Genomic DNA, 115,343 nt, shown 5'->3' with positions numbered 1-115,343 from the left:
TCACTTCCAGTATCGATGGAAAGCAGATGTTATTAATTTTAGCATGCCTGTAGATATTTTTTTAGATGAAGAGGAGATAAGACTCGATGCAACTTCAGAATGGCAACGTATGGAAACCGGTGAAGAACTGGATGAGGTCACACTGAATGAGTTAGAATTCTATGTTCGGGTAGAGAAAATTAAATAATAAAAAAAAGCAGCTGAAAAGCTGCTTTTTTTTATTCCGCAGAGGGATCTATCAAAATTAAAGACGTCTGTCTCTTATTCACGTATCGAAAGCCTTCTTTTCCCCAGAACCCTGCTTCTTCCAGCATGATTCTTATATCCTTATCCCATTCTGGAATGTTCACTTCAGTATTTAATTCAATTGCATAGGCCGTGTCCTCATAAAGTGGGTAGTCCCCAGTCCCAGGAACTCCACCTTGTTGATCCCACATTCCAATGGTTGGTCCTGCAGAATGCCCGTAAAGCCCCAGTGGATGTGTATAGATCGAGGGTTTTAAACCTTCAGCTTTTGCCTTTTCCAGACTCGCAGCCAGAATTTCATTTCCTGTTATGCCAGTTTTAAAATTTTCAGTTAGAATATCCTGCAACCTGTTTCCTTTTGTCAGGGCTTTCTGTAAGAATTGTGGAGCTTCAGTTTCGGTATCCTGAAGAACATAAGCCATCTGCTGGCAATCTGTATTCAAACCCAAATATGAAATTCCGAAGTCACAATGAAGCAGATCTCCTTTCAGAATAATATCGCTTCGGTTTTCATCACTGAATGCAGTGATATGATCCACAAGTTGCTCGTTGCTCCTCTGAATATCCACGGTTGGATGAAACCAGGTTTCCAGTCCCAGATCGGTCACTTTTTGTCGTAACCACCAGACCACGTCATCTGTAGTCGTTACGCCCGGTTCTATCACCTGAGTACTAAAAGCTTCTTCAATGAGCTCGTGTGTTAGCTCAACGAGTGAACTAAATAATAGCATCTCTTTAAGAGTCCGGGTTTCTATCCATCCTACGGCAAGATCTTCCGCAGAAATCAACCTCGAATGATATTCTTGCGGCAAACTTTTTAGAAGTTCCTCATAATCGGTTTTGACCAATCCGTCTGCAAGACCATAATTATCAGAAATATTGATCCCGATTTTTTCTGGATTTCGTGAGCTAATTATATCTGCGAGTGCTTTCCATTGATCGGGCTGCTTCTCCTTGTCCCAGGCAGACTTGATGGCATCGCCAATATTATAACGGGCGACCGCAAGTTTTTCTATAGAATCTCCCTTTCTGGAAAACACCAGCATGGTTCGTCTTCTCGCATTTAGCCAGGTGGAAGGAAGCATAGTTTTCATCACAGGGTCCTCATTATATTCTCTTGAAATGATCACCCACATATCAACTTCAGCTCGATCCATCAAGACTGGCAGAAGCTTATCAAATCGCTCCGCAAGTATCTCATCGCGAACAGAGGCGCGATCTTTTTCTGAAAGTATTTGGGTATGAGCACTAAAAGTGAGCATACAAAGTATAAAACCTAGTAAATAACGCATAAGTGTAGGATGATGGGAATGGATTTATTTCAGTCGAATATAATCTATTAATAAACTGAATTCTTCATTTTTCTTATTACCAATAAGAAAGGTGATTTCCTGTATGATATCATGGTCCCAGTTGGGAATATCTAATTTTCTGCCTCGAAACCCAGGGTACATTTTTGCTAAGTCAAGCTCAATTTCCTGCCATTCACCATTGGTAGAGAATTCCTGTATATAGGAGTGACGATCATTTGATTTATTCTTGAGTCGGAATTGATAATTCTTACCATCGCCTTTAAGCCTGATTACTGCTTTACTGAAATTCTTTACTCCTTCAACATTTAATCGATGTCGTACTGAAGCAAAACCTCCATTGTTTTCAAGCGAAACTTTACCACTAAATTTAGCATGGCCTTCATCGGTAAGATGAATCTCAGCATTGGATCTACCACCCATGACGCGATCTTCCACTACCACCCAGTCACTGATTTTGGTATCAGAATTAAAATCGAATATTAGTTTTTCATTCACATTGAACAGAATTAAAATGATAAGAGCAGTTCTAATCATAATTTAAGCCACTTTACTTTTAGCTGTATTTTCACGGTGAATCTTACCGTTCGGAGTTTCTTCGAATTTAGCGATCAAATAGATCTTTCTTGGTTTCTCATATTTCCCAAGCGATTTCATATTCTCGACCATTTCCCTAAGCTCCGTGAGTCTTTCTTCGGAAAAATCATCTTCCACGAACATGACAACTTTTTCGCCCAGAGCATCGTCTGGCATTGAAGTGATAAAAAATCTATGATCCAGTTTCTTATTGATCTTACGTTCTATTTCTTCAGGAAAGATCTTTATTCCTCCGGAATTGATCACATTATCATATCTCCCTTTCCAGATAAACTTTTTATAAGTAACGATCTCTACAACATCGTTAGTCACAATTTCCTCGTCCAGTACTTTTGGAGCTTTGATCACAAGACAATCGCGGTCATCTTTAGTGATACTTACATTCGGTAATAATTTGAAGGCATTTGATACTTTCTTCTTCGTAGGATTCAAACGTTTTGCGGCTATATGACTACAGGTTTCCGTCATTCCGTAGGTTTCGTAAATCCGGGTATCTATATCTACCAGCATTTTTCGTAATCTCGGTGAAACTGCTCCTCCACCAATAATAAGTTTTTTCACCAGATGAAGCCTTCCTATCGAGTTATCCAGCTGAAATGGAGTCATGGCTGAAAAATCATAGACCTTGAATAGCTGATCGAAAGGATTTGAAGATGGTGGAACCGAGTCCAGGTCCCAACCTAAAAACATTGCTCTTACCAGCATCATTTTCCCAGCTATATAATCTACAGGAAGACATAATAATGCTTTGGTATGATTAGGAAGTTTAAAGAATTTTGAAGTCGCCAGTGCAGAGTTGATCATGTGCTCCTTGATAAGCCTGATCTTTTTGGGTTTTCCCGTAGACCCCGAAGTATGTACTTCTATATAATCTGTCGGTTTTAACCAGTCAAGCAGGAAATTACCAATTTGCTGTTCAAACGGCTCACCTTCCTTGATATAACTATAAGCGATATGCTTCAATTCGGCATTTGTGAAGTGCCGTTTATTCAACCTAAAGTCAGGGTGAGTTTCAGGAATCTTGTAATTGTTATTCATACTTCAAGCTAAGTTGGACATTCAGCGATTACTTAAAGTTAAGAATTTGCAATTAAATTCCTGAATATCCTAAGTAATTGTTACAATTTCAGGTCTTTTCACTCTTCCGAAGAGCTTTTCAGACCAGTTATTCCATTTATATTTCCTGGCAAAGATGAAAAGGAAGATCGGGTATATGATTAAAACAGGAATCAACACATCCCAGCCTGCAGATGGTTCTGAGACATCCTTTAAGATAGAATTCGTCTGGAATGCAGTCCAGTCGGCAGTAACAAGTAAGGCTGTAATTAAATTATTCGCAGCATGAAATCCTAAAGCAAGCTCCATTCCCTCATCCATCAAAGTCATGATCCCAAGCATAAAACCAGTTCCAATATAATAGATCATAATTATGTTACCCAGTTTGGTTACTTCAGGATTAAAATAATGCAATCCACCAAAAACCACAGAAGTAAGCACCAAAGGGATCCACCTGTTTTTAGCAAGCACACCTATGCCCTGCATCAAATAGCCTCTGAAGAAATATTCCTCAAAACTCGTTTGAATAGGAATCAGAAAAACTGAAATCAAAAGAAGATATAAAAATGGTTCCCATTGAAAATTAAAGACATAATCCTGCGGATTCGAATAATAATCCAGAACAGTAATCCCGATGTTGAAAACAGCAACCAGAGCAAAGGCAAACCAGAATCTACTCCAGTCCACTTTTTCGCGACTGGTGGTCAGGGTTTTAATTGGCTGTTTATGAACATATTTAACCCAAAGCAAGAGCCCGGCAAGAAACACAAGGAATGATAACAGATTCTCGAAAAGCACCCTGTTGGAACCTTTACTTTCAATTTGTTGCCGCATCATTTCATTCACATCCAGATCCAGCATTTCAACCGCTACATAATTAAGGGACATTAACCCAAAAAACAGAATCGGAATCACGAGATATCTCCAGAAAGAATGTTCGTATTTGAACGCTTGCGCTATAAACATAGTTTACTTAAAATTTAAAATCCCAGTTTACCTGAGGATCATATTGAATTTTACCATTCTGCACCAGCAATGGACTGGTAAAGTTATTTGTATACAAACCACCAGTTCCCAAACCTTGCGGAAGATCTGTATTCAGCGTGTAAGTCCACTGCGCGATTGCATTGAGTCCTACATTGCTTTCCAGTGCGCTGGTGATCCACCATTTCACCTGGTTGGCTTCACAGATATCGATCCATTCCTGTGTGCCTTTCATTCCACCGATCAAACTTGGTTTGTAAATGGCATATTGTGGTTGTATAGTTTGTATCAGTTTAGCCTTTTCTGTTACATCTGTGACTCCTATCAATTCTTCGTCGAGTGCAATTGGAATTGGCGTCTTTGAGCATAACTGAGTCATTTCCGGTATTTGGCCTTGCTTGATTGGCTGTTCAATGCTATGAAGGTCGAATTTTGAAAGCCGCTCTAATTTCTGCAAGGCTTCTGTTGGATGAAAAGCTCCGTTTGCATCTACCCTTAACTCCATGGATTCTGCGGAAAAATTTTCCCGAATAGATTTCAGCAATTCAATTTCAGTTTCGAAATCTATCGCCCCAATTTTCAGTTTAATACAACGAAAACCCTGGTCGATCTTTTCTGAAATTTGTTTTTTCATAAATTCCTTGTCACCCATCCATATGAGTCCGTTAATTGGAATGTGATCCTTTCCCTGAGTAAATTCCGAAGGAAATAATTCGAAAAGAGTGCTTGAATCGAGGCTGCGAAACGCCATTTCAACTCCGAACTGGATACTGGGGAATTCGCGTAATTCTTCCCATAGCATTTCCTTTCCCAGGTTGATATTTTCACAAACCCAATGAAGTTTATCCTCGTAATCTGGACGATCATCATAACTTAATGATCTTAGAATTCCACATTCGCCTATACCGTAACGTTCATTATCCTCGATCTTCAGGAACCACGTTTCTTTTTCAGTAAGAACGCCCCGGGAAGTTCCACTGGGGCGTTTGAATTCTAAAAGGTATCGTTTGTAAGAAGCTTTCATAACTATACTTCAACAGATTCACCAATATCGAGCAGTAAAAGATCTTTACCCTTGGCGGCAAATTTCTTTTTAGCATCATCATGGTCGATTTCAATAAAGCCGAAGGTATCATAATGACATCCAAGGATACGATTACATTCGATGAAATCACTGGCGATGATCGCATCTTCCACACCCATGGTAAAGTTGTCGCCAATTGGAAGAACAGCAAGATCAATTTTAGTTCTCATGGGTATCAATTTCATGTCGAGCGTCAAAGCTGTGTCACCGGCGATATAAATATTCCCGCTATCAGTTTCGATCACAAAACCGCCGGGTTGTCCTCCATACTTGCCATCGGGAAATGAACTGGTATGCAAAGCATTCACATATTTAACTCTTCCGAAGTCAAAATCCCAGCTACCACCATGGTTCATGGGATGTACCTCAAAGCCTTTATCTCCATAATGATTAGCGATCTCGTAGTTACTCACAATCTTGGCGCCCGTATTTTTAGCGATCGCTTCAGCATCCAGCACATGATCTTCGTGCGCATGGGTTAGCAAAATGTAATCAGCCTTTAATTCTTTAATATCTACTTTATCCTTGGAGAGATCGTTTCCGGTAATAAAAGGATCTACGATAATATGTTTATTTCCAATCTCGAGAGCAAGCGAATTCTGTCCGTAAAATGTAACTTTCATAAAATGAGTTTTTCGGTTTTTATAAAAATAAGGATTCGGCTAAATTCCTATAATTAGCTGACTATATAGTTTTGTTAAACTTAAACCTTACAGAACAAGTCCTATACCAAATAGTATAGAGATACCAAATGTTGAAAGCGCCACTATCTTTAGCTCGGGATCCAGATCTTTAGGATTCTCATTCTTATCCACGCGCATCAAATGGAAGATAAGTGGCATAAAACCTAGCAAATACATATAATCATCCAGTTCCCTGGAAACCATTGCTGAATAGATCAACATAAAGAACAAAGCTCCAATAATTAGCAGGTAATGGTAATTCTTGGCTTTGCGTTCCCCCAACTTCACCACCAGCGTATTTTTACCAGCTTTCGCATCTGAAATTCTATCCCGAAGATTATTAAGATTGAGAACCGCGACACTCAAAAAACCAATCGCTACTGCCGGAAAGAAGCTTACAAAGTTGTGATTATGTGTATATAAAAAGTAGCTACCATAGACGGCAACCAGTCCAAAAAATATAAAAACAAAAATATCTCCTCTACCTCGATATCCATAAGCAGAATTTCCTACCGTGTATTTGATCGCAGCGACGATAGCACCTATTCCCAGCATCAAAAACACCAGTGCAGGGATCCAGTTTTCGTCTTCGAAAGAAGCATAGATCAGTAATACAGCCAGAATAAAAGTTGCAACCGCGGTAATAACCATGGCTCGAAGCATTTCCTTCTGAGTGATGATCCCGCTTTGTAAGGCACGCATGGGCCCAATCCGGTCCTCATTGTCGGTTCCTTTTACTCCGTCACCATAATCATTAGCAAAGTTAGAAAGGATCTGTAAACCAAGAGTAGTTCCCAGAGCGAGACTAAAAATTGCGAGGTTGAACTGCCCCTGTTGCGCAGCGATACTACTTCCTACAATTATCCCTGAAATGGATAATGGAAGTGTTCTCAGCCTTGCCGCACCAACCCAGGTTGAAAATTTGCTCATTTAGTTCATAATTTTTACAAGAAGTTCTTTAAGAAGATCTCCCTGAGAAACATTTGCAGCGCCTACACCTTTACTTTTCACATCAGTTTCGTGCAGATCGCTAATCACCTTACTTACTTTTTTCATTGGAAAATTTCTCGCGGCGGTGATATAATCACCCACAAAATAAGGACTAATCTTTAGTTGTTTGGAAACCGCTCCTTTGGATTTGTCATTGAGACCATGGTATTGCAGGATCTGGGAAAAATATGAAAATAGCAGACTAATGGTCACTACCAGTGGATTGTCTTTAGGGTTCTGAGCAAAATAATTGATTATTCTATGCGCCTTTAAATTATCTCTTTCTCCAATCGCCTTACGCAATTCGAAATTGTTGAAATCTTTGCTAATCCCGATATTTTCTTCAATAATCTCCGGACTAATAAGCGTTTCCTTCTTGCAAATAAGCTGAAGCTTTTGAAGTTCGTTATCGATCTTTCCGAGATCTGTTCCCAGGAATTCAACAAGCATTTGAGAAGCTTTTGGAGAAATGGAGTATCCCCGACTTTTCATCGTCTTCATGATCCAATCTCCCACCTGGTTCTCATAAAGTCGTTTACTTTCGAAAATAAGACCAGTTTTCGCAATGGTTTTATGCAGCTTCCGGCGCTTATCGATCTTCTTATATTTATAGCACATCACCAGTACTGTGGTTGGCTGAGGATTTTCAGCGTAATCTGCAAGTTTCTCGATCGTTCTGGAAAGATCCTGAGCTTCTTTTACAATAATCACCTGCCTTTCAGCCATCATTGGATACCGCTTGGCGTTACTCACGATCTCCTCGATATTCGTATCTCTTCCGTAGAGGGTCATTTGATTAAACCCCTTTTCCTCTTCGGAAAGAAGATTGTCTGCGATATAATTCGAAATTCCGTCGATATAGAAGGTTTCCTCACCCATCAGGAAATAGATAGGTTTGATATCACCTTGTTTGATCTCGTTTACAATTTTTCTGGCTTCGTCCATAGAGGAGTTTACGGCGATTTATGAATTGATGGAAAACTGAATGTGATATTTTATCACTGAATAATCTTCATTACTTTTGAAAAATGCAGAAGCTGAATTTCCCATCCTACTCATTTCGGTTCAAAAATAATCAAAATAAAGTAGCTGTTTTTGACGATCTACGGAAAAAGTTTATCATCCTTACACCTGAAGAATGGGTACGTCAGCATACTGTGAAGTTTCTGGAAAAAGAGAAAAATTATCCGGTAAGTCTTATCAATGTTGAAAAGCAATTAAAGATCGCCGGTCTCACCAAAAGGTATGATGTGGTTGTGTTCGAGCCAAAAGGGAATATCCATATTATCGTGGAATGTAAAGCACCAAAAATTAAAATCACCCAGGACACGTTCGACCAGATCGCCAGGTATAACCTGAGCTTAAAGGCAAATTATTTGATGGTAACTAATGGAATCGAACATTACTTTTGCCAGATGGATTATGAAAAGGAAACTTATATTTTTCTAACCGAATTACCGGAATATCAACGAGCATGAATATAGCTGTAGTTATCCTCAACTGGAACGGGAAAGATCTGTTGAAAAAATTCCTGCCTTCGGTTATTAAAAATTCTGAAGAGGCGCAGATCTACGTAGCCGATAATAATTCTACAGATGAATCTGTAGCGATATTAAAGAGCAGCTTCCCAGAGGTGCATATTATTCAGAATAAGTCGAATAATGGTTATGCTGGCGGATATAACGAGGCTTTAAAGTCCGTTTCCGAAGAAATTATCATTTTACTGAATAGTGATGTGAAGGTGACCAGCAACTGGCTAGTTCCTATACTTGAAATCTTTCAAAATGAACCAGATGTGGCGGCAATTCAGCCAAAAATACTGGATTACAAGAAAAAGGATCATTTTGAATATGCCGGTGCAGCCGGTGGATATCTTGATCAATTTGGATATCCTTTCTGCCGGGGAAGGATCTTTCAGAAAATGGAGGAAGATAAAGGACAGTATGATGATAACCATGAAATCTTCTGGGCTTCAGGTGCCTGCTTTGCCATTAGAAATTCAGTTTACCAGGAAGCTGGCGGACTCGACGAAGACTTCTTCGCTCACCAAGAAGAAATAGATCTTTGCTGGAGAATTCAGAATATGGGATATCGAATAAAATATACAGCAGATTCTGTCGTTTACCACGTAGGTGGAGCGACCTTATCAAGTATGGATCCCAAAAAAACCTATTATAATTTTAGAAATGGTCTTTTTTTACTGCTGAAAAACCTTAGATCGACAGATTTACTCCCAATATTATTTGGAAGAATGATCCTTGACGGAGTTGCTGCTCTGAAGTTTTTAAGCGAAGGAAAAGTGGATCATTTTACGGCAATTTTAAAAGCTCATGGCAGCTTCTATTCATCATTAAACAAGATTAGGAAAAAGCGTCCTGATCAATTTAAAATTGAGCGATATTATGAATTGCGTTCTATTGTGTATCAACATTTTATCCTTAAAAAGGCACGCTATGGTGAACTGGAAAAATAATATAGAAAGGAAATGTTAAAATAGCTTTCCACCTTGCTATTTTTTTGATATTTTTGGCCTCTAAACAATTTAAAATTTAAGAAACTAGTTATGAAAAAAATCATGCTAATGTCGGCTACTGCGGCCCTTTTGCTATCTTCATGTGTTTCACAGAAAAAATACAATGAACTCGAAACAAAACAACGTGAAACTCAGGATCAATTAAATACTGCTACAGTAAAATTGAACTCTTGTCTTGATGAAAAAGAGCGTCTAAATAGCCAGGTTGCAAACTTAAATAATACAAATGCTGCGTTATTGAACAACGTTGGGAACTTAGCAACTCTTTCTAAGAAAGAAGCTGAGAACATGGAACGTTCTTTGGAAAGTATCAAAGAAAAGGACCTTGCAATTCGTTCTATGCAAGATGCAATGAACAAGAAAGATTCTGTAACTCTTGCTCTAGTAACCAGTCTTAAAGGAGCTCTTGGTAACCTTAACGATGAGGATATCGAGATCAATGTTGAAAAAGGTGTTGTATACGTATCTATTTCAGACAAATTACTTTTCGATAGTGGTCGTTACAACGTAACATCTCGTGCGAAAGAAGTTCTTGGTAAAGTAGCTACTGTTGTAAACAACAAGCCAAATATCGAATTTATGGTAGAAGGTCATACAGATGACAAAGCTATTAGCACTTCTATGTTCGAAGATAACTGGGATCTAAGTGTGAAACGTGCAACTTCTGTAGTACGTGTTCTTCAGGATGAGTTTGGTGTTGAGCCAGCGCGTATGACTGCTGCAGGTAGATCTTACTATGTACCACTTGCAAGCAACGAAACTGCTGAAGGTCGTGCTAAGAACCGTAGAACAAGAATTGTTGTTCTTCCTAAACTTGATCAATTCTACAGTATGATCGAAGATGGAATGGAGAAAGCTAGTTCTCAGTCTAACTAATAAGAAACCTTTTTTCTATATATCAAAGCCTCTGCATTGCAGAGGCTTTTTTTATTTATCAGATTTAACATCTGATATTCAATGTTTTAGATTATTTTAGTAGTATTCCCTACTCTCTAAATCACTAATTATGAAAGCACTCAAAATTAGTAGCGGAATACTTTTTCTAGGTCTCTCCCTGTTCCAGGTATCCTGCTCCTCGGAAACTATTGAAACTAAGACAGAATCAACAGATAACATTTATACTTCAGCTGAGTTTGAAATTAGAGAAATTGATCTCAATTTTTATAAAATGCTTACCGAGATTGAATATCCTCCGGCTAAAAACCAATCCTGCGAAATTACTACGTTTCAAAATCTACTTCAGAAGAATTTCGAGAGTTTAATTCAAGATCCATATTTTGATGTTGAGATGGTCTTCTATTTAAGAGACCTTCATAGCAAATACGTTACACATTATATAGGTCCGAATTATTATGGCAGGGACGGGCAATACGATCGTCTAGCAGATAAACGCATACGAGAGCTTCAGAAATTCTGGCAGCTTGACCAACAGATCTATTTAAATGGGCAGCATACCGAAACCCTGGAAGATCCACAGCAATTAGCAGATATGATCGAAAGCTTCGATCGCAGTGTTCGCAATGCTACAGATGCCAGAATTAAAGCTTTACAAATTATTGAGGCTTATCAGAATAGTAGCCAGATCCCCAAAAATAACTTCTTCGCCCTCGATGCATTTACCAGATCAAATGGTCTTCTGGTCATAAGCGATGGTATTTTGGAAGTACTGGAAGAATCAGGGATTCCCGGAGAAATAGCCTTTAGCGGACTCCTCGCTCACGAATGGTGGCACCAGGCTCAATTCGAATATGACCAACAATGGGAGAACGACTACACAGAAAATCCTGAGCTTTTGCGAGAATTAGAGGCCGATTTTGCAGCAGCTTATTTTCTAGGACATAAAAGAGGTGCAACTTATAATTGGAAGCGACTCGAATCATTTTTCGACATGAGCTATAATTCTGGAGATTGTTTTACTGAAAGCCCAGGTCATCATGGAACACCTGCTCAAAGATTAAAAGCAGCCCAAAGCGGTTTCGAACTGGCGTTCTCTGAGAAAAAGAAAGGAAAACCAGGAAAGCCTTCAGAAATACATAAGGCGTTTTTAGAATCTATGTAATAAAAAAAGCCCTCGCTAGAGGGCTTCATTCATTAAGTTAATTACAGATTACTTCTTAAGAAAATCTACGAGTAATCTGTTAAACTCTGCAGTGTGAGTCAGAACAAGACCGTGAGGAGCATCCATCACCTCGTGGTATTCACTATTTGCTATCATTTCAGCACTCTTTTTTCCAGACATTTCAATAGGTACTACTTGATCTGCGGTACCATGAACAACTAGCGTAGGAATATCAAATTTCTTCAGATCTTCTCTAAAATCTGTTTTTCCGAAAGAGTCTACACATTCCAAAGTTGCATTCGGTGATGCCTGACATCCTATAGACCAGTAATAGTGCGCCATATCTTCACTAATTCGATCTGAATTGTCTTCGAAATTCAGGAATTGGTCTCCAAATTCTGATAAAAATCCGGGACGATCTTTTCTAAGATTCTTTTTGAAACCTTCAAATGTCTCTGCATCCAAACCATCAGGATTATCATCAGTCTTCAGCATAAATGGTGGCACCGCCGAAATTAATGCTGCTTTACTCAATTTAGAAGTTCCGTAGTTTGCGATATAGCGGGCTACTTCCCCTCCACCCATTGAAAAACCGACAATCGTAGCATCTGTAAGGTCTAATTTAGTAATTAGATCATTTAAATCCTTCGCCAGCGAATCATAATCATATCCAGTCCAAGGCTTATCACTTGCTCCAAAACCTCTACGATCGTAGGCAATACATCTAAATCCTGCCTCAACGATAGATTCTATTTGGTATTCCCACATTCTATGACTTAATGGCCAACCGTGAATTAAAATTACCGGTTTACCTTCACCATAGTCTTCATAATATAAATTAATAGGTTGCCCCTTAACTTCAGTTGTAGTTTCTAATGTACTCATAATTTAATTTTTCTTTTAAGTTACTATCTCATACCGAGTTTGAAAAACCCTGAACAAGCTTTAATAGCGAATTAACTAGAAAGTTTGGGAAATCCTAAAATTTTACATGATTTCAAGGGAACCTTTCCCTTCCCGGATTACTTCCGGTTCTGGCGTTGTAAGGTCAATTACGGTTGAAGCAACATTATCGCCGTAACCACCATCGATAACCAAATCCACCAGGTTGTCCCATTTCTCCCGAATCAATTCTGGATCTGTACTATATTCCAACACCTCATCTTCATCCCGAATTGAGGTTGAAATTATTGGGTTTCCAAGAGCTTTGACAATCGCCTGGCAAATGGAATTATCTGGAACCCTGATTCCTACGGTTTTTTTCTTTTTGAAAACACTTGGAAGATTGTTTCCTCCAGGGAGTATAAAGGTGTACGGTCCCGGTAGACATCGTTTAAGTATCTTAAAGGTAGTTGTGTCGATTTGCTTCACATAATCAGAAAGATTGCTAAGATCTTCGCAAACAAAGGAAAAATTAGCTTTTTCCAGCTTTACTTTCTTGATCCTGGCAATCTTTTCTAATGCACTATTATTGGTAATATCACATCCCAACCCATATATAGTATCGGTTGGATAGATAATAAGACCTCCTTTTTTGAGGACCTCTACTACCTTATTTATATGTTTTGGTGCGGGATTTTCATCGTAAATTCTAAGAAGTTCAGCCATATTAGTATGTTTTTGATCTTCTTAAAATTAAGATATTCCACGTAAATCTAAGGTCTTAGTCCGCCTTTTTAACTTCGCTTTCAAGTTTAAGGACATTGCTACCATCTTCCTGTTCGATATACAATGCTTTGTTGCCTTCTTCTCCGTCGCGGGTCACTTCATTTCCATCGATTGTTCGGGTTACTTTCTTGGTAAATGTACTTTGCACTTTTCCTTCTGCAGTTCCATTTCCCCATTCCCATTTTACTTTACTTCCTTCTTTGATCATAACTTTTTTTCTCAAGATAGTTGATAGATCAATCTTCCGAAGAAATTTAAATAAATCGCTAACAGTGTTTTAAAAGAAGATTAACGTATTCCCGAAGAGGCATAAAAAAAGAGACCTAAAAGCAGGTCTCTATAAAAACGTTGTTTTTTATTTGGTTTTTGGAGTTGTAAAAATGTAGGGATTTAAACGACTCTGAGCTAATATATGTATTTTCTACAGTAATCCTAGAAATTTTTAGGAAAGAATTTTCAGCTTAGCAAAACGTAAGAGTAAATTTTTGATACCGCCCTGTTCAAATTCGATTTCAGCTTTTCGATCCTGACCAAAACCTTCAAGTTTAAGAACTTTACCTTTTCCAAAGCGCATATGTTCCACTTCATCCCCTGCGGAAAGATTCAAGGTATTCATCGCTTTCTCCGGTTCTTTCGCAGCTGGTCTTAGTTTCCTAAGTTTACGCAACTGTTCTTCTGAAGGTTTATGTGCTGGAGGTGGAGTTCCTGTTCTGGGTTTGGATTGTCTTAATTTACTCTTATCCACATCGTCCCCAAAGATATCTGTGTCTATTAATGGCTTGTACTTATAATCATCCTGTGGCACCAGAGTTTCCAGGTATTGCTCGTCAATCTCTTCAATAAATCTACTAGGCTCGGCATCTACAAGTTTACCCCAGCGATACCTGGAAAGTGTATAGGTTAGATAGGCCTGCTTCTCTGCCCTGGTTATAGCTACATAGAACAATCGGCGTTCTTCTTCAAGTTCACTTCTGGTATTCATACTCATCCCCGATGGAAAAAGATCTTCCTCCATTCCTACGATATATACGTATGGAAATTCAAGACCTTTGGCCAGGTGAATGGTCATTAAAGCAACACGATCATCATCACCGGTATCATTATCCAGATCTGTAGCAAGTGCCACATCTTCAAGAAATTCTGATAGAGATCCAGTGGCGTCTGCGATCTCCCGCTGGCCTTCCACAAAATCCCTGATACCATTAAGCAATTCCTCAATATTTTCAATTCTGGCAATTCCTTCAGGTGTACCATCTTTTTTAAGTTCCTGAACTAGCCCCGTCTTCTTAGTAACCATTTCAGCGATCTGGAAGGAATCCATAGTTTCGTTAGAAATAGCAAAACTCTGGATCATATTTACAAAATTCTCCAGTTTAGTCTGCGTTCCACGATTGATCTTAAGATCAAGTTTATCCAGATTCTGAATAACTTCAAAAATTGACCTGTTATGCTGATTGGCGGTTACAGAAAGCCTGTCCATTGTGGTCTGGCCAATTCCTCGTGCTGGATAATTGATCACTCTTTTAAGAGCTTCTTCATCCTTATTATTCAGTATAAGTCTGAGATAAGAGAGAACATCTTTGATCTCTTTTCGCTGGTAAAATGATAGTCCGCCATAAATTCTATATGGAATATCTCTCTTCCGCAGTGCGTCTTCCATCGCCCTACTCTGTGCATTGGTTCTGTAAAGGATTGCGAAATCACCATTATTAAGCTGTTGTTGCATTTTGTTCTCAAAGATAGAACTGGCAACATAACGCCCCTCTTCCCCATCTGTAAGTAATCTGTTCACAACGATCTTTGGCCCGTCATCATTCGCAGTCCATACGATCTTATCCAGCTTGGTTTTATTCTTATCAATGATCGAGTTGGCAGCATGTACAATGTTACGGGTAGACCTATAATTCTGCTCCAGCCTGTACATTTGAACATTGTCGTAATCCTTCTGGAAATTCAGAATATTATTAATATTAGCACCACGAAATGCATAGATACTCTGCGCATCATCACCTACCACACATATATTCTGAAATTTATCTGAAAGTGCTCTTACGATTAAATACTGAGAATGATTGGTATCCTGGTACTCATCCACCAGGATATATTTAAATCTACTCTGGTATTTATGCAGTACATCTGGAAACCTGTTCAGTAATTCATTCGTTTTTAGAAGCAGATCATCAAAGTCCATCGCGCCCGCCTTGAAACAGCGATCTACATATTGCTGGTAGATCTCACCCAATCTTGGCTTTTTAGACATGGCATCGGCTTCCTGCAATTCCTGATTCTGGAAATAGGCCTTTACCGTGATCAAACTGTTCTTATAAGAAGAAATTCGGTTATAAACCTGCTTGTATTTGTACACATCCTTGTCCAGACGCATATCTTTTATGATCGCTCTAATCACCGAATGAGAATCCTGAGTATCGTAAATGGTGAAATTTGATGGGTATCCAAGTTTATCGGCTTCGAACCTCAGCATTTTAGCGAAAACCGAGTGGAAAGTTCCCATCCAGAGATTCTTCGCTTCGCTACTTCCAACGATCTTGGAAATACGCTGTTTCATCTCTCTTGCAGCCTTATTGGTAAAGGTTAACGAAAGAATATTGAACGCATCCACTCCCTGATTCATCAGGTAAGCGATCCTGTAGGTTAACACCCTTGTTTTACCAGATCCCGCACCGGCAATAACGATCATTGGTCCGTCTTTCTGCAGCACCGGGGCCCTTTGTGCATCATTTAATTCAGCTAAGTAAGCTTCCAAATCTTCTCCATTTTATTAATGCTGAAAGGTAACTAAAATGCTCAAAAAACTAAACCCGTATCGAACCGATTTTTAAACATTAAGGAAGTCTTCTGAAGCATTGCACGATATTTTAATATCTTTAAAAATTCAACATTATTGCATCCCACTTCCATGAAGAAATTGATCTTGCTATTTACCATTTTTTGGGTAAATCTATCTTTTGCCCAGCAATTCGAAGCTGGAAATGTTATTTCTGAATATGGCAAAACCATTGCTGTTCCTCATGCCGAAATTGAAGTAGATACCAATCTGGTATACAAAGTGGTATTTGATATCGATAGGAATTTTGATCCTGCTGAAGTCAATAAACTGGTAGAAACAGCTGCTCGATTTTTGAATATGCATGAAAAAGCTGGAGTAGATCCTGAAAATATGCATCTAGCTCTGGTCTTTCATGGTTCAGCCACCAAAGATGTTCTCGATGATACTTCGTATTCCGAGGCTTATCCTGAAACTGAAGAAAATCCCAATACTCCGCTATTTACAGCACTGGCAAAAGCCGGTGTCGAACTTATCGTATGCGGGCAGAGCGCAGCACATCATAATGTAGATCCGGAAAATGTCCATAAAGATATTAAGTATGCTCTTTCAGCAATGACGGCACTTGTACAGCTTCAGGCAGATGATTTTCAATTGATCAAATTCTAAACTTTCTAATATGAAATATATAATTACTATAAGCATTCTTCTGGCAACACTTGGTCTTCAGGCGCAGCAGAATATTCCTGAAGCTGATTTTCAGAATATAGAAGATCAGGTGATCGAGTGGCGAAGAGATCTTCACGAAAATCCTGAATTATCCAATCGTGAATTCGAAACCGCTAAAAAGATAGCAGCACACTTGGAGTCACTAGGTATAAAAACCACTACTGGAATTGCAAAAACCGGAGTTGTGGGAATCTTGAAAGGTGACATACCTGGTAAAACTCTGGCTCTTAGAGCAGATATCGATGCGCTCCCGGTAACAGAAAAAAATGATCTGGAATTTAAGTCAATCAAAACCACAGAATTCTTAGGTTCTCAAACTGGCGTTATGCATGCTTGCGGACATGATACTCACACCGCAATTCTTATGGGTGTTGCTGAAATTCTTTCAAAGCATAAAGATAAAATCAATGGCACTGTAAAATTTATTTTCCAACCTGCTGAAGAGGGACCACCGCCAGGTGAGGAAGGTGGAGCTGCACTAATGATCAAAGAAGGTGTTCTTGAAAATCCTAAAATTGATGCCATTTTTGGATTGCATATTAACGCTGCTACTCCAGTGGGAACTATCAAGTATAAACCTGAAGGCACCATGGCAGCAGTGGAAAGATTTGTGATCAATGTTCAGGGTAAACAAGCTCATGGTTCAGCCCCATGGAGTGGTGTGGATCCAATACTTATTTCTGCCAAGATCATTGATGGCCTGCAAACGATCATCAGTAGAAATGCAGATTTAACTGAGTCGGCTTCTGTGATAACGGTTGGAAAAATCACCAGCGGAGTGCGATTTAATATTATTCCGGAAACTGCAGAACTAATTGGTACCGTTAGAACATTAGATCCGGAAAACAAGAAATTGATCTTATCCAGAATGCGCGAACTCGTACCTGCAATTGCCAAGGCATATGGTGGTTCTGCCACGATCGATATTCAGAATAATACCGCGATCACTTTTAATGATGTTGCCCTGACCCAACAGATGCTTCCCACTCTTGAAAATGTTGCAGGAAAAGAGAACGTAAATTTAATGAAGGCAACCACTGGTGGAGAAGATTTTTCATATTTTCAGGAAAAAGTCCCAGGATTTTATTTCTTTTTAGGTGGAATGCCTGAAGATGCTGAACCTACAAGACATCATACTCCCGACTTTCATATTGATGAAAGCGGACTTTTACTTGGTGTAAAGACAATGACACAATTAACTCTTGATTTTTTAAGTAATTCCTAATGGATCAAATTTTAAGTTTCTTAACCTCAATCCCATGGTGGGGATGGATACTACTCATATTAGTAATCATCGCTATTAACGATGTTCTCTTTAATCGGAAGCATACTATTAAGCACAATTTCCCGGTGGTTGGGCATCTACGCTACTTCCTGGAAAGCATTGGACCTGAAATTAGACAATATCTTGTAGCCAACAACAGGGAAGAATTACCTTTCAACAGGCGTGAAAGAAGCTGGATATATGCTTCAGCAAAAAATGAAAATAATTATGAGGGCTTCGGTACAGACCAGGACATGTATTCTTCGCACTATATTTTTGTCAAAAATTCCATTCTTCCTTATAAATTACCTGCAGGACATCCAAACGAGAAGAACTCCGGATTGATCCCCTGCGCAAAGGCAATGGGAATTTACAATAATCGGAAACGACCATTTAGACCGGCTTCAATAATTAATGTATCGGCGATGAGTTATGGTTCACTTTCAGCAAAGGCTATAGAGTCTCTGAATGAAGGTTGTAAACTCTCCGGAGCGTATCACAATACTGGTGAAGGTGGATTGTCTCCTTATCACAAAAAAGGGGCAGATGTTGTTTTCCAGATAGGGACCGGATATTTTGGAACCAGAGATGAACAGGGAAATTTCGACATGTCCAAACTAGTCAAATTAGTACAGGAAAATCCACAAGTAAGAGCGATCGAACTTAAATTATCCCAGGGAGCGAAACCTGGAAAAGGAGGTGTTCTTCCAGCAAAAAAGATCTCACAGGAGATTTCAGAAATTCGTGGAGTTCCAATGGGAAAGGATGTTCTTTCACCGGCTTACCATTCAGCATTTGGCAACCTTGAGGATATGATTACGTTTCTCGAGGAAATTGCAGCGGCTACAGGACTTCCGGTAGGAATCAAAGCTGCGATTGGAAATCTTGATGACTGGCATACACTTGCCGGAATCATGAAATCTAAAGATCACGGACCCGATTTTATTACCATAGATGGCGGTGAAGGCGGTACTGGTGCTGCGCCACCAAGTTTCGCAGATCATGTTTCAGTACCATGGATCTATGGTTTTAGTGATGTTTACAAGATCTTTCAGGAATATGAACTTACCAATAGGGTCGTTTTTGTAGCGGCTGGTAAACTCGGATTCCCTGCAAAAGCTGCGATGGCTTTTGCTTTAGGTGCAGATTGTATCAATGTTGGCCGGGAAGCGATGATGAGTATTGGTTGTATACAGGCTCAAAGCTGTCATACCAATACCTGCCCTACTGGAATTGCAACTCAGAATAAATGGTTGCAAAGAGGTATTGATATTGCAGATAAATCGATGCGTACTAATTTCTACTTTGTAAAATTCAGAAAAGAGCTGCTTCAAATTACGCATGCCTGTGGTCATGAACATCCCGCACAATTTACCACCAACGATATCGAGATCAACTTAAGTGATAAGAATCTTTCAAATACATTAGAATCTACTTTTGGATACACTAAGGATAAAGTAAATTTCCAGTCTGTAACAGAATTAGTGACATGTCCACACTTAGGTGGTGACCTTGATCTAAAATCACTACAAATAACTGAAGACGCTATACATTAATACTTATGAACGAATTTGATGTTTTTCAATTGATCTATGGAATTCTCCCGGCAGCGATCGTGGGTTTGGTAAGTTTTTATTTTTTTCACACCTATTCCAGTAATGAGGAAAATCGTAGAAGATTTTTACTGCTTAGAGAAAAACAGAAAACTTCGTTACCTATTAGATTACAGGCTTACGAAAGACTTACCTTATTTCTGGAAAGAATATCTCCAGGTAAATTACTATTTCGGGTTGAGCCTGTAGCTGAAGATGTTTCAGCTTATACAAGTTTGTTAATAGCTAATATCGAACAGGAATTCGAGCATAATCTAGCGCAGCAAATCTATGTTAGCAACGAATGCTGGGACTACATAAGAACATCGAAAAATGCGATGATAAGTATGATCAGAAATGCTTCAGATAAAGAAAGCGTATCGAATCCTGACGATCTTAGAAAGATTATTCTTGAGGCAATGATGGAAAAACAAGCACCTACAGAAGCTGCTTTAGGATTTATCAAACAAGAAGTTAGAAACCTAGCTTAAACCACGAAGATTTCGCAGCTTTACGTTCCATCTCTTTCTTTTCGGCATACTCAAAACCCTGCTGCCACCAGTCGGTCATATCTTTTTTGTTGAAAACAAGAGAATTTTCTGTTAGCTTGGTTGGGGTATAGTAGATATTCAGCTTTACCTTTTTATTCATCGCGGCAAGTTTTCCCTCCACGATATCATGATACTCGACCTGGTCCAACAAGAAACCGAAGAGGTTGACCATTAATGAAAAAGGATTCTTACCTAGAACTTTATTGTATTCCATGTTTTCAGCTTCCAGAATGATCGCATCCACTTCTGTTGCTCCGCGCTTAATAGCCTCCCGGATTGGAACCACACATCCCAGACCACCATCGGCATATTCAAAGCCATCTTTGGTCGCGAGACTCATAAAAGGTATATAATTACAACTTATCCAGATCCAGTCGCAAAAATCGTCGTACTCGAAATCGTGAATAGATTTATATTCAACCCTGTTCTTGGATAGATTAGACACAGTTACGACTACATCTTTAATATTGGATTTAAGCTCGTTGAAATCCTGCTGAGAGAAGTTCTTTCTGATGCTTCTACGTAATGCTTTGCTTTCCCCAAAGGTTCGGCGCTGTCTTATAAATTGCCAGACGGTATTCAGATAATTGATCGTCACATATTCCCGTCCATCTTTTTTCTTGACTACGAAAGGATTGACGCTAAAGATCGTTCTTTGCGTGACATTGGTATAGATATCGTAAACTTTCTGGATGTTTCCTGCAGCGAGGTGAGGAATAAGCAAACTGCCGGTACTGGTTCCTAGAAAAAGATCATACCTTCTTTTTTGTTCCTGAATTAGATGTTGGGCCACGCCGCCGGCAAAGGCGCCTTTACTTCCTCCTCCAGATATTACCAGTGCACGCATTAAGGTTGAATTTCGTTAATTTCTTCGTTTCTGTATTTGGCAAACTCATAGCCACTCTCCCACCATTCCCGCATTTTCTCCTTATCAAAAATAAGAGAATTCGTTGTTAGAACGCTTGGAGTATAGTAAAAATTGATAATACAATCCTTATTTGCTGCTGAAAATTTTCCAATCCTGATATTCTGAGTTTCGATCCTGTCTAGCATAAATGCAAAAAGATTGGTAATGAGCGAAAATACATTCTTTGAAGGCATCCTGTTGAAATAAGTTACTTCAGTTTGTAGGATGATCGCATCAACCTCCGTGGCACCCCGCTTAATCGCTTCCTCAATAGGCACCATACTTCCCAAACCACCATCAGCATATTCACATCCGTTTTTGGTGACCAGGCTCATGAATGGCGTGTAATTGCAGGAAATCCAGATCCAATCTATGAATGCATCGTAATCGTAGTCCTTGATACTCTTATACTCTACCTCGTTCAGGGATAGATTAGAAACTGTAACCACGACTTCCTTATTGCTATCCTTCAGTTGCTTAAATTCTTCTTTTGTAAATGTCTTCTGAAGCAGGGTTTTGAGATTTAAACTATCTCCGAAGGTTTTACTTCCTTTTAAAAAATTCAGAATAACATTAAAATGGTTGATGCTGATCGTTTCCTGCCCGTGCTTCTTTTTAATGAGGAATGGTCTGCTACTAAAAATACTTGATTGATTAACGCTCGTAAAAGCTTTTTTAACTTTCTCTGCCTTATGCAGTGCCATATGAGAAAGAAGTAAACTTCCTGTAGAGGTTCCTATAAAAAGATCATAATCGCGACCAAGATCTTCAGTAAGATACTGCGCAACTCCGCCGGCAAAAGCTCCCTTGCTTCCTCCTCCTGAAATTACGAGTGCTCTCATCCTAACTTGAAATTTTAGAGTTCAAATACCTGCTATGCTTCTCCTCTAAGTCTGCAGAAACATTTATCAATTTCTCCCGATATTCCTCATTTGCGATCAATTCATCAAGCAACTTTCTTGCAAAATCCCGGAACCTGTAAGCATGATGATCTGTTGCCATCAACAGGCTCTCCAAACTAGCTTCATCAAAAGCTCCTAGCTGGTATAAATATCCAAAAGCATTTTCCCTGATTTCAAAAGGATTTGATGGATTTGTGTAATTTGATAATTCCTCAAAATATTCAGAAGTTTTTTCCGGCTCGAATTCGGCAGTTACCAGGCTTAAGGTTAGCCAGAGCATACGCACGTTCTTATTGTAGAATCCGTCGATATTCCTGGTTTTCTTCAGATAATCTACTTTTTTTTGCGGAAATCTTTCCCATATTTTGAACAATGCCTTTTCGATGGTGAGATAGGATTCATCATTTAATAAACTTTCAAAACTGGATTGGAATTGCTGGGGAATTGTTTGCATACTGGTAGCGATCCCCTGTCTTACATATAGATTGTTGGATTCAAATGCCTTTTTATATAAACTCCTGCTTAAATCTGAATTTTCGCCAGCCAGCTGATAGACTACTTCCTGCCCTAAATAATCATTTACAGGGAAGTCCAGGATTTTGTCCAGATATTGATGTTTCGATTCTAGCGGAGTTTCCCGCAGTGCAGCAAGCTCAAGGTAAGATTTGATAAATTCTGATTCTCTTAAAGCATTCAGCGATTGGTTGGCTTTAAAAGCTGACTGTTCTAGCCAATCCATTTTATACTGAGTAAGGTCCATTCCCGAAGCAACTTCCATTTCAGCAAGAAAATTATCGGTTTCCACATTCTTAAAAGCATAAGTTTCGAGATAACTTTTTATTCCTTTTCTAAAAGCTTCCTCACCAACTTTTTCCCTTAGAATATGTAAAGCCCAGGCTCCTTTTTGATAATAAGTACTGGAACTTCCGGTTGAAGACAATAATTTCTGTCCTTTTCCTGAATCGCTTAATTCCTTTAAAACCTCAGCCGACTGGTATAATTTCCAGTAAAAATAGTCTTCCCCGAAGATCTCTTTCTCAGCTAATAATGCATAGTAAGTGGCAAAACCTTCGTGCAACCAGTGATGTTTTCCACTTTTCTCGGTAACCAAATTTCCAAACCATTGATGTGCCAGCTCATGCGCATTTACATTTACATAATTTTGATCATGGTAACCAATTGAGTCTACCATAAGAGATTCAGAAAAAATAGTAGTTCCAGTATTCTCCATACCAGCATACAGAAAATCTCTTACGGGAATCTGCTTATAATTACGCCATGGATACTCTATACCAATTTCCTGTTCAAAGAAATCCATGATTCCCGCAGAATGCCTGTAAGTTGGCTCCAGAAGCAAAGAATCCTGCGGTAGATAATAATTCTGAATCTTAATTCCTGAAGTTGAAGTGTTGGTTTTGGAAAGATATTTTCCTGCTGCGAATCCAACCAGATAAGAACTCATAGGTTCTTGCATATCAAATTTCCACAGTCTAACGGAATCGTTTATAATTTCATTGCTGATATTTTCGCCATTAGCGATGAGTTCGTAAGCAACGGGAAATTCAAAACTAAGATCAAATTCTGCTTTCTCATTCATATCATCAATACTTGGCAACCAGCTAGAAGTGTATTTCCCCTGGCCCTGCGTCCATACCTGCCTTTCTTCTTCGGCTATATCAGCATCACCCCAATTGATGAAGTAGACAGCTTTTTTTGGAGTTACCTCATAGTTAAGTGATAAGGAAATACTATTATCCACCTTGAAGTCATGATGAATATAAATTCCTTCAGTATCTATTGAAAAATCGATGCTTTTACCATCTAGCTGTACATTTTCGAATTGCATATCCTTCCCGTTTATAAACAGGCTATCATCAGGATAAAGTACCTCTATCGTATAAAAAACTGTTCCCTCGATCTTTTGTCGAGTCGGATCAATTTTAAGGTGAGCATCCACTTTCTGAAAATCAAATCGTTCTACCTGGTGTTCACGAATCTTCTGAGCATGTAAAAAAGACATGTTCAGAATTAGAAAAAGTGCAGTTAAATATCGCATTCAGAATAAAAATATCTCATGCAAATTACAAAAAATTGAAGCTGTTATGAGATATTCCTGAAGATTAAAACGAGTTTCTACACCGCCGCCCATGTAAATCAAACCTATTTAATATCTTCGTTTTTATGATCCAGAACCTGCTGCAAACACCTATTGAGTATCTTAAAGGAGTTGGTCCCAACCGGGCCGATCTTTTTAAGAAGGAACTCAACATCAGCACCTATCGAGACCTCATCAATTTTTTTCCTAATCGATATATAGATAAAACAGGTTTCTATAAGGTCGCACAATTGCAGCAAAATTCTTCGGAAGTGCAAATTGTTGGTAAGATTGTCCATCTAAAAATGGTTGAACAGAAGAAAGGTAAACGCCTGGTAGCCGACTTTGTTGATGACACCGGAAGAATGGAGCTGGTCTGGTTTAGAGGGCATAAATGGATAAGGGAAAACATCAAATTGAATACGCCTTATGTCATCTTCGGAAAAACGCATTTTTACAGTGGGATGTTCAGTATGCCACATCCGGAGCTTGAACTGGTATCAGATTATAAGAGGAATTTAAGGGTAGCCATGCAACCGGTATATCCTTCTACTGAATTACTTCAGAAGAAAGGAGTTACTAATAGAATGATCATGAAATTGATGCAGGAAGTGCTGCAACAAACCGGGATGAAATTTTCTGAAAGTCTGAATCCGGAATTACTGGAAGAACTAAAGCTTTTAGGAAAGGCAGAATCGCTATTCAATATTCATTTTCCGAAGAACCAGGAGCTATTGGCAAAAGCGCAGTTCAGACTCAAATTCGAGGAGCTATTTTATGTGCAACTGCAATTACTGCGCAGAAACCTAATGCATAAACAAAAGATCAAGGGTTTCAATTTTGACAAAGTAGGTCATATTTTCAACGACTTTTACAGCAATCATTTACCGTTCGAACTTACCAATTCTCAAAAACGTGTAGTCAAGGAAATTCGAGGAGATATGGGAAGCGGCGCCCAGATGAACAGGCTATTACAGGGAGATGTAGGCTCCGGTAAAACCATTGTTGCCCTGATGTCCATGCTCCTTGCGCTCGATAATAATTTTCAGGCATGTTTGATGGCTCCTACAGAAATTCTATCCATTCAGCATTATCATAGTTTGGTAGAACTTTGTGTAGAACTAAAATTGAATATTCGATTGCTTACCGGATCAACCAAAACCAGAGAGCGCCGGGAGATCCATGAACAACTGGAATCTGGCGAGATACATATTCTTATTGGTACCCATGCTCTTCTGGAAGACAAAGTGAAATTTAAGAATCTTGGTCTTGCTGTGATCGATGAGCAACATCGTTTTGGAGTGGCCCAAAGAGCGAAGCTATGGAAGAAGAACCATATTCCACCTCATGTTCTGGTGATGACTGCAACTCCAATTCCGCGTACTCTGGCTATGAGTTTGTATGGAGATCTGGATATTTCGGTCATTGATGAATTACCTCCAGGACGTAAACCTATTAAAACCGTTCATCGCTATGATAGTAATCGCTTAAAGGTTTTTGCTTTTATTCGGGATGAGATTCAGAAAGGCCGCCAGGTTTATATCGTATATCCGCTTATACAGGAATCTGAAAAAATGGATTATAAAGATCTTATGGATGGCTACGAAAGTATCGCCAGAGAATTTCCAGATAACCAGATCTCTATTGTTCACGGCCAGATGAAACCTGCCGACAAGGATTTTGAAATGGATCGATTTGTAAAAGGTGAAACAGATATTATGGTCGCTACTACTGTGATCGAAGTCGGCGTAAATGTTCCTAACGCCAGTGTAATGATCATAGAAAGTGCGGAGAGATTTGGTCTTTCGCAATTGCACCAGTTAAGAGGACGTGTTGGACGTGGTGCTGAACAGAGTTTTTGCATTCTTATGACGGGTCATAAACTTTCCAACGATAGTAAAACGAGATTGGAAACGATGACTTCTACCAACGATGGTTTTGAGATCGCTGAAGTTGACCTGAAGCTAAGAGGTCCTGGTGATCTTATGGGAACTCAGCAAAGCGGGGTACTTAATTTAAAGATCGCAGATATCGTGAAAGATAATGCAATTCTGCAATCAGCCAGGTTTTATGCGAACAGGTTGCTCAAAGAAGATCCAAACCTGGAGAACGAAAAAAATAGCACTGTGAAAAACGCCTATTCACGGCTGGTCAAGAACAAAACGATCTGGAATTACATTAGCTAACCGAATCTTATTAGCTACTGACAATCAATTGATTAAATTTTTATTTATCTTTAGAAGACTTACCCCCGGGAAATAGCCTCAACCTATTCTGTACTTTAGAATGCCCCTTTATAGCTTCGGTTTAACCACAAAATTCAATATATCATGGGCAGAAATTTTAAACTTAAATGGGGAATTGGAACATTATTATTCTTTCTAATTCTTAGTATGAATGCGCAGGATCAGGCGCAGTCAAGTGTAGATGAACTTTACCAGGTCTATAAGAACCAGGGTGCGAAAGCTGTTTTGGAGAACTACCAGAAGAATAATCCAAATACCGCTTACGAAGGCATGGCTGAACCTTTGAATATTCTAGCATACAGATTGATGCAGGAAGAAAATGATCTGGAAGCCGCAAAAATGTTGTTCCAGGCTCAGATCGATGAATATCCGCAGGAAGCCAATCCTTATGATTCCTTTTCTGATGTTTTGCTGGAAATGGATAAGAAAGATGAAGCCGTTAAATACATTGAAAAGTCTCTTGCCATTGCTGAAAAGCATGATCATGAACAGGATGATTTGATCATGGAAGCAGGTCTGGCTAAGATCGCTATTATCGAAAACAGGGATAAACAACTTAATTTTCTAATTGGAAACTGGAATAATGAAACCCAGGTTTATCAGAATGGTGAAGTTATGAACACGACCAATAGTTCGAACCGTATTTCTTTTGATGAGGCCGGTTCCATGCTGGTTGTAGATCATGATACAGGCGATAGTAAGCCATGCTGTAAAAGAGTCATGGTATACAATCCGCTGGAAGATGAATTTGATGTGGTCTTTATGCGAAGAAATGCGCCTGAAGGAATTTCAAATTCAAAGATGAAAGTAAAGGAAATGGGACCAGATCAATACGAGATCGTGGAGAGTTATCTGGATGAAAGCAATCAACAGCTTAGATTCAAGCACAACATTACAAAAGAAGACGGCTCGGTTAAATGGGCAGTTTATGAAGAAAACGAAAGTGGCTGGAACAAGTCCAGAACAATGAATCTTACCCGGAAAAATTAAAGATTTTAAACTATAAAACAGCGAAGGAGACACTAATGGTCTCCTTTGTTTTTTAAGGTCTACAAAATAGGATTCTAGATTATGACAAAACCATCTGTAATACTATCTTTGCTGGCTGAAAAAGACTAATCCATGAAGATTTCATACAACTGGCTAAAACAGTTTATTAAACTACCTGAAAATGCAGAGACTACCGGAGAACTTCTTACAGATCTTGGTCTGGAAGTAGAAGGTATTGATACTTTTCAAAGTGTAAAAGGAGGTATGGCCGGCGTAGTAGTTGGTCATGTTTTAAGCTGTGAAGCTCATCCAAATGCAGACAGGTTGAACCTCACCAGGATGAATCTTGGAAACGGTGAAGAAGTACAGATCGTTTGTGGTGCTCCAAATATCGCAGCAGGACAGAAAGTGCCGGTGGCAACTATTGGTACTGTACTATATGATGAAAAAGGTGAAAGCTGGGAGATCAAAAAAGGAAAAATTCGTGGTGAAGAAAGCTATGGAATGATCTGTTCTGAAAAAGAACTTGGTTTAGGCCAGAGTCATGAAGGTATTATGGTGATGGATAATGAGCTGGTTCCCGGAACTCCGGTTGCTGAGCTTTTTGAAGTAGAAAACGACGAAGTTTTTGAAATTGGCCTTACACCTAACCGTGCAGATGCAATGAGTCACTGGGGTGTCGCCCGGGACTTAAAAGCAGGCTACCAGCAACAGGGGAAATTTCTTGAACTCATCACCCCTTCAGTTAGTAGTTTTCATGTTGATAACAGAAGTTTAAAGATCCAGATAAAAGTAGATGATTCTAATCTTGCTCCTAGATATTGCGGAGTAACGATATCTGATGTAAAGGTTGGTGAATCCCCGAAATGGCTTCAGAATAGATTGAAAGCAATTGGACTTGCCCCAAAGAACAATATTGTAGATGCTACCAATTATGTAATGCATGAACTTGGACAGCCACTACACGCGTTCGATGCCGGTAAGATCGCTGGTAACGAGATCAACGTTAAGACCGTTGAGGCAGGAACTAAATTCACAACATTAGATGAAGTCGAGCGCGAATTACATGCTGAAGACCTCATGATCTGTGATGCTGAAAAACCTCTTTGTATCGCCGGAGTATTTGGCGGACTTGGAAGCGGCGTAACCGAAGGTACTACACAAATATTTCTTGAAAGTGCTTACTTCAACCCTGTAAGCGTTCGAAAAACTGCAAAAAGACACGCGATCAATACCGATGCTTCTTTTAGGTTTGAAAGAGGAATCGACATCAATTCTGTAGAATATGCTTTAAAAAGAGCTGCTCTGCTAATCAAGGAAATTTCTGGTGGTGAGATCACCAGCGATATTGATGATCTCTATTTTAAAAAGATCGAAGACTTCCAGGTTTTTCTAACCTTTGAGAAGGTTAACAAACTTATTGGTGAGAACCTTGAGGAAGAAACTATAAAATCTATTCTTGCTTCTCTTGAGATCAGAGTGAATAATGTTACAGAAACCGGGATGGGGCTTACGATCCCTTCTTATCGTGTGGATGTGCAGAGAGAGTCAGATGTGATCGAGGAGATCCTTAGAGTCTATGGTTACAATAATATCAAGTTTGGCGATAAATTAAGCTTATCTGTAGCTAACACCTCTAAATATGAGGATTATAAGATTCAGAATCTTATCGCTCAGCAGCTTATAGGACAGGGATTCTATGAAACCATGGCTAATTCGCTAACAACGCCAGCTTATAATGACTTTAGCGATGATGCTAAAGATGAGTACCAGGTAAAAATGTTAAATCCTCTAAGTCAGGATCTTTCAGTTTTGAGACAAACAATGCTTTTTTCAGGGCTGGAGGCTATTAGTTACAATCTAAACCGAAAACGAGTTAATCTTCGCATTTTCGAATTTGGAAAGACCTATCATTCTTTTGTTAGTGGCAGGGAAGAAAAGAAACATCTTTCCTTGTTCATGTCTGGTAACAGAACTGCTGAGACATGGAATGCACCAAATTTCCCGGCTGGAAACTTCTTTTACCTGAAAGGAGTGATCGAATCTATTTTTCAGAAATTAGGAATTTTGAATACACTTAAAACCAAGACAGGTAAAAGCTCTGTATTTTCTGAAAGCCTTCAGATGAGTACGAAAAAATCTAAACTGGTAGACTTCGGTGTGGTTAAAAGATCAATTCTGAAGAAATTCGATATAGATCAGGAAGTGGTTTACGCAGATTTTAACTGGGATGAAATCATAGAAGCTGCTAAACAACATCAGAATAAGTTTAGTGCTATTCCGAAGTATCCTAGCATGCGAAGAGATTTTGCTTTGCTTCTTGATAATTCTGTGACTTACGATGAGATCGATCAAATCGCAAAACAAACGGAAAAGAAATTATTGAAAGACGTTAGCCTTTTTGATGTTTACGAAGGTGAGAACCTTCCGGAAGGCAAGAAAAGTTACGCAGTAAGCTTTGTATTCCAGGACGAGAACAAAACGCTTACAGATAAGCAAGTAGATAAGATGATGAGTAAGCTTCAGTATAGATTTGAAAAGGAATTAAAAGCAGAATTACGCTAATATTCGCTATGTAGTATTAAAACAAAAAAACCGTACATCGAGTACGGTTTTTTTTGCTTTAAATCATCGTGAAATTACAGATCCTTAAAGATCTCATCCACATATTCACGAATCTCACGATCCATTCTCTTAGTTTCAATAGTCTCTTCGGAAGTTCCTCTCCACAAGATCTCGTTCGTTCTTCGATCAATTAGATCAATCACAATCGAGCGCTCACGATAAGGCACCTGCTTCACTCTCGATCCGCTAATTCTCTGTACCGTAAAATAGTTTTCGTACAGGTAATCTTCATAATAAGAACCAATAAAGAAGCCCGGCTTGTAATATGGGTAATTCGTGTAAACAGGATTTGCGTTTACCGCCACCTTTTCATCGAACATTGGGTGAACATATACGAGAACATCAGGTTGTAGCTTATCAAGACTAAAGCCTTCTTCTTTCATGTTCGCGTTGATGGTCGCAACAATCGTTGAATTGATCGCCTTATTATCCAGTTTACGATTCAGGATCGTATCCTTATTCGCCAGGAATGCATAAGTGTCGTAAGATTTTAATTGTTTTAGATCGTCTTTTGCGGTTGGAGCACTACTTCCGCAAGAAGCCATAGCGAGTGCCACAATGCTTATAACGAGAAATGTTTTCAAATTTTTCATAGCTTTTTTTTTAGTAATTCTGAATGTAACCGGAAAGAACAGAATAGTAAAATTACAGACCCGGTTTGACTTTTATTTAACTGAAAAAAGCGGCTATCAGCCGCTTTTTCACAATTTTCAGAAAATCTGAATTATTTGGTTGGTAGAAGAACTGTGTCAATTACATGGATCACTCCGTTTGATTGATTTACATCTGCTATGGTTACAGTAGCTACATTTCCAGCAGCATCTTTAACCTTTACATTCTTTCCATCCATCATAGCAGTGATATCTGCACCGCTTACGGTTTTGAAAGTTGCTTTTCCATTTCCTTTTTTGATAGCATTTACGATGTCTGCAGCTTTAAAGTCTCCTGCAAGAACATGGTATGTCAAAACTGACTGTAATTTACTTTTGTTTTCTTCTTTTAGCAAAGTCTCCACTGTTCCTTCAGGAAGTGCTTCAAAAGCCTTGTTTGTAGGAGCAAATACTGTAAATGGTCCATCACTGCTCAATACCTCTACCAGTTCAGCAGCCTTTACCGCAGCAACCAGAGTTGTATGATCTTTACTATTAACCGCATTTTCTACGATATTCTTAGTTGGGTACATTTCAGCTCCTCCAACCATTTTAGTGTTCTTTGAATTTTGAGCAATACCGCTAGTCGCGATGAATAGAAAACTTAGTAAGCTTAGTAATTGTAACTTTTTCATAATTAATTGTTTAGTTTATGTATCTAAGTTACGCGTAGGTTGCTTCAACGGTTTTTAAATTGAAGGCAATTGGGATTCTTTTAACAAGATAGAACATCTCCTAAAGTTTTGATTATTAGCAGAAAAAATATAGTAAGTCGTTGTTAGTCTTGAGCTTAATAATTAATTTAGTACAGCTTAAAGACTATGAACATGAAGTTGAAAATATCCCGCACGAATCTACAGCATCAATTAAATAAAACACGTAATAAACGTATCGATGAGCAGCTGATCATGGATGAGGTTCGCGAGATCCTTATGCAGGACAACTTCCGTGAAGAAACTATTCATAAAAATCTCCAGGAAATACAAGAGGAATCGAATGATCTTAATTTCGATCTGTTGGAATCAAACCGAATTTATCACAAAGATGATATTTATAAGTTATGTGTGATCTACAGACTTAGATTCCTGGATTCCGGATTGTTTAAATCTGAAATTCCTTACGAAGCGATCACCAGAATCAAAAGTCTGGAGAATGAACATGACACTATTTTAAAAGGTTTTAAGATCATAGCTCCTTCCAAGTTATTTAAACTGAAGAATGCTGATGATCCATTATTATTCGCTCCAATGGGGAATGATTATTATTACCTCATCCATAAATGGGGAAATGATCTCCATCCTTTAAGAAGACTACTCATGTGGCCATTTAAAACTCTTGAGAATTTTCTTGCGCTATTACTTATCACCAGCTTTCTTAGTGCTCTTTTAGTTCCCGATGGATTATTTAGTCCGCAGCAATCCACAACTCAGTTTTTCATGATATTCTTTTTTATCTTTAAATGGTTTGCCGGGATCTCTATTTTCTATGGCTTCAAAATGGGTAAAAATTTTAGTACAGAAATTTGGGACAGCAAATATTTCAACGCTTAATTAAATTTTGATGAAGTAGCCAAATACTTCGGTATATTCGTATTTTGTAATCTTATCTTGTAAAATATGAGTACTTCAGAAGAATATAAAAGAGTCTATACCGGACCGGAAACAAATGTGCAATACCTGCAGGAACTTTTTGGCGAAAGCAATATCCACTCGAGAATGAGAAACGATGTAGAGTCGGCCAGGCTTGCTGGTTTTGGTTCCACGCACGGGATGGTATTATTATTCGTTTTTGAAAAAGATTTCGACGAAGCTTTGAAGATCGCTAAGTCTACATTCCCAAATGACTTCGATAATGAATAATGAACTTGAAGAAAAACCTCAACGTAACAAATGGAATCTTATCCTTGGGATCGTCTTTATTTGCTACGGAAGCTTTAGACTTTATCAAAAACTAACTGCGATAGAAACCGATAATTTTGGAACTGCGATCGCCGCGGGATTTATTCTCTTCGGAATTTACGACCTATATAAATACTATAAAGGTGTTTAAAAAAAAAGACCGGCAAATGCCGGTCTTTTTACTTCAATTTTTTGACTACCATTTCATAATAGCACTTCCCCAGGTGAAGCCACTTCCAAAAGCAGCCAGCACCACGGTATCTCCTTCTTTTACTTTACCCTGTTCCCAAGCTTCAGTAAGAGCAATAGGAATAGAAGCCGCAGTGGTATTTCCATATTTCTGAATATTATTATAAACCTTGTCATCAGCAAGCTTAAACTTTTGCTGAACGAATTGAGAAATCCTCAAATTCGCCTGGTGTGGAATAAGCATATCAATATCTGAAACTGAAAGTCCGTTTTCCTTAAGCCCTTCATTGATCACTTCTGAAAATCTCTGGATCGCATTTTTGAAAACGAACTGCCCATTCATATAAGGATAGTAAGGAATATCATCTCCCTGCGGATTCTCTGCAATGATCTCTGGTACCCAGTGGTTCGTACTTGGTCCTTTCAATGACAATTCAAGTGCGTGTTTCCCTTCAGAATGTAAATGGGTGGAAAGTATTCCCTGCCCGTTGTGATCACTTCTTGTAAGTACGGCTGCTCCTGCTCCATCACCAAAAATAACTGAAACCGATCGCCCTCTGGTGGTAAAATCAAGACCTCCACTATGATTCTCACTACCAATTACCAGTACGTTCTTATACATTCCCGTCTTGATGAATTGATCTGCTACTGAAACTGCGTAAATAAATCCGCTACACTGGTTACGAACATCCAGGGCAGGGCAGGTATCTATCTCCAGCATTTCCTGAACCTGAACACCACACCCAGGAAAATAGTAATCTGGACTTAGTGTTGCGAATACAATTAGATCTATATCGTCTTTTGAGATTCCAGCTCTTTCGATGGCAATTTTGGCAGCTTTCACTCCCATGCTTGCAGTAGTGTTGCCATCTCCTTTCTTGATGTGTCTTCTTTCTTTAATTCCGGTACGCTCGGTGATCCACTCATCGTTCGTATCCATCAGTTTCGAAAGATCATCGTTCGTGACAACATTTTCCGGTACATATTTTCCTAATCCTGCAATTTTTGTCTGATACATGGGTAAAAATTATGATATTAAAAATAATTCTTATTAAATTTAATGAATTTGCGAAAATTCCGACGCGCAATATAAGAAACATTAACACTACTATTAAGCTTGCAATCATTTAAATTTAAATCTAAAATTCACATTATGAACCGACTTTTGTTATGTCTGGCGGGATCTTTTCTGTTCCTTAATGGAATGGCAGCTCAGGAAAACCTGGACTACCAGAAACCACCGCAGGAAATCCTTGAACTTATCGATGTTCCCCTGGCACCTTCCACTCTAATAGATAGTGATGCAGAAATGATGATCTTCCTGTACCGTGATCAATTTAAAAGCATAGCCGAACTAAGCGAAGAAGAATTACGCCTGGGTGGTTTGAGAATTAACCCCGTGACCAATATTAATAGCAGAGCACGTTATTACAATAACTTCAAAGTTAAATCTGTAAAAGCAAAAGAACCGGTACAGGTCAACGGACTTCCGGAAAACCCTCGTCTTACCAATTTTTCCTGGTCACCAGATGAAAGTATGATGGCATTTACTCATACTACAGATACTGGAGTAGAATTGTGGGTACTTGATATTGAAAATGCTGCTGCAAGAAAACTTACCGAGGCCAATCTTAATGCGAATATGCGCAGCACTGTGAACTGGTTTAGAGATAATTCTGCTATTCTGGTCACTACCCTTCCTAAAGATAGAAAAGCGTTAATCGATACCGAAACTTCGGTTCCCTCGGGTCCTACAATTTCGGTTAGCGATGGAAAAGAAGCCCAGAACAGAACCTATCAGGATCTACTGAAGAATCCTGATGATGAATATAATTTCGAACAATTAGCCAGATCTGAGATCATGAAAGTAAATCTGGATGGTACAGTTTCGTCATGGATGGCTCCCAAAATGTATTCTGATATATCATTCTCGCCAGACGGAGAATATGTAATGGTTACACATTTAAAAAAGCCATTTTCATACCTGGTTCCATATTACAGATTCCCTTCAGAAACGAGTATATATGACAAGAATGGGCAACTAGTAAATATGATTAATGAAGTACCGCTCATAGAGGATCTGCCAAAAGGTTTTATGGCCGAAAGAGAAGGCAAACGAGATTGGAGTTGGAGAAGTGATCGTCCTGCGACCTTAACCTATGTTGTGGCTCTTGATGGTGGAGATCCTGAAAAAGAAGTTGAATACAGAGATGAATATTTTCAGCTTGATGCGCCATTTAAAGGTGAAGGGAAATCCCTTATTAAACTTAAGAATCGTGCAAGCGGAATTACCTGGGGCGATGATGATACTGCCTTAGCGAACGATTACTGGTGGAATACCAGAAATACGAAAACCTATGTTTTTGATCCATCCAATTCCTCCCAGAAGCCGGAAATCATTTTTGACAGAAATTATCAGGATGTATACAGCGATCCAGGTAGATTTGTGATGTCCAAAAACAAATGGGGACGTTCTGTTCTTGAACTTGATAAAGATAAAGCTTTTCTAATGGGTTCAGGTTTTACAGAGGATGGACAATTTCCTTTTGTGGATAAAATCGATCTCAGTTCTGGTGAAACTGAACGTATGTACCAATCTGAACTAAAAGATCAAAAAGAAAGCCTGGTGGAAGCTCTGGACATTGATAAAGGTGAGATCCTAGTTCGTATTGAATCTTCTACCGAGTACCCGAATTACTTTATTAGAGATATAGGTTCTAAGAATAAACTAACCCAGATCACCAATTTCAAGAATCCTTTCAAATCCCTGGAAGAAGTTCATAAGGAAGTGATAACTTATAAGAGAGATGACGGTCTGGAACTAAATGCCACTCTTTATCTCCCAGCTGGTTATGATATGTCTAACCCTGAAAAACTTCCTATGTTCATGTGGGCATATCCAAGAGAATTCAAGGATAAAAATTCAGCTTCCCAGAACACTTCCAATGCTAACGATTTTACATATCCTTATTACGGATCGCCAGTATATTGGGTGAACAGAGGTTATGTAGTGCTCGATGATGCATCGTTCCCAATAGTAGGAGAAGGTGATGAAGAACCTAACGACACATTCAGAAAGCAATTGGTAGCAAATGCGAAAGCGGCTATAGATGCTGTGGATGAAAGAGGATTTGTAGATCGTGATCGAGTAGCCGTTGGCGGACACAGTTATGGCGCTTTTATGACTGCTAACCTGCTTTCTCATTCAGATCTTTTTGCTGCAGGAATCGCTCGAAGTGGTGCTTACAATCGTACCCTTACCCCTTTTGGGTTTCAAAGTGAAGAAAGAAATTACTGGGAAGCTCCGGAAATTTATAATACCATGTCTCCTTTTATGCATGCAGAAAAAATGGATACTCCGTTATTGATGATCCATGGGGAAGCAGATAATAACTCAGGAACTTATCCAATGCAAAGTGAGCGTTATTTTAATGCACTTAAAGGATTAGGAGCAACTGCAAGATTGGTGATGTTACCTAAGGAAAGTCATGGTTATAGCGCAAAGGAATCTGTACTGCACGTATTATGGGAACAGGATCAATGGCTGGAAAAATATGTGAAGAATAGAGAAATAGAATCTAATACTGAACAGCAGGAAGCTGGGAATTAATACATTTTTCTCATCCTAATAAAAAGCCCTCGGGGTAAACCGGGGGCTTTTTTTGTACCAAAAAAAAGAAAGCGCAGCTGCTACCAACAACTACGCTCTCTTCAACCTAACCAATAAATCAACCATTAGAGGAGTCCTCTAAACTTATTAACCTCAACTTTAGCTTTGAGATCATGTAACAAATTATATAAACCGAAGAATGTTCTACTCATATAAAGGAAATGCCTACTTCCTCGATTTCCATTCATACGACGTAGTTCCGGATCCTTAGAATATTTTTCACTTAGCTGGGAAAGATTGTCCCAGAATTCTTTATCTGTAAAATCGAATACTTCAGATTGATACGGAGTTGAAAACATTGCAAACATCTCGTAAAACATTTCAGAGAAAAACTTCTTCTCCTTATCTGTATCTTTTTCCTGAAGAATTTCCAGCTCCAATAATCTTCCGTGGAAATAATCTGAATTATCAAGATTATTGCGATCTGTCAATGAGAAATAAGGAGTATAAAAATCATCTGGAATTTGTTTAATACAACCAAAATCAATGGCGATCAGATTATTCTCAGAATCCACCATGAAATTTCCCGGATGTGGATCTGCATGTACCATCTGTAGTCCGTGAATCTGGAACATATAAAAATCCCAAAGAGCCTGACCTACTTTATCTGCAAGCTCCTGTGAAGTATTCTGTTTAGAAAATTCACTAAGATGCATTCCATTCATCCAGTCCATAGTAATTATTCTCTCGCTGGAAAGATCTTCATAGTATTTTGGGAATTTAATATTAGGAATGTGAGCAGCCGCCTTGGAAATATGCTTACTTTGCTTCACTTCCAGAATATAATCAGTTTCCTCAAGAAGTTTTCCTTCAACTTCCTTAAAATACTTTTCAGAATCCTTTGCTGAAAGATTGAACATTTTTAAAGCAATTGGTTTTACCATCGCAAGATCTGAACTGATACTATCTGCAACCCCCGGATATTGGATTTTCACAGCAAGTTTTTTCCCATCTTTTGTCGCCTTGTGTACCTGACCGATACTGGCGGCATTAACCGACTGGGTTGCAAAAGTATCATAAAGTTCTTCCGGATATGCTCCGTTATATTTCTTAAAAGTTTTTCTTACTAATGGAGCTGAAAGTGGCGGGACACTAAATTGCGCCAGGCTAAACTTTTCTACGTACGCACCAGGAAGTAAATTCTTCTCCATTGATAGCATTTGAGCTACCTTTAATGCGCTTCCCTTTAGACTTTTAAGCCCGTCATAAATATCTGTAGCATTATCTTCATCCAATTCATCACGTGTTAGTTCAGAATTAAATGCCTTTTTACCGTAATATTTGATGTAATTCCCACCAATCTTAACCCCGGTCTGAACCAGTTTGCTGGTACGGCCTATTTTACCTGTTGGAATTTTATCTATCGTTTTCATAATCTTTTTATTAGGCCATTCGTTCTTTCCATAAGAACTTCCCGAAGTCTACTACACGCTCCAAGGGAGTATTATCGAATAGATCAAATACGGTATGTACAGATTTTTCAATTGCCACGTCTGTACTTTCAAAGGATGGGGAATTGTCCTCCATCCAGAATTTTAGCAGGAATAGAAATTGAACCCATACTCCTTCGCTAAAAATACTTTCACTCTGCTCGAATAGTTTAAAAGATTTTTCACTATTTCCGTCAGCAATCAATTCCTTGGCGAAACTGCGCATCTTTTTACGCAAACCTTTAAGTTGTTCAAGGTTCTTCATTCGGTCCTCGTGCTCACTAAGTGCGTAGAGAACGTAACTTCTGTTTGCAGTTAATACCTCAAAGAATGTATAGAAAAAAGTGAGTAGCTTTTCGCGATTACTGAAGGAGTGATAATCTGGTGACTTCTCCATGACAGATAGGGTATTATCAAAAAACTTAGCCCAGATCTTCTTTCTTAAACCATCAAAACTTCCGAAGAATTCATAAAACTCCTGTTCGGTTATATCATTTTTTTTAGCAAACTTATATACACTTCGTGGAGTACTTTCATTCACAAGTACATAATCCATGTAGATTGCTATTAACTTGTCCTCACTTGGCTTCTTCTTCACCTTACTATTTCCTGTTGCCTTTGCCATAATTATTATTTCTTTTTCAAAGATACTACTTTGTTTAATTATTTAGGTTATTCGATAAACAAAACTTTGTTAAAAGTTCTCATTCAGCTAAATACAATGGCTTAGACGTATTTTTAGGGCTTTCATTACATAGGGTGTCAGTTTGACAGCAAAGCATTATTGGTATTTTTTTTGAATCTCTAAAACCGAACAAAATTCTAAATCAAATTATATGGCAACCGGAAAAATAAATGTGTCTGTTGAAAACATATTTCCGCTTATTAAAAAGTTTTTATACAGTGATCATGAAATCTTTTTAAGGGAGCTGATCTCAAATGCAACCGATGCAACTTTAAAATTAAAGCACCTTAGTAGTCTAGGTGAAGCTAATGTTGAATATGGCAATCCTACGATTGAAGTAAAAATTAACGAGGAAAACAATACGCTGCATATTATTGATCAGGGTATTGGGATGACGAAAGATGAGGTTAAGAAATATATTAATGAAGTTGCCTTTTCTGGAGCTGAAGAGTTTCTTGACAAATACAAAGACTCTGCAAAAGACAGTGGAATAATAGGCCATTTTGGTCTTGGTTTCTATTCTGCTTTTATGGTAGCGAACAAAGTAGAGATCTTAACTAAGTCTCATAAAGATGAACCTGCAGCTCACTGGATTTGTGAAGGTACTACAGAATTCACACTTGAAGATGCTGAAAAATCTACTCACGGGACTGAAGTGATCCTTCATATTAACGATGAGGATAAAGAATTTCTGGAAGAGAATAGAATCCAGGAACTTTTGGTAAAGTATAATAAGTTTATGCCTATACCAATTAAGTTTGGTACTAAGGAAGAAACCTTACCACTCCCTGAAGATGCTAAAGAGGATGCTAAGCCGGAAACAAAAACCGTTGATAATATCATCAACAATCCAAATCCTGCTTGGACAAAGCAACCAACAGATTTAGAGGAAAAAGACTATAATGGTTTCTATAAGGAATTGTATCCAATGCAATTCGAAGATCCATTATTTCATATCCACCTAAATGTAGATTATCCTTTCAACCTGACAGGAATCCTTTATTTCCCTCGAATGGCTCAGGATATGAATATCCAGAAGGATAAAATCCAGTTATACCAGAACCAGGTTTATGTAACCGATAATGTGGAAGGTATCGTACCGGAATTCCTTACGATGCTTCGTGGAGTGATCGACTCTCCAGATATTCCACTAAACGTATCAAGGTCTTATTTACAGGCTGATGGTGCCGTTAAGAAAATATCGAGTTATATCACACGTAAAGTTGCAGATAAACTGAAAAGCTTATTCAACAACAATCGTGAGGATTTCGAGAAAAAATGGAATGATATTAAAATCGTGATCGAATACGGAATGCTTTCAGAAGATAAATTCTTCGAAAAAGCTGATAAGTTCGCGCTGTATCCAACAACAGAAAACGAATTCTTCACTTTTGAAGAGCTTAAAGAAGCGATCAAGGATAATCAAACCGATAAGGATGATAAACTGGTTGTTTTATATGCTTCTAATAAAGACGAGCAACATAGTTATATCCAGGCAGCTAAGGATAAAGGCTACAAAGTACTAATGCTGGATAGCCCTATCGTTTCTCACCTGCTTCAAAAGCTTGAAACCTCTCACGAAAATATTTCTTTCGTAAGAGTAGATTCAGATCACGTAGATAACCTTATTAAGACAGATGATGAGAAGATCTCAAAATTATCTGATGAAGAGAAGGAACAGCTTAAAGGTGATTTCGAAAAAGTAATTCCTGCGGAAAAGTATACGATCCAGATGGAAGCAATGGATAGCACTGCCGCGCCGCTAATCATTACGCAACCGGAATTTATGCGTAGAATGAAAGAAATGCAGCAAACCGGTGGTGGCGGAATGTTTGGAATGGGCAATATGCCTGAAATGTATAACCTTGTGGTTAACACCAACCACGAGTTGATAAATACTATTCTAAATACCAAAACTGAGAAGAAACAACAACGCTTGATCAAGCAATCGCTCGACCTTGCAAGATTGTCTCAAAATCTTCTGAAAGGTGAAGAACTTACTGATTTTATCAAAAGAAGTTTCGATATGGTAAAGTAATCACTTTACTTCCGACTAACAAAGCCGCTGATTTACAGCGGCTTTTTTATTAACCAATAAATTAAATACTATGAAGAAATTGATCGTTCTATTCTTAATTGTCAGCATCGTAAGCTGTAAGAATTCTTCCGAAGAAGAGAAAATCCCTGTTGAACCTGATAATGGCATTGGAGATGGCGCCGGCCCTCCGCAGGTTTTAAGTTTTTCTGAAAATATCGAAGAGGCTCACAACAAAGCTGGCTTTAAAATGAAGGAAGCAGTTTCCATTGATATTCAGCTTAACTTTGGAGGTTCAGAAAGACTGAATGCAAAACTGGCTATGAATACCAACTCAAGTGGTATCAAGGTTGAAAAGAATAATGGTTCTACCATCGTATTTGATGGAAGTAAGGTGGCCATATCACCAGATTCCAGTGCTACAGATGGCGCTCGTTTTGATATTTTCACTTGGCAATATTTCTTTGCTATGCCTTTCAAACTAACAGATCCAGGTACCGTTTGGGAAGAATCAAGTCAGCGTAAGCTTGATAGCCTAGAATATCCATCCTCTAAATTAACTTTTAAAAGTGATACCGGAGATTCACCAGACGACTGGTATGTGGTGTATCAGGACGATAAAAGCAAGTTATTAAAGGCCGCCGCCTATATTGTGACTTTTGGTACAGATAAGTCTAAAGCTGAAGAAAATCCACATGCGATCGTCTATAGCGATTACAAGACAGTCGAAGATGTAAGTTTTGCCACTACCTGGAGTTTCCATAACTGGAATGAAGAAAGCGGATTAGGTGATAAAATTGGAGAGGCAAAGATCTCGAATGTCCAGTTCTTTCAACCTGAGGAGAATTATTTTCAGATTCCCGAAAACTCAAAAGAGGTTAAGAAATAAGCTAAACCTTCTCTGGAATAGCAGACATGCTTAAGTTCTTATAAATGATCTGGTAAAATTGCTGGACATCATATGGTTTTATAATGATGTCGCTCATCCCTGCGGATTGGATCTCCTCACGAATTTCTTCTACCTCCACAGCCGTTAAAGCTACAATAGGAAGATATTTATTGAAGGTGCGAATTTCACTGGTAGCTTCCAGTCCGCTAATACCAGGCATATTTACATCCATAAGTACAAGATGGTAATTAGATTCCCTGACCATTTCTATGGCTGTGGTACCATCGCCGGCAACTTCACATTCAAAATCCTTCTTCTCAAGAATTCTTTTGGTAACTACTTGATTGATTCGGTTATCATCAACAATCAGGATACGTTTTTTACCATGCAAAGCAAGTTGATCCAGATCATCTTCTATGACCGGAACTTCAGCTTTTGTGTGATCAATTCCGAAGTCTATAGTAAAACTAAATGACGATCCCTCCCCTTCTTTAGTGTCCAGTTTGATCTTAGAACCAAAGAGTTTCAGTAATTTTTTTACAATAGGTAAACCTAGTCCTGTTCCCTGGTAATTATAATTGCTATTCTCTAATTGCGAGAATTCCTCAAAGATCATCTTCTTCTTACTTTCAGGTATCCCTGGACCATTATCCTCAATTACAAAATGGATCTTCGCGGTATCAGTATTCTCCTCCAGATGATTGATGCTGATTTTAATAAGGCCACGCTCGGTGAACTTCATGGCATTACCAACCAGATTCATAAGAACTTGCGACAAACGAACTGAATCGCCTATAAGATATGATGGAATTTGATCGTCAATATCCAGAATGATCTCATTCTTATTCTGTACTCTCGTAAACTCAAAACTGTTTACAATACTACTTAGAAGTTCCCGAATGTTGAACGAAACACTTTCCAGCTTAACTTCATTGCTCTCCATCTTATTCATTTGCAGAACATCGTTGATAAGCGCCAGAAGATAATCTGCAGAAAATTTTAATGATTTCAGATCAGTTTTATGTTTTTTCAGCCTTTTATCCTCCAATAGTAGCGAGGTAAGCCCAATCACTCCGTATAAAGGCGTTCGAATCTCGTGACTCACCGTACTGAAAAACCTGGTTTTCATCCTGGATAAATTTTCAGCCTGGTCACGTGCAGATTTATACTGCTTATTTTTCTTCTGAAGCTCAGAAATAAGGTTTCTTCTATCACGGTTTATTTTGAAAAGAAACACCAATATAAAAACCAGTACTACTGAAGAAATGACCATAATGATCACTTTTTCCTTAGAACGACTTATCAATTCATCCTTAAGGCTCTCTTCTCTCTGGGCAATTTCAAGATCCTTTTCATATTCTGATAGTTTGAATTTCGCATCAGCGATCTCCATCTCCCGTACTTTTTCATTCTCGAATATGAGATCATTGAATTCGGTAAACTTTCTTTGTGCATTGAAGGCTCCCTGATAATCTCCTTCCTTTTCGAGAAACGCAGCATAATATTTATAAGCCTCAGCCGCTTGAATATACAGACTATCCTTTTCTGCTAACTGTAGAGACTTATCGTAATATACGTGTGCAGAATCAAATGCTTTTTTATGCACATAATACCTTCCATGCAGCATATACATTTGAGATAACCAGACATTATAACGCGAATCGTTTTCTTTAACTTCATCCAGCATTAGTTCGAGTGCACGATCCAGGAATGGAAATGCTCTATCATATTGATTTGCATCAAGGTAGGTCCAGCCAATGTTGGTGGTTGGCGCAATAAGCTCTTCCCTCATATTTAGGTCCCTTGCGAGCTTTATAGCTTTATTATAATAATCGATCCCTTCATCCCTGTATGCTGGATTCTCAGAAAGGGCGTTCCCAAGATTATTGTAAGATGTTAGAAGTATGGAATCATTTCCAGTCTTTTCGGCGTATTCCAGACCAAAAGCATAATTCTGCCGGGCACGGTCTAGATCTTTTGTATCAGAATATATATGTCCCAGGGAATGATAAGCTCTAGAAACATATAGATTATTATCCTTTTCTTTGGCTAAAGTGACTAGATCATAAGCCTTATCTACCGCTTGCTGATACTGGTATTTTAGAATATCCTCGTTGACTTTGTCAAGCAGAGTTTGAAGTGTATCTTTCGGTTTTTCAAGGCTATGCTGCGCATTAGTAACGCTGAAGCATAAAAAAAACAAGAGAAAATAAACTGAAACGTTTGTTTTCAATTAATTTATATTAGGTTATCGATAGATTTTGGACGCTGAAATTACTCCATTTAAAGTACTTACACAACTAAAATTTTCAAAAAACATCTAACTATTAACAATTTAGCCATGCATTTATTTGCATTATCTTCATCAAAAATCTTAATTATGGAAAATCCGTGGCATCTATTTTTAATGTCCTTTATGTACATTTTCGCAGGTATTATGCATTTTGTAAAACCGAAAATGTATATGCGAATTATGCCAAGATACCTTCCGTCCCATAAACAGCTGGTTTTACTCAGTGGTCTCGCTGAGATACTTCTTGGGATCGGATTATTATTCACTTCAACACGAAACGCTTCCATCTATGGTATTGCGATTATGCTGCTTATATTTTTACTGGTACACTTTTATATGCTGTCCTCAAAAAAGGCCGCAGCAGGAATTTCACGCTGGATTTTAATTGCGAGAATTCCCCTACAGTTCGTTCTTATATGGTGGGCACTTTTTTACCTGACATAGGCTTATGGAAATTATAGAATTACGAGGTGCAAGTCTGCTCTATATTGAAAATTTTCTAAGCAATGAACAAGCAGATAAACTCTTTGTTAACTTGATGGATTACGATCATTGGAGACAGGATCATATTAAAATGTTTGGGAAGGAAATACTTCAGCCAAGACTTACCGCTTTATTCAGTGATAATAACAATGCATATACCTATTCTGGTCTTACGATGCATCCGGAGCTATTTCCTACCTATTTGACAGGTGTTAAGGAACGCTGTGAAGAGATTTGTGAACAGTCTTTTAATGCCTGCCTGGCGAATCTCTATCGCGATGGTCAGGATAGTATGGGCTGGCATGCCGATGATGAAAAGGAGCTTGGAACCAATCCTTTTATTGCTTCAGTAAGTGTTGGTGAGCCCCGCATGTTTCATCTAAAGGACCGAAAAGATAAAAATCTTACCTACAAAAAAAGGCTGCAACACGGCAGCCTTTTAGTAATGAGAGGTGAAACTCAGAAATTCTGGAAACATCAATTGCCTAAAACAAAGAAGCAGATTGGCCCCAGAATAAATCTCACGTTTCGAAAAATATATTAAGAGTAGATATCATTCAATACCTTCGCAAGTCTAAGTCCGCCTTTTTGCAATTGGGCCAGTACCTGCGGCATATGATCATACATATATCTATATCCTAGCTTTTCACCATTCTCTACTCCATTATAAAGATCATCTGCCATATCTCTCGATTCATAAACCCAGTCCAGCAATTCACCTTTCTGTATTGTTGCCTTTTGCTTCTTGGTAAGCCTTCCTGTATTCATCGCTAATTCAGTATAGCTCATCTGGTAAAAATTGATCATCTCACTATCCCACACCCGGTGAATGTTCGAACCATCATTGAACCATCTCACCTGTATATCGTTTCCGCCTTTATCTTCAGAATGTCCGGTATGAAATGGCTGATGCAGATCTCCAACAAAATGTACCAGCATTTTTAAATGAAACTGCTTCTCATCCCTGGAAGCCGACTTATCCTTTAGAACTTTTACGCATTTTCTGATGGCTTGAACCAGGTCACCATCTTCACTTGCTTCAGCTTCGATATAAGTATCCTGATCTGGATCAATGTTCACATAGTGCCAAGGTCCATATTTTCTGTATGCAGCATCGCTTTTGATGTCATCTGCGTAATTAGCCACAAATGCAAGTCCATGGCCATCCAGTAGATCATTGATCGCCTTCTGAGCTTCTTTAGATAAATGATTTTGCGCGATCTCTGCAGTTGCACGGTGACCTGTTTTCCCCCAATCTGAATCAGCTGCCTGACCTTTGGCACACATCAGTAAAACGGAAAAAAGAAATAATATTTTTTTCATAGTAGTAATTTATAGGATCCAAATATAAGACTCCCAATAAAATTTTAATGTTAAGAATTGAAATTCATTAAATTTAATATAGTATATTTATGATATCATTTTAATATCATATTTCAAATGACTGAAGAAAAAACTATCACTGGATTTAATGGATACATTATGCTGTTTGCATTTTTGATCCTTTTGTTTGGAAGTATTATTGCCATTTTCAATACCGGTAGTCCTGCATGGGCATTGGGTGTTCTAATGGCTTTTCTTATAGTTCCCGGACTTATCCTGGTGAATCCAAACGAGTCGAGAGTACTACTTCTTTTTGGTGATTATAAGGGAACGGTAAAGGAAAACGGACTTTTCTGGGTGAATCCGTTCTATACTAAAAAGAAGATCTCACTAAGAGCGAGAAATTTTGACAGCGAAAGATTAAAAGTGAATGATAAGCTTGGAAATCCAGTAATGATTAGTACCATTCTGGTTTGGAGGGTTCAGGATACTTTTAAAGCATCCTTTGATGTAGATAATTTTGAGAATTTCGTAGTGGTACAGACTGATGCAGCCGTTCGGAAATTAGCCAGTTTATACCCATATGATAACTTTGCAGATGAAGGTCTGGATGAGGATATCACTTTGAGATCCAGTGTAAATGAAGTAAGTGATGCTTTGGAAAAAGAGCTGGAGGAACGATTGAATATAGCTGGAATTGAAGTTCTAGAAGCTCGTATTGGATATCTTGCCTATGCAAACGAAATTGCCAGTGCTATGTTAAAAAGACAACAGGCTACGGCAATTGTAGCTGCCAGGCACAAGATCGTAGAAGGTGCAGTTAGTATGGTGGAAATGGCACTCGAGGAACTTAGCAGAAAGCAAGTGGTTGAACTTGATGGGGAACGCAGAGCCGCAATGGTTAGCAATCTAATGGTGGTGTTATGTGGAGATCGGGATGCGACACCCGTAGTAAATGCCGGAACTTTGAATCACTAGAATGCGCATATTCAAGGAGAACCAGAGATTCAGACAATGGTGGCTTATTATTCTTTTGATCACCATTGTAATTGCCAGTGCACTCCCTCTTTTTTCTGAAATATCCATAAATAAGGTACGGCTTAAAAGTCTGATTGCGCCAATAATTAGTTTGGTGATTTTTATCCTGATATTTATTCTGAACCTTGAAACAAGGATTAACAGCAAAGGAATTAGCGCAGGTTTTGAACCTTTACCTTTCTTCAGAAGAAATTATAACTGGGACGAGATTCAGGAATGTTATGTAAGAACCTACGCACCTGTTTCTGAATATGGAGGATGGGGAATTCGAGGCTTCGGAAGAGCGAAAGCCTATAACGTTTCAGGTAACAAAGGCATACAGATCATCACAAAAAATAATGAACGCTTTTTAATTGGTACAGAAAAACCTGATCTGGCAAGAAGAGCGATCAACAAGAATTTTAAAAATCATAAAGAATGAAGAAATCAATCTGTTTAGTTTTGATGATCATCTCCTCGCTATTCGCATTAGCACAGGATACGACATTCACAGAAACTGAACGAAGTATAGATGAATTTACAGATGGTACGCTAACATTACCGGTCAACGAAAATGATAAATACCTCATCATTTTCATCCAGGGATCTGGCCCAACAGATAGAAATGGGAATCAGCCTATGTTGCAGAACGATGGCATAAAAAAAATAGCTCGGGAACTTGCGGCCAATGGGATTGCTTCTTTTAGATATGATAAACGAATCTTTAAAGCACAAAAACTTCAATTAAGCGAAAAAGACATGATCTTCGAGGATTTTGTCGAGGATGCTAAAAATGTAGTAATGCATTTCAGAAAAGAAGAAAAATTCAGCAAGATCATCATAGCCGGACACAGTGAAGGGAGCCTCATTGGGATGCTGGTCGCTCAGGAAAATGCTGACGCATTTATTTCCCTAGCCGGCGCTGCAGATCCTATTGACGAGATTATCACTGAGCAGGTCACGAACATGGCTCCAGAATTAGGAGTGAGTGCACGTACCGCTTTCGATGAAATGGCAGAGAATGGAAAAACTTCTAACTATAGTCCTATGCTGGAAGCAGTGTTCAGACCTTCAGTTCAACCATTCATGGCAAGCTGGATGAAATATAACCCTTCAGAAGAAATCAGTAAACTTAAGATCCCGGTCCTTGTAGTAAATGGAACTTTAGATATTCAGGTGAGTGAAGAGCAGGCACAAAAACTGGCAGAGGCAAATGAGAATTCAGAGTTAGCGATTCTGGATCAAATGAATCATATTTTCAGAAAAATTGAAACGAAAGATCGACTGGTAAATTCAAAATCATACAATGAACCAAACTTACCTTTGCACCCCGAGCTAGTTTCAATTTTAACTGAATTTGTAAAGGAACTTGACTAAATTATGGGTAAGAAAAAGGCATTTGCACTTCGGGTTGATGAAGATATGCTAAAAGCGATTGAGAAATGGGCAGCTGATGAATTCAGAAGTACCAATGGACAGATCGAGTGGATGCTTAACAAAGCCCTGAAAGACGCAAAGCGACATCCCAAACCAAAAAACGACCAAGAATAATGTTCAAAATAGTATTTTCAGATATTGACGGCACACTATTAAATGCAGATCGTGACCTATCACCACTTACCATACAAACCATTAAATCGCTGGAAGAAAGAGATATACCATTCATTTTAATAAGCTCCAGAATGCCGGCAGCCATGCGCCATCTTCAGCAAAAGCTAGGGATAGCGCATCAACCGATTATCTCCTATAATGGCGGACTTATCCTCGTAGATGGAAAAGCTGTAAGTTCTACGGAAATTCAAATTAGTACTCTGGAAAGCTTACATCAATTTAATATCGCACATGATGTACATCTAAGTCTTTTTCATGCTGATGAATGGTATGTTCCCAGAGAAGATTTCTGGACACGTAGGGAAATTAATAATACCAAGGTACAACCGCAATTAAGTAGTAATGCCGAAGTATTAGAAAGCTGGAAAGCTGCTGGGAAGGGCGCACATAAGATCATGGCAATGGGCGAAGAAGAAAAGATCGATAGCATCAGGGACTTTCTTGTTAAAAATCACGGTGAGGATCTTCATTTGTACCGAAGCAAACCAAGTTATCTCGAGATCGCACCCCGAAAGATATCGAAGCTTACTGCAGTGGAGCATTTGCTAAAGGAGCATTTTCGTTTACCGCTCTCACAAAGCATGGCTTTTGGAGATAACTATAATGATCGTGAAATGCTGCAGGGTGTTGGTTTAGGAATCGCCGTAGGAAATGCCAAGCCCGAAGTACTTGAAATAGCTCACATGGTTACCGCACCAGGAAAGGAAGATGGTGTAGCGCAAAGTATTCGTGAGATCTTATTGCAATAACTGAAAAGGAGACCGGCAGAAATTTTAAAAATTGTATTTTGCCGATCAACTTTTAAAAATTCTATGGAAACATCTGCCTTATTCACCAATGATGCGATTGTCTTTGGACTATTAATGATCGCTCTGGGTTTTGTGTTTTACACCTCTTCTCAAAAAGAAGGATTCTGGAGTAAATTTTATAAAGTCGTTCCCGCACTACTTATGTGCTACCTTATCCCGGCGATTTTTAATTCGGTTGGACTCATAGATGATGACATTTCACAACTTTATTTTGTTGCCAGTCGCTACCTTTTACCTGCGGCTCTGGTATTAATGACTTTAAGTATAGACCTGAAGGCAGTATTCAACCTTGGTCCCAAAGCTCTTATCATGTTTTTTGCAGGAACTCTGGGTATCGTTCTTGGGGGACCGCTCGCGATATTACTCATCTCTGCATTTTCTCCGGAAACTGTAGGCGGTGTTGGTCCAGACGCAGTTTGGCGAGGCCTCTCTACAATTGCTGGTAGTTGGATTGGTGGCGGTGCAAACCAGGCCGCAATGCTCGAGATCTACGAATACAATCAGGATCTTTATGGAGGGATGGTTCTTGTCGACATTATCGTTGCCAACCTCTGGATGGCTATTGTCTTGATGGGAATCGGGAAAAATGAAGCAATTGATCGATGGCTACAGGCAGACAATTCAGCCATTGAAGAACTGAAAGTTAAAGTTAGCAGTTATGCTGAAAGTGTTAACAGGATTCCAATGTTACCAGATTTTATGATCATGCTGGCTCTGGCATTTGGAGCAGTTGGTATAGCGCATTGGGGAGCAGATGGAATTTCTACATACCTAACCGCTAATTTTGATATTTTCAATGATGGTAAAAGCGCACTTTCCTCCTTCTCTTCCCAGTTTTTCTGGATGATCACCATCGCTACTGCCCTGGGTATCATGTTCTCATTCACGAAATTCAAAAAATACGAAGGTGCTGGTGCCAGTAAAATTGGAAGCATATTTATCTATATCCTTGTTGCTACCATCGGTATGAAAATGGACCTGACATCGGTTTTTGATAATCCCGGACTTCTGGCGATAGGTCTCGTATGGATTCTAATTCATGTGATCGTATTGGTTATCACAGCGAAACTTATAAAGGCTCCGTACTTTTTCCTTGCGGTAGGAAGCCAGGCCAACGTAGGCGGGGCAGCCTCAGCTCCGGTAGTTGCAGCAGCATTTCATCCATCCCTTGCTACCGTAGGTGTGCTACTGGCAGTCTTTGGTTATGTAGTGGGTACTTATGGCGCTATTTTGTGTACAATTTTAATGCAATTAGCGGCTACCAGTTAGTAATAAACAGAAAAATATAAGATATTTGCGCACTTTAAAACTGCATCCCACAATGAAAAAATTAGCTCTTCTTTTAGTTATTCTGATCAGCATTAGCGCCTGTTCCGAAAAAGAAAGCAACCTGATTGTAAATGGAGAGATCAAAGGCCTGAAAAAAGGAACTTTGTACCTTCAAAAAATTGAAGACACTGCATTGGTAAATGTAGACTCAGTTCAGGTAACCGGAGATCCAAATTTTACTATGGAAACCTATCTGGAGAGTCCTCAGATCATGTACCTGTATCTTGAAAAGGTTGATAATAATCAGTATGATGATCGCATAGATTTCTTCGCAGATCAAGGACAGATCACTATCAACACAAAACTGGATAAGTTTGAAACCAGTGCAGAAGTTATTGGATCTGTGAACCAGGAGAAATTAGTTGAATACAGGAAAATGATAAGTAGGTTCAATGATCAAAACCTCGATTTAATCAAAGCAAGTTTCGAAGCAGAAAAAGATCAGGACGAAGAGAAACTTATGGAGATCGACCAGAAGTATGATAAATTGCTACGTAGAAAATATCTCTATACTGTAAATTTTGCACTGAATAACAAGCAACATGAAATAGCACCTTATCTTGCACTTTCTGAAGTTTTTGATGCAAACATCAAGTACCTTGATACTATTTATAATTCCCTAGAACCAAAGATCAAAAAGTCTAAGTATGGTGAGGAATTGAAAAGCTTCTTGAAGGAACGCAGAAAAGAGGAAAAACTGGAAGATAAAGTGCAGGCACAGGAAGTTGAAAATTCCTAGTTTAGCAGAAAATAATATGAAAATGGAGCCTAATGGCTCCTTTTTTTATTTCTTAATATTTCTTTGGGTCAAAAGAAGAACAGTGTTCCATATTTTGTAGAAAAAACAACTATGAATAAGACGAATACAGAATATGACCTGATCTGTGCCGGCGGAGGTATCATGAGTGCAAGCCTTGCTCTAATGCTGAAATTAATAGATCCGGAAATTAAGATCATCATCTTTGAACGACTGGATAAGATCGCCCAGGAGAGTACCAAAGCATGGAATAATGCAGGTACAGGGCATTCAGCATTCTGTGAACTTAACTATACTCCAGAGCAGGAAGATGGCTCCATAGATATTTCCAAGGCGATTGATACCTTTCAACAATTTGAGAAATCAAAACAGTTCTGGGCTCATTTAACCAGTCAGGAATTAATAAAAGACCCTCAGAGTTTTATTCATAGTATTCCGCATCATGCATGGGTGCGCGGGGAAGATAATGTCAATTTTCTCAAAAAGAGGTTCGAACGTATGAGCTCTGAATTTATGTTTGAAAAAATGGAATTCACCAAAGATCAGGAGACGATGCAAAAGTGGTTTCCCCTCATCATGAAAGATCGTGAACCGGATGAACAAATGGCGGCAACCCGAATGGAATTAGGAACTGGCGTGAACTTTGGTTCTCTTACTGAACAATACTTTGATCTCTTAGAAAATCATTTTAAAGTTCCGGTTATAAGAAACACGGAGGTTCTGGACATTGATCCTGATGGACCCGATGACTGGTCGGCTATAGTTAAAGATCTGAATACCGGCAAAAAATCCTATTACGACGCGGAACATATTTTTATTGGTACTGGAGGAGGAGCTTTGCCTCTATTACAAAAAGTCGAGATCCCTGAAAAAGATGGGTATGGTGGCTTTCCAGTAAGCGGACAATGGCTTTCGTGCACGAACAGAGATGTTATCGCAAAACATGATGCCAAAGTTTATAGTAAGGCTGGTGTGGATGCACCACCAATGTCGGTACCTCATCTGGATTCTAGATTCATTGATGGTAAGAAAGAATTACTGTTTGGACCATTTGCAGGTTTTAGCACTAAATTTCTAAAGGAAGGATCTATTCTTGACCTACCTAAATCTTTAAGTTTTGACAATATTCCATCTATGTGGGGAGTTTTCTGGCACAATCTTCCGCTTACCACCTATCTCATCGATCAAGTAAGAATGAATCACGAAGACCGGGTTGATGAATTAAGGGTTTTTCTTAAGGATGCTAAACCGGAGGATTGGGAACTAAAAGTTGCTGGCCAACGAGTTCAGATCATTAAACGAGATAAAGAACAAGGAGGAGTTCTGGAATTTGGTACAGACGTAGTACATAGCAAGGATGGTAAAATAACGGCCTTGCTTGGAGCTTCCCCAGGTGCATCTACTGCTGTTCATATTATGCTCGAGGTGATGCAGATTGCATTTCCAGAGAAGTTAAGAACTAAAGAATATCGTAAACAATTGGATAAGATGATCCCATTCTGGAACAGAGATGTTCGTGAAGACAAAGAAGGCTTTAAAGCAGTTCAGGAGCGCACCAGTAAGTTATTGCAACTTGACGCGCTACACTAAGATTAAAATTTTACTTACAAAATAAGGCCTCTCTAATGAGAGGCTTTTTTATACCGAAGGAGATTTGCTTCCAATCTCGCTAAGAACTGGCGTTAAACCAAATAATTTTCAAACAAAAAAGCTCCCCCTTTCGGAGAAGCTTTTCATCAAGAGCCGATGGAGGGACTCCCTTCGACTGCGCTCAGGACAGGCTTCTCGTCCCTATCATATTTCAAACAAAAAAGCTCCCCCTTTTGGGGAAGCTTTTCATTAAGAGCCGATGGAGGGACTCGAACCCACGACCTGCTGATTACAAATCAGCTGCTCTAGCCAGCTGAGCTACATCGGCAACTTATTAAAGTGCATTCAGTTTCTCGACAAGATCTTTCGCCTTCTTCTCAAGATCCTTCTCGATATCTCTAAAGTGTTTTTGTTTGTTCTCAACGTCACGTCGATTGATCTCTCTGATCAATTCATCGTAGTCGCTGATAGCTTCGTCCACGATAGCTTCAGACTTATTATCATCTTTCTTCGGATTAGCCATTTGGTGAATATAGGCAGCATCGATGATGTCTCCCATTACATAATTCACGTTTTTCTTAAGCAGTCTTTTACTAGCCATTATCATTTAATTTCGGCTGCGAATTTAAACTATTTTTCGAAATGAAAATGATTTTATCAAAATTTAATTCTGATATTTTTTCAGGATTTCAAGTGCTTCCGGCATATGTCTAGAAGCGTTCATACTATTGAACCTGTGCAGTAGTTTGCCATCCTTACCAAAAACAAAGGTTTCTCTTCCGGGAAGAAGTCCTAAAAGACTGGCTTTCACATTGAATGCGTTTCTCGCTTTTTTGTCTCTATCAGAAAGGAAAATGTATGGCAAATTATATTTTTCACTGAATTTCGCATGGGAGGCAGTAGTATCTGCACTAATCCCAATAACCTCAGCACCCAGATCCTGAAATTCCTGGTAGCTATCACGAAAGCTGCAGGCTTCCTTGGTACATCCCGGAGTAAAATCCTTTGGATAAAAATAAACTACAAATGCTTTCTCACCCACAAGATCTCTAAAATTAAATTCCTTGCGATTCTGATCCTTTAACCTTAAATCTGGTACTAAATCTCCCTTCTTCATTATTCTCCTTTATAAGTGACATAATTACGCGGAGTCTCATACAGCGTAACTTCCAGGTCATGTGTTTCTTGAATTTGTTTACGAAGTTTATTCCATATGACTACCGAAATATTCTCAGCAGTGGGATTCAGGTTTTTAAATTCGGCTACCTCAACATTCAGGTTCTTATGATCAAACGCATCTTCAACTTCAGTTCGAATAAGATCCTTTAGGATTTTCAAATCCATCACAAAACCAGTTTCAGGATCAATATTTCCAGTCACAGATACTATGAGTTCATAATTATGCCCATGATAGTTTGGATTACTGCATTTTCCAAAAACCTCAAGGTTCCTGGCATCATCCCAGTCTTTTCTAAAAAGTCGATGGGCTGCATTAAAATGAGCTTTTCTGTGAACGGTTACTCTCATTGCTGAATGTGTGAATAATATTTATCAAAGATGATCTTAAACCATTCAGTATAAATAGAAGGGTTCGTTTGCATATCCTTTTCTATAGCTTCCAGGGACATCCACTTCCACTCTGCTACCTCATCTGGATTTAAATCTGGCTCACCTTCAAAATATCCTACGAGAATATGGTCGAATTCATGCTCCGTAAGACCATTATCAAATGGCGCTTTATATATAAAAGAAATGGTGTCTTTAAGTTCTGTTGAAAAACCCATCTCTTCCTGTAATCTACGCTTTCCAGCTTCAATATTGGATTCCCCCTCACGCTGGTGACTACAGCAGGTGTTTGTCCAGAGACCAGGTGAATGATATTTCGACAAAGCTCTTTGTTGAATCATCAATTCATTCTTATCATTAAAAACAAATACCGAAAAAGCTCTATGAAGCAATGCTTTTTCGTGGGCTTCGATCTTCTCCATCAGCCCTATTTGCTCATCTTTTTCGTTAACTAAAATTACTCTTTCCTGCGCCATTATTAAATTTGAAGCTCAAATGTACAAAATCAGGGTTTTGTTTCATAAAGATGCCGATTAAGCAATTCCTAAAGTTTTCCGAAGAATACAGCCATTCTAAACATTATTTAAAGCCGATCTTTCAAAACCAGCGATCCTCTGATTGCGTAAATATGTTTGCAATTGTTGGGGAAACGATCGCTATGAAAAAATAGGAGTCTGTGGGGGACTCCTTTTTCATTTCCCTAAACTTCTAGTTAATCAATCATTGAAAGTAATTGGCACGCACATAAATCCTTAAAATAATCTTACTTTTGCAGCTGCAAATATCCGTTATGAAGCAGTACCAGAAAGAGATCAATAAAAGAAGAACATTCGGGATCATATCTCACCCAGATGCCGGTAAAACTACCTTAACTGAAAAACTACTTTTGTTTGGAGGAGCCATCCAGGAAGCTGGAGCCGTGAAATCTAACAAGATCAAAAAAGGAGCTACTAGTGACTTTATGGAGATCGAACGTCAACGTGGGATCTCGGTAGCAACATCTGTACTTGCTTTTGAATACAGAGATATCAAAATCAATATCCTGGATACTCCCGGGCACAAGGATTTTGCTGAAGATACATTTCGAACACTAACTGCTGTAGATAGTGTGATCGTTGTGATCGATGTTGCCAAAGGTGTAGAAGAGCAAACTGAAAAACTTGTGGAAGTTTGCCGTATGCGGAATATTCCCATGATTGTTTTTATCAATAAACTGGATCGTGAAGGAAAAGATGCTTTTGAACTCCTGGATGAAATAGAACAAAAATTGAATCTAAAAGTAACTCCTCTTAGTTTTCCAATTGGGATGGGTTATGACTTTAAAGGAATCTATAATATCTGGGAAAAGAATGTAAACCTTTTCACGGGTGATCCTAGAAGAGATATTGAAGAAACTATTGAGATCGATGATCTGCAGAATGAAGAACTTGATCAATTGATTGGTGATAAAGCTGCTAATGACTTACGTGAAGAGCTGGAATTAGCACAAGGAGTTTATCCAGATTTTGACAGACAGGACTACCTGGATGGTAAATTACAACCTGTATTTTTTGGATCTGCTTTAAATAATTTCGGTGTACGTGAACTACTGGACTGTTTTATAACAATAGCTCCACCTCCCCGCCCAAAAGAAAGTGATACCCGACTTGTAAGACCCGAAGAAGAAAAGTTTACTGGTTTTGTATTTAAAATTCACGCTAATATGGACCCTAAACACAGGGATCGATTGGCGTTCATAAAAATTGTTTCAGGTAAGTTCGAACGAAATAAAAATTATCTACATGTTCGGAATAATAAGAACATGAAGTTTTCTTCTCCAAATGCATTCTTTGCTGAAAAGAAAGAAATTGTAGACACTTCCTACCCTGGGGACATTGTAGGTCTTCACGATACCGGTAGTTTTAAGATTGGTGATACATTAACTGAAGGTGAGAACCTCATGTACAAAGGTATTCCTAGCTTTTCACCAGAACACTTTAGATATATCAATAATGCAGATCCTATGAAATCCAAGCAATTGGAAAAAGGAATTGACCAGTTGATGGATGAAGGTGTTGCACAGTTATTTACCCTGGAACTTAATGGTAGGAAAGTTATTGGAACCGTTGGTGCGTTACAGTTCGAGGTTATTCAATACAGACTGGAACATGAATACGGAGCAAAATGTACCTATGAAAATCTCAATGTACACAAAGCAACCTGGGTTGAAGCAGAAAATGAGAAATCTGAAGAGTTCAAGGAATTTAAGCGTGTGAAGGCAAAATATCTTGCGAAAGACAAATCTGGACAATTGGTATTTCTAGCAGATTCTCAGTTCTCACTTCAAATGACTCAGCAAAAATATCCTTCTATCAAATTCCATAGTACATCTGAATTTTAGAATTACTAGAAATATTGATAATTATAGAAACTAAAACATCCTGAAAATAGACTTATAAAATTCACTATTTTCGGGACAAATCCTTACTATGTCCCAGATAGATCATTTCATTGCAGATTTCGCTTCCCTCGTTTGGGGGATTCCACTGGTAATTTTGTTGATTGGTGGCGGAATCTATCTCCTGATCTATTCACGTTTTTTACCTTTTCGCTATTTAGGGCATTCTGTAGAAGTACTTCGAGGGAAGTATAACAATCCTGATGATCCGGGAGACATTAACCATTTCCAGGCATTATCCACAGCCCTTTCCTCTACAGTTGGAATGGGAAACATCGCTGGTGTGGCCGTTGCTATTGCCGTTGGTGGACCTGGCGCTATATTCTGGTTGTGGATAAGTGCGATCGTTGGTATGGCTACGAAGTTTTTCACCAATACCCTTGCGGTCATGTATCGTGGAAAAGATTCCGAAGGAAAGATTCAGGGAGGTGTGATGTATTTTATCGTTGAAGGTCTCGGTAAAAAATGGAAACCAATGGCTGCATTTTTTGCGGTCGCTGGTCTGGTAGGTGCACTGCCAGTTTTTAATGTAAATCAGTTAACTCAGGCTATTAATTATATTCTGCTCGAGCCTAATGGGGTGCAAACAGGTTTTGGAACAAGTTTAGTCATAGGAATTATGCTGACTATAATCACCACCATTGTCATCATTGGCGGACTGGATCGTATTAGCAAAACGGTTTCAAAATTGGTGCCTGCAATGGTGCTTCTATATTTTGTGTCTGTGGTCCTGATTCTGTTCGTGCATTATGATGTAGTACTAAGCTACTTTAGCATGATCTTTACTGACGCTTTCGCTGCGGAAAACTATAAAGGAGATCCTTTACTAGGAGGTGTTCTGGGAGGCCTGATCTTACTTGGGATACGCAGAGGTGCATTTTCCAATGAAGCTGGAATTGGTACCGCTACGATGGCGCATGGAGCTAGCAAAACATCTGAACCTGTTCGCGAAGGTCTTATAGCTATGCTGGGACCGGCAATTGATACGCTGGTTGTCTGTACGCTAACAGCAATGGCTATTCTGGTCACTGGTGTCTGGAAAACTGAAGATGTAAACGGAGTTAGCCTAACTGCGGCCGCTTTTGACGAAGCAATACCATATGTAGGAAATTATTTATTACTGCTTTGTATACTAGCTTTTAGCGTATCCTCATTATTCTCCTATTCCTACTACGGAACAAAATGTTTATCATTCCTGGCCGGTGCTGAAAATAAGAAGTATTACAACTACGTCTATGTTCTTAGTATTCTCGTAGGAGCTACCACATCTTTAAGCTTTATTCTGAATCTTATTGATGGGTTTTTCGCATTAATGGCAATTCCTACAATGATCGCGACTCTAATTATGGCTCCACGTGTTATGAAAGCTGCTAAAATATATTTTGCGAAGTATAAATAAAAAGATTTCCATAGTCCGGAAATAAAACCATACTATAGAAATCTTTTTACTGAAGTATTGTTACTGAATTAAGCCTGACCAGTTGGTCCGAAATTTAGCGGCACTGGTGCTTTGTCGTAATCCTTGATCTCTCCATGAGCTTTCTCAAAACGTTGGATATTATCCCCCAGAGCTTTTAATAAACGCTTAGCATGCTGCGGAGTCAGGATGATCCTCGATTTCACTTTGCTCTTAGGTCTTCCCGGCATGATATTCACAAAATCAACTACAAATTCAGATACTGAATGATTGATAATAGCGAGATTGGAATATGTCCCTTCTGCCACCGCCTCATCTAATTCTATATTGATCTTACCTTTATCCTGATTCTTTTTATTGTCGTCACTCATAATTTAATTTTTAAGCTCATAAGATATAAAATATTGCTTAGGCTTTTCTCTTGTAGTTAACAAAATCCGCACTTACAGGCTCGATCTTCTTTTCCCTGAATTCTGCAGCGATCTGTCCACGATAATAAGTAGCACGGTTCACAACGTGAAATATAATATCGCTGATTGAATTCTGATGGGATTCATTTTTAGTATCTGAGAATGATATATTTTCGTCCAGTTCTCTATCGTCCAGGATTTCGACGGCTGTCTGATAATTACGCTCTTCGATCTCTTTTAATTTCTCAGGTTCCCAAACTTTCCAGATATCAATCACTTCACCATCAGTAATTCTATTATTCCATAAGGTCTGAGAATTTAATATATGGGAAATGAGTTTTTTTGAGCTTTCCGCGATCACATAGTGTAGATCTCCATCGTTAAATTTCGAAATGATTTCAAGGTTAGTTTCATGAGAATACTGCAGTATCTCTTTCATAAATTTCTTCATATTACAAAGATGAGTATAAATAAAAAAGGCCCCGCGGTGAGCGGAGCCTTTTAAGATAAACTTATCAGGGAATTAGTTATAATTAACTTCCTGTTTCTTCTCAAGCATTTCGTCAAATTCCTCCTTAGAACCAACGATAATACTATCGTACTTTCTCATACCTGTACCTGCTGGAATTCTATGCCCAACAATTACATTTTCCTTCAAACCTTCAAGTTTGTCGATCTTACCATTAACTGCAGCTTCGTTCAACACCTTAGTTGTTTCCTGGAAGGAAGCAGCCGAGATGAATGACTTAGTCTGTAGTGACGCTCTCGTAATACCCTGAAGTACCGGATTAGCAGTTGCAGTGATCACGTCTCTTGCAGTTGCAAGATTCTTATCCTCTCTTCTAAGAATTGAATTCTCATCTCTTAGATCTCGCGGAGTAATGATCTGTCCAGCTTTCAGTCTTTCTGAATCACCAGCATCTTCAACTACTTTCATTCCGAATAACTTATTGTTTTCGTCAATGAAATCAGCTTTATGTACTAGTTGATTCTCAAGGAAGATCGTATCACCTGGATCAACAATTCTTACTTTACGCATCATTTGTCTTACAACAACCTCAAAGTGCTTATCATTAATCTTCACACCCTGTAGTCGATAAACTTCCTGAACTTCGTTTACAAGATACTGTTGTACCGCGTTTGGTCCTTTAATATTCAAGATATCTTCAGGAGTAATAGATCCATCAGATAATGGCATTCCCGCTCTCACGTAGTCATTCTCCTGTACGAGGATCTGGTTAGATAATTTAACCAAGTATTTCTTAACCTCTCCAAGTTTAGATTCTACGATGATCTCACGGTTACCTCTTTTAATCTTTCCGAAGGAAACAACACCATCAATCTCAGATACTACAGCTGGATTAGACGGGTTACGTGCTTCGAAAAGTTCAGTAACTCTTGGAAGACCTCCGGTAATATCACCCGCTTTGGATGATTTACGTGGAATCTTAACCAAAATCTTACCTACACCAATCTTTTCAGCATTGTCCACCATAAGGTGAGCTCCTACCGGTAGGTTATAAGAACGAATTACTTCATCCTTCTTCCCTAAGATATGTAATGTTGGGATCAATTTCTTGTTTCTGGATTCAGAGATCACTTTCTCCTGGAATCCTGTCTGCTCATCAATCTCAACCTGGTAAGTAACACCCTGGTCTACATTTTCGTATTTGATTTTACCGGCAAATTCAGAAATAATCACACCGTTATATGGATCCCAGGTACAGATGACATCACCTTTAGTTACCTTGGCGCCATTCTCGATATTGATCTGAGAACCGTAAGGGATGTTGTTATTACTTAATACAACACCTGTTTTCTTATCCTTAATCTTAAGTTCAGCAGTACGAGAGATCACGATGTCTGCAGTTCCACCATCAGGGGCTTCACCTTTAACAACTTTTAGATCTTCGATCTCTGCAACACCATCAAATCTTGCTTCAAGCTTATTGTCTTCAGAAATGTTACCTGCAATACCTCCAACGTGGAATGTACGTAGTGTAAGCTGTGTACCAGGTTCTCCAATAGATTGTGCAGCAACAACACCAACAGCTTCACCTGTTTGTACGATCTTGTTAGTTGCAAGGTTTCTACCGTAACACTTGATACAGATCCCTTTCTTCGCCTCACAGGTAAGTGGTGAACGTACTTCAACACCTTCGATTGGCGCAGCTTCGATCTTAGCTACAATTTCTTCAGTAATCTCTTCGTTCGTTCCAACGATAAGTTCTTCTGTAGAAGGATTTACTACATCATGTAGAGAAATACGTCCAAGGATTCTCTCTCCTAATGATTCTACAATCTCTTCATTCTTTTTAAGTGGCTTAACTTCGACACCTCTTAAAGTTCCACAATCATCTTCATTAACAATTACATCCTGTGAAACATCTACCAGACGACGGGTTAAGTAACCAGCATCGGCAGTTTTCAGTGCTGTATCGGCAAGACCTTTACGAGCACCGTGAGTGGAGATAAAGTATTCAAGAATTGAAAGACCTTCCTTAAAGTTAGAAAGAATCGGGTTTTCAATAATTTCACCACCACCAGAGTTGGATTTCTTAGGCTTAGCCATCAATCCACGCATACCGGTTAACTGACGAATCTGTTCCTTCGAACCACGCGCACCAGAATCAAGCATCATATACACAGAGTTAAACCCTTGCTTGTCTTCACGAATACGCTTCATGGCTAGGTCTGTAAGACCTGCGTTAGTAGAAGTCCAGATATCAATTACCTGATTGTAACGTTCGTTGTTGGTTATAAGACCCATGTTATAGTTTCCTATAATACCTTCAACCTGTTCGTTAGCTTCATCAATCATGGATTGCTTCTCTTCAGGGATAATAATATCACCTAAACTGAAGGAAAGTCCACCACGGAAAGCGAATCCATATCCAAGACCTTTGATCTCATCAAGGAATTCTGAAGTTTCCGGAACACTAGTAATTCTTAGAATATTACCAATGATCTCACGAAGTGATTTCTTAGTAAGTACTTCATTAATATAACCAGCCTTTTCAGGAACAGCTTCATTAAATAATACTCTACCAACAGTGGTATCCTTGATCATCATGACCAATTCTCCTGCTTCGTTGAAATCTTTAGTTCTAATCTTAATACCTGCATTAAGGTCTACACGCTTCTGGTTGTAAGCAATAACTAGCTCTTCCGCAGAATAGAATGTAAGTCCTTCACCTTTTACCGGCTCCTCTTTCGTACCAATCTTATGTTTGGTCATGTAGTAAAGACCCAAGACCATATCCTGAGAAGGTACTGTAATTGGAGAACCATTTGCAGGGTTCAATATATTATGAGAAGCAAGCATTAATAACTGTGCCTCCAAGATAGCCTCAGGCCCAAGTGGTAAATGAACTGCCATCTGGTCACCATCGAAATCGGCGTTGAATGCAGTACATGCAAGTGGGTGAAGCTGAATTGCCTTACCTTCAATAAGTTTAGGCTGGAATGCCTGGATTCCCAGACGGTGAAGTGTAGGAGCACGGTTTAATAGTACCGGATGCCCTTTAAGCACATTTTCCAGAATGTCCCAAACTACAGGTTCTTTTTTGTCTATGATCTTCTTCGCAGACTTCACTGTTTTTACAATACCTCTTTCTATCAGTTTTCTGATGATAAAAGGCTTGTAAAGCTCAGCTGCCATATTCTTCGGAAGACCACACTCAAACATTTTAAGTTCTGGTCCTACAACGATTACAGAACGTGCTGAATAATCCACACGCTTACCAAGTAAGTTCTGACGGAAACGTCCCTGCTTACCTTTCAATGAATCTGAAAGTGATTTAAGAGGACGGTTAGAGTCAGTTTTTACTGCTGAAGATTTTCTTGTATTATCAAATAATGAATCTACAGATTCCTGAAGCATACGTTTTTCATTACGTAAGATCACTTCAGGAGCTTTGATCTCCATTAATCTCTTCAAACGATTGTTACGAATAATCACACGACGGTAAAGATCATTTAAATCTGAAGTCGCAAAACGACCACCGTCAAGAGGCACCAAAGGTCTAAGTTCTGGCGGAATTACCGGCACAACTTTCATGATCATCCACTCTGGATTGTTCTCTCTGTTCTTGTTCGCATCACGGAAAGCTTCCACAACCTGAAGACGTTTAAGTGCTTCAGTTTTACGTTGCTTTGAAGTTTCGTTATTCGCTTTGTGTCTTAGTTCATATGAAAGCTCGTCAAGATCGATTCTCTTAAGAATCTCGATTAGACATTCAGCTCCCATTTTAGCGATAAATTTATTTGGATCGCTATCGTCCAGATATTGGTTCTCCTGAGGAAGTTCATCTAAAATATTTAGATATTCTTCTTCAGTAAGGAAGTCCATTTTTTGTAAAGCTTTTCCTTCTTCATCTGTCGCATTACCTGCCTGGATCACTACATATCTTTCGTAGTAGATGATCATATCAAGTTTTTTAGACGGCAGACCTAGCAAATAACCAATTTTGTTAGGTAAAGAACGGAAATACCAGATATGTGCTACAGGTACTACAAGGTTGATGTGACCTACACGATCTCTACGAACCTTTTTCTCTGTAACTTCCACACCACAACGGTCACAAACGATTCCTTTGTATCGGATTCTTTTGTATTTTCCACAGGCACACTCATAATCCTTTACAGGACCAAAAATACGCTCACAGAACAAACCGTCACGCTCTGGTTTGTGCGTACGGTAATTGATCGTTTCAGGCTTAAGAACTTCACCACGAGATTCCGCAAGGATGGACTCTGGAGAAGCTAAACCTATAGAGATCTGGTTAAACCTCTGTACTGTATTTTTATCATTATTTCTAGCCATAATAACTGCTGCTAATTATTGTGAATATTCAGTTTAAACGGGACGCCGTAACGTCCCGGTAAAAACAGAATGTTATTCTTCAAGTTTAATATCCAAACCTAGACCTTTCAATTCGTGCATAAGTACGTTGAAAGATTCCGGCAATCCTGGTTCCGGCATTGGCTCACCCTTCACAATAGCCTCGTAAGTCTTAGCTCTTCCAATAACGTCATCAGACTTCACTGTTAGAATTTCTCTTAGAGTACTAGATGCTCCGTAAGCTTCAAGAGCCCAAACCTCCATCTCTCCAAATCTCTGACCACCAAATTGTGCCTTACCACCAAGCGGCTGCTGAGTAATAAGTGAGTATGGTCCAATAGAACGAGCATGCATTTTATCGTCGATCATATGACCAAGTTTTAGCATGTAGATCACACCAACAGTTGCACGCTGGTCAAATCTTTCCCCGGTTCCACCATCATAAAGATAAGTATGACCGTATCTAGGTATTCCAGCTTTGTCGGTTAGATCATTGATCTCTTCAATAGTAGCACCATCAAAAATTGGTGTTGCGTACTTCTTCCCGTTCTTCTGTCCAGCCCATCCAAGAACTGTTTCGTAGATCTGTCCAATGTTCATACGTGATGGTACCCCAAGTGGGTTCAACACGATATCCACTGGTGTTCCGTCCTCAAGGAATGGCATATCTTCCTGACGAACGATTCTCGCAACAATACCTTTGTTACCGTGACGTCCTGCCATCTTATCCCCTACTTTAAGTTTACGCTTCTTAGCGATATAAACTTTAGCCAGTTTAAGAATTCCTGATGGAAGTTCATCTCCAACAGATATGGTGAATTTCTCTCTTCTAAGGTTACCCTGAAGATCGTTCTCCTTGATTTTATAATTATGTAAAAGATCAGCTACAAGTTCGTTAAGATGATCATCTGTAGTCCATGTACCCGTAGTTAAGTGAGCATAATCGTCTACAGCGTTAAGCATCTTAAGAGTGTACTTCTTACCTTTCGGCATTACTTCTTCACCAAGATCATTCTGTACTCCCTGAGCAGTCTTTCCACCTATAATGGCGAATAGCTTCTCGATAAGTTCAGCTTTTAAATTAGCGAATTTAGCATCATACTTTTTCTCTAATGCAGCAACATCTTCTTTATCCTGAGCTCTCTTACGTTTGTCCTTAATCGCTCTTGCGAACAATTTCTTATTGATAACAACACCACTTAGCGATGGAGAAGCTTTAAGAGAAGCATCCTTTACATCACCAGCTTTGTCACCAAAGATTGCACGTAATAATTTTTCTTCTGGCGTAGGATCACTTTCTCCTTTAGGAGTGATCTTACCAATAAGAATATCACCAGGCTTTACTTCAGCACCAACTCTAATCATTCCGTGCTCATCAAGGTCTTTAGTAGCCTCTTCAGAAACATTAGGAATATCATTTGTCAATTCTTCGTTACCCAGTTTTGTATCTCTAACTTCAAGAGAGTACTCATCAATATGGATAGAGGTGAAAATATCATCTCTTACCACTTTTTCTGAAATTACGATCGCATCCTCAAAGTTATAACCTTTCCAAGGCATGAAGGCAACCTTCATGTTTCTACCAAGTGCCAGCTCACCTTCTTCGGTTGCATAACCCTGGCAAAGAACCTGTCCTTTAGTAACTCTGTCCCCAACACTAACGATTGGTTTCAGGTTGATACAGGATCCCTGGTTAGTTTTACGGAATTTGATAAGATTATAAGATTTTGAATCATCATCAAAACTTACCATTCTTGCTTCATCCGTACGATCGTACTTGATCACAATCTTGTTTGCATCAACATACTCAACCTCTCCTTCACCTTCGGCATTGATCAATACACGAGAGTCTGTTGCTACCTGTCTTTCAAGTCCAGTTCCAACGATAGGAGAATCTGTTCTTAAAAGTGGTACAGCCTGACGCATCATGTTTGATCCCATCAACGCACGGTTGGCATCATCATGTTCCAAGAATGGAATAAGAGATGCAGAGATTGATGATATCTGGTTTGGTGCAACATCGGTATAGTGGATCTCATTTGGATCTACAACCGGGAAGTCACCTTCCATTCGTGCAATTACACGATCAGTATTTATAGTACCATCATCCTTCAATGGAATGTTAGCCTGAGCAATTTTTTTACCTTCTTCCTCTTCAGCACTTAAATAAATAGGCTCTTCGGAAATATTTATCTTACCATCAGTAACACTTCTATAAGGTGTTTCAATGAATCCCATTCCGTTTACTTTAGCATAAACCGAAAGTGATGAAATAAGACCAATGTTTGGTCCCTCAGGAGTTTCAATAGGACAAAGTCTTCCGTAGTGAGTATAGTGCACATCACGTACCTCGAACCCTGCTCTTTCTCTTGATAAACCACCTGGTCCTAATGCTGAAAGTCTACGTTTGTGCGTGATTTCTGCAAGAGGGTTCGTCTGGTCCATGAACTGAGATAACTGGTTTGTTCCAAAGAATGAGTTGATCACAGAAGATAATGTCTTCGCATTGATCAAATCGATTGGAGTAAACACCTCGTTATCACGAACGTTCATTCTCTCACGAATTGTTCTTGCCATACGTGCAAGACCAACACCGAACTGCTGAGATAATTGCTCACCTACAGTTCTAACACGACGGTTAGATAAGTGATCAATATCATCAATCTCAGCTTTAGAGTTAATAAGCTCGATAAGATATTTTACAATGGTAATGATGTCTAATTTGGTAAGCACTTGCTTATCCATTTCAACTTCAAGACCAAGTTTTTTGTTCATTCTATATCTACCAACTTCTCCAAGGCTGTAACGCTGATCTGAGAAGAAAAGCTTGTCGATAATTCCACGAGCAGTTTCCTCATCTGGCGGTTCAGCATTACGAAGCTGACGGTAGATATGTTCTACTGCCTCTTTTTCAGAGTTAGTAGGATCTTTTTGTAATGTATTGTGAATGATCGCATAATCACCAGTCTGGTTATCCTCCTTGTGAAGTAGGATAGTCTTAGATCCGGTTTCAAGAATTTCTTCTATGTGATCTTTTTCAAGTTCAGTATCACGGTCAAGAACAATTTCGTTACGCTCGATAGAAACAACTTCACCAGTATCTTCATCTACGAAATCTTCGTACCATGTATTAAGTACTCTAGCCGCTAATTTACGACCAAGGTATTTTTTTAGTCCTGTTTTAGACACCTTCACTTCTTCCGCAAGGTCGAAGATTTCAAGGATATCCTTATCACGCTCAAACCCGATTGCACGGAAAAGAGTTGTTACAGGTAATTTTTTCTTACGGTCAATATAAGCGTACATAACGCTATTGATATCGGTCGCAAATTCTATCCATGATCCTTTGAAAGGAATTACACGGGCAGAATAAAGTTTTGTTCCATTTGCATGGAAAGATTGTCCAAAGAAAACCCCTGGAGAACGGTGTAGCTGAGAAACTACTACTCGTTCAGCACCGTTAATGCAGAAAGTTCCACTAGGTGTCATATATGGGATAGTTCCCAAGTATACGTCCTGTACGATTGTTTCAAAATCTTCGTGTTCAGGGTCGGTACAGTATAATTTAAGTCTAGCCTTAAGTGGTACACTGTAGGTCAATCCACGTTCGATACATTCCTGGATGGAGTATCTTGGTGGGTCCACAAAATAATCTAAGAATTCTAGTACAAATTGATTACGGGTGTCCGTAATGGGGAAGTTTTCTAGGAAGGTGTTGTAAAGACCTTCATTTCCCCGCGCTTCTGATTTTGTCTCTAATTGAAAGAAGTCCTGAAAAGACTTAATCTGCAGATCCAGAAAGTCCGGATAAGCAGGCTTGTTCTTAACAGAAGAGAAACTCAATCTTTCAGTTTGCTTTGCTAACATCAATGGACGGGATTATAATTTATTATATAAAAAATAGTGCGCTTGTTAAACGTTGAGTTCTATATACGCAAAATGGTTTAGACCTCCAGGAGTAATTCCTGAGGTCTAAACCTAAATAATATTGCTTGTGCTAAGCTTATTTAAGCTCAACCTCAGCTCCTGCTTCTTCTAATTGTGATTTTAGAGCTTCTGCTTCGTCTTTAGCTACTCCTTCTTTTACTGGAGCTGGAGCACCATCAACTAATGCTTTAGCGTCTTTAAGACCAAGACCTGTAAGTTCTTTTACAAGCTTAACTACAGCAAGCTTAGATCCACCTGGAGCTGTAAGAATTACGTCAAATTCTGTTTGCTCTTCAGCTTCTTCACCACCAGCAGCAGCACCACCAGCAACAGCTACAGCAGCAGCTGCAGGCTCGATACCGTATTCTTCTTTCAAAATATCAGCTAACTCGTTTACTTCTTTTACAGTAAGGTTAACTAGTTGTTCTGCGAAATCTTTTAAATCTGCCATTTTCTATCGTTTTTAAAAAGTTCTTTAATTATAATTGTTAAAAAGTGCGTACTATATTATCCTTCCTTTTCTGAAAGGGTCTTAAGGATTCCTGCGATCTTTCCACCACCCGATTTAAGTGCAGAAACAACATTTTTAGCAGGAGACTGAAGTAATCCAATAATATCCCCGATAACTTCTTCTTTAGACTTGATGTTAACCAATGTCTCAAGATAATCATCACCTACGTAGATAGCTTCTTCAACAAAAGCACCTTTAAGTAGAGGCTTATCAGATTTCTTTCTGAAATCCTTAATTACTTTCGCTGGAGCATTTCCAGTTTCCGAAAGCAGTATTGATGTGTTACCTTTTAAAACTGTAGGAAGTTCTCCGAAATCTTTATCGGATGCCTCCATAGCTTTAGCAAGCAACGTATTTTTAACTACCGATAACTTAACGTCTGCTTTGAAACAAGCTCTACGTAAGTTAGAAGTACTTCCAGCGTCAAGGCCAGAAATGTCAGCTAAATAGATAGTTTGGAATCCGGCTAGCTGGGCAGTTAAGTCTTCTATAACTTGTGATTTTTCTTCTCTTGTCATAATCGTAAATTATTGCTCAGTAAACCTTTTAGTATCTATCTCTACACTCGGGCTCATGGTGCTAGTCATATAAATACTCTTTATATAAAGACCTTTGGATGCCTGAGGCTTCAATTTTACCAGCGTAGTTAATAATTCTCTTGCATTACCTGCGATCTTCTCAGCATCGAAAGACGCTTTTCCAATTGCAGCATGTACAATCCCTGTTTTGTCAACTTTAAAGTCGATCTTACCAGCCTTCACATCAGATACTGCCTTAGCGATATCCATAGTTACCGTACCGGTTTTTGGGTTAGGCATAAGCCCTCTTGGTCCTAGAACACGTCCTAGTGGTCCAAGTTTCCCCATAACGCTAGGCATAGTGATGATAACATCAACATCTGTCCAACCACCTTTGATTTTCTCAAGGTATTCATCTAATCCAACGAAATCTGCACCAGCTTCTTTTGCTTCCTCTTCTTTATCTGGAGTAACAAGCGCAAGAACTTTAACATCCTTACCTGTTCCATGCGGAAGAGTTACAACACCTCTAACCATTTGGTTAGCTTTACGTGGATCTACATTCAAACGAACTGCTAGATCTACAGAAGGATCGAAATTTGCGTTGGTAACATCTTTTATCAAAGCAGACGCTTCAGCAACCGTGTACGTTTTACCGTTCTCGATCTTTCCCTGAGCTTCTTTTTGCTTTTTAGTTAATTTTGCCATTTTCTAATTTCTTTTTGGATTAAAACGGTGCTTCACCTTTTACAGTTATTCCCATCGAACGAGCTGTTCCGGCAACCATTTTCATTGCAGATTCTACAGTAAATGCGTTAAGATCCTGCATTTTGTCTTCTGCAATCGCTTTAACCTGATCCCAAGAAACACTAGCTACTTTTTTTCTGTTCGGCTCACCTGAACCTTTTTTAGTCTTTGCCGCTTCCATCAATTGCACTGCTGCAGGTGGTGTTTTGATCACAAAATCAAAAGACTTATCCTTATAAACAGTAATTGCTACTGGAAGTACCTTTCCTTGCTTGTCCTGAGTTCTACCATTGAATTGCTTACAGAATTCCATGATGTTCACTCCGGCAGCACCTAAAGCAGGTCCAACTGGTGGTGATGGGTTAGCAGCACCTCCGCGAACTTGTAGTTTTACAACTTTACTTACTTCTTTTGCCATTTTTCAAATTTTTAAATGATAGTTTATTGAGTGGAAGCTGAAAAAACTATCAAAAAATATATGTAACAGTAATTTTTTATACTTTCTCTACCTGCATATAACTCAACTCTAATGGAGTTTTTCTTCCGAAAATCTTAACCATTACTTCAAGCTTACGCTTTTCTTCGTTGATCTTCTCAACAGTTCCATTGAAACCATTAAAGGGACCATCGATTACTTTGATTGTTTCTCCTATTGTGAATGGAATTGCAACATTGTCTGTCTTCACAGATAGCTCATCTACCTTTCCTAGCATTCTATTCACTTCAGATTTCCTGAGTGGCACCGGGTCTCCACCTTTAGTTTCACCTAGAAATCCAATAACGCCATTAATTCCTTTAATAATGTGAGGAATCTCACCGCTGATATTAGCTTGAATCATTACATAACCAGGAAAATAAACTCTTTCTTTATTTACTTTTTTCCCGTTACGAATTTGTATTACTTTTTCAGTAGGCACAAGAACCTGGTCCACAAAATCTTCAAGACCCATATGAGCAATTTCTTTCTCTATATAGTCCTTAACCTTATTTTCCTGTCCACTTACAGCGCGAACCACATACCACTTTTTCTCCTTTGCTTCAGCCATTACTCTTTTGTTTTAAGATTTAACCCATTCGAAGTATTGCTCAATCGCTCCACTAAAAAGCGTATCAACACCCCAAATTGCCAATGAAAAAACAATCGAGAATACAGCAACAATCACTGTTAGCCTCTGAGCTTCAGACCAGCTTGTCCAGGTAACGTGGTTTTTTAACTCGTTATATGATTCTGAAATGTAATTAACAAATCCTGCCATGTTCTAAAAAAATATTTGCACGGGTTGAGAGGCTCGAACTCCCGACACCTGGTTTTGGAGACCAGTGCTCTACCAACTGAGCTAAACCCGTAAATATAAGTGAAGGTATCCCGCTTGTCACGGGATACCTTTTTATATATTGAAAATTCTTAGTCTAGAATTTCAGTTACCTGTCCAGCACCTACAGTTCTACCACCTTCACGAATTGCGAAACGTAGACCAGTATTCATTGCGATTGGCTGAATAAGTTCAACAGTAATAGTAAGGTTATCACCTGGCATTACCATTTCTACACCATCAGGAAGGTTGATTGTTCCTGTTACATCAGTTGTACGTACGTAGAACTGTGGACGGTAGTTATTATGGAATGGAGTGTGACGTCCACCTTCTTCTTTCTTAAGGATGTAAACCTCAGCTTTGAATTTAGCGTGTGGAGTTACAGATCCTGGCTTAGTAATTACCATACCTCTAGAAATTTGAGACTTCTCAATTCCTCTTAGTAGGATACCTACGTTATCACCAGCTTCACCTCTATCAAGAATCTTACGGAACATTTCAACTCCAGTAATAGTAGAAGTAAGTTTTCCAGCTCCCATACCAATGATCTCTACAGGATCTCCAGTGTTTGCAACACCTGTTTCGATACGTCCAGTTGCAACTGTACCACGACCTGTAATAGAGAATACATCTTCGATAGGCATCAAGAAAGGCTTATCAACATCACGTTCTGGAAGTTCAATCCAGCTATCAACCGCTTCCATAAGATCAAGAACAGTCTTAGACCATTTCTCATCTCCTTCTAGCGCTCCAAGTGCAGAACCTGAAATTACAGGACCATTATCACCATCATACTCGTAGAAAGAAAGAAGATCTCTTACTTCCATTTCAACTAGTTCAAGAAGTTCCTCATCATCTACAAGGTCAACTTTATTCAAGAATACAACGATTCTTGGAATACCTACCTGGCGTCCAAGAAGGATGTGCTCACGAGTTTGAGGCATAGGACCATCAGTCGCAGCCACAACAAGAATAGCACCGTCCATTTGAGCAGCACCAGTTACCATGTTCTTTACGTAATCGGCGTGACCAGGACAGTCAACGTGAGCGTAGTGACGGTTAGCTGTTGAGTACTCAACGTGAGAAGAGTTAATTGTAATACCTCTTTCCTTTTCTTCAGGAGCGTTGTCAATTTGATCAAACGCACTAGCTTCTGAATATCCAGCATCAGCCATTACTTTAGTAATAGCTGCAGTTAAAGTAGTTTTTCCGTGATCTACGTGTCCAATTGTACCAATATTTAGGTGCGGTTTGGAACGATCGTAAGTTTCCTTTGCCATAATTAATACTTATTTAATCTTAGTTATATATTAGTGTTCAATTTTATACAAAACTAGAGCCAACGACGGGAATTGAACCCGTGACCTCTTCCTTACCAAGGAAACGCTCTACCCCTGAGCTACGTCGGCCAGACAATTGACTGTTTTAAACAGCGATATCCATAAACCTATCAGGCTTATGGAAAAGATCAGGCTCGAGGTACTTCAGTCATTTTAACTCTTTATGAGTAAACCGATAAAAGTCGGTTCTAGTGACCGGATAAATCCTGATTCAATTAAATTTAGAGCGGGAGACCGGGTTCGAACCGGCGACATTCAGCTTGGAAGGCTGACGCTCTACCAACTGAGCTACTCCCGCATTACCATTTTAGACTTTCACCTTTAGGATTATCTCGCTTTTGCTCGATGATCCTGTTCGGGTGGCCCCGAACTTCGATTTTAAAATTACTGTCTTTCAAAAGCAAGCTTTAGACAACAGCTTCATTTAAAACCTTTGTGGGGAGAGCAGGATTCGAACCTGCGAAGACGTAGTCAGCAGATTTACAGTCTGCCCTCGTTGGCCGCTTGAGTATCTCCCCAATAATTACCACTATTTCATAGAACCATTACTGAAACAGCTTAGCTTATAATGGTTTTTTTAACGGCTGCAAATTAAAGTAATTTTACAGCACCATCCAAAGCATTTTTTAAAATTTCTGTCAGTTTTTTTGCAAGCTATTCATCAGCAATGATTTAAACTTGAAAGTTCTACAGAAACTTCGGTGTTTTCAGTATTTCAAGAGCCGATGGAGGGACTCGAACCCACGACCTGCTGATTACAAATCAGCTGCTCTAGCCAGCTGAGCTACATCGGCCTTTTATGCTTAAAATTCCGCATAAAAAAGTCCGCTATTTCTAACGGACTGCAAATGTATATAAATTATTTCTTTATCAAAACATTATTAGAAAAAAAATCTCCTAAACATGAGTACTCATTTTTTCTTTTTTCTTGATGAGCTGCCTTTGTAATGAACTAACACATTCATCCACACAAGCTTCGAATTTATTACAGGTCTTTTTAACCATTAGCTCACCCCCAGGAATACTCAACAAGATCTCTGTTATCTTATTATCCTTACCACTGGTATTTTCAACTTTAAAAAATACATCCGCATGGATAATTTTATCAAAATAATTTTCAAGCTTATCTAGTTTTTTCTGAGTGAAGTCAATTAGCTTTGGATCAGCATTAAAGTTCACAGACTGCAGATTCATTTTCATAATCAGGTTGAATTTAATTAAACAAAAAAATGATCGGTTACTTATTATTGTTCCTGGGATGAGCATTCTTATGAATTTTACTCAATTCAGCAATACTATTATGCGTGTAAACTTGCGTAGATGCCAGACTTGAATGTCCCAGCAATTCTTTTACAGCATTCATGTTTGCTCCCTGGTTCAATAAATGTGTGGCAAAAGTGTGACGCAGTATATGCGGACTCTTTTTTACCTTACCAGACACCTTACTAAAATAATTATTTATAATTCTATAAACAAGGCTTTCGTAGCTTTTGTGTCCCTTTGCGGTAATAAACAAGTAAGGACAATCTCGCAGTAATGGATCAGAATGCTTAACTGATACATACTTCTCTGCCGTGCTAACCACCTGATTCAATAACGGGATATAACGTTCCTTATTTCTTTTTCCAAGGACTTTTAGCATATTACTACCTAAATCAAGATCCTGCTCTTTAATATTAATCAATTCTGCCCTTCTTATTCCTGTAGAATAAAACAGCTCTATCATCAATTTATCGCGGAGTCCTTCAAAAGTATCATCATCGAAATCTTCCAGTACGGCCACCACCTCTTTTTCAGAGAACGGAACCTGAATTTTCTTTGCAGCTTTTAGCGATCGATGTTTTGCGAGTGGAGAACTTTCTATCGCTGAAGTTTTCAGAAGAAATTTATAGTAAGCTTTAAGAGAAGACATTTTTCGATTGATGCTTTGGTTCGAAATACCAGAATCTGAAAGCTCCACGATCCAGTTTCGAACCTGGTTGTATGAGACTTTCTCAATCTTTTCTTCGGAAAATTCCTTTTTTATAAATTTCTGAAATTGTGTGAGATCTGCCTTATATGCTCTTATAGTAGTTTCGGCATAATTCTTCTCTAACTGAAGATACTCAAGGAAGGATTTAAAAGGCATAAAAAAAACTGTTGATAGTCAAAGTTAGTAAACTTTAAACTAGCAACAGTTCTTATAATTATCAGCTTTACAAAAGCCTGTTGATATCTCTAGATATCTTCTGCGTCTCTCAAATGCTGGATGTACTCCGCTTTTTGAACCTGAGCTCTACGCTCTACAGATGGCTTCGTAAAATGCTGGCGGCTTCTTAGCTGGCGCATAGTTCCTGTCTTGTCGAACTTTCGCTTGAAACGCTTAAGAGCTCTATCTATATTTTCTCCGTCTTTAACTGGTATAATTAACATAGTGTCATAACCTCCTCTCTTTTGGAATCGGCTGCAAAGATAAATCATTTATTTCAACCTCCAATATTTTAGCGATTTATTTCAGCATGAATATGATCTACGCCTATTTTACCTAACTTCCGTCGATAATGAATATCTCATGAAAAAACTTACAACATTAATAGTATTCGGTTTAGCATGCAGTTTTAGCAGTTTTGCTTTCCAGAATATGGATCAGGTAGAAATTAAAACGCAACAGATCACCGAAGAGGTGTACCTTTTACAGGGTGCTGGCGGGAATATTGGCATACTTACAGGACCGGATGGAGTGTTCATGATAGATGATCAATTCGCTGCTCTATCAGATAAATTGATCGCGGCTATTGCCAAAATTAGCGAACAGCCTGTTCGATTTCTGGTGAACACACATCATCATGGAGATCATACCGGCGGGAATGAAAATTTTGATGATCAGGGAGCGCTTATTCTGGCACATGAAAATGTTCGCGAGCGATTAAAAGAGAAAGCGACAGACAGTACTGCAGGCATTCCGGTTATTACCTTTAATGACCAGTTGAATCTCCATATAAATGCAAACGATGTGATGGTGCTGCATGTTCATAATGCTCATACAGATGGTGATGCGCTTGTTTACCTGCCCCAAAGCAATGTTTTACACACTGGTGATACTTTTTTCAACGGAATGTTTCCTTATATAGACTTGAGTAGCGGCGGTAGTGTAGACGGCGATATTGAAGCTGCGGAAAAAGGCTTGTCTATCATCAATGAAAAAACAAAAATAATTCCGGGACATGGTGATCTCGCAAACTATCAGGATTATTCAAATTATGTGTCTATGCTGAAAAATATCCGGGAAAATGTTCAGCAGAAAATCGATCAGGGAGCTACTGAAGAGGAAATTGCACTCGATGAATCGCTCACTTCTGAATTTTATACTGATAAAGAAGCCAGTGAATTTTTCATTAATGGAGAAAAGATTAGAAGAACCTTTTATAAGAGTTTAAAAAAATAGCCCCGGAATTTCCAGGGCTGGTTTCTTATTTTAATAATACGCCTACTTAGCTGCAGGCTCGTATTATTTCTTATCGATCAACATCTTTGCGCGAAAAATGAATATTCGCAAATATGCTATTTAGCTGCAGGCTTATATTCCTTCTTATCGATTACCATTTTTGCGCGAAAATGAATTTTCGCAAAAACGCTATTTAGCTGCAGGCTTGTATTCCTTCTTATCGATTACCATTTTTGCGCGAAAATGAATTTTCGCAAAAATGCTATTTAGCTGCAGGCTTGTATTCTTTTTTATCGATCACCATTTTTGCGATAATCTCTTTTAGAATTTCAGAAGTTCCCCCGCCAATTGGTCCTAACCTACTATCACGGAACATTCTTGCCATTGGATAATCTTCCATATATCCATACCCTCCTAGCATTTGCAGACATTTATACATTACTTCATCTGAAATTTTAGTCGCAAGCAGTTTAGACATGCTAGCCTCTTTTACCACATATTCCCCATCATTCAACCTTTGAGTCGTTGCATAGTTAAACTCTTTGATCACCTCAACTTCACTTACCATTTCAGCAACAGTATGTCTCAATGCCTGAAATTTATCCAGGGAACGTCCAAAAGCTTCACGCTCCTGCATATAACCCATAGTGTATTCCAGTGCAAATTCTGAGCGTGCATGAGCATTTACACCCATGATCAAACGTTCCAGAGCGAAATGTTGCATGATGTAATTGAAGCCCATTCCCTCTTCACCAAGTAAGTTCTCAACAGGTACTTTTACATTATCAAAGGCAAGCTCTGCAGTATCTGATGCTCTCCAGCCCAGCTTATTTAGTTTATTTGCTGAAATTCCTGCAAACTCTTTATCTAACAGGAACATACTCATTCCTTTGTTTCCTTTTTCAGGATCTGTTTTAGCAGCTACCACATAAAAATCTGCATAAACTCCATTGGTAATAAAAGTCTTTGAACCATTGATCACATAATGATCACCTTTCTTTACAGCAGTAGTTTTCATACCAGCAACATCAGATCCTCCAAATGGTTCTGATATCCCTAGACAACCTATCATTTCACCTTCAATCGCAGGTGTCAGGTATTTCTCTTTGAGTTCATGACTGGCTTCAACCTTTAAATGTGTCATAGCAAGATAAGCATGCGCCCACATTGCTGCTGCAAAACCACCTGAATTTACTTTCTGAAGTTCCTCAAGAAATATAATCGTATAGAACAGGTCTAAAGCCATTCCTCCATACTCTTCCGGTTGATTAAGGCCGAAATAACCCATCTCACCAAACTTCTTCCAGATAAACCTTTCAATGGTACCGGTTTCTTCCCATTTATCTACGTGAGGCACTACTTCCTTCTGAAGAAATTCCTGGAAACTCTTCCTGAAAAGGTCATGTTCCTCTGTAAAATATCTACTCATTTCTATTTATTTTTTCCCGGCTAAAAGGCCGTATTAGCAATTATTATATTTACAATTTCAGATCGATTTTCTAACAAAAATCACTGTACTGACAAATATAATTTAATTCTGTCGATTTTATCGGAAGGAAAACCACTGATTTTTGTCAATTCTTCAAAAGACCGAATCCCTTCATTCATGGTTCTGTGATTTATAATTTTCTTGGCCAGAGCAGGATTAAAATATGGCAATTCTGCAAGTTCAGCTTCTGTGATGGAATTTATATTCTGGAGGATTACCTGTGGTTTATTGATAACCTGGAACTTTTCACTGATCCTGGCGATCACTTCAGGACTTAATCCATACACATCCTTCAATTGTTCTTCGGAAAGAAAACCGCCAATCCTGTTTCTGTATTTCACGATCCTCTCTGAAAGTTTTTCACCAATTCCATTTACAACCTGAAGATCTTCAGCAGAAACAGTATTAAGGTCGGCAATCGAAATCACTTCAGCCTTTCCTGTTATGGGTTTCTGAAGCTTCCCGGAGTTCTTAACCCATTCAGGGAATCGAAAAGATGGCTTTATGATCATCATCAAACTATCACTTACTCCTGTAACCCTCTGGAAATCTTCAGCAGAGTTAATCCATTTATTGGTTGCCCGGTACTTCAATAATTTATCGATCTCTTCTACGCTCAATCCTATCTGGTATGCTTTGAAATCTGACAAATAATTTGGATTGAAAGGATAGATGGTATCCTTCATCTTAGGTTTCAGCTTACGGATAGAATCTAACTGACTCTGGAATTTCTGAAGTTTCTCATCATTTACCGGTATGCTATCTTTAGAGATATAATCACTTCCGAAGAGAATCAACTGCAGGATGATTATGACCAGGACCAAAACAAAAATCCCATTCTGCTGACTTCTTGAAAGCGCAAAATGGGATTTTAGTAATTTCATACTAGAGAGGGCCTAGGCGGCTGGCTCTTCAGTTTTATGGAATAACTCTCCAGCTTTAAGCTTCTTAGAGTAATCCTTAAGATCATTACTTACTTCTCCAATCATAATATAGAGACCTATAATATTAGGGAAGGACATAGCCAGGATCATCATATCTGAGAAATCCAGCACCGCTCCTAAACTAACTGAGGCTCCAACTACTACAAAGATTAAGAATAAAACTTTATAGATAATTTCGTTTATTTTACTTTTTCCAAACAGGTAAGTCCAGGCTCTCATTCCATAATAAGACCATGAGATCATTGTAGAAAATGCGAACAAGAATACTGCAGTTGCCAGAACATATGGGAACCATGAGATCACACTTCCAAAAGCACTAGATGTTAATTCTACTCCTCCAACACCTTCTACTTCATGCATTCCAGTAAAGATCAACACTAATGCCGTTAGCGTACAAACTACTACGGTATCGATAAATGGCTCTAGAAGAGCTACAAAACCTTCAGAAGGAGGATGGTTCGTTTTAGCTGCACTATGCGCAATCGCTGCGGAACCTACACCAGCCTCATTGGAAAATGCCGCACGCTGGAATCCAACGATTAGAACACCAATAACTCCTCCTTTAAGAGCACTAGGATTAAAAGCTCCATCCCAGATCGCAGTGAATGCAGGACCAATATTTTCAATATTTACACCTATTACCACTAAAGCACCCAGTACATAAACTGCTGCCATAATTGGTACGATCTTACCAGTAACCTTAGCAATACTGCTAATACCTCCAATAATTACAATACCTACCAGTACTGCTACTACGATCCCAAAGATAAATCCGTTTCCTTCCAGCATTGGAAATTCTCCAGCAAGAATAGAGAAAGACTGGTTCGCCTGGAACATGTTTCCGCCACCAAAAGATGCACCGATCGCAAGTATCGCGAAAAATGCTGCAAGGAATTTACCAAGACCTCTTTTATTTCTTTTTTCAAGACCATATCTCAGGTAGTTCATTGGACCACCAAATACACGACCATCAGCATTAATAAATCTATATTTTACACCTAAAGTACACTCCACAAATTTGGAAGACATTCCAAGAAGTCCTGCAAGGATCATCCACATGGTTGCACCGGCACCTCCTAATGAGATCGCCACTGCCACACCAGCAATATTCCCAAGACCTACAGTCCCAGAAACTGCTGTCGCCAAAGCCTGGAAGTGAGTTACCTGTCCAGGAGCGTTTGGATCGTCATATTTACCTTTAGCTAACTGTAAAGAGTGTTTAAAACCTCTAATATTGATAAAACCTAACCTGATCGTGAAGAACAATGCTCCCAATACAAGCCAAACCACAATAAATGGAATGTTCTTAGTTTGAGGGTCTCCATTTGGATGTAGAAGCGCTACTGGCTCATCATATATAATGCTACCAAAGTATTGAGCTCCCTGCTCAATAACATGTTGCTTATTTTCAGAATTGTAGATTACTTCACCTTCAGCTTGAAATTGATCTAATGTACCATCAGCGTTCGCAAGCACTTCGATGCTTTCACCATTCTTGGTAACAACTGCAATAGGATCTCCTTCGTTCACATGCTCGCCATCTTCCACCAGCCATTCTTCAAGTACAAATTTAGCATCTTCAGAAGCACTCCAGGTTGGAGCTTCAATTCTTTTGATATCAGCATAAATAACAGGATCGTAAACTCCCATAGCTGTGAATGGATCCCAGAAAAGAACGCTTCCCATACTTGCAACAATAGGAGAAAAAGTTCCATTGAAGTGTTCGGTGATAGCTTCTGCCTCTACTTGGTACTCGCCTTCAAATTTGTTTCCTGCAGCATCTGTTACTACTACCGTGTAAGGAACACCTTCTGTAAGACCTGCAGTCTTATTAGATTCCAGGCTGGTTCCCTGGTTGGACCATTTATACTGGTAAGGAGGAGTTCCCCCTGTTACATCCAGTTCAATGAATCCATTATTTATTACTTTGGAGGGGTTTCCTACCTGGGCTTTTACGTCTAGTTCCTGTGCAGATAGTCCTACAATCGAAAATAAAAAGAACATTGAAAGCAAATACTTTCTCATATGGAAATTTGGTTATTAATAATGAAGTTAAATTTTCAGCGCGTGAATATGCTAAAAAATTGGGCTAAAACAAACTTTTGGTAGTTAAATTGTGAATGTCATGTTAAAGAAAACGGAGCATTTATTAAAATTTAAGTCCGATTTCTAAACCGAATAATACTTTTTTAAGTGCTCAATTTGATCGGGTCTGCCAATCATAATCAACTTAGAATCACGCTCGATACGTTGAGATGGTTCCGGGTTTACCACATAGGTTCCAGACGGCGATTTATAGCCAATAACAGAGCAACCGGTTTTTTTCCGAATATCGGTTTCAGAAATTGACCTTTCCACTCCATCTGTGCAAATTTTGGAAAATGAGACCTGTTCAACATTGATACTGTCCTGTTCGCCAGAAACAGAAAGATTGTCCAGAAATTCGACCAGATCTGGAACTACTACGAGTGAAGCCATATGACTCCCCCCTATTCTATCTGGCATGATCACATTATCTGCACCGGCAAGTTTCAATTTTTTATAACTATTTTCTTCCGTAGCTCTGCTAATAATCTTCAAATCCTTTTTCAACTGTCTTGCAGAAAGAACGATGAACAGGTTATCCGCATCCCTGGGTAGTGCACAAATTAAAGTCGATGCTCTTTCCACACCGGCAAGGGTTAGCACCTCATCTTCAGTAGCATTTCCTACAATATAATTAAGCCTGTCATTTTCCAGATTCTGAAAGACTTCCTCATGGTCATCTATGATTACGAAATTCTTTCGGTAATCCAGCAATTTCTGAACTGCCTGTTTTCCGTTCTGACCGTAACCGCAAACAATGATATGATCGTTTAGGGAGTCTATCCTCTTCTTCATTTTATTACGTTTTAGATTACCAATATTGTTCTTATTCAGAATATGTTCTGTGATCGTGGAGAGACCGAAACCAAAGATGAATAGTCCGGAAATAATAAAAAAGGATGTGAATAATTTTCCGTAAGCCCCCATAGGCTGAACCTCCCCGTAACCTACTGTACTTACGGTAATGATGGTCATATAGAGCGCATCGACCCAAGTATAATCGTATAAGAACCTGAAACCAACGATTCCGGTAACGAACACCATAATAATCAATACTACGGCCAGCCTGATCCTGGAATCTATCAATTGTCTCATAAATCGAATACAGAGGTTCTCTTAGTGTAGATTAGGTCTTTAAGTTTGAGCCAGAAAGCAAGGATCAGATATACGATAAAGCCTGCACCCATGGTGAAAAAGCTTGCATATATAAAGAATAACCGAACATTCTTTGCGCGAATTCCCATCTTATCTGCCATCCTGGTGGATACGTAGAATCCGTGCTTCTCGAGATAATGCCTCATGTTCGATACCATTCCTGCCATGTTACAAATTTAAACGTATTTAACAGAATTTCTCAATAATGTCGCGCCTAATTCACAGTGCAAACATCTACACTTGCTACAGTAGTTCTTTTTGAGTTCAAGCACTGCCTGTGATTCCAGTGCATTCTTTACGGTACCAGGTCTCAAACTATTGTACAATCTAGTAATTGAGTTCTTTTCAGCTTTCAAGCTTGTTACTATCTCATAGAGACTGGACGCCGGTTCTCCTGAACTTTTTGAGAATGCAAATTTCAGTGGGATTACAAAATTGATCACCAATAGTTCTAAGAAAGAGTTGCTTAATTTTTTTGACCTGGAATTATGTGATTTATCGAAATTATAGTGAGTCTTCCAGTGAGCAGAAACTTCAGTAATAAAAAGGAATTTTATTTCATTGAAATCTTTCGCTGCGATAATGCCTGAAAAAAATGAGGGTCTCTGAGCATACAAACTTGCGAGCTGAGCCAGCCTTATTGTAGGAAAATTATCTGGTCGTAATCTGAAGAATTCTGGTTTAGAATCGATCAAAGGTATATTGAACTTATGTTTTAGAAACTCGAATTCTGTTAGTAGTTCCTTTGAATACTGATCTGCTCCATGGATCAAATTGGAGTAACCCAAAAATAGTGCTTCGAGAGAAAACTGATTCCCACCTAATTTTGCAACCAGAGAATAGCTCAGATTTTCCGCCATGTTGGAAAAGTACTCTCCATTAATATTTAAACCGAATGCTCTAAAAAGCAGAATCATGCATGCCCTATTCCAATCATTGTTGGAGCGTTGTAATACTGCAAATATCAGTTCTGATTTTCTTTCAAGTCTTTCAAAATATAGTCTTTCAAACCAGTGATCGATCTCAAAACTGGATAATTCTGAAAAACTGTCTTCACAATTGATACTATTATGACGACTTTCCAGCAGGTGACGGTATTTTGCGATCATAGAATAATCGACGATATTCTTTAGTTCAAATACTGGTATAAGGCTACGATCTCTTCGGAAGATATTTTCATCGTGTTCCCATACCACATGCAGAATTACATTGTCATAGGCAGGATCTGTTTCATGATTATGTAGGTACCAGTCTGATGATTTTAAATGCATCTCAACATTGCCAGCCCACTTGATGCCCGAGATTATTAAATGAGCATTGAAGAAATCGGGGCCGGATAAATTGTTTTGAGCACCGGTCGAAATGATCTGTAAAGGCTCAGCTTCCGAAGTTCTAAGACATTCGGAATCAAACTTCTGAAACTTCCAGAGATAATAAAGAAAGTCTTCCTTCACTCTCCGAATGTATCAAATTATTCATTTGAAAATGAAGCGCTAAAAAATTAATTAGGTAATTTTTCTGCTACCTGAGAAATGTATTGTTCTACCCAAAGCTGATACTGTAAAGCACTTGGATGCAAACCATCACTTGCTACCAGTTCAGGGTTGTTGCTATCTCTTGAAATTGGAGTGATATTATAGAACACTACTCCAAATTCATCTGCTACTCTTTTAAAAACCTGGTTGAACCTGTCAATTTCAGCACTTATTTTCTCCTGGTTTGAAGATCCAAAAGGTGTATAACCGTAATCTGGAATACTTACAGCAAAAACTCCTTTTTCAAGTGTTTTGGAATGATTGATCGCACGCCTGAAAATCTGGCGTAGTTCTTCCTCATATTCTGTAATAAGTTTTCCCTGATATTGGTTGTTAACCCCAATCAATATAGAAACCAGGTCAAAATCACGTTGCACTTCCAGGTTCTGGTCCATTCCTCGCAAGAGATCTGAAGTCGTCCATCCCGTTTTTGCAATGATCATAGGCGCCGCCATCTCATAATTTCTATTTCGAAGTTGCTCCGTTAATTGTACCGGCCATCGTTCAGTTTCCCGAACGCTCTCCCCTATTGTATAAGAATCACCGAGTGCCAGGTAAGTATATTTGGGATTTTCCGGAGTTTCGTTACTCGTAGTATCCATGGTTGCATTGCAGGATACCATTAGTATTGCTAAAAGTAAAAAGTATAGATTTTTCATAAGTTCAATTTCAGCAATGAAAATACTTTATATAAATTTATTCTAAAATAGAATTCAGCATAATTCTGAAGACTCAGGATTTTCATAAAGCTTCATTAATTGGAATGGATGGATGTCCAGATTTTTTATCTTAGAATTCAATTTAAAGATCAATAGAATTTCAGCAGTTGAGTTCCTGCAATGGAACTAATCGAGAAAGCGCAGTACAACATGGAGAAAAATCCGAAGAAAACTAAACTAAAATCCAGTCGTAGACCCGGAGAATATAAACGAAAGTCAGCACCGGAACCTGCAGAAGAACATAAGAATCCTATTGTACGCTTCCTTGCCAAAACCGGGTACACAGTCTGGCTTATTGTACTTGGAATAGGCATTGTAATCGCCTTTGTAGTATCTGTTGCGCTTCTATGAGATTACTGAACATCAGCTTTATACTATTCGTCCTGATCTTTATACTATTTGAAGCTCTAAAATTTACTGGAGCGAACTTTCCAGAATGGACCACATCCTACCTCAACGATTTTTTATGCATGCCTATCATTCTGACTATTTGTCTAAAAACGGTGCATTACCTCACTAAGGATAGAGCGGTCAAAATAAGTATTGCTCAAGCGCTCGCACTTACTTTTTTCTATGCTATTTATTTCGAATTAATACTTCCGCAGTTCGTAGATAGATATACTGCAGATCCTGTTGATGTTCTGCTCTATTTTTCAGGAGCTATTCTATTTCTCTTTTTACAAGCATCTGGTAATATGAAACAAAAAACTCTTCCGTAGAAGGAAGAGTTTTTATAAATCTTTCAATAAAAGCCTTATCAGGCATCTCTGAATTTAGGATTGATAAACAACTCTCCGTTTTTGAGTCGCTCCCAGTAATTTTCCATATCTGCTCTGACTTCCGCAGACATAATATATAATCCAATGATATTCGGAAATGACATCGCGAGAATCATCATATCAGAGAAGCTTAAGACTGCTCCAAGACTTACTGATGCTCCTACGACAACGAATATCAGGAACAGGACTTTATAGATAATTTCAGATTTCTTGCTTTGCCCGAATAGATAGGTCCAGGAACGCATCCCGTAATATGACCAGGAAACCATCGTGGAAAAAGCAAATAAGAAAACCGCAAGTGCCAGTACTGCCGGGAACCAGGAAATCACGCTTCCAAAAGCATCTGAAGTCAGTTCAACCCCTTTCATTCCACCGCCTACTTCATGCATTCCGGTAAAAATAAGAACCAATGCCGTCATAGTACACACGACCATAGTATCGATAAAAGGTTCTACTAAAGAAGTAAACCCATCTGCAATAGGATTATTGGTTTTGGTAGCACTATGCGCGATAGCTGCTGAACCAACACCGGCTTCACTGGAAAATGCTGCTCTTTGCAGACCAACAATTAGAACTCCGATAAAACCACCTTTTAGAGCATCTGCCGAAAAGGCTCCGTTATAAATCGCTGAAAATGCAGCGCCAATATTTTCAATATTCACCCCGATCACAACTGCGCAACCAAGGATATAGATAATCGCCATTACAGGTACTACTTTTCCAGTTACCCGGGCAATACTATTAATTCCTCCAAGGATCACCGCTCCAACCAGGATGGCGAATCCAACTCCAAACAAGAATCCCTGACCTTCCAGAAAAGGTAATTGTTCAGAAACTATTTTAAATGCCTGGTTGGACTGTATCATATTACCACCTCCAAAAGAAGCTCCAACTCCTAATATTGCAAATAGGCTGGCAAGGAATTTCCCAAGACCTTTCATATTTCTTTTCTCCAGGCCGTAACGTAGATAATTCATAGGTCCACCAAAGATTCTACCGTCTTCGTTGATCTCTCTATATTTCACCCCTAATGTACACTCAGTAAACTTTAGTGACATCGCGAAGAATCCGGCACAGAACATCCAGAAAGTTGCTCCGGCCCCACCAAGTGAAATTGCAACCGCAACACCGGCTATATTCCCAAGACCAACGGTTGCAGAAACTGCAGTAGCCATTGCCTGGAAATGTGTAATTCTACCCGGAGCATCGGGATCGTCGTATTTCCCTTTGGCCAATTGAATAGAATGAGAAAAACCACGAATATTTACGAAACCAAGTCTTATAGTAAAGAAGATACTTCCCAGAATAAGCCAGATCACGATAAAAGGAATAGAGTTAGTGATCACATTACCATTGGGATGATGCAAAGGCTGAGGCTCGTCGAATTCAATTTTGGCGATCATATGAGCATTTTGCTCAATAACATCATCCTGGTCATTAGGGTCGAAAATTTCGTTGCCTTCCAGAACCAGGTAGTTCATGGTACCGTCAACTTCTGAAAAGATCTCTTTCTCCTCTCCAGATTCACTTTCTATAATAGCAATTTTATCACCTGCTTCTACCTGACCACCATCCTCAACCAGCCATTGCTTTAAACTGAAGGTTTTACTTGTAGTAGCATCCCAGTTCGGGATTGGTATCTCTCTATCGTTCGTATAAACTACCGGGTCGTAGATCCCAACTGCAGCAAAAGGATCCCAGAATAATATTCCGCCTAAAAAATCTACTGCCGGCTGCACCTTACTGTTTACAACTTCAGTAATCGCTTCAGCAGGTATTTTAAATTTTTTAGTAACACTTACTCCGTTGGCATCGGTCACAGTTACCGATTCTTCCTGACCTTCAGTTATACCTGTGGATTTATTAGATTGAAGGGAAGTGCTTTGCTTTGTCCATTTATAAGTGTAAGGAGCTTTCCCTCCTTCAACATTAACCATGGTGACCCCATCATTGATCTCCCTGGTAGGATTGTTTAGATCTAAAGTTACTTTAAGATCTGATTCTTTCCTTTCATCATCCTGCGCATGTATCGAGAGCGTCAGCATAAAGAATAAACTGGTTAAAAACCATGCATTCTTAGTCATATAAAAAATCAATTAGTTCCTACATTCTATAACTGGTGTTAGTCGATGTAACCCATTTTTCTCATCCAGTCATCATTATACATTTTACCTACATACCGGCTTCCGTGGTCATGGAAAAGCACTACCACGACATCATCCTTAGTAAAATGTTCTTTTAGTTGCAACAGCCCTTTTACCGCTGCACCTGCACTATTACCTAAGAAAAATCCTTCTTCCTTGGATAATTTCTGGGTATAAACGGCTGCATCTTTATCTGTTACCTTCGTAAAACCGTCGATCACATCAAAATCAACGTTCTTAGGTAAAATATCCTCTCCAATTCCTTCGGTCACGTAAGGATAGATCTCCTTTTCATCGAATTCACCAGTTTCGTGATATTTCTTGAATACTGAACCGTAGGTATCTATTCCCCAAACCTTAATATCGGGATTTTTTTCTTTCAAATACTTTCCCACTCCAGAAATAGTTCCACCAGTCCCTACTCCAACAACAAAATGGGTAACTTTCCCGTCTGTTTGTTTCCAGATCTCAGGTCCAGTAGATTCGTAATGAGCTTCTCGGTTAGCGAGGTTATCATATTGATTTACATACCAGCTATTCGGAGTTTCTTCTGCAAGTCTACGGGAAGTAGAATAATAAGATTGTGGATCATCTGGTTCCACATCTGTAGGACAAACAACCACTTCACTTCCAACTGCACGAAGAATATCCATTTTTTCCTTACTCTGCTTGTCACTCATCACGCAGATCATTTTATATCCTTTAACGATCGCTGCAAGTGCCAGTCCCATTCCGGTATTTCCTGAAGTTCCTTCAATGATGGTTCCTCCTGGTTTTAATAAACCTTTGGCTTCGGCGTCTTCTACCATTCTCACAGCCATTCTATCCTTTACCGAATTCCCGGGATTAAAGGTTTCATACTTTGCGAGTACAAGCGCATCGATATCCTCAACGATCTTGTTCATCTTAACCATAGGAGTATTCCCAATGGTTCCTAATATATTCTCAGCGTAATCCATGCTTTCATTTTTCTTTAACGTCTGCAAATGTAAAAAAACCTTTGGCCTTAAACCAAGCTTTACAACGTCAACTATGAGAGCTGCAATTATTAATCGAATTTGATCGCCTTAACCGGAGAGATTTTGGAGATAATTACCGATGGAATTAGCAGCATAAGCATGCAGAGAATCAAAGTACCGGTATTTACGAGTAGAATATAATCCCAGCTTAGATAGATTGGAACTTCGGTTACATAATAAGTTCTTGGATCCAAAGGAATCAATTTAAAATATTTCTGAAGCGCCAGCAGGCCAATTCCAATTAAATTTCCCCAGAAAAGTCCCAGCACTATTAGATAAGCAGCGTTATAAAGAAAGATCTTTCGAATACTCCAGTCGGCTGCTCCAAGTCCTTTCAGCATCCCGATCATTTGGGTTCTTTCCAGGATTAAAACCAATAATGCGGTGATCATGTTGATCCCTGAAACTAGGATCATTATGCCCAGAATCAGCGCCATATTAAAATCGAAAAGGGACAACCATTCGAAAATGGAGTAGTATTTCTGACTTATAGTTTGGGTATCCAGGAAAGATCCTGTATTCTCATAAACTTCGTTGCCCTTGGCATCAAGTTCATCAAAATCTTCTACGAAAACTTCAAAATTACCGATCTCATCCTCTTCCCAACGGTTTATTCTTTGGATGTGCCTAATATCTGTAAGCATATAAAGCTCATCAAATTCCTGAAAACCTGATTCGTAAACACCTACAATTTCAAAACTACGCTGTAGCGGCAGATCACTATCATCACGCATAAAATACGTAGCCACCCGGTCGCCATTCTTCAGCTTAAGCCTATTGGCGAGATATTCAGAGATTAGAATTTCGTTATTAAGGTTTTCAGAATAGTTGGGCAATCTACCCTGCGTAAGGAATTCCTCGAAATAATCCCATTTGTAATCGGCGCCTACACCTTTGGCCACGATCCCTTCAAAATCTTCCTCTGTTCGAATAACGCCAAAAGTACTTGCAACTGCCTGCACATGAGCGATGCCGTCTACGCTAGTGAATTCGGGATAAAAATCCTGATCTGTTGAAACTGGTGTTAATGAAACTTTAGAGCTATTGTTATCATAGCTGGAGATACTAATATGACCGTTAAAAGCAGCGATCTTATCCCTAATTTTTTCCTGCAATCCAAGACCGGTCGCGAAAGACACGAGCATCATCACAACCCCTATAGCAATTGCAGTAATCGCTATTTTTATTATAGGAGCAGATATGCTATTTTTATATTTTTTCGCGCTAATAAGGCGCTTTACTATAAAGTACTCGAAATTCAAATTGCTATGATTAAGAGGTTGGTCAAAAGTACATTATTATTCTTTGTTTTTGGAATTCTTTCCTGCGGAAACGCTCATAGTGAAAGCTCTTCGGAAAATCCTGAAGTTGTCTCACCGGAAAAACTTTCAGATTCGGTTCCTTCTGAAATTTTACCAGCCGCAAACAGGATGGATCTTATACTTCCGAAGATTGCAAATAGAACTATCGGGATCGTGGGAAATCAAACTTCCGTAGTAAAAAGAGAGAACGGAGGATACACTCATCTTGTGGACACTTTATTAAGCAAGAATGTCCAGATAAAAAAGGTTTTCGCTCCCGAACATGGTTTTCGCGGAACTGCAGATGCTGGCGAAACCGTCAAAAGCGGTAAAGACCCAATTAGTGGCCTTCCGGTTATTTCTCTCTACGGAAGCCATAAAAAACCAACTGCTGAAGACCTGAAAGGCATAGAATTACTAATCTTCGATATTCAGGATGTTGGAGCCAGGTTCTATACGTACATCTCAACCATGCATTATGTCATGGAAGCCTGTGCAGAACAAGGAATTCCGGTTCTAATTCTGGACAGACCAAATCCTAACGGACATTATATTGACGGTCCAATTCTCGAAAAACAACATCAGAGCTTTGTGGGAATGCATCCCGTACCGGTAGTGCACGGAATGACCATTGCTGAATATGCAAAAATGATCAACGGAGAAAAATGGTTCGAGAACGGAATTCAGTGTGATCTGGAAACAATTGCTATGCAGAATTACCAGCATTCGATGAAGTATAAACTACCTGTAAAACCATCCCCAAACCTCCCCAACGCTAAATCGGTCAATCTCTACCCAAGTCTTTGCTTTTTTGAAGGAACGAATGTGAATGCCGGCCGCGGTACGAATCTTCAATTCCAGGTTTTTGGCTCCCCTTTTCTGGATGAGGAGCATTTCGATTATGCTTATACTCCAAAGTCGATGGAGGGTGCCAAATATCCAAAGCATGAGAATAAGGAATGTTTCGGGCGCAATTTAAGCACTGCGGAAACATTGAATTTCATCAACCTGGAATGGTTGCTGGAAGCTTATCACAATACAGAAGATCAGGAACAGTTTTTTAACGATTTCTTCCTGAAACTGGCTGGAACTTCTTTACTGAAAGATCAAATTATAAAAGGTCTCTCTGCTGAAGAAATCCGGGAATCCTGGAAGCCAGGTCTCGAAGCTTTTCAAAAGACTCGTAAAAAATATTTGATGTACCCTTAGATGATCAGCTAGTTTCCTGCAGATTTTTAGCCCTGGTTTTATAAAGATCTGAATTGTTTAGTTTTTCCAATTCTTCGGTCCACTTACTAATTTGTGCCTCTTCACCATTTTCTATGGCCATGCAGTAATTTAGAAAAGTATATAAGCCCCAGTTATATTTACGCAATTCTTCTTCGTCAATTTTCTTCTTTAGAAACCGTTCAACCTTTCTATAATTACCCTGATAGAGATCAACGTTTGTCACAAGCAGATCCAGTTTCTGACTAATCATCTTATAATTAGACTGTTTTTCGTCCAGCAGATCCTGAGCTTCATTAAGATATTCTTCGGTTACATTTAGAATCGGTCGTCGAAGATCCTTTTCCAGGTATAAGCTATAATCCAGGTATTTCTGTGCAAGTCTAAGAGCCGTAGCGTAACTTGGTTTTCTTTTATGATAAGCTGACTCTACCTGCAAAAACGACGTATTTAGTTTGAATTTCTCCAGAACCCTCATGGTCTCCTGTTTATTGGTATAGCCAAGATTGTTATGAATTACCTTGCCATTGGCATCCATGATCACCACATACGGAATCCCTTTTACCCCATACTCCAAGTTCAATTGACGCTGCGTGTCAAAATCAACTCTTAAAGGAATATAGTTTTGCATCACTTCCTGTATTTCCTGATCACTCCATACATCACGATCCATTGCTTTACATGGACCGCACCAGGTAGCCCAGAAGTCTACCAATATCAGTTTATTGCTAGCGATAGCTGCATTTTTCGCCGCTTCAAGATCTGTATACCAATTACTTGCAAAGAGATTAGACCCACATAAAAGCAGGAGAAGAATAAGACTTTTCATCGTTAAGGTTTTCCCAAAAATATAAATTTTTTAGACCTAAGTGTTACGATTTAATCTTTTTTTCATTTCCTCGACGATATTGTATGCCGCCGGACAAATGCTGGTATTTTTTATAGTGAGAGAAGATATTTTATGAAAATCCTTGCGGTCTGTATGAGGATATTCCCTGCAGGCTTTCGGGCGCTGATCATATATACCACAGTAATTGTCGTCGCCTAAAAAAGGACATGGCACCTGTTGTAGCACATAATCGTTCTCCTCATCCAGCCTGAGATAAGTATCTATAAAATCTCCGGGCTTCATTCGAAAATGTTTACTGATCCTTCCAATATCTTTTTGTGTAAACAAAGGTCCCGTAGTCTTACAGCAATTAGCGCATTGCAAACAGTCGGTTCTGGAGAATTCTTCCTCGTGCAATTCCACCATGAGCTTGTCGAGATCCTTTGGAGGACGCTTCTTTAGTCGCGAAAAAAATTTCCTATTTTCCTTCTTCTTATCTTTGGCGCGATTAGGTAAACTTTTAAGCTCTTCATCCATTGGACAAAAATAAGGATATATTCGGCAAAGCCATTGCAGGCTACTACAAAGAAAAAGATGAAACTCCCATCACGGTGCATTCACCAGACTTTGAAAATGATGAAATACCCATCGCTTATCTGTTTCGGGACTTTGAAGAAATGCCAAAGCTCGAACAGGAGGCAATAAAACTTTGCAAAGGCAGTATTCTTGATGTTGGTTGTGGAGCTGGTAGCCATGCACTTTATCTTCAAAATGAGCGCAAGCTGGAGGTTAAGGCTATTGATACATCTTCCGGAGCTATAGAGATCGCAAAAGAACGCGGACTAAACAATGCGGTTGTTCAGGATTTCTATAAGATCTCTTCGGAACGATTTGATAGCATTCTTATGTTGATGAATGGAACCGGGATCATTGGAAAACTTGATAATATCGATGATTTCCTTCAGCACTGTCATAAGCTACTGAATGATGACGGACAGCTGATTCTGGATTCTTCAGACCTTATTTATCTTTTCGATGATGAATTTATCGATTCCGAAGAATATTACGGAGAACTCACTTATGAATTAAGTTACAAAGGAGAAACTTCAGATCCTTTTGAATGGTTATATGTGGACAAAGAAATTCTTCAGAAGGCAGCAAACAATAACAATTTTTCCTGTGAGATCGTTCTTGAAGGAGAACATTATGATTATCTGGCGATTCTCAAAAAAGTCTAACTCGTTATTTTTCATATTTTTGCGCAAGATCTAATACAGAATGAATAAAATTTATAAAGCTTTTTTAATCCTGTTTTTGAGCAGCCTCGCTGTATCGTGTAGTAAGGATTCTGATAATGATTCCGAAGAAGGAAACAATAAAGCGGCTAACTTAAAGGTTACCGGTTCATCTGCTTCAGATCTATTAAGTGATACCGAATTTACTTCAATGAATATTGAGATCGTGTATGCTGAAGGATTTAAACCTGAGACAGAAGCGATCGATGCATTTAGAGATTTCCTGGAAAGTAGAGTTTATAAACCCGATGGAATTACCATCAATTTACGCTCTGTTGCAAGTTCGGGACTTACTCCTTTCGATGAAGATGATTTGAGAACTGTAGAATCCAATACACGTACGGTTTATACCATAGGCGATGAAATTGGAGTCTGGATATATTTTGCCGCTGGTAAGAAGATCAATGACTCCGAAACTAAGATCACTCTCGGCACGGCATTCAGAAATACTTCGATCATCTTGTACGGGGAAACTATCAAGAACTTTGCAAACAAGTTCAACGCTCCAAGTAAGGCAATTATTGAGGCCGCTACTTTGAATCATGAATTTGGACATTTGTTTGGTTTGGTCAATCTGGGTGTAGAGCCAGTTACAGATCACGAAGACCCGAATAATACTGCACACTGTATTACCGATAAATGCTTAATGAAGGCCAGTATTGAATTTGGTAGCGGGGTCATTAATACTATCGACAATAATAATCTTCCTCAACTTGATGATGCCTGTATTCTAGACTTACAATCTGCGGGCGGAAAATAAAAAACCCGGCGATCGCCAGGTTTTTTTAAATTAATTTATAATAGCTATTCCACTATTGAAATACGTCTGGATCCAGGTAATCTGGAGTTCCGTCGTTATCTGAATCGGTTAAGATCAAAGTTCCATCTTCCGTAATTTCAATTTCATCTCTTGTTGGAGTACCATCACCATCATCATCTGGATCTGATAAATTTGGAAGTCCGTCCTCATCGGTATCATCTGTAGTTACATCATTATCTCCATCCAGATCTTCCATAAATGAAGGAATACCATCATTATCATGATCTGCCTGATTTACCACATAACTACTAATTTGAAAAACAAGCGGTGAGTAAACCGGTATCGTCTCAGGTGAATTAAAGTAATAGGCCAACCCGGAAGGCATAAAAATAGCACCAATCCCGTAGTCATTATTCCATTCTACAGAATTGTCTGCATTTACTTTAAAACCAGTAGCTGCACCAAACTCAGTTAATCCAGCCTGAAATCCTTTAATAACTCCGCCAAGCGGTGTTACACGGTTATCAACGATCCCAAAATATGGTGAAAGATTAAACCAAACAGGGTTTCTTAAGTTAGAGTCGAAAACAGTCCCTGTGAGAAGTTCTCCTTCATAAGTAACAAAGGTAGAATCTGCAAAGGTAGGTTTCGCACCAGCACCTTCACGTACTCGTAGTACATATAGATTCTGGTCTACACCTTCATGATTAACGGTTTTCGTTATTAATTTATCTGAACTGATGATCGGCTCTTTGTCTGCATTTTCGCCAGCGATCGTATCGAATACGATTTGATAGTTGAAATCTTCAGAAGGACTTTCGAAGTCTTCATAGTTATAGAAGTGCGTTGACAGGTAGTCTAAAAGTGCCTGGTCGTCTTCGACCGCAACCTCTGTACGGTCACGAACTTCAACCTGGGCCAGACCGCCATCATCATCATTATTACATGCAAATGCAAGAAAAGCCGTAAGACCAACCAGCATCAATTTGTTTATTCTCATCAGAATTTTATTTTGGAGCCGCAAGATACAATAATCTTGTATTTTTGTTCAATATTGAACGGCGATTTGAAGGTATAAGTATGAGAGTTGATAAGTTTTTATGGTGCGTACGCTATTTTAAGACCCGAAGTCTGGCAACAACTGCCTGCAAGCAAGGAAAGGTAAGATTGAACGATGAGATCCAGAAACCAAGTAAAGATGTATTTCCTGGTGATAAACTGAGAGTTCGGAAAAATCAGATCAATTATGAATTAGAGATCCTCGATCTTCCTAAAAGTCGTGTTGGGGCCAAACTTGTTAATATCTATGTTCATGATATCACCCCGAAAGAAGCCTTTGAGAAACTGGATCTTTTAAAATACTCCAAGGACTATTACCGCAAAAAAGGTACTGGCCGCCCTACTAAGAAAGACCGTCGTGATATTGATGACTGGTTTGAAAATACAGATGACGGTTTAGACGAAAAGAAGGATGATGGCTTAGAGAAGAAAAAAGATGACTAAAGATTACTGGAACGATAGATATAAAAATAATCAAACCGGATGGGATCTTGGCGCTGTTTCGCCTCCAATTAGGAAATTTGCAGATGGTATTGAGAACAAAGAACTATACATTCTAATTCCCGGAGCAGGCAATGCTTATGAAGCTGAATATCTTTTTAAAAGTGGTTTCAAAAATGTCTTTCTCTGTGATATTGCTGAAATTCCTCTAAACTCATTTTCACTTCGCAATCCTGAATTTCCTGAGCAACAAATGCTGCACCAGAATTTTTTTGAAATTGAAAAATCCTTCGACCTAATCCTGGAACAATCATTTTTCTGCGCATTACCGGTTACTAAACGAAATGCATACGCTCAAAAAACCAGTGAACTTCTAAGATCTGAAGGAGTACTGGCAGGTTTATTATTTGATTTTGAATTAAAGGAAGACGGCCCACCTTTTGGCGGCAGTCGTGAAGAATATTTAACTTATTTTAGTCCGTATTATCATATTGAAATTCTGGAGAAAGCACACAATTCCATAAAACCTCGTTTAGGAAATGAACTATTCTTCAAATTCCGAAAAAAGTAATTTATGAAAGCCAAGCATTCAATTCTCAACCAGGATGAGATCAAGCATAAAATCAGGAGAATAGCATACCAGATCTATGAGAGTAATGTGGATGAGAAAGAGATCATTATCGCAGGAATCGCTAATAATGGATATATTCTAGCTCAGAAACTGGAAAAAGAACTTCAGGAAATTTCACCTTTAAAAACTACTTTGGGTAAAGTGGTGATTAACAAAAAAGCACCGTTGGATCCTATAAGTGTTTCTTTAAAACCCGAAGATTATCAAAATAAATCTTTGATCCTGGTGGACGATGTATTGAATTCAGGTTCCACCCTTATTTACGGAGTACGATACTTTCTGGACGTTCCAATTAAAAATTTTAAGACCGCCGTACTTGTGGACCGGAATCATAAACGCTACCCGGTGAAAGCCGATTTTAAAGGTCTATCTCTTTCGACTTCTCTAAGCGAAACGGTAAAAGTTATTTTTGAAAAGGATCATGAACGTGTAGAGTTATCTTAAAGTCTCCACTAATTCCCGGGTGATTTCAGAAGGATCTTTATCATTACAACTTAAAATTAGTTCACTTTGATTGTAATAAAAGCCTCTTTCGAACAAATGTTTTCTGATAAACTCTTCCAGCAGCTCTTCGGTATCCAAATGACTTATCACTGGCCTGTCTGCTTTTTCACGTTGCAATCTCTCTAATAAGGTTTGAATGTTCAGCTTAAGATAAATAGATCGTACCGAATCTGCATTTTTTATAAGCTCCATGTTGTCACCATAACACGGCGTGCCACCGCCAAGTGAAACTACCGCGTCCTCATCAAGGTTAATTAATTTCTCCAGCATCTTTCGTTCAGCTTTTCTGAAGAAAATTTCTCCCTTTCTCGCAAAGATTTCAGAGATCGCCATGTCGTACTCATTTTCGATCTCTTGGTCAAGATCATAAAATTTGTAGTTTAATTCTTCAGAAAGCAGTTTTCCAACGGTGGATTTACCGCTTCCCATGTATCCAATCAAAAAAATTTTCATCTGTAAATCACTTAAAATGAGCAAAAGGCAAAACTATGGTAAAATTATAGCAATTATGTCTTGAAAAATAAATTAATGCATGTATATTTGCACCCGCATTCGCAAAAAGACGGATGCTTTTTAATGATCTGGTAGCTCAGTTGGTAGAGCATCTCCCTTTTAAGGAGAGGGTCCTGGGTTCGAGCCCCAGCCAGATCACAAATAAGTTCCTATTTTATTGTTCAAGATCTGGTAGCTCAGTTGGTAGAGCATCTCCCTTTTAAGGAGAGGGTCCTGGGTTCGAGCCCCAGCCAGATCACTATTTGCTCGCTCCGATTTTTTATCGGAACTTGTTGACCAGCCTTATGGAAGCTTTCCATAAACTCACACCCGAGTGCTGGAATTGGTAGACAGGCATGGTTGAGGGCCATGTGTCCATTAGGGCGTGCGGGTTCAAGTCCCGCCTCGGGTACTACTTTCCAGGAAATATACAATTAGCCGCTAAGGCTTTTTTTTATATCCCATCTTAATTTTGTTTAATGTAAATTATGTTTAATTAAACATTTTAACTTTTCTCTATTACTTTCACCTTAATAATTGTTTAGATTTGTTTAATAGCTTAAAAGAAGTATGGAACACATCAAACAAAATTTTAGCATTAAGGATCTGGAGCATCTAAGTGGAATTAAAGCTCACACTATTAGGATCTGGGAAAAGAGATATAATATTCTTAATCCTGAAAGAACAGATACTAATATTCGTACCTACGATGGTGAAGACCTGCAGAAGCTGCTCAATATTTCTTTTTTGAACATTCATGGATACAAGATTTCACGTATCTCGAAAATGAAAGAAGATGAAGTTCATGCGCTTGTAAGAAGAATCTCAGCTTCTTCTAGTGTAGAGAACAGAGCCAAAAATGCTTTCAAGCTCGCAATGATGAATTTTGATGACAGGTTGTTTCAGAAGACTTACAATGATCTGGTCTCAAAATTGTCATTTAGAGATGTTTTTTACGATGTTTTTATTCCTCTGCTTGAAGAGATTGGGCTGCTGTGGCAAACTGATACCATCAAACCTATTCATGAGCACTATATTATTGAACTTATTAAACAAAAGATCTATATCAATATCGCCGAACTAAAATCTAACGGCGAGGAAGAGAATAACGACAAATTGTATGTTCTTTTTCTTCCCTATAATGAAATCCATGATATTGGTATTTTGTATCTTAATTATGAGCTTTTAAACGCAGGTAAAAATGTTATTTATGTCGGCCCGAGTTTGCCATTGGATAATATGGATTACCTGATGAAAATCCATAATGACCCGGTATTCGTAAGTTATCTTACCATCTCTCCTGTAAATACAGATGTTTCAGAATTTATAAATGAGTTCCAGGAGAAGTTATGTCAGGATAAACCAAGAGAATTCCTGTTATTTGGACAAAGAACGAAAGAAATTGATCAGGATGGTCTTCCTGGAAACATCAAAGTACAGACATCGATCAAAGATTTTATAAATAGTCTCTAAAAATCCCCAATGCCAAAAAAGATAAATATTATAGGATCCGGTTTTTCATCTCTAGCAGCTTCCTGCTACCTGGCTCAGGCCGGTTACGAGGTAGAAGTATTCGAAAAGAATGATACCGTAGGTGGTAGAGCCCGTCAATTAAAACGTGATGGTTTTACTTTTGATATTGGGCCAACCTGGTACTGGATGCCAGATGTTTTTGAACGTTTCTTTTCTGACTTCGGAAAATCCGCTTCAGATTACTTTCAACTGAACAAATTAGATCCAGCCTACGAAGTTTATTTCGGTAAAGATGACTCCGTAATAATTCCGGGTAGCCTGGAAGAGATCTATGAGACTTTTGAAGAAGTCGAAAAGGGAAGCTCAGAAAAACTGAAGAAATTCATCAAAAGAGCCCGTGACAACTATGACATCGCCATTAAAGATCTGGTTTATCGTCCTGGAGTTTCTCCAATGGAACTTGTAACAACTGCGACCGCAACAAGACTGGGGCGCTTTTTTACAAATATTAGTGGAGATGTTCGAAAAGAGTTTTCCAATGAAAAACTAAGACAGATCCTTGAATTTCCGGTATTGTTCCTGGGAGCAAAACCTAGTGATACCCCGGCTTTTTACAGTTTCATGAATTATGCCGACTTTGGATTGGGTACCTGGCATCCTCATGGAGGTATGTATAAAGTTATTGAAGGCATTACAGAGCTCGCAGAGTCCTTAGGCGTTAAGTTTCACCTCAATGCTAATGTCGAGGCTATTACTACTGAAGATCGCGCAGCAAAAGCGCTAAAAATAGACGGGAAACTTTATCCTGCAGATATCATTCTTTCTGGGGCAGATTATCACCACACAGAAACTTTGCTTCCAGAGTTTGATAGGCAATATTCTGAAAAATACTGGAAGAAGAAAACATTTGCACCCTCTTCCCTACTCTTTTATGTGGGCTTTGACAAGAAACTGAAAAATGTATCTCACCACACTTTATTCTTCGATAGCAGTTTTAAAGATCATGCAAAAGCCATATATGATGTCGCCGCATGGCCTGAAGATCCACTCTTCTATGCCAGTTTTCCATCAAAAACTGATGATTCCGTAGCTCCTGAAGGAAAGGAAGCAGGTATATTCTTAATTCCGCTTGCACCAGACCTTGAAGATACCGATGAGATTAGGGAACGTTATTTTAATATGATAATTGAACGTTTTCAGGCGCTTACAGGGCAGGAAATAAAAGGAAATATTATATTTAAGGAATCCTTTTGTGTAAAGGACTTTAAGGAAGCTTATAATTCCTATAAAGGAAATGCTTATGGAATGGCAAATACACTTTTCCAAACCGCATTTTTAAGACCTAAAATTAGAAGCAAAAAGGTGGAAAAATTATATTTTACCGGGCAGCTAACCGTTCCTGGACCAGGTGTACCACCATCCCTTATTTCAGGGAAACTTGCAGCTGGATTGATACAACAAAATGAACAAAACTAATTTATGAAAGCGATTTTTGATACGGTATCCCGGTCCTGTAGCAAAACTGTTACTAACAGCTATAGTACTTCTTTTAGCCTGGCCACTAAGATGCTGGCCCCCTCTATCAGGCAGGATATTTATAATATTTATGGATTTGTAAGATTTGCAGATGAGATTGTGGATAGCTTTCATGATTATGACAAGGAATTATTATTTAAAGATTTTGAAGCCGATCTATATAAGTCACTAAATCAAAGAATTTCTCTTAATCCAATTCTGAATGCTTTTCAGGAAACGGTACACCGGTACGATATAGAACCTCAACTTTACAAGGCTTTTATGGATAGTATGCGGCTGGATCTTCATAAATCTGAGTACTTGAGCGTTGAGGAATACCGCCAGTATATCTATGGCAGTGCAGATGTTGTTGGTCTGATGTGTTTAAAAGTTTTTGTAAAAGGTGATCAGGCGAAATACGAAGAATTAAAATCATCGGCGATGAGTCTTGGTTCGGCTTTTCAAAAGGTTAATTTCTTAAGAGATCTAAAAGCAGATTATGAAGATCTTAGCAGATCCTATTTCCCAAATGTGGACCTTTCAGAATTAGACGAGGTGAATAAACAACAGATAGTTGCTGAAATTGAAGAAGACTTCAGTAAAGGTTTAAGCGGGATCGCTCATCTTCCGGTTGAAGCTAAGTTTGGTGTGTATACTGCTTATATATATTATAGAAAATTACTTCAGAAACTTAAAAACGTCCCATCTTTGGAGATTAAAAATTGCCGGGTTCGTGTTCCTAATTATCAAAAGGCAGGACTACTGGCAAAATCCTATATTTCTTATAGATTGAATTTAATATAATTGATGATGATGCAAGTGATATTATGGCTATTAGTATTTTTTGGAACCTTTATGATGATGGAGGGAATGGCGTGGTTCACACACAAATATGTGATGCACGGTTTCTTATGGAAATTGCATAAGGATCACCACCACAAAGACCATAGTAGCTGGTGGGAACGAAACGATCTCTTTTTCGTTTTTTACGCTCTTGTAAGTATTGGGTGTTTCCTGCTCTGGAGGTATGAAGATGTATGGTTTGGCCTGCCTATTGGACTTGGGATTCTTGCTTATGGGATCACGTATTTTACAGTGCACGATATATTTATACATCAAAGGTTTAAGATCTTTAGAAATGCGAATAATAAATACGCAAAAGGTATAAGACGAGCGCATAAAATGCACCATAAACATCTTGGAAAGGATGACGGCGAATGCTTCGGAATGCTATTCGTACCTTTTAAATATTTCAGGAAATAAAATCTACCCCTAAATGATCACGCCAGACTATTACTACATCATCGTTGGTGGTGGACTGGCTGGGCTACAGCTTGCTCTAGAAATCAGGAACGACATTTTTTTTAAAGGAAAAAAGATTGCGATCATTGATCCTTCACTCAAAGATAATAATGACAAGACCTGGTGCTTCTGGGAAGAAGGTTCAGGTAAATGGGACGAGCTTATTCAGAAGGAATGGCAGCAAGGATCATTTAAAGCAGATTCCGTAGAGAAAGAACTGGATTTTGCACCTTATTCCTATAAGATGCTAAGATCCATTGACTTTTATGAATATGCGAAAAGCGAATTAACAAAGGATCCTGACACATACTTCATTCAGGATAAGATTAGCAGAATCGATGAAGTTACACGTACAGCTTTAGGTAAAAAGGAATCTTACACCGCTACTCATTTTTTTGATAGCAGACCACCACATGCTTATAAAGATGATTCTGGTAGCGCCAAGATCTACCAGCATTTTAAAGGGATATCTATTGAAACTCAGGAAGCTCAATTTGATCCTGAACGCTTTATAATGATGGATTATCGGGTCAAGTACAGGAACAGTACGTGTTTCACTTATGTCCTACCAGTATCTCCTAAAAATGCTCTTATAGAGTTTACCTTTTTTACTCCTTTTCTAACCGAAGAAGAAGTTTATGATGAGCAACTGGAAAAATATACTCGGGAAGTTTTAAAAATTGATGATTACAGTATTATTGAAAGTGAAACAGGTGTAATCCCAATGACCGACTACCCTTTCCATAAACACAATTCCAAACATATTACGAAGATAGGAACGGCCGGCGGTTGGGTGAAGGCATCTTCAGGATATTCATTTAAGAGTACTGAACGAAAAGTAAGCAAGTTACTGTCAAATATCAAAAGTGGTAAAAAGCCGGCGCAAGGTCTGTTTAGCAAAAGATTTCAGCGGTATGATGCGATATTTCTGGATGTTCTGGAAAAGCGCAATGATCTTGGTGAATCATTGTTCACTAAGTTCTATACGAAAAATAGTATTCAGAATATATTCAAATTTCTGGATGAAGAAACCACATTTTCCGAAGATATCAAGATCATGCAGAGCATGTTCCATCCTCAGTTCTTAAAATCTTTCTTCAATAAATTATAATTACTCTTGCAGCAATTTATCAAGAGTGCTTCGGAAGCTGTCCGAGTTCCAGTCGGCAGAACCAACCTTATCTATAACGATCTTCCCGGATTTTGAGATCACATAAGTAGTTGGCAATGTCTTACCCAGCATTGGCTCCGGTGCTTTTGTGCGCATCTTATAGGATGGTAAAGTAAAGCGTTTACGTTTCATATAATTATCAGTAGTTTGATGCTGTTCTCCGGAAACAAAGACGAAACGTACCTTTTCACCATAATCCTCATAAACTTCCTGGAAACTTGGCATTTCTGCAATACACGGCGGACACCAGGTTGCCCAGAAGTTCACTACGATAACTTCATTTTCAAATTCAGAAAATTCTATTCTCTTACCTCTCTTATCTTCCAGTATCCAATCATAACTGGCTAGTTTTTCCTGATCCTCTTCATCATTTACAGAGGGCGCGAAGGAAATAAGTTTGTTCACAAAGATCTGAACCGGCTTCCTGGTTTGAGGAATCACCATCACCAGAATTATCACGATAATGATAATATTTGACCACTGATTTTTAAATAGTTTCATAGCATTGCTTAAGTCCTGCAAAGAACGGAAAAATTACAATTTTGGACGGTGATCATCTTGATTCAATTTGAATAGTAGCTAATAATTCAAGACTCCAAATCATCTGATTAATAATTTGGTGCCAATACAAATTCTCGAAAAACAAAAAACCTCAGGATTACTCCTGAGGTTCTTTAGAATTATATAATTAAATGCTTATGCTGCGTTCTCCTTTTTAATAAGGTTTAATGCAGATCCATGCTTATACCACTCTATTTGAGGCAGGTTATAAGTATGATTTGCTTTAATTGTATCCTTACTTCCATCTGCATGTACGATCTCTATAGTAAGAGGCGTATCTGGTGCAAAGTTTTCAAGATCTATAAAGTTGAACGTATCATCTTCCTGGATTAGATCATAATCAATTTCATTTGCGAAAGTAAGACCTAACATTCCCTGCTTCTTAAGGTTTGTCTCATGTATACGAGCAAAAGACTTCACCAATACCACCTTAACACCTAAATGTCTCGGCTCCATGGCTGCATGCTCTCTGGAAGAACCTTCACCATAGTTATGATCTCCTACTACAACTGTTGGAATTCCTGCTTTTTTGTATTCTCTCTGTACTGCCGGCACACCATCGTACTTACCAGTAAGCTGATTCTTAACAAAATTGGTCTTCTCGTTGTAAGCGTTAATAGCTCCAATAAGACAGTTGTTAGAAATATTATCTAAATGTCCTCTATATCTTAACCATGGTCCAGCCATAGAAATATGGTCGGTAGTACATTTACCCCACGCTTTGATCAGTAATCTCACGCCAGTAAGATTTTTACCATCCCAAGGCTCGAAAGGTGTAAGCAATTGAAGTCTTTCACTATCTTCAGCCACTTTAACTTCTACACTGCTTCCATCTTCATTTGGAGCAACATATCCAGCATCTTCAACAGCAAATCCTTTAGTAGGAAGTTCAATTCCCTGAGGTTCGTCAAGCATTACTTCTTCACCATCCTCGTTCATTAATTTATCACGGGTTGGATCGAAATCCAGTCTACCAGAAATTGCAATTGCTGCAACCATTTCAGGAGAACCTACAAAAGCATGCGTATTTGGGTTACCATCTGCACGCTTAGAGAAGTTACGGTTAAAAGAATGAACGATCGTGTTCTTCTCTTCCCCTTTTCTATCTGAACGATCCCATTGACCAATACATGGTCCACAAGCGTTTGTAAAGATAGTAGCATCAAGATCTTCAAAGATCTGAAGTAATCCATCTCTTTCAGCAGTAAATCTAATTTGTTCAGATCCAGGGTTGATCCCGAAGTCAGATTTAGCCTTTACTTTCTTATCTACTGCCTGTTTTGCGATAGAAGCTGCTCTGGTCAAATCTTCATAAGAAGAGTTCGTACAGGAACCAATCAGACCCCAATCGACGTTGATTGGCCAGTCATGCTCCTTAGCTTTTACGCCCATTTCAGAAATAGGAGTTGCAAGATCTGGAGTAAATGGTCCGTTTAAGTGAGGCTTCAACTCGTCTAAATTGATCTCGATCAATTCGTCAAAATACTGCTCTGGATTTGCGTATACTTCATCATCACCAGTTAAGTGCTCACGTACTTCATTAGCTGCATCTGCAACATCTGCACGGTTGGTAGCTCTCAGGTAACGCTCCATAGAGTCATCGTAACCAAAAGTAGAAGTAGTCGCTCCAACTTCAGCACCCATATTACAGATAGTACCTTTACCAGTACAGGAAAGGTTACGCGCACCTTCACCAAAATATTCTATGATTGCTCCGGTACCACCTTTTACAGTAAGAATACCTGCAACTTTTAAGATCACATCTTTAGAAGAAGTCCATCCAGAAAGTTTTCCGGTTAACTTCACTCCAATAAGTTTCGGGAATTTAAGTTCCCAAGGCATTCCAGCCATTACATCTACAGCATCTGCTCCACCTACTCCAATTGCAACCATTCCTAATCCACCGGCGTTTACCGTGTGAGAATCGGTTCCAATCATCATTCCACCTGGAAATGCATAGTTTTCTAGAACTACCTGGTGAATAATACCTGCACCTGGTTTCCAGAATCCAATTCCGTATTTGTTTGATACTGATTCCAGAAAATCAAAAACCTCACTACTACTTTTGTTTGCAGATTGCAAATCTATCGCAGCTCCCATTTTCGCCTGGATAAGGTGATCACAATGTACAGTTGTAGGAACAGCTACCTGCTTCTTACCTGCCTGCATAAATTGTAATAATGCCATTTGCGCAGTCGCATCCTGACAAGCAATTCTATCCGGTGAAAATTCTACATAATCCTTACCTCTTTGAAATGCTTCTTTAGCACTCCCATCCCATAAGTGAGAATAAAGGATCTTTTCTGAAAGCGTCAAAGGTTTACCAACAACTTTACGTGCTGTATTCACACGTTCAGCCATGTGGCTATACACCTTCTTAATCATATCAATATCGTATGCCATATTCTGTTTTGTTTTTATTCTAAAAAAGTCTTGCAAAAATAGGAAATTTAGACCGATTTTAAAAATAAGGAGCAATACTCAGAAATCGCTGTAAATTATTTCTGAAATTGTAATTTTTACGATAGAAAATTCAATAAAAATGAATTTTAGGTTAGATTTCTAAGAATTCGATAATTTTTGAAGTCTATATCGAATATCTGGCAGGTTCACGGAGTGTCTTTTGCCTTCGGAATAAATAAACTACAGGAGCCATAAAAGCAATAAAAAACATGGACAGGATCCAGAATGTTTTGTCACGTAGCTTATTCAGAATCATATCCAGGAGAACGGTAATCCAGAATCCGAATAAAAAGATAGAGGATACAAATTTCAGAATAAATGCTGAAGATTCATCCAGTCCTGTTATGTTAGCAAGAAACTTATTACCAAAAGCAAGATAAAAAAGTATAGAAAAGAGAATTTTATAGCGTTCAAGAAAATTGATCACTAGAATAAGTTTTTGATGATTTGTTCAGCAGAAATACCTTCAGCCTCCGCCTTGTAATTCCTGATGATACGATGCCTTAAAATTCCAATGGAGACAGCCTGAACATTTTCAATATCTGGTGAAAATTTACCCTGTACTGCGGCATGGGTTTTGGCAGCCAGAATTAAATTCTGAGAAGCTCTTGGTCCCGCCCCCCAATCAATATAATTCTGAACAAAATCTGAAGCTTCTTTGCCAGGCCTTGTTTTTCCTACCAGTCTCACAGCATATTCTATAACATTATCCGGCACCGGGATACGCCGGATCACTTGTTGAATTTCAGATATTTCTGAAGCATTAAATAATGGATTCACCGTTTTCTGAACATCTGTGGTCGTAGATTTCACGACATCCACTTCTTCCTGGAAACTTGGATATTCAAGATTTATTGCAAACATAAACCTGTCCAGCTGGGCTTCAGGCAAAGGATAGGTTCCCTCCTGTTCTATCGGGTTCTGTGTAGCCAGAACAAAATAGGGTTTATCAAGCTTATAATGATGACCGGCTACCGTAACAGCTCGTTCCTGCATGGCTTCAAGTAAAGCTGCCTGAGTTTTTGGCGGAGTACGGTTGATCTCATCTGCCAGTAAAATATTGGTGAAAACCGGACCCTTTATGAACTTAAATTTCCGATTCTCATCCAGGATCTCTGATCCCAGAATATCGCTGGGCATAAGATCTGGTGTAAATTGTATCCTTTTGAAATCCAGACCCAGCGCTTTTGCGATGGTATTGACCATCAACGTTTTTGCAAGGCCTGGAACTCCGATCAATAATGAGTGTCCTCCTGAAAATATAGAAAGTAAAACCTGTTGCACGACTTCATCCTGACCAACGATCACTTTCGCGATCTCTGTTCTAAGTTCGGCGTGTTTCTTTACCAGGTTTTCTATCAGGGCAACATCAGACATTCATTATTTTTTTAACCAGTCGTTAGCGTAATCACAATCACGGTACTTCCCGTTTACTTTAATATAAGTATCTGCGATCTTTTCCTTTTGCCACTTCTCGATAACTTCGAGCTGTTTATCTCTTAGCGCAAGCTCCTTGATCTTAAGATAATCTGTCGCATAATCTGCTTCGTGTTCTTCTATTTTCCTAGTAACCTTGATGATCTTGAATTGAGGTCTTCCTGTTCTGTCCTGTTGTGTAAGAACCAGGGAAACTTCACCTTCATCTAAAGATTCCACCTGCTCAAATAATTTAGGATCGATCTTGGTTAGTTCAAATCTGGTATCACCAGTTCTTGGATTGATCAATTTTCCACCTTCAGTTTTAGTTTCTTCTTCATCTGAAGCTTCTCGAGCAGCCGCGGCAAACTCTAAGTCTCCTTTTAAGATCTTACTTCTTAAGGTATCGATTTCAGCTTTCGCTGCCTGCACAGATGCATTCGTTACATCTGGGATCAACAATATATGTCTAAGTTCTACGGTTTGCCCACGAATCTTGTCGATCTGGATAATATGGTAACCAAATATAGTTTCAAAAGGTTCACTAATCTCACCCTCCTGAAGACTAAAAGCTACATCCTTAAATTCCTTTACAAATGCATCTTTTCTGGTGAGCGTAATTCTACCACCATCTCTACCGGTAACCTCATCATCTGAATATAAAACTGCCTTGGTAGAAAAACTTGCACCGTTCTCTTCAATATCAGCCTTAAAGCCTTTCAATCTATCTATAACCTTCTGACTCTCTTCCTTAGGAATTTCAGGTTCGATCACGATTTGAGAAAGTTCAATTTCAGTACCAAACATCGGTTTTTCATCCATTTGCACGTAGTACTGTCTTACTTCTTCCGGAGTAACCTCCAGATCCTGAATGATCTTTTGCTGCATACTCTGGGTAAGCTGATTTTGCTTGGTAAGTGTAAAGATCTCGTCTCTTAGTTCGGCTTCGCTATCCTTTTTGTAGAATTCAAGGATCTTTTCCATAGAACCAGCCTGCTGAACTAATCCCTGCAGTCTTTGGTCTACCATTCCATTAATCTGAGCGTCAGAAATAATAATACTATCCTGTATCGCATGATGTGCATACAATTTGTTCTCCATTAGAGAACCTGCCAGCTTACAATCATTCACCTCTGCCGTGGTCATTCCCTGTGACTGCATATCCTTATACATCAGGTCGATATCACTTTCAAGAATGATATATTCTCCAACTACTGCAGCGATCCCATCAACTTTCATGCGCTGTTTCCCCTGCATTTCGTTTTCCACCTTCTTCACCTCGGCATCTGGCTGGATCGACGTACTATCTGTTACGATCACTTCCTGAGAAAATCCAAGAGCCGTGAACATCATGCACACTCCTGAAAATAGCGGTTTAATTGTAGATTTCAAATTCATTATTTTTAATTGCATCTTTAGTAATATCCTTTTCTAATTCTTTAATAAGCGACTGCTTTCTCTTATTCAGCAAGATCTCGCGAATGGTTGCTGAAGCGTAATCTAAAGGAGCCTGTTCATTTCTTGCCAGTACATCGTTCACATAAACAAGGTACACGTTTAATGAATCCTTTAACTCCAGGAAATTTGATTTTCGCAATAGCTTGGACCGATCCTCTACAGAAAGCGGACCAATTTTATCATAAACAGATTTTGTTTTAACCCAAACAGAATCGTTCATGCTGTAATTTTTAAACTGAATCGCCATATTGCTTAATGCTTGCTGATCTGCAGCGTCAAAGCGGCGAAATTTAGTTCTTATTTCATCAAGGTTGTTAGTATTCTTCGGAAGATTAATATACCTGAGTTTTACAAGGTCCTCATTCAGAATAAAATTTTCCCCATTTTTCTCATAATAAGCTTCGATCTCGTTCTTGTTGAGGGAGGTATCAAGATCCCGGGTGACAATGGCATCTGTATATGCATTGGTATACAACTCATTCTTATAGTTCTCCACCAGGGCATTAAATTCTGCCTGTTGTTCTCCTGGTAAATTTAGTTTCGCCCTGTCAATCAACAATTGCTGAGTCGCCCAGCGAGTCACGTAATTACCAACGATAATCGAACTGTCTTCAGGAGAGGTATCTTCATCAATAAGAGATTGAATATCCTCCTCGTATAAATAAGAATCATTGACTCTTACTACCTGTACCCTGTTATCGGTTTGCTGAAAATACTCACAACTGCCAAACATCAAAGAGCACAATCCAAGGTAAAACCAATAAAAACGTATATTCAAAATCAATCGTTTATGCACCTCTTTTATTAAGCTGAAAACACCTTCAGCTCTTACTAAACTTACTATCCGCGCAAAAATAACAATTACTTGAGGTTCTGCAAGCTAAAGGCATAACGAATAAGCAACCTACGAAATTATAAATTCTGAAAGATTTTTATTTCCGTAGTATCTTTAGACTGAAGCTAAAGCAACATCATATGAAATACGAACAGAAAATTGTGATAAACAAACCTCTTAATGAGGTCATAGAAAAATTTTCAGATCCGGAAAGTCTTAAGCACTGGCAGGAAGGTTTTATTTTTATGAAACCCATAAACGGAGTACTTGGAGAAAAAGGCTCTCAAAATCTTCTAAAGTTCAAGATGAATGGTCGTGAGATCGAAATGACCGAGACCATACTTGCCAACGAACTTCCTCTAAAATATGAAGCCACATACATCGCTAAAGGAGTATTTAACCAACAGGCTAATTATTTCGAGGAAATAGAACCTGAAAAAACGCTGTGGCGCACAAATAATGAGTTCAGGTTCTCAGGATTTATGAAAGCGATTGGAATGTTGATGCCCGGAGCATTCAAGAAACAATCAAAACAATTCATGACAGATTTCAAAGCTTTTGCTGAAGAAGGTAAAAGTGTGCTCGATAAATAATTAATTTTCTGAAGGATAGCTGATATTTACCTCAGCCTGTTATATTTGCGAAAAAATATTTAGAATGAAACGATTAAGTATTGCCATTTTAATGCTATTTGTAGTAGTTTCTGCAAACGCACAATCAAAAATTGGAACTATTGATGCAGAATATATTCTGGCACAAATGCCAGAAAATGTTGAAGTAAATAAATCTCTGGAAGTTTACAACGAAGAGCTTCAGGGCGACCTTAAGAACACAATTGGAAAATACGAAACAGCGGTTAAGGAATACCAGGAAACCAATGTAGGTCTTACCGATGATGTTAAGAAAGAGAAGGAAAACGAGATCATTGGAATGGAGAATGAGATCAAAGGCTTCAGACAGAAAGCATCTGTAATGCTTCAAATGAAGAGAAGTGAACTTACCGGTCCGCTTTATGGAAAGATCGATACTGCAATGAAAGAAGTGATCCAGGAAGAAGGTTACACTCAGATATTCCATTCTGGTTCTGGCGGACTTGCATTCTCAAGAGAACAGGATGATATCACGCTTAAAGTGATGGAAAAAATGGGTATAGAAGTAAAACCTGAAACTACTCAACAGGCTGCTGGATCTACTACCACAGAAAACTAGAAACTCCAGTTATTAAACAAAAAAGCCCTGCAATTTGCAGGGCTTTTTTTTATTTCAATTTCTTAGATTATCTACTGTAATTAGGAGATTCTTTTGTGATCGTCACATCATGAGGATGACTTTCGTGAACTCCGGCAGCTGTAATTCTAACAAACTTTCCAGTTTCCTTCAAGGTCTCCACATCACCCGCACCGCAATAACCCATTCCGGCTTTGAGCCCACCAATAAATTGGTGAATACTTTCTTCCAAATCTCCTTTGTAAGGAACTCTTCCCACGATTCCTTCTGGAACAAGTTTCTTAATGTCATCCTCCACATCCTGGAAGTAACGATCTTTCGAACCTTTTTCCATAGCTTCAACAGATCCCATTCCACGGTAAGACTTGAATTTACGACCTTCATATATGATCGTTTCACCCGGTGATTCCTTAGTTCCTGCTAGCAGTGAACCAAGCATCACACAATCTGCACCTGCAGCAATCGCTTTTGGAATGTCTCCGGTATAGCGAATTCCTCCATCGGCAATTACCGGCACGCCAGAACCTTTGATTGCTGCGGCAACCTCCAGCACTGCTGAAAATTGTGGAAATCCAACTCCAGCTACAACTCGCGTTGTACAGATTGAACCTGGTCCAATTCCTACTTTTACAGCATCTGCACCTGCGTCTACCAAATATTTAGCAGCTTCTCCGGTAGCGATATTTCCAACAACTACATCAAGATCTGGGAATTTCTTCTTTACTTCCTTAAGCACCTGCACCACACCTTTAGTATGACCATGAGCGGTATCAATAATGATTGCGTCCACACCTGCATTTACTAAAGCTTCAGCGCGGTCCACTGCATCTCCGGTAACACCCACTGCTGCAGCTACGCGAAGTCTTCCGTAGGTATCTTTATTAGCCATTGGCTTTTGGGTAAGCTTGGTGATATCACGAAAAGTTATCAAACCAACCAGTTTATCCTCAGCATTTACGACCGGAAGTTTTTCAATTTTATTTTCCTGTAGAATAACTTCTGCCTCTTCCAGTGAAGTCCCTTCTGAAACCGTTACCAGGTTTTCTGAGGTCATTACCTCCTGTATTGGTCTTCCTGTATTCTTTTCGAATCTTAGGTCACGATTGGTTACAATCCCAATAAGTTTCCCGGCATCATCTACAATTGGAATTCCTCCAATGCTATGTTCTTTCATGGAATCTTTAGCATCTCCAACTTTGGCTGTAATTGGTAAGGTTACCGGATCTATGATCATCCCACTTTCTGCACGCTTTACCTTTCTAACTTTCAAGGCCTGCTGCTCGATCGTCATGTTCTTGTGAAGTACACCAATTCCACCCTCTCTAGCCATGGCAATTGCCATTCTGGATTCGGTTACGGTATCCATCGCTGCGGAAACGATAGGAACGTTGATTGGAATATTGCGTGTAAATTTTGACTGAATGCTTACTTCTCTTGGGAGAACTTCAGAGTATGCCGGTACTAAAAGTACATCGTCATAAGTTAGTCCGTCACCTAGAATTTTGGAATCGTGTGCGATCATTGCAATTAGAGATTTAATTGCATGCAAAGATATGGTTTATAAGTGACAATCAATGAAGTATTCCACTTAACAAAACATAAATCTCCTGTTAGAAATAGAAAATGCGAATCTTTACACGTTTATCTAATTATATGGCTTACAGGTATTTAAATTCATTCTTAATGAATCGCGTGGTATCTTTAGTTTAAAACAAATCAATTATGAGTATTAGACTAGGAAACAGCTGCACCAATTGCGACAATTTTCAGAATAACTTTTGCACTAAACATGAGACCGCAGTAAATGTTCAGCATACCTGTGACAGTTTCGATATGAAAGCTGTTATTAAAAATGAGAAAAACTGCCTTAATTGCGCAAGATATGAAAGTCCGACCTGTGCGAATCCTCAAAAAGCAGCACCCGGGATGTTATGCAGTCACTGGGCACCGCAAGCTACTGCGTGATTTATAATTTAATCTGCAGACTTGAATACCAGGTAAGCGGCTGTGCGGGAATAATCCCTGGCCCGGGATATCCTGTGGCTCTACGTGTAAAATAACTATTGTCTAAAAGGTTATTGATCCCGGCTTCCAGCTTAAATTTACCAAGTGTATAGCTGGCCGATACATCCATAATTCCATAAGATGGAATGGAACCTCGAATTCCATTAATCCTGTCATCCACATCTTGCGGAGCATTCGTTGCGTCTGAGAACTGTTCAGAAAGATAGGTATATTGAAGACCTGCGAGGAAGTTTTTATAACCAAAATTAAGACCGGTTTTCAAGTTTACCTTCGGAATAAATTCAACTTCATTTCCTTCTACGTTGATCTCATTAGAATCCACATATTCAGAGCTGGTAAAGGCAGCATTCACAAAATAGTTTAGTTTATGATCTTCAGAAGTTTCAAAGAATGTATTCTTCAGATCCCAATCAGCGAAAGTTTCCAAACCGTATATAAAGGCATCACCAATATTGGATTTGTAACGGTAATAATCTGTAGCAGTAGCCACATCCACAACCCCTATCCTGTCATTATATCTTAATCCAAAAACGCTAACATCGTAAGAAACCTTATCGGCAAGTCGACCGCGCACACCAATATCTGCAGTGAATCCTTCTTCATCGGTAATTTCAGGATCTATGACAAGATTTGGATTTACAACCCTAATATCATTAAAGGTAACAGACCTGTAATTCTGGGAGATATTTGCATAGAGTTCGTTCTTAGGATTCAGGGAATAACTGGATCCAACACCAAGTAAAACAAAAGAACGCTCGAAATCTCGACTATCTTCTACAGTTTCATTCTGAAGTGGATTTCCTGCCAGATCCAGAATAATATTTTTGTAAGACCCTTCAGAAGCGGTATTTATATATTCAAATCTAAAGCCGGGTGTAACCGATAATCTTTCAGAGATATTAAAAATATTCTCTCCAAAAATAGCAAGGTTCTTATTAGGGAAGTTAAACTCAGCCTGTCTCGCGTAATCTGGATATGTTGAATCTGCAAATGAGAAATCGGGACCGGTCGCGTTAGAGCCAGGTCCTTGTCTCTGGTCATTATTGGCATCATAATACTTTGCACCAATTAGAAAAACCGACTGATCATTAAGCAGGTCATACCTTGTTAATAACCGGGTTTCAATTCCCCAATTAGAAAAGTTGTCTACCAGCAATTCTCTGGGTGCATCGAGATCATCTACTTGGGAAACTCTATCTACTCTAAATCCCAGCGCTTTTCTTGTCGCATCCAGTCCAAAGAAATTAACGCTAACATCTGTTCTATCTGTAAGTTTGTGTTGTAGCTTGAAGGCATAAAGATTCCAGTTAACATCGAACCAGTTTCTTTCCCGATTGCTAAAATCCGGATCTTCATAGAATTGAAAATCTGAAAGCCCTCCCGGTTGTTGTGCCAGGTAATCCAGGTAAGTATACTCAAAACTGATATTGGTGCGATCACTAAGCTGGTAACCGAGATGTGCGAACACATTCCTGGAATCGTAGCCAGAGTTTGGACGGAAACCTTCCCCGCCCTTATAATGAAAATAAGTGTAGTAACTCAATTTCCCTACAGTCCCACTAAGGCTGTTAAAACTGGTAAAAAGATCGTACGAACCTACACTCTGCCTCGAAATTAGCTCTATCTTTTTATCCTTTACCGGTTCTTTGAATTTGAAGTTGATCATCCCGCCAAACTGAGTCCCGTACTGTAAAGATGCGGCTCCACGAACCACCTGAATCTCCTTGAGAGCTTCTGCCGGAGGTGTATAGTAGCTTTCAGGATATCCCAAAACATCTGCTGAAATATCGTAACCGTTTTGCCTGGTATTAAAATTCTGGGTTCGGTTAGGATCAAGCCCGCGACCTCCAATATTTAATTGCAAACCTGCATCGCCATTATCATAAATGTTGAGTCCTACCACCTGATTGTAGATCTGTCTGGCATTATTCGCCGCCAGGTTTCCTACTGTTTTATCAAGCAGAACCACCTCACTTTTCTTACCTGCATAAATTGCAGTTCCTTCTACCTTACGCAATTTTCTTAGCGCGAAGATCTCTTCCCTGCGATTAGTGATCATTACTTCACTAAGGTTATTAGAAAGTTTTGCAAGCTCAAAATTCACTCGAGTATCAGCATTAATGAAGATCTCTTTATCTGCGATCGCATATTCAAAACTGAAAACTGCAAATTCGTAATTACCCTCCTGAAGATTCTCTATTCTGAAAACACCATCTTCATTGGTAAGTACCATTTCTGAAACTGTTTTGTTCCATACTTCAGCATTAGCAATTGGAGAGCCATCTTCAACTGAAGTAACCGTCCCACTAATCGTGAATTGGGCCTGAGCCAGTGAAGTAAACAAGAATATGATACTAAAGACCTTTAATTTCATCCTGGAATGGTAATATGAATTCTTTGTGTTCAAACGAGTCGGCAAAATTAAGCAAATTTACATCAGGATCGATGTAAGGCGCACTCTTTCTGCCGTTAAGCGCCACGTAGTTCTCTACGTAAATCTCTATATTTTGATGACCATCTTTGCTGAAATGATCTTCAAGAAATTTCGCGTATTGCAAAATAAAATCTGGTTGGAATGACATCTGTTTTTCCTGAAAAGGAGTCAGAAAATCTGAATTATTAACGTAAAAGCGATTTCCGGTTTCAGCATCTACTATCTTAAACTGAGCGTAACCAGCTTTTTCCATGAGCATCACCCGCCAGCTAAATCTAAAACCTTCTTCAGTCCAGAATAATTCTCCCGGATATGCTAGATATCTCCACGGTAGTAAAAGCTGAATTGTAAAGAATATTACTACGACAGTTCTCACGATCTTGCCGGTAATATCTGGAAACTGAAATACTTCAGAAGTATCGAATCTTGATTTATTGATCTTAAATATTTCAGCAATAAACTTCAGGATCCTGTGGTGAAGCATCGGACTAAAAAATATCAATGCGCTTACAATCATGATGTAAGGAAACATTCCGATAGGAAAAAGTACGCGTGTGAGAACATGAAAAATGATCACCATGATAAAAGCTGCAAATCGAGTACGACGCCACAATAGCAAAAATGGAATAAAGAGATCGTACAGCATCCCGCTCCAGCTAAAGGCATAATGCAACCATTCCTGCTGCATGATATCACCCAGCCATGGCAGATCATATTTGGAGGGTAGCCAGATTTTTAAAGGCATGGCTCTTAACAACCAATCTGAATTTAGTTTTGCCAGTCCCGCATAGAAATATACGATCGCTAGAAGCAGTTTTAAAGAATCCACGCACCAGGCCGGTACTTTTTGAAACGATTTCTTTTTATCTCTCCAGGCATCTATTGAAAAATAGACATTAGCGGGTAGAAAGATCATCAAAAAGCTCAGGATGCTAATAAAGTAATAATGGTTCAAATAAGTGGTCTTATCCATAAGCTCGATGTAGGTGAAACTCAGGAAAAACACGATGATAGAAATTCGGTACTTGTAACCGGCTGCGACGGTCAGGGCAGAAAGTCCGCAGATGATAAAAATAAAATAGGTATACTCACCTATTGGCTGTACCCATTCAAATCCATAATAAGAGAAGAAAAATTTCGGGGCAATGTAGAGTTTCTCGATCCAGCCGTTGGCCCAGAAACGTAGAATACTGGCAAACATCATCAAACCAAAAAATAAACGAAAAGCCGCCAAAGGGGCAGCTTCCGTATACTTTTTTAGATATTTATTTGCAGAAAACAGCATTCAGATATTAATCTCCATCTGAATCTACATAATCCACACTAATGGATAATGCCTGCATCATGTCAACTTTTAGAAGAATCACAGCCTTCTGTAATTCGTCATAAGCTTCCAGCATTTTAGTGTTATCTTTTTCTACCTGTGATTTCAAGTTCGTTTCAAGAGATGAACTTTGAGATTGAATGGCATCTAACTGGTTTTCAATTAAACTAGCCAGATCTGCTCCGTCTTTCATAATATCCAGATACTCCAGGTACTGTTTGTAGCTGCTTCCAGTTCCATTTCCTGAAAAATGTCTTCCGTAGAAAAAGTCTTCAAAACTCTGTACCGCTTCCAGGTAAAGTTCTCTTGAAATCTCACCATTAAAACGAGCTTCTACATTAGAAGGAGACGCTGTTCCTGTAAAAGCACCTGCCGGGAATCCTATCTTTCCAGATCTAAGAATCTTCTCGAAGTACATTACATAGTCATTCGTAAATTTATCTACAGAACCTGTGCTTGATGATGAAGTATTACTTACAAAAGTATCTCTGTAATCTCCGTTCCAGGAATTTGAAACTTCAGTAGTAAGAGCATTCATTCTTGAGGCTACAGCATTTAAATATGTACGGTAATTCTCATTAGAGCTATATAGAGCCACGGTTTCTTCCGAAGTTCCCATACCGAATAAAAGGTAGTCTAAAGCTGGCAGTCCCTGTTCAGCAAAACTGGATGGTAATTCCAGATTAAAAGAACCTGAACTTATTTTAGATTCGATATTCGAGGT

General features: G+C 38.9%; 111 protein-coding genes and 9 tRNA genes (2 of these 120 cut by a window edge). 50 read left to right on the top strand and 70 right to left on the bottom strand.

Features of this window, described 5'->3' with window-relative positions:
* Window positions 1-187: the final stretch of a M1 family metallopeptidase gene (locus JM79_RS05320; protein WP_141877150.1), read on the top strand. The gene continues 1,460 nt to the left of window position 1, outside the view; the window shows 187 of its 1,647 coding nt (coding positions 1,461-1,647); its start codon lies beyond the left edge, outside the window; it ends in the stop codon at window positions 185-187.
* A 31-nt stretch (window positions 188-218) separates the two neighbouring features.
* Here the strand turns inward: JM79_RS05320 and JM79_RS05315 are convergent, their stop codons facing one another.
* From JM79_RS05315 to holA, 8 genes are all read right to left on the bottom strand, one after another.
* A complete protein-coding gene (locus JM79_RS05315; protein WP_141877149.1) occupies window positions 219-1,538 on the bottom strand; it encodes a M24 family metallopeptidase in 1,320 nt (439 codons plus the stop codon).
* 24 nt (window positions 1,539-1,562) lie between these two features.
* On the bottom strand, window positions 1,563-2,093 hold the full coding sequence (locus tag JM79_RS05310; protein ID WP_141877148.1) for a CIA30 family protein: 531 nt from the start codon (window positions 2,091-2,093) through the stop codon (window positions 1,563-1,565).
* A gap of 3 nt (window positions 2,094-2,096) precedes the next feature.
* The gene (locus JM79_RS05305) at window positions 2,097-3,191 is read right to left on the bottom strand and encodes an AMP-binding protein (protein WP_141877147.1); all 1,095 of its coding nucleotides are present in this window, start codon (window positions 3,189-3,191) and stop codon (window positions 2,097-2,099) included.
* Window positions 3,192-3,260: 69 nt separating this feature from the next.
* Window positions 3,261-4,175: a CPBP family intramembrane glutamic endopeptidase gene (locus JM79_RS05300; RefSeq protein ID WP_141877146.1), complete on the bottom strand. Its 915-nt coding sequence runs from the start codon at window positions 4,173-4,175 to the stop codon at window positions 3,261-3,263.
* A gap of 7 nt (window positions 4,176-4,182) precedes the next feature.
* Window positions 4,183-5,217, bottom strand: coding sequence for an o-succinylbenzoate synthase (locus JM79_RS05295; RefSeq protein WP_141877145.1), 1,035 nt, complete (start codon window positions 5,215-5,217; stop codon window positions 4,183-4,185).
* 2 nt (window positions 5,218-5,219) lie between these two features.
* A complete protein-coding gene (locus JM79_RS05290; RefSeq protein ID WP_141877144.1) occupies window positions 5,220-5,900 on the bottom strand; it encodes a metal-dependent hydrolase in 681 nt (226 codons plus the stop codon).
* Window positions 5,901-5,987: 87 nt separating this feature from the next.
* Window positions 5,988-6,890, bottom strand: coding sequence for a 1,4-dihydroxy-2-naphthoate octaprenyltransferase (gene menA / locus JM79_RS05285; RefSeq protein ID WP_141877143.1), 903 nt, complete (start codon window positions 6,888-6,890; stop codon window positions 5,988-5,990).
* The gene (gene holA / locus JM79_RS05280; RefSeq protein ID WP_141877142.1) at window positions 6,891-7,895 is read right to left on the bottom strand and encodes a DNA polymerase III subunit delta; all 1,005 of its coding nucleotides are present in this window, start codon (window positions 7,893-7,895) and stop codon (window positions 6,891-6,893) included.
* Between the two features lie 83 nt (window positions 7,896-7,978).
* Between holA and JM79_RS05275 the strand changes: the two genes are divergently transcribed.
* From JM79_RS05275 to JM79_RS05260, 4 genes are all read left to right on the top strand, one after another.
* Window positions 7,979-8,428, top strand: coding sequence for a type I restriction enzyme HsdR N-terminal domain-containing protein (locus JM79_RS05275; protein WP_141877141.1), 450 nt, complete (start codon window positions 7,979-7,981; stop codon window positions 8,426-8,428).
* Window positions 8,425-9,423, top strand: a complete 999-nt coding sequence (locus JM79_RS05270; protein ID WP_141877140.1) for a glycosyltransferase family 2 protein — start codon at window positions 8,425-8,427, stop codon at window positions 9,421-9,423. The genes JM79_RS05275 and JM79_RS05270 overlap by 4 nt, the downstream gene beginning before the upstream one ends.
* Before the next feature lie 90 nt (window positions 9,424-9,513).
* Entirely contained in the window at window positions 9,514-10,359 is an 846-nt protein-coding gene (locus JM79_RS05265) for an OmpA family protein (protein WP_141877139.1), read from the top strand.
* 130 nt (window positions 10,360-10,489) lie between these two features.
* The gene (locus tag JM79_RS05260; RefSeq protein ID WP_141877138.1) at window positions 10,490-11,542 is read left to right on the top strand and encodes a hypothetical protein; all 1,053 of its coding nucleotides are present in this window, start codon (window positions 10,490-10,492) and stop codon (window positions 11,540-11,542) included.
* Between the two features lie 48 nt (window positions 11,543-11,590).
* Here the strand turns inward: JM79_RS05260 and JM79_RS05255 are convergent, their stop codons facing one another.
* The 4 genes from JM79_RS05255 to JM79_RS05240 all read right to left on the bottom strand — a co-directional run bounded on the left by JM79_RS05255 (window position 11,591) and on the right by JM79_RS05240 (window position 15,974).
* On the bottom strand, window positions 11,591-12,427 hold the full coding sequence (locus JM79_RS05255) for an alpha/beta hydrolase (protein ID WP_141877137.1): 837 nt from the start codon (window positions 12,425-12,427) through the stop codon (window positions 11,591-11,593).
* Window positions 12,428-12,529: 102 nt separating this feature from the next.
* Window positions 12,530-13,150, bottom strand: coding sequence for an L-threonylcarbamoyladenylate synthase (locus tag JM79_RS05250; protein ID WP_141877136.1), 621 nt, complete (start codon window positions 13,148-13,150; stop codon window positions 12,530-12,532).
* A 55-nt stretch (window positions 13,151-13,205) separates the two neighbouring features.
* Complete coding sequence (locus tag JM79_RS05245) at window positions 13,206-13,418, bottom strand: DUF2945 domain-containing protein (RefSeq protein WP_141877135.1); 213 nt, start codon at window positions 13,416-13,418, stop codon at window positions 13,206-13,208.
* A 234-nt stretch (window positions 13,419-13,652) separates the two neighbouring features.
* Window positions 13,653-15,974, bottom strand: coding sequence for a UvrD-helicase domain-containing protein (locus JM79_RS05240; RefSeq protein WP_141877134.1), 2,322 nt, complete (start codon window positions 15,972-15,974; stop codon window positions 13,653-13,655).
* 153 nt (window positions 15,975-16,127) lie between these two features.
* Between JM79_RS05240 and JM79_RS05235 the strand changes: the two genes are divergently transcribed.
* The 4 genes from JM79_RS05235 to JM79_RS05220 are packed head-to-tail and all read left to right on the top strand — an operon-like array spanning window position 16,128 to window position 20,071.
* Window positions 16,128-16,664, top strand: a complete 537-nt coding sequence (locus JM79_RS05235; protein WP_141877133.1) for a DsrE family protein — start codon at window positions 16,128-16,130, stop codon at window positions 16,662-16,664.
* 10 nt (window positions 16,665-16,674) lie between these two features.
* Complete coding sequence (locus tag JM79_RS05230) at window positions 16,675-17,949, top strand: amidohydrolase (RefSeq protein ID WP_141877132.1); 1,275 nt, start codon at window positions 16,675-16,677, stop codon at window positions 17,947-17,949.
* Window positions 17,949-19,544 carry an FMN-binding glutamate synthase family protein gene (locus tag JM79_RS05225; protein WP_141877131.1) on the top strand — a complete coding sequence of 532 codons (1,596 nt, stop codon included), beginning with the start codon at window positions 17,949-17,951 and terminating at the stop codon, window positions 19,542-19,544. The genes JM79_RS05230 and JM79_RS05225 overlap by 1 nt, the downstream gene beginning before the upstream one ends.
* A 5-nt stretch (window positions 19,545-19,549) precedes the next feature.
* Window positions 19,550-20,071, top strand: coding sequence for a hypothetical protein (locus JM79_RS05220; protein WP_141877130.1), 522 nt, complete (start codon window positions 19,550-19,552; stop codon window positions 20,069-20,071).
* Here JM79_RS05220 and JM79_RS05215 read toward each other — a convergent pair.
* From JM79_RS05215 to JM79_RS05205, 3 genes are read right to left on the bottom strand one after another with little or no spacing between them, the layout of a single operon-like run.
* The gene (locus JM79_RS05215; RefSeq protein WP_141877129.1) at window positions 20,055-20,978 is read right to left on the bottom strand and encodes a patatin-like phospholipase family protein; all 924 of its coding nucleotides are present in this window, start codon (window positions 20,976-20,978) and stop codon (window positions 20,055-20,057) included. The genes JM79_RS05220 and JM79_RS05215 overlap by 17 nt on opposite strands.
* Window positions 20,978-21,880: a patatin-like phospholipase family protein gene (locus JM79_RS05210; protein WP_141877128.1), complete on the bottom strand. Its 903-nt coding sequence runs from the start codon at window positions 21,878-21,880 to the stop codon at window positions 20,978-20,980. The genes JM79_RS05215 and JM79_RS05210 overlap by 1 nt, the downstream gene beginning before the upstream one ends.
* 1 nt (window position 21,881) lies before the next feature.
* A complete protein-coding gene (locus tag JM79_RS05205) occupies window positions 21,882-23,996 on the bottom strand; it encodes a M1 family metallopeptidase (RefSeq protein WP_141877127.1) in 2,115 nt (704 codons plus the stop codon).
* A 125-nt stretch (window positions 23,997-24,121) separates the two neighbouring features.
* Here JM79_RS05205 and recG point away from each other — a divergent pair, with 125 nt between their 5' ends.
* The 3 genes from recG to pheT all read left to right on the top strand — a co-directional run bounded on the left by recG (window position 24,122) and on the right by pheT (window position 29,836).
* Window positions 24,122-26,221 (top strand): ATP-dependent DNA helicase RecG, encoded by a 2,100-nt coding sequence (recG, locus tag JM79_RS05200; protein WP_141877126.1) that lies wholly within the window; start codon window positions 24,122-24,124, stop codon window positions 26,219-26,221.
* Window positions 26,222-26,365: 144 nt separating this feature from the next.
* Complete coding sequence (locus tag JM79_RS05195) at window positions 26,366-27,271, top strand: tetratricopeptide repeat protein (protein ID WP_141877125.1); 906 nt, start codon at window positions 26,366-26,368, stop codon at window positions 27,269-27,271.
* Window positions 27,272-27,403: 132 nt separating this feature from the next.
* Entirely contained in the window at window positions 27,404-29,836 is a 2,433-nt protein-coding gene (pheT, locus tag JM79_RS05190; protein WP_141877124.1) for a phenylalanine--tRNA ligase subunit beta, read from the top strand.
* 74 nt (window positions 29,837-29,910) lie between these two features.
* Here pheT and JM79_RS05185 read toward each other — a convergent pair whose 3' ends face one another.
* Together JM79_RS05185 and JM79_RS05180 are read right to left on the bottom strand one after the other, a co-directional pair.
* Window positions 29,911-30,489, bottom strand: coding sequence for a DUF4136 domain-containing protein (locus JM79_RS05185; RefSeq protein ID WP_141877123.1), 579 nt, complete (start codon window positions 30,487-30,489; stop codon window positions 29,911-29,913).
* Between the two features lie 131 nt (window positions 30,490-30,620).
* Window positions 30,621-31,181, bottom strand: a complete 561-nt coding sequence (locus tag JM79_RS05180) for a fasciclin domain-containing protein (RefSeq protein ID WP_141877122.1) — start codon at window positions 31,179-31,181, stop codon at window positions 30,621-30,623.
* A gap of 192 nt (window positions 31,182-31,373) precedes the next feature.
* Here JM79_RS05180 and JM79_RS05175 point away from each other — a divergent pair, with 192 nt between their 5' ends.
* The 3 genes from JM79_RS05175 (at window position 31,374) to JM79_RS05165 (ending at window position 32,595) form a co-directional block, all read left to right on the top strand.
* Complete coding sequence (locus JM79_RS05175; protein WP_141877121.1) at window positions 31,374-32,096, top strand: hypothetical protein; 723 nt, start codon at window positions 31,374-31,376, stop codon at window positions 32,094-32,096.
* 66 nt (window positions 32,097-32,162) lie between these two features.
* A complete protein-coding gene (locus tag JM79_RS05170) occupies window positions 32,163-32,405 on the top strand; it encodes a DUF2007 domain-containing protein (RefSeq protein ID WP_141877120.1) in 243 nt (80 codons plus the stop codon).
* Complete coding sequence (locus tag JM79_RS05165) at window positions 32,398-32,595, top strand: hypothetical protein (RefSeq protein WP_141877119.1); 198 nt, start codon at window positions 32,398-32,400, stop codon at window positions 32,593-32,595. The genes JM79_RS05170 and JM79_RS05165 overlap by 8 nt, the downstream gene beginning before the upstream one ends.
* A 45-nt stretch (window positions 32,596-32,640) precedes the next feature.
* Here the strand turns inward: JM79_RS05165 and JM79_RS05160 are convergent, their stop codons facing one another.
* Window positions 32,641-33,651 carry a beta-ketoacyl-ACP synthase III gene (locus tag JM79_RS05160; protein ID WP_141877118.1) on the bottom strand — a complete coding sequence of 337 codons (1,011 nt, stop codon included), beginning with the start codon at window positions 33,649-33,651 and terminating at the stop codon, window positions 32,641-32,643.
* A gap of 135 nt (window positions 33,652-33,786) precedes the next feature.
* Here JM79_RS05160 and JM79_RS05155 point away from each other — a divergent pair, with 135 nt between their 5' ends.
* Window positions 33,787-36,243 (top strand): prolyl oligopeptidase family serine peptidase, encoded by a 2,457-nt coding sequence (locus JM79_RS05155; protein ID WP_141877117.1) that lies wholly within the window; start codon window positions 33,787-33,789, stop codon window positions 36,241-36,243.
* 125 nt (window positions 36,244-36,368) lie between these two features.
* Here the strand turns inward: JM79_RS05155 and JM79_RS05150 are convergent, their stop codons facing one another.
* Together JM79_RS05150 and JM79_RS05145 are read right to left on the bottom strand one after the other, a co-directional pair.
* Complete coding sequence (locus JM79_RS05150; protein WP_141877116.1) at window positions 36,369-37,676, bottom strand: AarF/UbiB family protein; 1,308 nt, start codon at window positions 37,674-37,676, stop codon at window positions 36,369-36,371.
* A gap of 10 nt (window positions 37,677-37,686) precedes the next feature.
* Window positions 37,687-38,358, bottom strand: a complete 672-nt coding sequence (locus JM79_RS05145; protein ID WP_141877115.1) for a TetR family transcriptional regulator C-terminal domain-containing protein — start codon at window positions 38,356-38,358, stop codon at window positions 37,687-37,689.
* 211 nt (window positions 38,359-38,569) lie between these two features.
* On the opposite strand from JM79_RS05145, the gene htpG reads away from it, so the two are divergent.
* On the top strand, window positions 38,570-40,456 hold the full coding sequence (gene htpG / locus JM79_RS05140) for a molecular chaperone HtpG (protein WP_141877114.1): 1,887 nt from the start codon (window positions 38,570-38,572) through the stop codon (window positions 40,454-40,456).
* 70 nt (window positions 40,457-40,526) lie between these two features.
* On the top strand, window positions 40,527-41,342 hold the full coding sequence (locus JM79_RS05135) for a DUF6503 family protein (protein WP_141877113.1): 816 nt from the start codon (window positions 40,527-40,529) through the stop codon (window positions 41,340-41,342).
* Window position 41,343: 1 nt separating this feature from the next.
* Here the strand turns inward: JM79_RS05135 and JM79_RS05130 are convergent, their stop codons facing one another.
* Entirely contained in the window at window positions 41,344-43,575 is a 2,232-nt protein-coding gene (locus JM79_RS05130) for a response regulator (RefSeq protein WP_141877112.1), read from the bottom strand.
* Between the two features lie 147 nt (window positions 43,576-43,722).
* Between JM79_RS05130 and JM79_RS16225 the strand changes: the two genes are divergently transcribed.
* Window positions 43,723-44,079 (top strand): hypothetical protein, encoded by a 357-nt coding sequence (locus tag JM79_RS16225; RefSeq protein ID WP_141877111.1) that lies wholly within the window; start codon window positions 43,723-43,725, stop codon window positions 44,077-44,079.
* 4 nt (window positions 44,080-44,083) lie between these two features.
* Window positions 44,084-44,662 carry an alpha-ketoglutarate-dependent dioxygenase AlkB gene (locus JM79_RS05120; protein ID WP_141877110.1) on the top strand — a complete coding sequence of 193 codons (579 nt, stop codon included), beginning with the start codon at window positions 44,084-44,086 and terminating at the stop codon, window positions 44,660-44,662.
* Here JM79_RS05120 and JM79_RS05115 read toward each other — a convergent pair.
* Window positions 44,659-45,441, bottom strand: coding sequence for a S1/P1 nuclease (locus tag JM79_RS05115; protein ID WP_141877109.1), 783 nt, complete (start codon window positions 45,439-45,441; stop codon window positions 44,659-44,661). The two genes, JM79_RS05120 and JM79_RS05115, sit on opposite strands and share 4 nt — an antisense overlap.
* 117 nt (window positions 45,442-45,558) lie before the next feature.
* Here JM79_RS05115 and JM79_RS05110 point away from each other — a divergent pair, with 117 nt between their 5' ends.
* From JM79_RS05110 to mqo, 8 genes are all read left to right on the top strand, one after another.
* On the top strand, window positions 45,559-46,419 hold the full coding sequence (locus JM79_RS05110) for an SPFH domain-containing protein (protein ID WP_141877108.1): 861 nt from the start codon (window positions 45,559-45,561) through the stop codon (window positions 46,417-46,419).
* 1 nt (window position 46,420) lies between these two features.
* Entirely contained in the window at window positions 46,421-46,900 is a 480-nt protein-coding gene (locus tag JM79_RS05105; protein ID WP_141877107.1) for a hypothetical protein, read from the top strand.
* A complete protein-coding gene (locus tag JM79_RS05100) occupies window positions 46,897-47,835 on the top strand; it encodes an alpha/beta hydrolase (RefSeq protein ID WP_141877106.1) in 939 nt (312 codons plus the stop codon). The genes JM79_RS05105 and JM79_RS05100 overlap by 4 nt, the downstream gene beginning before the upstream one ends.
* Window positions 47,836-47,838: 3 nt before the next feature.
* Window positions 47,839-48,009, top strand: a complete 171-nt coding sequence (locus JM79_RS05095; RefSeq protein WP_141877105.1) for an Arc family DNA binding domain-containing protein — start codon at window positions 47,839-47,841, stop codon at window positions 48,007-48,009.
* Window positions 48,009-48,818: an HAD family hydrolase gene (locus tag JM79_RS05090; protein WP_141877104.1), complete on the top strand. Its 810-nt coding sequence runs from the start codon at window positions 48,009-48,011 to the stop codon at window positions 48,816-48,818. The genes JM79_RS05095 and JM79_RS05090 overlap by 1 nt, the downstream gene beginning before the upstream one ends.
* A gap of 63 nt (window positions 48,819-48,881) precedes the next feature.
* Window positions 48,882-50,147 (top strand): DUF819 family protein, encoded by a 1,266-nt coding sequence (locus JM79_RS05085; RefSeq protein WP_141877103.1) that lies wholly within the window; start codon window positions 48,882-48,884, stop codon window positions 50,145-50,147.
* A 52-nt stretch (window positions 50,148-50,199) separates the two neighbouring features.
* On the top strand, window positions 50,200-50,946 hold the full coding sequence (locus JM79_RS05080) for a DUF4369 domain-containing protein (RefSeq protein ID WP_141877102.1): 747 nt from the start codon (window positions 50,200-50,202) through the stop codon (window positions 50,944-50,946).
* A gap of 111 nt (window positions 50,947-51,057) precedes the next feature.
* The gene (gene mqo / locus JM79_RS05075) at window positions 51,058-52,554 is read left to right on the top strand and encodes a malate dehydrogenase (quinone) (RefSeq protein WP_141877101.1); all 1,497 of its coding nucleotides are present in this window, start codon (window positions 51,058-51,060) and stop codon (window positions 52,552-52,554) included.
* A gap of 254 nt (window positions 52,555-52,808) precedes the next feature.
* Here mqo and JM79_RS05070 read toward each other — a convergent pair.
* The 5 genes from JM79_RS05070 to idi form a co-directional block, all read right to left on the bottom strand.
* Window positions 52,809-52,882, bottom strand: a tRNA-Thr gene (locus tag JM79_RS05070).
* Window positions 52,883-52,888: 6 nt separating this feature from the next.
* Complete coding sequence (locus JM79_RS05065; RefSeq protein WP_141877100.1) at window positions 52,889-53,155, bottom strand: hypothetical protein; 267 nt, start codon at window positions 53,153-53,155, stop codon at window positions 52,889-52,891.
* A gap of 63 nt (window positions 53,156-53,218) precedes the next feature.
* Complete coding sequence (locus tag JM79_RS05060; RefSeq protein ID WP_141877099.1) at window positions 53,219-53,671, bottom strand: peroxiredoxin; 453 nt, start codon at window positions 53,669-53,671, stop codon at window positions 53,219-53,221.
* A complete protein-coding gene (locus tag JM79_RS05055) occupies window positions 53,671-54,081 on the bottom strand; it encodes a 6-carboxytetrahydropterin synthase (protein ID WP_141877098.1) in 411 nt (136 codons plus the stop codon). Before JM79_RS05055 ends, JM79_RS05060 begins: the two co-directional genes overlap by 1 nt.
* Window positions 54,078-54,596 carry an isopentenyl-diphosphate Delta-isomerase gene (gene idi, locus JM79_RS05050; RefSeq protein WP_141877097.1) on the bottom strand — a complete coding sequence of 173 codons (519 nt, stop codon included), beginning with the start codon at window positions 54,594-54,596 and terminating at the stop codon, window positions 54,078-54,080. Before idi ends, JM79_RS05055 begins: the two co-directional genes overlap by 4 nt.
* Window positions 54,597-54,910: 314 nt before the next feature.
* Between idi and JM79_RS05045 the strand changes: the two genes are divergently transcribed.
* Window positions 54,911-56,500 (top strand): peptide chain release factor 3, encoded by a 1,590-nt coding sequence (locus JM79_RS05045; protein WP_141877096.1) that lies wholly within the window; start codon window positions 54,911-54,913, stop codon window positions 56,498-56,500.
* 88 nt (window positions 56,501-56,588) lie between these two features.
* Entirely contained in the window at window positions 56,589-57,956 is a 1,368-nt protein-coding gene (locus tag JM79_RS05040) for an amino acid carrier protein (RefSeq protein WP_141877095.1), read from the top strand.
* A 68-nt stretch (window positions 57,957-58,024) separates the two neighbouring features.
* Here JM79_RS05040 and JM79_RS05035 read toward each other — a convergent pair whose 3' ends face one another.
* The 19 genes from JM79_RS05035 to rpsU all read right to left on the bottom strand — a co-directional run bounded on the left by JM79_RS05035 (window position 58,025) and on the right by rpsU (window position 73,995).
* Window positions 58,025-58,345 (bottom strand): DUF3467 domain-containing protein, encoded by a 321-nt coding sequence (locus JM79_RS05035; protein ID WP_141877094.1) that lies wholly within the window; start codon window positions 58,343-58,345, stop codon window positions 58,025-58,027.
* Window positions 58,346-58,382: 37 nt separating this feature from the next.
* Complete coding sequence (locus JM79_RS05030; protein ID WP_260443376.1) at window positions 58,383-58,823, bottom strand: DinB family protein; 441 nt, start codon at window positions 58,821-58,823, stop codon at window positions 58,383-58,385.
* An 84-nt stretch (window positions 58,824-58,907) separates the two neighbouring features.
* Entirely contained in the window at window positions 58,908-63,209 is a 4,302-nt protein-coding gene (gene rpoC, locus JM79_RS05025) for a DNA-directed RNA polymerase subunit beta' (protein WP_141877092.1), read from the bottom strand.
* A gap of 72 nt (window positions 63,210-63,281) precedes the next feature.
* Complete coding sequence (gene rpoB / locus JM79_RS05020) at window positions 63,282-67,094, bottom strand: DNA-directed RNA polymerase subunit beta (RefSeq protein WP_141879179.1); 3,813 nt, start codon at window positions 67,092-67,094, stop codon at window positions 63,282-63,284.
* Between the two features lie 136 nt (window positions 67,095-67,230).
* On the bottom strand, window positions 67,231-67,605 hold the full coding sequence (gene rplL / locus JM79_RS05015) for a 50S ribosomal protein L7/L12 (protein ID WP_141877091.1): 375 nt from the start codon (window positions 67,603-67,605) through the stop codon (window positions 67,231-67,233).
* A 56-nt stretch (window positions 67,606-67,661) separates the two neighbouring features.
* Complete coding sequence (gene rplJ / locus JM79_RS05010) at window positions 67,662-68,183, bottom strand: 50S ribosomal protein L10 (RefSeq protein WP_141877090.1); 522 nt, start codon at window positions 68,181-68,183, stop codon at window positions 67,662-67,664.
* 9 nt (window positions 68,184-68,192) lie between these two features.
* Window positions 68,193-68,891 carry a 50S ribosomal protein L1 gene (rplA, locus tag JM79_RS05005; protein ID WP_141877089.1) on the bottom strand — a complete coding sequence of 233 codons (699 nt, stop codon included), beginning with the start codon at window positions 68,889-68,891 and terminating at the stop codon, window positions 68,193-68,195.
* 19 nt (window positions 68,892-68,910) lie between these two features.
* Window positions 68,911-69,348: a 50S ribosomal protein L11 gene (rplK, locus tag JM79_RS05000; protein ID WP_026915414.1), complete on the bottom strand. Its 438-nt coding sequence runs from the start codon at window positions 69,346-69,348 to the stop codon at window positions 68,911-68,913.
* 76 nt (window positions 69,349-69,424) lie between these two features.
* Window positions 69,425-69,976 (bottom strand): transcription termination/antitermination protein NusG, encoded by a 552-nt coding sequence (gene nusG, locus JM79_RS04995; protein ID WP_141877088.1) that lies wholly within the window; start codon window positions 69,974-69,976, stop codon window positions 69,425-69,427.
* A 12-nt stretch (window positions 69,977-69,988) separates the two neighbouring features.
* Complete coding sequence (gene secE, locus JM79_RS04990) at window positions 69,989-70,186, bottom strand: preprotein translocase subunit SecE (protein WP_026915412.1); 198 nt, start codon at window positions 70,184-70,186, stop codon at window positions 69,989-69,991.
* Between the two features lie 18 nt (window positions 70,187-70,204).
* Window positions 70,205-70,277, bottom strand: a tRNA-Trp gene (locus JM79_RS04985).
* Between the two features lie 58 nt (window positions 70,278-70,335).
* On the bottom strand, window positions 70,336-71,523 hold the full coding sequence (tuf, locus tag JM79_RS04980) for an elongation factor Tu (RefSeq protein WP_141877087.1): 1,188 nt from the start codon (window positions 71,521-71,523) through the stop codon (window positions 70,336-70,338).
* A 57-nt stretch (window positions 71,524-71,580) separates the two neighbouring features.
* Window positions 71,581-71,652 (bottom strand) — tRNA-Thr (locus JM79_RS04975).
* A 156-nt stretch (window positions 71,653-71,808) separates the two neighbouring features.
* Window positions 71,809-71,881, bottom strand: a tRNA-Gly gene (locus JM79_RS04970).
* Window positions 71,882-72,019: 138 nt separating this feature from the next.
* Window positions 72,020-72,101 (bottom strand) — tRNA-Tyr (locus tag JM79_RS04965).
* Between the two features lie 202 nt (window positions 72,102-72,303).
* Window positions 72,304-72,377: transfer RNA gene (locus JM79_RS04960), tRNA-Thr, on the bottom strand.
* 103 nt (window positions 72,378-72,480) lie between these two features.
* Window positions 72,481-72,783, bottom strand: coding sequence for a ribosome-associated translation inhibitor RaiA (gene raiA / locus JM79_RS04955; protein WP_141877086.1), 303 nt, complete (start codon window positions 72,781-72,783; stop codon window positions 72,481-72,483).
* A gap of 37 nt (window positions 72,784-72,820) precedes the next feature.
* Window positions 72,821-73,711 (bottom strand): tyrosine-type recombinase/integrase, encoded by an 891-nt coding sequence (locus JM79_RS04950; RefSeq protein ID WP_141877085.1) that lies wholly within the window; start codon window positions 73,709-73,711, stop codon window positions 72,821-72,823.
* An 89-nt stretch (window positions 73,712-73,800) separates the two neighbouring features.
* Window positions 73,801-73,995: a 30S ribosomal protein S21 gene (gene rpsU, locus JM79_RS04945; protein ID WP_141877084.1), complete on the bottom strand. Its 195-nt coding sequence runs from the start codon at window positions 73,993-73,995 to the stop codon at window positions 73,801-73,803.
* A gap of 139 nt (window positions 73,996-74,134) precedes the next feature.
* Here rpsU and JM79_RS04940 point away from each other — a divergent pair, with 139 nt between their 5' ends.
* Window positions 74,135-75,007, top strand: coding sequence for an MBL fold metallo-hydrolase (locus JM79_RS04940; RefSeq protein WP_141877083.1), 873 nt, complete (start codon window positions 74,135-74,137; stop codon window positions 75,005-75,007).
* 262 nt (window positions 75,008-75,269) lie between these two features.
* Here JM79_RS04940 and JM79_RS04935 read toward each other — a convergent pair whose 3' ends face one another.
* From JM79_RS04935 to JM79_RS04905, 7 genes are all read right to left on the bottom strand, one after another.
* Window positions 75,270-76,436, bottom strand: a complete 1,167-nt coding sequence (locus tag JM79_RS04935; RefSeq protein WP_141877082.1) for an acyl-CoA dehydrogenase family protein — start codon at window positions 76,434-76,436, stop codon at window positions 75,270-75,272.
* Window positions 76,437-76,516: 80 nt separating this feature from the next.
* The gene (locus JM79_RS04930; RefSeq protein ID WP_141877081.1) at window positions 76,517-77,380 is read right to left on the bottom strand and encodes a helix-hairpin-helix domain-containing protein; all 864 of its coding nucleotides are present in this window, start codon (window positions 77,378-77,380) and stop codon (window positions 76,517-76,519) included.
* Between the two features lie 12 nt (window positions 77,381-77,392).
* On the bottom strand, window positions 77,393-79,465 hold the full coding sequence (locus JM79_RS04925; RefSeq protein WP_141877080.1) for an amino acid carrier protein: 2,073 nt from the start codon (window positions 79,463-79,465) through the stop codon (window positions 77,393-77,395).
* A 144-nt stretch (window positions 79,466-79,609) separates the two neighbouring features.
* Window positions 79,610-80,620: a potassium channel protein gene (locus JM79_RS04920; protein ID WP_141877079.1), complete on the bottom strand. Its 1,011-nt coding sequence runs from the start codon at window positions 80,618-80,620 to the stop codon at window positions 79,610-79,612.
* Entirely contained in the window at window positions 80,617-80,847 is a 231-nt protein-coding gene (locus tag JM79_RS04915) for a PspC family transcriptional regulator (protein ID WP_026915402.1), read from the bottom strand. The genes JM79_RS04920 and JM79_RS04915 overlap by 4 nt, the downstream gene beginning before the upstream one ends.
* Window positions 80,848-80,856: 9 nt before the next feature.
* Entirely contained in the window at window positions 80,857-82,134 is a 1,278-nt protein-coding gene (locus JM79_RS04910; RefSeq protein WP_141877078.1) for a DUF2851 family protein, read from the bottom strand.
* A gap of 47 nt (window positions 82,135-82,181) precedes the next feature.
* Entirely contained in the window at window positions 82,182-82,874 is a 693-nt protein-coding gene (locus JM79_RS04905) for an SGNH/GDSL hydrolase family protein (RefSeq protein WP_141877077.1), read from the bottom strand.
* A 180-nt stretch (window positions 82,875-83,054) separates the two neighbouring features.
* Between JM79_RS04905 and JM79_RS04900 the strand changes: the two genes are divergently transcribed.
* Complete coding sequence (locus JM79_RS04900) at window positions 83,055-83,285, top strand: hypothetical protein (RefSeq protein ID WP_141877076.1); 231 nt, start codon at window positions 83,055-83,057, stop codon at window positions 83,283-83,285.
* Window positions 83,282-83,653, top strand: a complete 372-nt coding sequence (locus tag JM79_RS04895; RefSeq protein ID WP_141877075.1) for a hypothetical protein — start codon at window positions 83,282-83,284, stop codon at window positions 83,651-83,653. The genes JM79_RS04900 and JM79_RS04895 overlap by 4 nt, the downstream gene beginning before the upstream one ends.
* Before the next feature lie 38 nt (window positions 83,654-83,691).
* Here the strand turns inward: JM79_RS04895 and JM79_RS04890 are convergent, their stop codons facing one another.
* The 3 genes from JM79_RS04890 to JM79_RS04880 all read right to left on the bottom strand — a co-directional run bounded on the left by JM79_RS04890 (window position 83,692) and on the right by JM79_RS04880 (window position 88,138).
* A complete protein-coding gene (locus JM79_RS04890) occupies window positions 83,692-85,797 on the bottom strand; it encodes an amino acid carrier protein (protein WP_141877074.1) in 2,106 nt (701 codons plus the stop codon).
* Window positions 85,798-85,835: 38 nt separating this feature from the next.
* A complete protein-coding gene (locus tag JM79_RS04885) occupies window positions 85,836-86,816 on the bottom strand; it encodes a cysteine synthase family protein (protein WP_141877073.1) in 981 nt (326 codons plus the stop codon).
* Between the two features lie 89 nt (window positions 86,817-86,905).
* Complete coding sequence (locus JM79_RS04880) at window positions 86,906-88,138, bottom strand: FtsX-like permease family protein (RefSeq protein WP_141877072.1); 1,233 nt, start codon at window positions 88,136-88,138, stop codon at window positions 86,906-86,908.
* A 6-nt stretch (window positions 88,139-88,144) separates the two neighbouring features.
* Here JM79_RS04880 and JM79_RS04875 point away from each other — a divergent pair, with 6 nt between their 5' ends.
* Window positions 88,145-89,386 (top strand): DUF1343 domain-containing protein, encoded by a 1,242-nt coding sequence (locus tag JM79_RS04875; protein ID WP_141877071.1) that lies wholly within the window; start codon window positions 88,145-88,147, stop codon window positions 89,384-89,386.
* A gap of 4 nt (window positions 89,387-89,390) precedes the next feature.
* Here the strand turns inward: JM79_RS04875 and JM79_RS04870 are convergent, their stop codons facing one another.
* Both JM79_RS04870 and JM79_RS04865 read right to left on the bottom strand, forming a co-directional pair.
* On the bottom strand, window positions 89,391-90,233 hold the full coding sequence (locus JM79_RS04870; protein ID WP_141877070.1) for a thioredoxin family protein: 843 nt from the start codon (window positions 90,231-90,233) through the stop codon (window positions 89,391-89,393).
* A gap of 36 nt (window positions 90,234-90,269) precedes the next feature.
* On the bottom strand, window positions 90,270-90,770 hold the full coding sequence (locus JM79_RS04865; RefSeq protein ID WP_141877069.1) for a YkgJ family cysteine cluster protein: 501 nt from the start codon (window positions 90,768-90,770) through the stop codon (window positions 90,270-90,272).
* Between JM79_RS04865 and JM79_RS04860 the strand changes: the two genes are divergently transcribed.
* Complete coding sequence (locus tag JM79_RS04860; protein WP_141877068.1) at window positions 90,770-91,471, top strand: class I SAM-dependent methyltransferase; 702 nt, start codon at window positions 90,770-90,772, stop codon at window positions 91,469-91,471. The genes JM79_RS04865 and JM79_RS04860 overlap by 1 nt on opposite strands.
* A gap of 40 nt (window positions 91,472-91,511) precedes the next feature.
* Window positions 91,512-92,288: a hypothetical protein gene (locus tag JM79_RS04855; protein ID WP_141877067.1), complete on the top strand. Its 777-nt coding sequence runs from the start codon at window positions 91,512-91,514 to the stop codon at window positions 92,286-92,288.
* A 52-nt stretch (window positions 92,289-92,340) separates the two neighbouring features.
* On the opposite strand, the gene JM79_RS04850 is transcribed toward JM79_RS04855, so the two are convergent.
* Window positions 92,341-93,288 carry a hypothetical protein gene (locus tag JM79_RS04850; protein WP_141877066.1) on the bottom strand — a complete coding sequence of 316 codons (948 nt, stop codon included), beginning with the start codon at window positions 93,286-93,288 and terminating at the stop codon, window positions 92,341-92,343.
* Window positions 93,289-93,368: 80 nt separating this feature from the next.
* Here JM79_RS04850 and JM79_RS04845 point away from each other — a divergent pair, with 80 nt between their 5' ends.
* The 3 genes from JM79_RS04845 to JM79_RS04835 are packed head-to-tail and all read left to right on the top strand — an operon-like array spanning window position 93,369 to window position 94,863.
* Window positions 93,369-93,791 (top strand): RNA-binding S4 domain-containing protein, encoded by a 423-nt coding sequence (locus tag JM79_RS04845; protein ID WP_141877065.1) that lies wholly within the window; start codon window positions 93,369-93,371, stop codon window positions 93,789-93,791.
* Window positions 93,784-94,359 (top strand): SAM-dependent methyltransferase, encoded by a 576-nt coding sequence (locus tag JM79_RS04840; RefSeq protein ID WP_141877064.1) that lies wholly within the window; start codon window positions 93,784-93,786, stop codon window positions 94,357-94,359. Before JM79_RS04845 ends, JM79_RS04840 begins: the two co-directional genes overlap by 8 nt.
* Before the next feature lie 3 nt (window positions 94,360-94,362).
* Window positions 94,363-94,863 (top strand): phosphoribosyltransferase family protein, encoded by a 501-nt coding sequence (locus JM79_RS04835; RefSeq protein WP_141877063.1) that lies wholly within the window; start codon window positions 94,363-94,365, stop codon window positions 94,861-94,863.
* On the opposite strand, the gene JM79_RS04830 is transcribed toward JM79_RS04835, so the two are convergent.
* Window positions 94,855-95,376, bottom strand: coding sequence for a shikimate kinase (locus tag JM79_RS04830; protein WP_141877062.1), 522 nt, complete (start codon window positions 95,374-95,376; stop codon window positions 94,855-94,857). The genes JM79_RS04835 and JM79_RS04830 overlap by 9 nt on opposite strands.
* A 125-nt stretch (window positions 95,377-95,501) precedes the next feature.
* Here JM79_RS04830 and JM79_RS04825 point away from each other — a divergent pair.
* The 8 genes from JM79_RS04825 to JM79_RS04790 all read left to right on the top strand — a co-directional run bounded on the left by JM79_RS04825 (window position 95,502) and on the right by JM79_RS04790 (window position 100,816).
* Window positions 95,502-95,574, top strand: a tRNA-Lys gene (locus tag JM79_RS04825).
* Window positions 95,575-95,601: 27 nt separating this feature from the next.
* A tRNA-Lys gene (locus tag JM79_RS04820) sits at window positions 95,602-95,674 on the top strand.
* A gap of 69 nt (window positions 95,675-95,743) precedes the next feature.
* A tRNA-Leu gene (locus JM79_RS04815) sits at window positions 95,744-95,827 on the top strand.
* A 158-nt stretch (window positions 95,828-95,985) separates the two neighbouring features.
* Window positions 95,986-96,888 carry a MerR family transcriptional regulator gene (locus tag JM79_RS04810; RefSeq protein ID WP_141877061.1) on the top strand — a complete coding sequence of 301 codons (903 nt, stop codon included), beginning with the start codon at window positions 95,986-95,988 and terminating at the stop codon, window positions 96,886-96,888.
* Between the two features lie 9 nt (window positions 96,889-96,897).
* Complete coding sequence (crtI, locus tag JM79_RS04805) at window positions 96,898-98,364, top strand: phytoene desaturase family protein (protein ID WP_141877060.1); 1,467 nt, start codon at window positions 96,898-96,900, stop codon at window positions 98,362-98,364.
* Between the two features lie 3 nt (window positions 98,365-98,367).
* Complete coding sequence (locus JM79_RS04800) at window positions 98,368-99,207, top strand: phytoene/squalene synthase family protein (RefSeq protein ID WP_141877059.1); 840 nt, start codon at window positions 98,368-98,370, stop codon at window positions 99,205-99,207.
* Between the two features lie 9 nt (window positions 99,208-99,216).
* The gene (locus JM79_RS04795) at window positions 99,217-99,666 is read left to right on the top strand and encodes a sterol desaturase family protein (protein WP_141879178.1); all 450 of its coding nucleotides are present in this window, start codon (window positions 99,217-99,219) and stop codon (window positions 99,664-99,666) included.
* A gap of 13 nt (window positions 99,667-99,679) precedes the next feature.
* Window positions 99,680-100,816, top strand: a complete 1,137-nt coding sequence (locus JM79_RS04790; protein ID WP_141877058.1) for a lycopene cyclase family protein — start codon at window positions 99,680-99,682, stop codon at window positions 100,814-100,816.
* Here JM79_RS04790 and JM79_RS04785 read toward each other — a convergent pair whose 3' ends face one another.
* From JM79_RS04785 to JM79_RS04760, 6 genes are all read right to left on the bottom strand, one after another.
* Window positions 100,817-101,377 (bottom strand): TlpA disulfide reductase family protein, encoded by a 561-nt coding sequence (locus tag JM79_RS04785; protein WP_141877057.1) that lies wholly within the window; start codon window positions 101,375-101,377, stop codon window positions 100,817-100,819.
* 195 nt (window positions 101,378-101,572) lie between these two features.
* Window positions 101,573-103,840, bottom strand: coding sequence for an aconitate hydratase (locus JM79_RS04780; RefSeq protein WP_141877056.1), 2,268 nt, complete (start codon window positions 103,838-103,840; stop codon window positions 101,573-101,575).
* A 184-nt stretch (window positions 103,841-104,024) separates the two neighbouring features.
* Complete coding sequence (locus JM79_RS04775; RefSeq protein WP_141877055.1) at window positions 104,025-104,327, bottom strand: hypothetical protein; 303 nt, start codon at window positions 104,325-104,327, stop codon at window positions 104,025-104,027.
* A complete protein-coding gene (locus tag JM79_RS04770; protein ID WP_141877054.1) occupies window positions 104,327-105,277 on the bottom strand; it encodes a MoxR family ATPase in 951 nt (316 codons plus the stop codon). The genes JM79_RS04775 and JM79_RS04770 overlap by 1 nt, the downstream gene beginning before the upstream one ends.
* Before the next feature lie 3 nt (window positions 105,278-105,280).
* Window positions 105,281-106,714 (bottom strand): peptidylprolyl isomerase, encoded by a 1,434-nt coding sequence (locus tag JM79_RS04765; RefSeq protein ID WP_347707200.1) that lies wholly within the window; start codon window positions 106,712-106,714, stop codon window positions 105,281-105,283.
* On the bottom strand, window positions 106,692-107,552 hold the full coding sequence (locus JM79_RS04760) for a peptidyl-prolyl cis-trans isomerase (protein ID WP_347707199.1): 861 nt from the start codon (window positions 107,550-107,552) through the stop codon (window positions 106,692-106,694). The genes JM79_RS04765 and JM79_RS04760 overlap by 23 nt, the downstream gene beginning before the upstream one ends.
* Before the next feature lie 197 nt (window positions 107,553-107,749).
* On the opposite strand from JM79_RS04760, the gene JM79_RS04755 reads away from it, so the two are divergent.
* Window positions 107,750-108,202, top strand: a complete 453-nt coding sequence (locus JM79_RS04755; protein ID WP_141877052.1) for an SRPBCC family protein — start codon at window positions 107,750-107,752, stop codon at window positions 108,200-108,202.
* A gap of 64 nt (window positions 108,203-108,266) precedes the next feature.
* Complete coding sequence (locus JM79_RS04750; RefSeq protein ID WP_141877051.1) at window positions 108,267-108,818, top strand: OmpH family outer membrane protein; 552 nt, start codon at window positions 108,267-108,269, stop codon at window positions 108,816-108,818.
* 67 nt (window positions 108,819-108,885) lie between these two features.
* Here JM79_RS04750 and guaB read toward each other — a convergent pair whose 3' ends face one another.
* A complete protein-coding gene (gene guaB, locus JM79_RS04745; protein WP_141877050.1) occupies window positions 108,886-110,358 on the bottom strand; it encodes an IMP dehydrogenase in 1,473 nt (490 codons plus the stop codon).
* A gap of 200 nt (window positions 110,359-110,558) precedes the next feature.
* On the opposite strand from guaB, the gene JM79_RS04740 reads away from it, so the two are divergent.
* A complete protein-coding gene (locus tag JM79_RS04740) occupies window positions 110,559-110,801 on the top strand; it encodes a hypothetical protein (protein WP_141877049.1) in 243 nt (80 codons plus the stop codon).
* 1 nt (window position 110,802) lies between these two features.
* Here the strand turns inward: JM79_RS04740 and JM79_RS04735 are convergent, their stop codons facing one another.
* The 3 genes in view from JM79_RS04735 to JM79_RS04725 are tightly spaced (at most 7 nt apart) and all read right to left on the bottom strand, a layout consistent with a single transcriptional unit that may run on beyond the window.
* Complete coding sequence (locus JM79_RS04735) at window positions 110,803-113,235, bottom strand: TonB-dependent receptor (protein ID WP_141879176.1); 2,433 nt, start codon at window positions 113,233-113,235, stop codon at window positions 110,803-110,805.
* The gene (locus JM79_RS04730; protein WP_141877048.1) at window positions 113,216-114,580 is read right to left on the bottom strand and encodes an HTTM domain-containing protein; all 1,365 of its coding nucleotides are present in this window, start codon (window positions 114,578-114,580) and stop codon (window positions 113,216-113,218) included. The genes JM79_RS04735 and JM79_RS04730 overlap by 20 nt, the downstream gene beginning before the upstream one ends.
* 7 nt (window positions 114,581-114,587) lie before the next feature.
* Window positions 114,588-115,343 carry the 3' portion of an imelysin family protein gene (locus JM79_RS04725; protein ID WP_141877047.1) on the bottom strand. It continues 363 nt past the right edge of the window, so 756 of the gene's 1,119 nt are visible here — the last part of the coding sequence; the start codon falls outside the window, past its right edge; its stop codon occupies window positions 114,588-114,590.

The organism is Gramella sp. Hel_I_59, from assembly GCF_006714895.1.
GTDB lineage: Bacteria > Bacteroidota > Bacteroidia > Flavobacteriales > Flavobacteriaceae > Christiangramia.
The sequence above is the reverse complement of the archived record's forward strand: the minus strand, read 5'-3'. Positions and strand labels throughout refer to the sequence as shown.

Excerpts from the sequence above, each read along its gene's own strand:
- JM79_RS05315 (WP_141877149.1), bottom strand. The coding sequence starts at position 1,538 with ATGCGTTATTTACTAGGTTTTATACTTTGTATGCTCACTTTTAGTGCT.
- JM79_RS05310 (WP_141877148.1), bottom strand. The coding sequence starts at position 2,093 with ATGATTAGAACTGCTCTTATCATTTTAATTCTGTTCAATGTGAATGAA.
- JM79_RS05305 (WP_141877147.1), bottom strand. The coding sequence starts at position 3,191 with ATGAATAACAATTACAAGATTCCTGAAACTCACCCTGACTTTAGGTTG.
- JM79_RS05300 (WP_141877146.1), bottom strand. The coding sequence starts at position 4,175 with ATGTTTATAGCGCAAGCGTTCAAATACGAACATTCTTTCTGGAGATAT.
- JM79_RS05295 (WP_141877145.1), bottom strand. The coding sequence starts at position 5,217 with ATGAAAGCTTCTTACAAACGATACCTTTTAGAATTCAAACGCCCCAGT.
- JM79_RS05290 (WP_141877144.1), bottom strand. The coding sequence starts at position 5,900 with ATGAAAGTTACATTTTACGGACAGAATTCGCTTGCTCTCGAGATTGGA.
- menA (WP_141877143.1), bottom strand. The coding sequence starts at position 6,890 with ATGAGCAAATTTTCAACCTGGGTTGGTGCGGCAAGGCTGAGAACACTT.
- holA (WP_141877142.1), bottom strand. The coding sequence starts at position 7,895 with ATGGACGAAGCCAGAAAAATTGTAAACGAGATCAAACAAGGTGATATC.
- JM79_RS05275 (WP_141877141.1), top strand. The coding sequence starts at position 7,979 with ATGCAGAAGCTGAATTTCCCATCCTACTCATTTCGGTTCAAAAATAAT.
- JM79_RS05270 (WP_141877140.1), top strand. The coding sequence starts at position 8,425 with ATGAATATAGCTGTAGTTATCCTCAACTGGAACGGGAAAGATCTGTTG.
- JM79_RS05265 (WP_141877139.1), top strand. The coding sequence starts at position 9,514 with ATGAAAAAAATCATGCTAATGTCGGCTACTGCGGCCCTTTTGCTATCT.
- JM79_RS05260 (WP_141877138.1), top strand. The coding sequence starts at position 10,490 with ATGAAAGCACTCAAAATTAGTAGCGGAATACTTTTTCTAGGTCTCTCC.
- JM79_RS05255 (WP_141877137.1), bottom strand. The coding sequence starts at position 12,427 with ATGAGTACATTAGAAACTACAACTGAAGTTAAGGGGCAACCTATTAAT.
- JM79_RS05250 (WP_141877136.1), bottom strand. The coding sequence starts at position 13,150 with ATGGCTGAACTTCTTAGAATTTACGATGAAAATCCCGCACCAAAACAT.
- JM79_RS05245 (WP_141877135.1), bottom strand. The coding sequence starts at position 13,418 with ATGATCAAAGAAGGAAGTAAAGTAAAATGGGAATGGGGAAATGGAACT.
- JM79_RS05235 (WP_141877133.1), top strand. The coding sequence starts at position 16,128 with ATGAAGAAATTGATCTTGCTATTTACCATTTTTTGGGTAAATCTATCT.
- JM79_RS05230 (WP_141877132.1), top strand. The coding sequence starts at position 16,675 with ATGAAATATATAATTACTATAAGCATTCTTCTGGCAACACTTGGTCTT.
- JM79_RS05225 (WP_141877131.1), top strand. The coding sequence starts at position 17,949 with ATGGATCAAATTTTAAGTTTCTTAACCTCAATCCCATGGTGGGGATGG.
- JM79_RS05220 (WP_141877130.1), top strand. The coding sequence starts at position 19,550 with ATGAACGAATTTGATGTTTTTCAATTGATCTATGGAATTCTCCCGGCA.
- JM79_RS05215 (WP_141877129.1), bottom strand. The coding sequence starts at position 20,978 with ATGCGTGCACTGGTAATATCTGGAGGAGGAAGTAAAGGCGCCTTTGCC.
- JM79_RS05210 (WP_141877128.1), bottom strand. The coding sequence starts at position 21,880 with ATGAGAGCACTCGTAATTTCAGGAGGAGGAAGCAAGGGAGCTTTTGCC.
- JM79_RS05205 (WP_141877127.1), bottom strand. The coding sequence starts at position 23,996 with ATGCGATATTTAACTGCACTTTTTCTAATTCTGAACATGTCTTTTTTA.
- recG (WP_141877126.1), top strand. The coding sequence starts at position 24,122 with ATGATCCAGAACCTGCTGCAAACACCTATTGAGTATCTTAAAGGAGTT.
- JM79_RS05195 (WP_141877125.1), top strand. The coding sequence starts at position 26,366 with ATGGGCAGAAATTTTAAACTTAAATGGGGAATTGGAACATTATTATTC.
- pheT (WP_141877124.1), top strand. The coding sequence starts at position 27,404 with ATGAAGATTTCATACAACTGGCTAAAACAGTTTATTAAACTACCTGAA.
- JM79_RS05185 (WP_141877123.1), bottom strand. The coding sequence starts at position 30,489 with ATGAAAAATTTGAAAACATTTCTCGTTATAAGCATTGTGGCACTCGCT.
- JM79_RS05180 (WP_141877122.1), bottom strand. The coding sequence starts at position 31,181 with ATGAAAAAGTTACAATTACTAAGCTTACTAAGTTTTCTATTCATCGCG.
- JM79_RS05175 (WP_141877121.1), top strand. The coding sequence starts at position 31,374 with ATGAAGTTGAAAATATCCCGCACGAATCTACAGCATCAATTAAATAAA.
- JM79_RS05170 (WP_141877120.1), top strand. The coding sequence starts at position 32,163 with ATGAGTACTTCAGAAGAATATAAAAGAGTCTATACCGGACCGGAAACA.
- JM79_RS05165 (WP_141877119.1), top strand. The coding sequence starts at position 32,398 with ATGAATAATGAACTTGAAGAAAAACCTCAACGTAACAAATGGAATCTT.
- JM79_RS05160 (WP_141877118.1), bottom strand. The coding sequence starts at position 33,651 with ATGTATCAGACAAAAATTGCAGGATTAGGAAAATATGTACCGGAAAAT.
- JM79_RS05155 (WP_141877117.1), top strand. The coding sequence starts at position 33,787 with ATGAACCGACTTTTGTTATGTCTGGCGGGATCTTTTCTGTTCCTTAAT.
- JM79_RS05150 (WP_141877116.1), bottom strand. The coding sequence starts at position 37,676 with ATGAAAACGATAGATAAAATTCCAACAGGTAAAATAGGCCGTACCAGC.
- JM79_RS05145 (WP_141877115.1), bottom strand. The coding sequence starts at position 38,358 with ATGGCAAAGGCAACAGGAAATAGTAAGGTGAAGAAGAAGCCAAGTGAG.
- htpG (WP_141877114.1), top strand. The coding sequence starts at position 38,570 with ATGGCAACCGGAAAAATAAATGTGTCTGTTGAAAACATATTTCCGCTT.
- JM79_RS05135 (WP_141877113.1), top strand. The coding sequence starts at position 40,527 with ATGAAGAAATTGATCGTTCTATTCTTAATTGTCAGCATCGTAAGCTGT.
- JM79_RS16225 (WP_141877111.1), top strand. The coding sequence starts at position 43,723 with ATGGAAAATCCGTGGCATCTATTTTTAATGTCCTTTATGTACATTTTC.
- JM79_RS05120 (WP_141877110.1), top strand. The coding sequence starts at position 44,084 with ATGGAAATTATAGAATTACGAGGTGCAAGTCTGCTCTATATTGAAAAT.
- JM79_RS05115 (WP_141877109.1), bottom strand. The coding sequence starts at position 45,441 with ATGAAAAAAATATTATTTCTTTTTTCCGTTTTACTGATGTGTGCCAAA.
- JM79_RS05110 (WP_141877108.1), top strand. The coding sequence starts at position 45,559 with ATGACTGAAGAAAAAACTATCACTGGATTTAATGGATACATTATGCTG.
- JM79_RS05105 (WP_141877107.1), top strand. The coding sequence starts at position 46,421 with ATGCGCATATTCAAGGAGAACCAGAGATTCAGACAATGGTGGCTTATT.
- JM79_RS05100 (WP_141877106.1), top strand. The coding sequence starts at position 46,897 with ATGAAGAAATCAATCTGTTTAGTTTTGATGATCATCTCCTCGCTATTC.
- JM79_RS05095 (WP_141877105.1), top strand. The coding sequence starts at position 47,839 with ATGGGTAAGAAAAAGGCATTTGCACTTCGGGTTGATGAAGATATGCTA.
- JM79_RS05090 (WP_141877104.1), top strand. The coding sequence starts at position 48,009 with ATGTTCAAAATAGTATTTTCAGATATTGACGGCACACTATTAAATGCA.
- JM79_RS05085 (WP_141877103.1), top strand. The coding sequence starts at position 48,882 with ATGGAAACATCTGCCTTATTCACCAATGATGCGATTGTCTTTGGACTA.
- JM79_RS05080 (WP_141877102.1), top strand. The coding sequence starts at position 50,200 with ATGAAAAAATTAGCTCTTCTTTTAGTTATTCTGATCAGCATTAGCGCC.
- mqo (WP_141877101.1), top strand. The coding sequence starts at position 51,058 with ATGAATAAGACGAATACAGAATATGACCTGATCTGTGCCGGCGGAGGT.
- JM79_RS05065 (WP_141877100.1), bottom strand. The coding sequence starts at position 53,155 with ATGGCTAGTAAAAGACTGCTTAAGAAAAACGTGAATTATGTAATGGGA.
- JM79_RS05060 (WP_141877099.1), bottom strand. The coding sequence starts at position 53,671 with ATGAAGAAGGGAGATTTAGTACCAGATTTAAGGTTAAAGGATCAGAAT.
- JM79_RS05055 (WP_141877098.1), bottom strand. The coding sequence starts at position 54,081 with ATGAGAGTAACCGTTCACAGAAAAGCTCATTTTAATGCAGCCCATCGA.
- idi (WP_141877097.1), bottom strand. The coding sequence starts at position 54,596 with ATGGCGCAGGAAAGAGTAATTTTAGTTAACGAAAAAGATGAGCAAATA.
- JM79_RS05045 (WP_141877096.1), top strand. The coding sequence starts at position 54,911 with ATGAAGCAGTACCAGAAAGAGATCAATAAAAGAAGAACATTCGGGATC.
- JM79_RS05040 (WP_141877095.1), top strand. The coding sequence starts at position 56,589 with ATGTCCCAGATAGATCATTTCATTGCAGATTTCGCTTCCCTCGTTTGG.
- JM79_RS05035 (WP_141877094.1), bottom strand. The coding sequence starts at position 58,345 with ATGAGTGACGACAATAAAAAGAATCAGGATAAAGGTAAGATCAATATA.
- JM79_RS05030 (WP_260443376.1), bottom strand. The coding sequence starts at position 58,823 with ATGAAAGAGATACTGCAGTATTCTCATGAAACTAACCTTGAAATCATT.
- rpoC (WP_141877092.1), bottom strand. The coding sequence starts at position 63,209 with ATGGCTAGAAATAATGATAAAAATACAGTACAGAGGTTTAACCAGATC.
- rpoB (WP_141879179.1), bottom strand. The coding sequence starts at position 67,094 with ATGTTAGCAAAGCAAACTGAAAGATTGAGTTTCTCTTCTGTTAAGAAC.
- rplL (WP_141877091.1), bottom strand. The coding sequence starts at position 67,605 with ATGGCAGATTTAAAAGATTTCGCAGAACAACTAGTTAACCTTACTGTA.
- rplJ (WP_141877090.1), bottom strand. The coding sequence starts at position 68,183 with ATGACAAGAGAAGAAAAATCACAAGTTATAGAAGACTTAACTGCCCAG.
- rplA (WP_141877089.1), bottom strand. The coding sequence starts at position 68,891 with ATGGCAAAATTAACTAAAAAGCAAAAAGAAGCTCAGGGAAAGATCGAG.
- rplK (WP_026915414.1), bottom strand. The coding sequence starts at position 69,348 with ATGGCAAAAGAAGTAAGTAAAGTTGTAAAACTACAAGTTCGCGGAGGT.
- nusG (WP_141877088.1), bottom strand. The coding sequence starts at position 69,976 with ATGGCTGAAGCAAAGGAGAAAAAGTGGTATGTGGTTCGCGCTGTAAGT.
- secE (WP_026915412.1), bottom strand. The coding sequence starts at position 70,186 with ATGGCAGGATTTGTTAATTACATTTCAGAATCATATAACGAGTTAAAA.
- tuf (WP_141877087.1), bottom strand. The coding sequence starts at position 71,523 with ATGGCAAAGGAAACTTACGATCGTTCCAAACCGCACCTAAATATTGGT.
- raiA (WP_141877086.1), bottom strand. The coding sequence starts at position 72,783 with ATGAAAATGAATCTGCAGTCTGTGAACTTTAATGCTGATCCAAAGCTA.
- JM79_RS04950 (WP_141877085.1), bottom strand. The coding sequence starts at position 73,711 with ATGCCTTTTAAATCCTTCCTTGAGTATCTTCAGTTAGAGAAGAATTAT.
- rpsU (WP_141877084.1), bottom strand. The coding sequence starts at position 73,995 with ATGTTAATTATACCAGTTAAAGACGGAGAAAATATAGATAGAGCTCTT.
- JM79_RS04940 (WP_141877083.1), top strand. The coding sequence starts at position 74,135 with ATGAAAAAACTTACAACATTAATAGTATTCGGTTTAGCATGCAGTTTT.
- JM79_RS04935 (WP_141877082.1), bottom strand. The coding sequence starts at position 76,436 with ATGAGTAGATATTTTACAGAGGAACATGACCTTTTCAGGAAGAGTTTC.
- JM79_RS04930 (WP_141877081.1), bottom strand. The coding sequence starts at position 77,380 with ATGAAATTACTAAAATCCCATTTTGCGCTTTCAAGAAGTCAGCAGAAT.
- JM79_RS04925 (WP_141877080.1), bottom strand. The coding sequence starts at position 79,465 with ATGAGAAAGTATTTGCTTTCAATGTTCTTTTTATTTTCGATTGTAGGA.
- JM79_RS04920 (WP_141877079.1), bottom strand. The coding sequence starts at position 80,620 with ATGAGACAATTGATAGATTCCAGGATCAGGCTGGCCGTAGTATTGATT.
- JM79_RS04915 (WP_026915402.1), bottom strand. The coding sequence starts at position 80,847 with ATGGCAGGAATGGTATCGAACATGAGGCATTATCTCGAGAAGCACGGA.
- JM79_RS04905 (WP_141877077.1), bottom strand. The coding sequence starts at position 82,874 with ATGAAAAATCTATACTTTTTACTTTTAGCAATACTAATGGTATCCTGC.
- JM79_RS04900 (WP_141877076.1), top strand. The coding sequence starts at position 83,055 with ATGGAACTAATCGAGAAAGCGCAGTACAACATGGAGAAAAATCCGAAG.
- JM79_RS04895 (WP_141877075.1), top strand. The coding sequence starts at position 83,282 with ATGAGATTACTGAACATCAGCTTTATACTATTCGTCCTGATCTTTATA.
- JM79_RS04890 (WP_141877074.1), bottom strand. The coding sequence starts at position 85,797 with ATGACTAAGAATGCATGGTTTTTAACCAGTTTATTCTTTATGCTGACG.
- JM79_RS04885 (WP_141877073.1), bottom strand. The coding sequence starts at position 86,816 with ATGGATTACGCTGAGAATATATTAGGAACCATTGGGAATACTCCTATG.
- JM79_RS04875 (WP_141877071.1), top strand. The coding sequence starts at position 88,145 with ATGATTAAGAGGTTGGTCAAAAGTACATTATTATTCTTTGTTTTTGGA.
- JM79_RS04870 (WP_141877070.1), bottom strand. The coding sequence starts at position 90,233 with ATGAAAAGTCTTATTCTTCTCCTGCTTTTATGTGGGTCTAATCTCTTT.
- JM79_RS04865 (WP_141877069.1), bottom strand. The coding sequence starts at position 90,770 with ATGGATGAAGAGCTTAAAAGTTTACCTAATCGCGCCAAAGATAAGAAG.
- JM79_RS04855 (WP_141877067.1), top strand. The coding sequence starts at position 91,512 with ATGAATAAAATTTATAAAGCTTTTTTAATCCTGTTTTTGAGCAGCCTC.
- JM79_RS04850 (WP_141877066.1), bottom strand. The coding sequence starts at position 93,288 with ATGAGAATAAACAAATTGATGCTGGTTGGTCTTACGGCTTTTCTTGCA.
- JM79_RS04845 (WP_141877065.1), top strand. The coding sequence starts at position 93,369 with ATGAGAGTTGATAAGTTTTTATGGTGCGTACGCTATTTTAAGACCCGA.
- JM79_RS04840 (WP_141877064.1), top strand. The coding sequence starts at position 93,784 with ATGACTAAAGATTACTGGAACGATAGATATAAAAATAATCAAACCGGA.
- JM79_RS04835 (WP_141877063.1), top strand. The coding sequence starts at position 94,363 with ATGAAAGCCAAGCATTCAATTCTCAACCAGGATGAGATCAAGCATAAA.
- JM79_RS04830 (WP_141877062.1), bottom strand. The coding sequence starts at position 95,376 with ATGAAAATTTTTTTGATTGGATACATGGGAAGCGGTAAATCCACCGTT.
- JM79_RS04810 (WP_141877061.1), top strand. The coding sequence starts at position 95,986 with ATGGAACACATCAAACAAAATTTTAGCATTAAGGATCTGGAGCATCTA.
- crtI (WP_141877060.1), top strand. The coding sequence starts at position 96,898 with ATGCCAAAAAAGATAAATATTATAGGATCCGGTTTTTCATCTCTAGCA.
- JM79_RS04800 (WP_141877059.1), top strand. The coding sequence starts at position 98,368 with ATGAAAGCGATTTTTGATACGGTATCCCGGTCCTGTAGCAAAACTGTT.
- JM79_RS04795 (WP_141879178.1), top strand. The coding sequence starts at position 99,217 with ATGCAAGTGATATTATGGCTATTAGTATTTTTTGGAACCTTTATGATG.
- JM79_RS04790 (WP_141877058.1), top strand. The coding sequence starts at position 99,680 with ATGATCACGCCAGACTATTACTACATCATCGTTGGTGGTGGACTGGCT.
- JM79_RS04785 (WP_141877057.1), bottom strand. The coding sequence starts at position 101,377 with ATGAAACTATTTAAAAATCAGTGGTCAAATATTATCATTATCGTGATA.
- JM79_RS04780 (WP_141877056.1), bottom strand. The coding sequence starts at position 103,840 with ATGGCATACGATATTGATATGATTAAGAAGGTGTATAGCCACATGGCT.
- JM79_RS04770 (WP_141877054.1), bottom strand. The coding sequence starts at position 105,277 with ATGTCTGATGTTGCCCTGATAGAAAACCTGGTAAAGAAACACGCCGAA.
- JM79_RS04765 (WP_347707200.1), bottom strand. The coding sequence starts at position 106,714 with ATGAATTTGAAATCTACAATTAAACCGCTATTTTCAGGAGTGTGCATG.
- JM79_RS04755 (WP_141877052.1), top strand. The coding sequence starts at position 107,750 with ATGAAATACGAACAGAAAATTGTGATAAACAAACCTCTTAATGAGGTC.
- JM79_RS04750 (WP_141877051.1), top strand. The coding sequence starts at position 108,267 with ATGAAACGATTAAGTATTGCCATTTTAATGCTATTTGTAGTAGTTTCT.
- guaB (WP_141877050.1), bottom strand. The coding sequence starts at position 110,358 with ATGATCGCACACGATTCCAAAATTCTAGGTGACGGACTAACTTATGAC.
- JM79_RS04740 (WP_141877049.1), top strand. The coding sequence starts at position 110,559 with ATGAGTATTAGACTAGGAAACAGCTGCACCAATTGCGACAATTTTCAG.
- JM79_RS04735 (WP_141879176.1), bottom strand. The coding sequence starts at position 113,235 with ATGAAATTAAAGGTCTTTAGTATCATATTCTTGTTTACTTCACTGGCT.
- JM79_RS04730 (WP_141877048.1), bottom strand. The coding sequence starts at position 114,580 with ATGCTGTTTTCTGCAAATAAATATCTAAAAAAGTATACGGAAGCTGCC.